Origin of the sequence: Rhodococcus qingshengii JCM 15477, assembly GCF_023221595.1 — a bacterium.
GTDB lineage: Bacteria > Actinomycetota > Actinomycetes > Mycobacteriales > Mycobacteriaceae > Rhodococcus_F > Rhodococcus_F qingshengii.
The window spans coordinates 2,270,682-2,386,024 of record NZ_CP096563.1 but is presented as its reverse complement, the minus strand read 5'-3'; the positions used below and the strand labels follow the sequence as shown (position 1 = coordinate 2,386,024).

113 protein-coding genes and 1 pseudogene (2 of these 114 cut by a window edge) are annotated in these 115,343 nt (G+C 63.5%); 43 read left to right on the top strand and 71 right to left on the bottom strand.

Annotated elements, in window-relative coordinates:
- Together M0639_RS10940 and M0639_RS10935 are read right to left on the bottom strand one after the other, a co-directional pair.
- On the bottom strand, window positions 1-45 hold the beginning of the coding sequence (locus M0639_RS10940; RefSeq protein ID WP_003942321.1) for a WhiB family transcriptional regulator. It extends 279 nt beyond the left edge of the window; only the first 45 of its 324 coding nucleotides appear in the window; it begins with the start codon at window positions 43-45; its stop codon lies off the left edge, out of view.
- 513 nt (window positions 46-558) lie between these two features.
- On the bottom strand, window positions 559-2,697 hold the full coding sequence (locus M0639_RS10935) for an ATP-dependent DNA helicase UvrD2 (RefSeq protein ID WP_003942300.1): 2,139 nt from the start codon (window positions 2,695-2,697) through the stop codon (window positions 559-561).
- Window positions 2,698-2,800: 103 nt separating this feature from the next.
- Here M0639_RS10935 and M0639_RS10930 point away from each other — a divergent pair, with 103 nt between their 5' ends.
- Window positions 2,801-3,058 carry a mycoredoxin gene (locus tag M0639_RS10930; protein ID WP_003942350.1) on the top strand — a complete coding sequence of 86 codons (258 nt, stop codon included), beginning with the start codon at window positions 2,801-2,803 and terminating at the stop codon, window positions 3,056-3,058.
- Window positions 3,059-3,072: 14 nt separating this feature from the next.
- Here the strand turns inward: M0639_RS10930 and nudC are convergent, their stop codons facing one another.
- Both nudC and M0639_RS10920 read right to left on the bottom strand, forming a co-directional pair.
- Window positions 3,073-3,972 (bottom strand): NAD(+) diphosphatase, encoded by a 900-nt coding sequence (gene nudC, locus M0639_RS10925; protein ID WP_007731249.1) that lies wholly within the window; start codon window positions 3,970-3,972, stop codon window positions 3,073-3,075.
- A 38-nt stretch (window positions 3,973-4,010) separates the two neighbouring features.
- Window positions 4,011-5,078 (bottom strand): potassium channel family protein, encoded by a 1,068-nt coding sequence (locus M0639_RS10920; RefSeq protein WP_003942296.1) that lies wholly within the window; start codon window positions 5,076-5,078, stop codon window positions 4,011-4,013.
- Between the two features lie 156 nt (window positions 5,079-5,234).
- Here M0639_RS10920 and M0639_RS10915 point away from each other — a divergent pair, with 156 nt between their 5' ends.
- Entirely contained in the window at window positions 5,235-5,636 is a 402-nt protein-coding gene (locus M0639_RS10915; RefSeq protein WP_003942341.1) for a DoxX family protein, read from the top strand.
- On the opposite strand, the gene M0639_RS10910 is transcribed toward M0639_RS10915, so the two are convergent.
- Together M0639_RS10910 and M0639_RS10905 are read right to left on the bottom strand one after the other, a co-directional pair.
- Window positions 5,633-9,025 (bottom strand): ATP-dependent helicase, encoded by a 3,393-nt coding sequence (locus M0639_RS10910; protein WP_064074951.1) that lies wholly within the window; start codon window positions 9,023-9,025, stop codon window positions 5,633-5,635. The two genes, M0639_RS10915 and M0639_RS10910, sit on opposite strands and share 4 nt — an antisense overlap.
- Window positions 9,026-12,388, bottom strand: a complete 3,363-nt coding sequence (locus M0639_RS10905; protein ID WP_064074950.1) for an ATP-dependent helicase — start codon at window positions 12,386-12,388, stop codon at window positions 9,026-9,028.
- Window positions 12,389-12,440: 52 nt separating this feature from the next.
- Here M0639_RS10905 and M0639_RS10900 point away from each other — a divergent pair, with 52 nt between their 5' ends.
- Genes M0639_RS10900 through M0639_RS10890 form a run of 3 tightly spaced genes read left to right on the top strand, consistent with a single transcriptional unit; the run spans window position 12,441 to window position 15,332 of the window.
- Entirely contained in the window at window positions 12,441-13,229 is a 789-nt protein-coding gene (locus M0639_RS10900; protein WP_064074949.1) for an alpha/beta hydrolase, read from the top strand.
- Between the two features lie 10 nt (window positions 13,230-13,239).
- Window positions 13,240-13,536 (top strand): MGMT family protein, encoded by a 297-nt coding sequence (locus M0639_RS10895; protein WP_003942322.1) that lies wholly within the window; start codon window positions 13,240-13,242, stop codon window positions 13,534-13,536.
- A 50-nt stretch (window positions 13,537-13,586) separates the two neighbouring features.
- Window positions 13,587-15,332 (top strand): NTP transferase domain-containing protein, encoded by a 1,746-nt coding sequence (locus tag M0639_RS10890; protein WP_064074962.1) that lies wholly within the window; start codon window positions 13,587-13,589, stop codon window positions 15,330-15,332.
- A 5-nt stretch (window positions 15,333-15,337) separates the two neighbouring features.
- Here the strand turns inward: M0639_RS10890 and M0639_RS10885 are convergent, their stop codons facing one another.
- Together M0639_RS10885 and M0639_RS10880 are read right to left on the bottom strand one after the other, a co-directional pair.
- A complete protein-coding gene (locus tag M0639_RS10885) occupies window positions 15,338-15,682 on the bottom strand; it encodes a hypothetical protein (RefSeq protein ID WP_007731243.1) in 345 nt (114 codons plus the stop codon).
- Window positions 15,679-16,257, bottom strand: a complete 579-nt coding sequence (locus M0639_RS10880; protein WP_054782230.1) for a hypothetical protein — start codon at window positions 16,255-16,257, stop codon at window positions 15,679-15,681. Before M0639_RS10880 ends, M0639_RS10885 begins: the two co-directional genes overlap by 4 nt.
- Window positions 16,258-16,346: 89 nt before the next feature.
- Here M0639_RS10880 and M0639_RS10875 point away from each other — a divergent pair, with 89 nt between their 5' ends.
- On the top strand, window positions 16,347-17,114 hold the full coding sequence (locus tag M0639_RS10875) for an 8-oxoguanine DNA glycosylase OGG fold protein (protein ID WP_003942311.1): 768 nt from the start codon (window positions 16,347-16,349) through the stop codon (window positions 17,112-17,114).
- A 35-nt stretch (window positions 17,115-17,149) separates the two neighbouring features.
- On the opposite strand, the gene M0639_RS10870 is transcribed toward M0639_RS10875, so the two are convergent.
- The 7 genes from M0639_RS10870 to M0639_RS10840 form a co-directional block, all read right to left on the bottom strand.
- Window positions 17,150-17,797 (bottom strand): maleylpyruvate isomerase family mycothiol-dependent enzyme, encoded by a 648-nt coding sequence (locus M0639_RS10870; protein ID WP_007731241.1) that lies wholly within the window; start codon window positions 17,795-17,797, stop codon window positions 17,150-17,152.
- On the bottom strand, window positions 17,742-18,491 hold the full coding sequence (locus M0639_RS10865) for a sirohydrochlorin chelatase (protein ID WP_064074948.1): 750 nt from the start codon (window positions 18,489-18,491) through the stop codon (window positions 17,742-17,744). The genes M0639_RS10870 and M0639_RS10865 overlap by 56 nt, the downstream gene beginning before the upstream one ends.
- Window positions 18,478-19,638: a uroporphyrinogen-III synthase gene (locus tag M0639_RS10860; protein ID WP_003942336.1), complete on the bottom strand. Its 1,161-nt coding sequence runs from the start codon at window positions 19,636-19,638 to the stop codon at window positions 18,478-18,480. Before M0639_RS10860 ends, M0639_RS10865 begins: the two co-directional genes overlap by 14 nt.
- Window positions 19,635-20,048 carry a nitrite reductase small subunit NirD gene (gene nirD / locus M0639_RS10855; RefSeq protein ID WP_003942316.1) on the bottom strand — a complete coding sequence of 138 codons (414 nt, stop codon included), beginning with the start codon at window positions 20,046-20,048 and terminating at the stop codon, window positions 19,635-19,637. Before nirD ends, M0639_RS10860 begins: the two co-directional genes overlap by 4 nt.
- Before the next feature lie 90 nt (window positions 20,049-20,138).
- A complete protein-coding gene (gene nirB, locus M0639_RS10850) occupies window positions 20,139-22,640 on the bottom strand; it encodes a nitrite reductase large subunit NirB (RefSeq protein ID WP_050654902.1) in 2,502 nt (833 codons plus the stop codon).
- Between the two features lie 49 nt (window positions 22,641-22,689).
- Window positions 22,690-24,090: an MFS transporter gene (locus tag M0639_RS10845; RefSeq protein WP_085989607.1), complete on the bottom strand. Its 1,401-nt coding sequence runs from the start codon at window positions 24,088-24,090 to the stop codon at window positions 22,690-22,692.
- A gap of 113 nt (window positions 24,091-24,203) precedes the next feature.
- Complete coding sequence (locus M0639_RS10840; protein WP_064074947.1) at window positions 24,204-25,466, bottom strand: MFS transporter; 1,263 nt, start codon at window positions 25,464-25,466, stop codon at window positions 24,204-24,206.
- A gap of 93 nt (window positions 25,467-25,559) precedes the next feature.
- Between M0639_RS10840 and M0639_RS10835 the strand changes: the two genes are divergently transcribed.
- Window positions 25,560-26,240, top strand: a complete 681-nt coding sequence (locus M0639_RS10835) for a FadR/GntR family transcriptional regulator (RefSeq protein WP_064074946.1) — start codon at window positions 25,560-25,562, stop codon at window positions 26,238-26,240.
- Here M0639_RS10835 and M0639_RS10830 read toward each other — a convergent pair.
- From M0639_RS10830 to M0639_RS10820, 3 genes are read right to left on the bottom strand one after another with little or no spacing between them, the layout of a single operon-like run.
- Entirely contained in the window at window positions 26,237-27,091 is an 855-nt protein-coding gene (locus M0639_RS10830; protein WP_007731227.1) for a TIGR02569 family protein, read from the bottom strand. The genes M0639_RS10835 and M0639_RS10830 overlap by 4 nt on opposite strands.
- A 45-nt stretch (window positions 27,092-27,136) precedes the next feature.
- Window positions 27,137-28,324: an adenylyltransferase/sulfurtransferase MoeZ gene (gene moeZ / locus M0639_RS10825; RefSeq protein WP_064074945.1), complete on the bottom strand. Its 1,188-nt coding sequence runs from the start codon at window positions 28,322-28,324 to the stop codon at window positions 27,137-27,139.
- A gap of 47 nt (window positions 28,325-28,371) precedes the next feature.
- Window positions 28,372-29,418: a DUF3152 domain-containing protein gene (locus tag M0639_RS10820; protein ID WP_007731223.1), complete on the bottom strand. Its 1,047-nt coding sequence runs from the start codon at window positions 29,416-29,418 to the stop codon at window positions 28,372-28,374.
- A 328-nt stretch (window positions 29,419-29,746) separates the two neighbouring features.
- On the opposite strand from M0639_RS10820, the gene fasR reads away from it, so the two are divergent.
- Window positions 29,747-30,418 carry an HTH-type transcriptional activator FasR gene (gene fasR, locus M0639_RS10815; RefSeq protein ID WP_003942309.1) on the top strand — a complete coding sequence of 224 codons (672 nt, stop codon included), beginning with the start codon at window positions 29,747-29,749 and terminating at the stop codon, window positions 30,416-30,418.
- Between the two features lie 69 nt (window positions 30,419-30,487).
- Here the strand turns inward: fasR and M0639_RS10810 are convergent, their stop codons facing one another.
- Together M0639_RS10810 and M0639_RS10805 are read right to left on the bottom strand one after the other, a co-directional pair.
- Window positions 30,488-30,718, bottom strand: coding sequence for a DUF3107 domain-containing protein (locus M0639_RS10810; RefSeq protein ID WP_003942312.1), 231 nt, complete (start codon window positions 30,716-30,718; stop codon window positions 30,488-30,490).
- 107 nt (window positions 30,719-30,825) lie between these two features.
- Window positions 30,826-31,521 carry a ferritin-like fold-containing protein gene (locus tag M0639_RS10805; RefSeq protein WP_029255047.1) on the bottom strand — a complete coding sequence of 232 codons (696 nt, stop codon included), beginning with the start codon at window positions 31,519-31,521 and terminating at the stop codon, window positions 30,826-30,828.
- A gap of 377 nt (window positions 31,522-31,898) precedes the next feature.
- Between M0639_RS10805 and M0639_RS10800 the strand changes: the two genes are divergently transcribed.
- Window positions 31,899-33,503 (top strand): DEAD/DEAH box helicase, encoded by a 1,605-nt coding sequence (locus M0639_RS10800; protein WP_063316629.1) that lies wholly within the window; start codon window positions 31,899-31,901, stop codon window positions 33,501-33,503.
- Between the two features lie 9 nt (window positions 33,504-33,512).
- Entirely contained in the window at window positions 33,513-34,715 is a 1,203-nt protein-coding gene (locus M0639_RS10795; protein ID WP_030534999.1) for an Rv3212 family protein, read from the top strand.
- Window positions 34,716-34,728: 13 nt separating this feature from the next.
- On the opposite strand, the gene M0639_RS10790 is transcribed toward M0639_RS10795, so the two are convergent.
- The gene (locus tag M0639_RS10790) at window positions 34,729-35,526 is read right to left on the bottom strand and encodes a ParA family protein (protein WP_030535000.1); all 798 of its coding nucleotides are present in this window, start codon (window positions 35,524-35,526) and stop codon (window positions 34,729-34,731) included.
- 71 nt (window positions 35,527-35,597) lie between these two features.
- On the opposite strand from M0639_RS10790, the gene M0639_RS10785 reads away from it, so the two are divergent.
- Together M0639_RS10785 and M0639_RS10780 are read left to right on the top strand one after the other, a co-directional pair.
- Window positions 35,598-36,221, top strand: a complete 624-nt coding sequence (locus M0639_RS10785) for an acid phosphatase (RefSeq protein ID WP_080552758.1) — start codon at window positions 35,598-35,600, stop codon at window positions 36,219-36,221.
- Between the two features lie 17 nt (window positions 36,222-36,238).
- Window positions 36,239-36,718: a GNAT family N-acetyltransferase gene (locus tag M0639_RS10780; RefSeq protein ID WP_003940724.1), complete on the top strand. Its 480-nt coding sequence runs from the start codon at window positions 36,239-36,241 to the stop codon at window positions 36,716-36,718.
- Window positions 36,719-36,744: 26 nt separating this feature from the next.
- Here M0639_RS10780 and M0639_RS10775 read toward each other — a convergent pair whose 3' ends face one another.
- Window positions 36,745-37,215: a hypothetical protein gene (locus tag M0639_RS10775; RefSeq protein ID WP_007731217.1), complete on the bottom strand. Its 471-nt coding sequence runs from the start codon at window positions 37,213-37,215 to the stop codon at window positions 36,745-36,747.
- A gap of 41 nt (window positions 37,216-37,256) precedes the next feature.
- Here M0639_RS10775 and M0639_RS10770 point away from each other — a divergent pair, with 41 nt between their 5' ends.
- Both M0639_RS10770 and M0639_RS10765 read left to right on the top strand, forming a co-directional pair.
- The gene (locus M0639_RS10770; protein WP_064074944.1) at window positions 37,257-38,213 is read left to right on the top strand and encodes a diacylglycerol/lipid kinase family protein; all 957 of its coding nucleotides are present in this window, start codon (window positions 37,257-37,259) and stop codon (window positions 38,211-38,213) included.
- 255 nt (window positions 38,214-38,468) lie between these two features.
- Window positions 38,469-38,723: a WhiB family transcriptional regulator gene (locus tag M0639_RS10765; RefSeq protein WP_003940950.1), complete on the top strand. Its 255-nt coding sequence runs from the start codon at window positions 38,469-38,471 to the stop codon at window positions 38,721-38,723.
- Window positions 38,724-38,842: 119 nt separating this feature from the next.
- On the opposite strand, the gene M0639_RS10760 is transcribed toward M0639_RS10765, so the two are convergent.
- Both M0639_RS10760 and M0639_RS10755 read right to left on the bottom strand, forming a co-directional pair.
- Complete coding sequence (locus tag M0639_RS10760) at window positions 38,843-40,345, bottom strand: sensor histidine kinase (RefSeq protein ID WP_003940890.1); 1,503 nt, start codon at window positions 40,343-40,345, stop codon at window positions 38,843-38,845.
- 8 nt (window positions 40,346-40,353) lie between these two features.
- Complete coding sequence (locus tag M0639_RS10755; RefSeq protein ID WP_007731208.1) at window positions 40,354-40,569, bottom strand: biotin/lipoyl-binding carrier protein; 216 nt, start codon at window positions 40,567-40,569, stop codon at window positions 40,354-40,356.
- A gap of 136 nt (window positions 40,570-40,705) precedes the next feature.
- Here M0639_RS10755 and M0639_RS35185 point away from each other — a divergent pair, with 136 nt between their 5' ends.
- A complete protein-coding gene (locus tag M0639_RS35185) occupies window positions 40,706-40,780 on the top strand; it encodes a 50S ribosomal protein bL37 (RefSeq protein WP_022597109.1) in 75 nt (24 codons plus the stop codon).
- Window positions 40,781-40,882: 102 nt separating this feature from the next.
- Here M0639_RS35185 and rsrA read toward each other — a convergent pair whose 3' ends face one another.
- Together rsrA and M0639_RS10745 are read right to left on the bottom strand one after the other, a co-directional pair.
- A complete protein-coding gene (gene rsrA, locus M0639_RS10750) occupies window positions 40,883-41,164 on the bottom strand; it encodes a mycothiol system anti-sigma-R factor (RefSeq protein WP_003940722.1) in 282 nt (93 codons plus the stop codon).
- Window positions 41,161-41,859 carry a sigma-70 family RNA polymerase sigma factor gene (locus M0639_RS10745; RefSeq protein ID WP_042922166.1) on the bottom strand — a complete coding sequence of 233 codons (699 nt, stop codon included), beginning with the start codon at window positions 41,857-41,859 and terminating at the stop codon, window positions 41,161-41,163. Before M0639_RS10745 ends, rsrA begins: the two co-directional genes overlap by 4 nt.
- Window positions 41,860-42,066: 207 nt before the next feature.
- On the opposite strand from M0639_RS10745, the gene ybaK reads away from it, so the two are divergent.
- Together ybaK and M0639_RS10735 are read left to right on the top strand one after the other, a co-directional pair.
- Window positions 42,067-42,561, top strand: coding sequence for a Cys-tRNA(Pro) deacylase (gene ybaK, locus M0639_RS10740; protein ID WP_047271686.1), 495 nt, complete (start codon window positions 42,067-42,069; stop codon window positions 42,559-42,561).
- Window positions 42,562-42,585: 24 nt separating this feature from the next.
- Window positions 42,586-43,299 carry an SIMPL domain-containing protein gene (locus M0639_RS10735; RefSeq protein ID WP_021332569.1) on the top strand — a complete coding sequence of 238 codons (714 nt, stop codon included), beginning with the start codon at window positions 42,586-42,588 and terminating at the stop codon, window positions 43,297-43,299.
- A 3-nt stretch (window positions 43,300-43,302) separates the two neighbouring features.
- Here the strand turns inward: M0639_RS10735 and M0639_RS10730 are convergent, their stop codons facing one another.
- Window positions 43,303-44,055, bottom strand: coding sequence for an SOS response-associated peptidase (locus M0639_RS10730; RefSeq protein ID WP_020969226.1), 753 nt, complete (start codon window positions 44,053-44,055; stop codon window positions 43,303-43,305).
- Window positions 44,056-44,104: 49 nt separating this feature from the next.
- Between M0639_RS10730 and aroA the strand changes: the two genes are divergently transcribed.
- Window positions 44,105-45,418 carry a 3-phosphoshikimate 1-carboxyvinyltransferase gene (gene aroA / locus M0639_RS10725; protein ID WP_064074943.1) on the top strand — a complete coding sequence of 438 codons (1,314 nt, stop codon included), beginning with the start codon at window positions 44,105-44,107 and terminating at the stop codon, window positions 45,416-45,418.
- Window positions 45,367-46,404 (top strand): ribosome small subunit-dependent GTPase A, encoded by a 1,038-nt coding sequence (gene rsgA / locus M0639_RS10720; RefSeq protein WP_082893250.1) that lies wholly within the window; start codon window positions 45,367-45,369, stop codon window positions 46,402-46,404. The genes aroA and rsgA overlap by 52 nt, the downstream gene beginning before the upstream one ends.
- Before the next feature lie 98 nt (window positions 46,405-46,502).
- On the opposite strand, the gene M0639_RS10715 is transcribed toward rsgA, so the two are convergent.
- From M0639_RS10715 to M0639_RS10690, 6 genes are all read right to left on the bottom strand, one after another.
- Window positions 46,503-47,744, bottom strand: coding sequence for a fatty acid desaturase family protein (locus M0639_RS10715; RefSeq protein WP_003940700.1), 1,242 nt, complete (start codon window positions 47,742-47,744; stop codon window positions 46,503-46,505).
- Window positions 47,745-47,882: 138 nt separating this feature from the next.
- A complete protein-coding gene (locus M0639_RS10710; protein ID WP_003940901.1) occupies window positions 47,883-49,145 on the bottom strand; it encodes a fatty acid desaturase family protein in 1,263 nt (420 codons plus the stop codon).
- Window positions 49,146-49,169: 24 nt separating this feature from the next.
- On the bottom strand, window positions 49,170-50,288 hold the full coding sequence (locus M0639_RS10705; RefSeq protein ID WP_003940928.1) for a ferredoxin reductase: 1,119 nt from the start codon (window positions 50,286-50,288) through the stop codon (window positions 49,170-49,172).
- A gap of 92 nt (window positions 50,289-50,380) precedes the next feature.
- Window positions 50,381-50,881 (bottom strand): DUF6912 family protein, encoded by a 501-nt coding sequence (locus M0639_RS10700; RefSeq protein WP_030535010.1) that lies wholly within the window; start codon window positions 50,879-50,881, stop codon window positions 50,381-50,383.
- A 23-nt stretch (window positions 50,882-50,904) separates the two neighbouring features.
- Window positions 50,905-52,314, bottom strand: coding sequence for a WS/DGAT/MGAT family O-acyltransferase (locus M0639_RS10695; RefSeq protein WP_064074942.1), 1,410 nt, complete (start codon window positions 52,312-52,314; stop codon window positions 50,905-50,907).
- Window positions 52,308-52,733 carry an HAD-IA family hydrolase gene (locus M0639_RS10690; RefSeq protein ID WP_003940859.1) on the bottom strand — a complete coding sequence of 142 codons (426 nt, stop codon included), beginning with the start codon at window positions 52,731-52,733 and terminating at the stop codon, window positions 52,308-52,310. Before M0639_RS10690 ends, M0639_RS10695 begins: the two co-directional genes overlap by 7 nt.
- A 250-nt stretch (window positions 52,734-52,983) precedes the next feature.
- On the opposite strand from M0639_RS10690, the gene M0639_RS10685 reads away from it, so the two are divergent.
- Window positions 52,984-53,382, top strand: coding sequence for an Rv3235 family protein (locus tag M0639_RS10685; RefSeq protein WP_231915146.1), 399 nt, complete (start codon window positions 52,984-52,986; stop codon window positions 53,380-53,382).
- A 36-nt stretch (window positions 53,383-53,418) separates the two neighbouring features.
- Here M0639_RS10685 and secA read toward each other — a convergent pair whose 3' ends face one another.
- The 18 genes and pseudogenes from secA to M0639_RS10595 all read right to left on the bottom strand — a co-directional run bounded on the left by secA (window position 53,419) and on the right by M0639_RS10595 (window position 73,916).
- Window positions 53,419-56,262 carry a preprotein translocase subunit SecA gene (gene secA / locus M0639_RS10680; protein ID WP_007731191.1) on the bottom strand — a complete coding sequence of 948 codons (2,844 nt, stop codon included), beginning with the start codon at window positions 56,260-56,262 and terminating at the stop codon, window positions 53,419-53,421.
- Between the two features lie 131 nt (window positions 56,263-56,393).
- Window positions 56,394-57,074: a ribosome hibernation-promoting factor, HPF/YfiA family gene (gene hpf, locus M0639_RS10675; RefSeq protein ID WP_064074940.1), complete on the bottom strand. Its 681-nt coding sequence runs from the start codon at window positions 57,072-57,074 to the stop codon at window positions 56,394-56,396.
- A gap of 175 nt (window positions 57,075-57,249) precedes the next feature.
- A complete protein-coding gene (locus M0639_RS10670) occupies window positions 57,250-57,981 on the bottom strand; it encodes a ComF family protein (protein ID WP_064074961.1) in 732 nt (243 codons plus the stop codon).
- Window positions 57,982-58,014: 33 nt separating this feature from the next.
- The gene (gene lpqB, locus M0639_RS10665) at window positions 58,015-59,793 is read right to left on the bottom strand and encodes an MtrAB system accessory lipoprotein LpqB (RefSeq protein WP_003940768.1); all 1,779 of its coding nucleotides are present in this window, start codon (window positions 59,791-59,793) and stop codon (window positions 58,015-58,017) included.
- Window positions 59,790-61,529: an MtrAB system histidine kinase MtrB gene (gene mtrB / locus M0639_RS10660; protein ID WP_042450112.1), complete on the bottom strand. Its 1,740-nt coding sequence runs from the start codon at window positions 61,527-61,529 to the stop codon at window positions 59,790-59,792. The genes lpqB and mtrB overlap by 4 nt, the downstream gene beginning before the upstream one ends.
- Window positions 61,526-62,203: an MtrAB system response regulator MtrA gene (mtrA, locus tag M0639_RS10655; protein WP_003941013.1), complete on the bottom strand. Its 678-nt coding sequence runs from the start codon at window positions 62,201-62,203 to the stop codon at window positions 61,526-61,528. The genes mtrB and mtrA overlap by 4 nt, the downstream gene beginning before the upstream one ends.
- Before the next feature lie 116 nt (window positions 62,204-62,319).
- Window positions 62,320-62,961 (bottom strand): dTMP kinase, encoded by a 642-nt coding sequence (locus tag M0639_RS10650; protein WP_007731190.1) that lies wholly within the window; start codon window positions 62,959-62,961, stop codon window positions 62,320-62,322.
- A gap of 80 nt (window positions 62,962-63,041) precedes the next feature.
- The gene (gene ahcY / locus M0639_RS10645; RefSeq protein WP_003940766.1) at window positions 63,042-64,520 is read right to left on the bottom strand and encodes an adenosylhomocysteinase; all 1,479 of its coding nucleotides are present in this window, start codon (window positions 64,518-64,520) and stop codon (window positions 63,042-63,044) included.
- A gap of 60 nt (window positions 64,521-64,580) precedes the next feature.
- Entirely contained in the window at window positions 64,581-65,237 is a 657-nt protein-coding gene (locus M0639_RS10640) for a TetR/AcrR family transcriptional regulator (protein WP_054802253.1), read from the bottom strand.
- Window positions 65,238-65,285: 48 nt separating this feature from the next.
- The gene (locus M0639_RS10635; RefSeq protein WP_003940894.1) at window positions 65,286-65,468 is read right to left on the bottom strand and encodes a rubredoxin; all 183 of its coding nucleotides are present in this window, start codon (window positions 65,466-65,468) and stop codon (window positions 65,286-65,288) included.
- 53 nt (window positions 65,469-65,521) lie between these two features.
- Window positions 65,522-65,649 (bottom strand): annotated as a pseudogene (locus tag M0639_RS10630) (rubredoxin); the annotation flags it as partial.
- Window positions 65,649-66,875 carry an alkane 1-monooxygenase gene (locus tag M0639_RS10625; protein WP_054781789.1) on the bottom strand — a complete coding sequence of 409 codons (1,227 nt, stop codon included), beginning with the start codon at window positions 66,873-66,875 and terminating at the stop codon, window positions 65,649-65,651. The gene M0639_RS10625 and the pseudogene M0639_RS10630, both read right to left, overlap by 1 nt.
- A 111-nt stretch (window positions 66,876-66,986) precedes the next feature.
- Entirely contained in the window at window positions 66,987-68,483 is a 1,497-nt protein-coding gene (locus M0639_RS10620) for an amino acid permease (RefSeq protein ID WP_007731185.1), read from the bottom strand.
- An 86-nt stretch (window positions 68,484-68,569) separates the two neighbouring features.
- A complete protein-coding gene (locus M0639_RS10615; RefSeq protein WP_042450115.1) occupies window positions 68,570-69,529 on the bottom strand; it encodes a cation diffusion facilitator family transporter in 960 nt (319 codons plus the stop codon).
- Window positions 69,530-69,537: 8 nt separating this feature from the next.
- Window positions 69,538-70,770: a mannose-6-phosphate isomerase, class I gene (gene manA, locus M0639_RS10610; protein WP_047271699.1), complete on the bottom strand. Its 1,233-nt coding sequence runs from the start codon at window positions 70,768-70,770 to the stop codon at window positions 69,538-69,540.
- On the bottom strand, window positions 70,771-71,865 hold the full coding sequence (locus tag M0639_RS10605) for a hypothetical protein (protein WP_064074939.1): 1,095 nt from the start codon (window positions 71,863-71,865) through the stop codon (window positions 70,771-70,773).
- Between the two features lie 163 nt (window positions 71,866-72,028).
- Complete coding sequence (locus M0639_RS10600; protein WP_003941022.1) at window positions 72,029-73,402, bottom strand: phosphomannomutase/phosphoglucomutase; 1,374 nt, start codon at window positions 73,400-73,402, stop codon at window positions 72,029-72,031.
- 127 nt (window positions 73,403-73,529) lie between these two features.
- Complete coding sequence (locus M0639_RS10595) at window positions 73,530-73,916, bottom strand: DUF3499 domain-containing protein (protein ID WP_007731177.1); 387 nt, start codon at window positions 73,914-73,916, stop codon at window positions 73,530-73,532.
- 79 nt (window positions 73,917-73,995) lie between these two features.
- Here M0639_RS10595 and M0639_RS10590 point away from each other — a divergent pair, with 79 nt between their 5' ends.
- Window positions 73,996-74,484, top strand: coding sequence for a metallopeptidase family protein (locus M0639_RS10590; protein WP_003940797.1), 489 nt, complete (start codon window positions 73,996-73,998; stop codon window positions 74,482-74,484).
- A gap of 175 nt (window positions 74,485-74,659) precedes the next feature.
- Here the strand turns inward: M0639_RS10590 and M0639_RS10585 are convergent, their stop codons facing one another.
- Entirely contained in the window at window positions 74,660-74,938 is a 279-nt protein-coding gene (locus M0639_RS10585) for a WhiB family transcriptional regulator (protein WP_020907098.1), read from the bottom strand.
- A gap of 380 nt (window positions 74,939-75,318) precedes the next feature.
- Between M0639_RS10585 and cofD the strand changes: the two genes are divergently transcribed.
- The 3 genes from cofD to M0639_RS10570 are packed head-to-tail and all read left to right on the top strand — an operon-like array spanning window position 75,319 to window position 78,259.
- On the top strand, window positions 75,319-76,311 hold the full coding sequence (cofD, locus tag M0639_RS10580; RefSeq protein WP_003940958.1) for a 2-phospho-L-lactate transferase: 993 nt from the start codon (window positions 75,319-75,321) through the stop codon (window positions 76,309-76,311).
- Entirely contained in the window at window positions 76,308-77,693 is a 1,386-nt protein-coding gene (locus M0639_RS10575; protein WP_003940947.1) for a coenzyme F420-0:L-glutamate ligase, read from the top strand. Before cofD ends, M0639_RS10575 begins: the two co-directional genes overlap by 4 nt.
- Before the next feature lie 5 nt (window positions 77,694-77,698).
- Window positions 77,699-78,259 carry an NUDIX hydrolase gene (locus M0639_RS10570; RefSeq protein ID WP_003940680.1) on the top strand — a complete coding sequence of 187 codons (561 nt, stop codon included), beginning with the start codon at window positions 77,699-77,701 and terminating at the stop codon, window positions 78,257-78,259.
- Here the strand turns inward: M0639_RS10570 and M0639_RS10565 are convergent.
- From M0639_RS10565 to rfbD, 4 genes are read right to left on the bottom strand one after another with little or no spacing between them, the layout of a single operon-like run.
- Complete coding sequence (locus M0639_RS10565; RefSeq protein ID WP_003940765.1) at window positions 78,250-79,020, bottom strand: SGNH/GDSL hydrolase family protein; 771 nt, start codon at window positions 79,018-79,020, stop codon at window positions 78,250-78,252. The two genes, M0639_RS10570 and M0639_RS10565, sit on opposite strands and share 10 nt — an antisense overlap.
- Window positions 79,021-79,052: 32 nt before the next feature.
- A complete protein-coding gene (gene manB / locus M0639_RS10560) occupies window positions 79,053-80,135 on the bottom strand; it encodes a mannose-1-phosphate guanylyltransferase (protein WP_037125580.1) in 1,083 nt (360 codons plus the stop codon).
- On the bottom strand, window positions 80,132-81,046 hold the full coding sequence (locus M0639_RS10555) for a glycosyltransferase family 2 protein (RefSeq protein ID WP_003940999.1): 915 nt from the start codon (window positions 81,044-81,046) through the stop codon (window positions 80,132-80,134). Before M0639_RS10555 ends, manB begins: the two co-directional genes overlap by 4 nt.
- Window positions 81,047-81,089: 43 nt before the next feature.
- Window positions 81,090-81,929 (bottom strand): dTDP-4-dehydrorhamnose reductase, encoded by an 840-nt coding sequence (gene rfbD / locus M0639_RS10550; protein ID WP_054802243.1) that lies wholly within the window; start codon window positions 81,927-81,929, stop codon window positions 81,090-81,092.
- 66 nt (window positions 81,930-81,995) lie between these two features.
- On the opposite strand from rfbD, the gene M0639_RS10545 reads away from it, so the two are divergent.
- Together M0639_RS10545 and M0639_RS10540 are read left to right on the top strand one after the other, a co-directional pair.
- Entirely contained in the window at window positions 81,996-83,528 is a 1,533-nt protein-coding gene (locus tag M0639_RS10545; RefSeq protein WP_269454957.1) for an LCP family protein, read from the top strand.
- A 38-nt stretch (window positions 83,529-83,566) separates the two neighbouring features.
- Window positions 83,567-84,280: a TIGR03089 family protein gene (locus M0639_RS10540; RefSeq protein WP_064074938.1), complete on the top strand. Its 714-nt coding sequence runs from the start codon at window positions 83,567-83,569 to the stop codon at window positions 84,278-84,280.
- Between the two features lie 3 nt (window positions 84,281-84,283).
- On the opposite strand, the gene M0639_RS10535 is transcribed toward M0639_RS10540, so the two are convergent.
- The 7 genes from M0639_RS10535 to M0639_RS10505 form a co-directional block, all read right to left on the bottom strand.
- Complete coding sequence (locus tag M0639_RS10535) at window positions 84,284-86,734, bottom strand: ABC transporter permease (protein ID WP_064074937.1); 2,451 nt, start codon at window positions 86,732-86,734, stop codon at window positions 84,284-84,286.
- A complete protein-coding gene (locus M0639_RS10530) occupies window positions 86,731-87,528 on the bottom strand; it encodes an ABC transporter ATP-binding protein (RefSeq protein WP_042450120.1) in 798 nt (265 codons plus the stop codon). The genes M0639_RS10535 and M0639_RS10530 overlap by 4 nt, the downstream gene beginning before the upstream one ends.
- Window positions 87,529-87,662: 134 nt before the next feature.
- On the bottom strand, window positions 87,663-88,355 hold the full coding sequence (locus tag M0639_RS10525; RefSeq protein ID WP_003940960.1) for a response regulator: 693 nt from the start codon (window positions 88,353-88,355) through the stop codon (window positions 87,663-87,665).
- A 35-nt stretch (window positions 88,356-88,390) separates the two neighbouring features.
- Window positions 88,391-89,578 carry a sensor histidine kinase gene (locus M0639_RS10520; protein ID WP_030535022.1) on the bottom strand — a complete coding sequence of 396 codons (1,188 nt, stop codon included), beginning with the start codon at window positions 89,576-89,578 and terminating at the stop codon, window positions 88,391-88,393.
- Window positions 89,579-89,613: 35 nt separating this feature from the next.
- The gene (locus M0639_RS10515; protein ID WP_058039082.1) at window positions 89,614-89,991 is read right to left on the bottom strand and encodes a hypothetical protein; all 378 of its coding nucleotides are present in this window, start codon (window positions 89,989-89,991) and stop codon (window positions 89,614-89,616) included.
- 7 nt (window positions 89,992-89,998) lie between these two features.
- Window positions 89,999-90,511, bottom strand: coding sequence for a 5-(carboxyamino)imidazole ribonucleotide mutase (gene purE / locus M0639_RS10510; protein WP_039973205.1), 513 nt, complete (start codon window positions 90,509-90,511; stop codon window positions 89,999-90,001).
- Window positions 90,495-91,694: a 5-(carboxyamino)imidazole ribonucleotide synthase gene (locus M0639_RS10505; RefSeq protein WP_207623930.1), complete on the bottom strand. Its 1,200-nt coding sequence runs from the start codon at window positions 91,692-91,694 to the stop codon at window positions 90,495-90,497. The genes purE and M0639_RS10505 overlap by 17 nt, the downstream gene beginning before the upstream one ends.
- A gap of 191 nt (window positions 91,695-91,885) precedes the next feature.
- Here M0639_RS10505 and M0639_RS10500 point away from each other — a divergent pair, with 191 nt between their 5' ends.
- Window positions 91,886-92,485 (top strand): GtrA family protein, encoded by a 600-nt coding sequence (locus M0639_RS10500; RefSeq protein ID WP_007731156.1) that lies wholly within the window; start codon window positions 91,886-91,888, stop codon window positions 92,483-92,485.
- A 26-nt stretch (window positions 92,486-92,511) separates the two neighbouring features.
- Here the strand turns inward: M0639_RS10500 and M0639_RS10495 are convergent, their stop codons facing one another.
- From M0639_RS10495 to M0639_RS10475, 5 genes are all read right to left on the bottom strand, one after another.
- A complete protein-coding gene (locus M0639_RS10495) occupies window positions 92,512-93,834 on the bottom strand; it encodes a sensor histidine kinase (protein ID WP_007731154.1) in 1,323 nt (440 codons plus the stop codon).
- A 26-nt stretch (window positions 93,835-93,860) separates the two neighbouring features.
- Window positions 93,861-94,541 (bottom strand): response regulator transcription factor, encoded by a 681-nt coding sequence (locus M0639_RS10490; RefSeq protein WP_003940916.1) that lies wholly within the window; start codon window positions 94,539-94,541, stop codon window positions 93,861-93,863.
- A gap of 37 nt (window positions 94,542-94,578) precedes the next feature.
- Window positions 94,579-95,145 carry a PH domain-containing protein gene (locus tag M0639_RS10485; protein WP_003941034.1) on the bottom strand — a complete coding sequence of 189 codons (567 nt, stop codon included), beginning with the start codon at window positions 95,143-95,145 and terminating at the stop codon, window positions 94,579-94,581.
- 90 nt (window positions 95,146-95,235) lie between these two features.
- Window positions 95,236-95,811 (bottom strand): HdeD family acid-resistance protein, encoded by a 576-nt coding sequence (locus M0639_RS10480; protein ID WP_003941007.1) that lies wholly within the window; start codon window positions 95,809-95,811, stop codon window positions 95,236-95,238.
- A 118-nt stretch (window positions 95,812-95,929) separates the two neighbouring features.
- Window positions 95,930-96,784 carry a biotin--[acetyl-CoA-carboxylase] ligase gene (locus M0639_RS10475; RefSeq protein ID WP_003940755.1) on the bottom strand — a complete coding sequence of 285 codons (855 nt, stop codon included), beginning with the start codon at window positions 96,782-96,784 and terminating at the stop codon, window positions 95,930-95,932.
- A gap of 115 nt (window positions 96,785-96,899) precedes the next feature.
- Between M0639_RS10475 and M0639_RS10470 the strand changes: the two genes are divergently transcribed.
- From M0639_RS10470 to M0639_RS10460, 3 genes are read left to right on the top strand one after another with little or no spacing between them, the layout of a single operon-like run.
- The gene (locus tag M0639_RS10470; RefSeq protein WP_003940853.1) at window positions 96,900-98,540 is read left to right on the top strand and encodes an acyl-CoA carboxylase subunit beta; all 1,641 of its coding nucleotides are present in this window, start codon (window positions 96,900-96,902) and stop codon (window positions 98,538-98,540) included.
- The gene (locus M0639_RS10465; RefSeq protein ID WP_007731147.1) at window positions 98,537-98,878 is read left to right on the top strand and encodes an acyl-CoA carboxylase subunit epsilon; all 342 of its coding nucleotides are present in this window, start codon (window positions 98,537-98,539) and stop codon (window positions 98,876-98,878) included. The genes M0639_RS10470 and M0639_RS10465 overlap by 4 nt, the downstream gene beginning before the upstream one ends.
- A gap of 16 nt (window positions 98,879-98,894) precedes the next feature.
- Window positions 98,895-99,536, top strand: coding sequence for a Maf family protein (locus tag M0639_RS10460; protein ID WP_007731146.1), 642 nt, complete (start codon window positions 98,895-98,897; stop codon window positions 99,534-99,536).
- A gap of 124 nt (window positions 99,537-99,660) precedes the next feature.
- Here M0639_RS10460 and M0639_RS10455 read toward each other — a convergent pair whose 3' ends face one another.
- Both M0639_RS10455 and M0639_RS10450 read right to left on the bottom strand, forming a co-directional pair.
- Entirely contained in the window at window positions 99,661-100,971 is a 1,311-nt protein-coding gene (locus M0639_RS10455; protein WP_064074936.1) for an HNH endonuclease signature motif containing protein, read from the bottom strand.
- A gap of 61 nt (window positions 100,972-101,032) precedes the next feature.
- A complete protein-coding gene (locus tag M0639_RS10450; RefSeq protein WP_003940674.1) occupies window positions 101,033-102,730 on the bottom strand; it encodes an MFS transporter in 1,698 nt (565 codons plus the stop codon).
- Window positions 102,731-102,880: 150 nt separating this feature from the next.
- On the opposite strand from M0639_RS10450, the gene M0639_RS10445 reads away from it, so the two are divergent.
- From M0639_RS10445 to M0639_RS10405, 9 genes are all read left to right on the top strand, one after another.
- Window positions 102,881-104,374: a condensation domain-containing protein gene (locus M0639_RS10445; RefSeq protein ID WP_042449584.1), complete on the top strand. Its 1,494-nt coding sequence runs from the start codon at window positions 102,881-102,883 to the stop codon at window positions 104,372-104,374.
- Window positions 104,374-105,837 (top strand): condensation domain-containing protein, encoded by a 1,464-nt coding sequence (locus tag M0639_RS10440; protein WP_064074935.1) that lies wholly within the window; start codon window positions 104,374-104,376, stop codon window positions 105,835-105,837. The genes M0639_RS10445 and M0639_RS10440 overlap by 1 nt, the downstream gene beginning before the upstream one ends.
- A gap of 118 nt (window positions 105,838-105,955) precedes the next feature.
- Complete coding sequence (locus M0639_RS10435; protein ID WP_003940962.1) at window positions 105,956-106,861, top strand: sulfurtransferase; 906 nt, start codon at window positions 105,956-105,958, stop codon at window positions 106,859-106,861.
- The gene (locus tag M0639_RS10430; protein ID WP_003940804.1) at window positions 106,858-107,274 is read left to right on the top strand and encodes a SufE family protein; all 417 of its coding nucleotides are present in this window, start codon (window positions 106,858-106,860) and stop codon (window positions 107,272-107,274) included. The genes M0639_RS10435 and M0639_RS10430 overlap by 4 nt, the downstream gene beginning before the upstream one ends.
- Window positions 107,275-107,278: 4 nt before the next feature.
- A complete protein-coding gene (locus M0639_RS10425) occupies window positions 107,279-108,679 on the top strand; it encodes a condensation domain-containing protein (RefSeq protein WP_064074934.1) in 1,401 nt (466 codons plus the stop codon).
- 138 nt (window positions 108,680-108,817) lie between these two features.
- Window positions 108,818-110,614 carry an acetyl/propionyl/methylcrotonyl-CoA carboxylase subunit alpha gene (locus M0639_RS10420; RefSeq protein WP_030535031.1) on the top strand — a complete coding sequence of 599 codons (1,797 nt, stop codon included), beginning with the start codon at window positions 108,818-108,820 and terminating at the stop codon, window positions 110,612-110,614.
- 76 nt (window positions 110,615-110,690) lie between these two features.
- Window positions 110,691-111,116, top strand: coding sequence for a DUF1707 SHOCT-like domain-containing protein (locus tag M0639_RS10415; protein WP_003940708.1), 426 nt, complete (start codon window positions 110,691-110,693; stop codon window positions 111,114-111,116).
- Window positions 111,116-111,466 carry a hypothetical protein gene (locus tag M0639_RS10410; protein WP_003940792.1) on the top strand — a complete coding sequence of 117 codons (351 nt, stop codon included), beginning with the start codon at window positions 111,116-111,118 and terminating at the stop codon, window positions 111,464-111,466. Before M0639_RS10415 ends, M0639_RS10410 begins: the two co-directional genes overlap by 1 nt.
- Window positions 111,463-111,825, top strand: a complete 363-nt coding sequence (locus M0639_RS10405) for a VanZ family protein (protein ID WP_042922147.1) — start codon at window positions 111,463-111,465, stop codon at window positions 111,823-111,825. The genes M0639_RS10410 and M0639_RS10405 overlap by 4 nt, the downstream gene beginning before the upstream one ends.
- On the opposite strand, the gene M0639_RS10400 is transcribed toward M0639_RS10405, so the two are convergent.
- Window positions 111,826-112,626, bottom strand: coding sequence for a tyrosine-protein phosphatase (locus tag M0639_RS10400; RefSeq protein WP_042449593.1), 801 nt, complete (start codon window positions 112,624-112,626; stop codon window positions 111,826-111,828).
- A 130-nt stretch (window positions 112,627-112,756) separates the two neighbouring features.
- Here M0639_RS10400 and uraD point away from each other — a divergent pair, with 130 nt between their 5' ends.
- From uraD to M0639_RS10380, 4 genes are all read left to right on the top strand, one after another.
- Window positions 112,757-113,275, top strand: coding sequence for a 2-oxo-4-hydroxy-4-carboxy-5-ureidoimidazoline decarboxylase (gene uraD / locus M0639_RS10395; RefSeq protein ID WP_030535033.1), 519 nt, complete (start codon window positions 112,757-112,759; stop codon window positions 113,273-113,275).
- The gene (uraH, locus tag M0639_RS10390; RefSeq protein WP_007727227.1) at window positions 113,272-113,601 is read left to right on the top strand and encodes a hydroxyisourate hydrolase; all 330 of its coding nucleotides are present in this window, start codon (window positions 113,272-113,274) and stop codon (window positions 113,599-113,601) included. Before uraD ends, uraH begins: the two co-directional genes overlap by 4 nt.
- 64 nt (window positions 113,602-113,665) lie before the next feature.
- Window positions 113,666-114,568 carry a factor-independent urate hydroxylase gene (pucL, locus tag M0639_RS10385; protein WP_037129153.1) on the top strand — a complete coding sequence of 301 codons (903 nt, stop codon included), beginning with the start codon at window positions 113,666-113,668 and terminating at the stop codon, window positions 114,566-114,568.
- Window positions 114,569-114,621: 53 nt separating this feature from the next.
- On the top strand, window positions 114,622-115,343 hold the 5' portion of the coding sequence (locus M0639_RS10380) for an 8-oxoguanine deaminase (RefSeq protein ID WP_231915147.1). Its footprint extends 592 nt past the window's final position; only the first 722 of its 1,314 coding nucleotides appear in the window; the start codon lies at window positions 114,622-114,624; its stop codon lies off the right edge, out of view.

Here is a 115,343-nt window from a genome sequence, read left to right as displayed (position 1 = left end):
GACGTCGGTGGAAGTTACTGCAGTGGTGGAGTTTTCGGATTCCACGCGGATTGTCTGGGCAGACAACTCGGTCTCCTAGTGCTCGGATGCGAAACTGTGTCGCACGATATGGGTTCGATGGGTGCGAACCTGAGCCGAGTCGGAAACCAGATGAAGAGGGCTATCCAACACAAAGGCCACGGTCCGCAGGGGCTGCGGGTCCGTGGCCGTAAGTGAACGGATGTGTCCTACCGAGAAATACCTCGATGGCTTAAGAACACGGACTCGACAGCTGCTTTCTTTGCTGCTGCTTGAGGGCGCAGGCGGAGCGCATGCTGCGCCCATCCCGCTGCACGCGGCAGCATGGGGGCGGCAACAGCGAACTTTGCGCTTGCGCACGCTTCGTAAGAGATCAAGTTCGTCATTTTTTTGCCACCTCCATTTCGTGTCGGTCCGGATAGTTTCTGCGCACAGGTTGCCCCGTAACACTGAAAACCAGAGTAGAGAATCTGCCGAATCTGCACAACCTATTTTTGACCTGCGGTTATGTAACTCACCGTTGTCGATTCGGATGTGTTGTCAGATATCGAGTGTTGCCGCTCGCAGTTCACCGCGAATGACAGCTAGTACGTCTTCCCCGAAGTTGTCGAGTTTCTTCGGCCCGATTCCAGGGATCGAAACCAGTCCACGATTATCTTGTGGTCGTTGTTCGGCAATAGCCATCAGTGTGTTGTCACTGAAGACGACATAGGCCGGAACTTTGAGTTCTCTGGACTTGTCCAGACGCCAGGCCTTGAGGTGCTCGAGCAATTCCAGGTCGACATTGGACGGGCATTTTTCGCAGCGCCCGAGCATGGTCGCCGACGTCCCGATCAACGGTTTGCCGCATACGCGGCAGCGCGGACGCTTCTTGTTCCCCGACGACGGCGCGGCGACGCGCGAAGCCGGCGAGTCCTCGGGGATGAGCCCGTTGAGGAACCTCGACCGGCGACGGGACTTGCGTCCACCCTCATTGCGGGCCAATGCCCACGACAGCTGCAGATGCTCGCGAGCGCGAGTAACCCCCACGTACAGAAGCCGACGCTCCTCCTCCACCGCGACGTCGTCGGCGCCCGAATTGGCGTCGCCGAGAACGTGCTGGATCGGCAGGGTGCCGTCGTTGAGGCCGACCAGGAACACCGCATCCCATTCGAGCCCCTTGGCCGCGTGGAGGGAGGCCAGCGTCACACCTTGCACGGTCGGTGGGTGCCGCGCCTCGGCTCGGGCCGTGAGCTCCTGTAGAAGCCCGGTGAGCGTCAGTTCAGGTTCGTGGACAAGTTGTTCTTCGGTGAGCGCCACGAGAGCCGAGAGCGAAGCCCAGCGCTCGCGTGCCTGAGTACCCGAAGGCTCTTCGTTGGTCAGGCCGAGCGGCGCGAGCACAGCGCGGACGAGTGAGACCAGTGCTTCGCCGTTGTCTGCACCTTCGGGGAGGTCGTCGCGTCCAGCAGCCTGACGCAGCGCTGCCACCGCCTGACGTACCTCGGTGCGAGTGAAGAAGCCCTCTCCACCGCGCACCTGGAACGGAATGCCCAGCTTCGTCAGGGCCTGCTCGTGCGCCTCCGACTGAGCATTGATCCGGTACAGAACAGCGATCTCGGCCGCAGGGGTGCCTGCCGCGATCAGCCGTTTGATCGCCCGCGCAACGCCGAGTGCTTCGGCCGGCTCGTCGTCGAACTCCATGAACTCCGGCTCAGGCCCCGGCGCGCGCTGCCCGATCAGCTGCAGACGCGTCCCGGCGATCCGCCCGCGCGCGGCACCGATCACGCGGTTCGCCAACGACACGACCTCAGGGGTGGAGCGGTAATCCCGTTCGAGCCGAACGACGGTCGCTTCGGGGAATTTCCGGGAGAAGTCCAACAGATAGTTGGGGGTGGCTCCGGTGAAGGAGTAGATGGTCTGATTCGCATCGCCCACCACGGTCAGATCGTCTCGGTCGCCCAGCCAGGCGTCGAGCACACGCTGCTGCAGTGGGGTGACGTCCTGATACTCGTCCACGACGAAGCAGCGATACCGCTCGCGGAACTCGTCGGCGACTGTCGAATGCTCTTCGAGAGCTGCCGCCGTGTGCAGTAGGAGATCGTCGAAATCAAGCAGCATGCCGTCCTGGCCGCGTGCTTTCAGCTCTTCGTATGCGGCATACACCTGGGCCACCTTGGTGGCATCGACCGGTGCCTCACGGCGAATCTTGGCGATCGCGCGTGGGTAATCCTCCGGCGCGATCAGCGACGCCTTCGACCACTCGATTTCACTGGCGAGGTCGCGGACGCTTTCCGTGCTGGTGGACAATCCCACCCGGGCTGCGGCACTGCTGACAACCGCGAACTTTCGGTCCAGCAGACGCCACGGCGTGTCGCCGACAACCTGCGGCCAGAAGTACTTCAGTTGACGGAGAGCAGCAGCGTGAAAAGTTCGAGCCTGCACCTGCGGCCCACTCCCGCCGACGCCCAGCTCACGGAGACGTCCACGCATTTCCCCGGCCGCACGAGCGGTGAACGTCACGGCAAGCACCTGACCGGCCGACACGTGACCGTCGGCAACCAGATGAGCGATCCGGCGCGTGATGGTGCGGGTTTTGCCTGTTCCAGCGCCCGCGAGGACACATACCGGGCCGCGTGGCGCGAGCACGGCGGCCGATTGTTCTGGATCCAGTCCGGTGTCCGCAGGCATGGGGACCATCATGGCAGGACGTTCCGACACTCCATTCGCCGCGCCCGACGGTATGTGGGCAAGAGAACACGGGCCGATACGGAACAACGCTCTCGGTCGTGGTGTTATATCGGCCGTGACTTCTACCGAAAATGCGCCTGCCCTGACCATCTACTCGACCACGTGGTGCGGCTACTGCCGTCGCCTCAAGACGCAGCTCAACGCGTCGGGGATCGAGTACACCGAGATCGACATCGAGAACGATCCGGCAGCAGCCGATTTCGTCGGCAGCGTCAACGGTGGCAATCACGTCGTTCCGACCGTGAAGTACGGCGACGGCAGCGTTGCGACCAACCCGTCGCTCAACCAGGTCAAGCAGGCTCTGGGTCTGTAGACCTTCTCCGGCTGCTACTTGACCCAGCTCTCGAGCATTCCGCGAGCGATGGAGATCGACCCGGGCAGCAACAGTGGCGCGTCCGCTTCCGAACCCCAGTCGCCGAGTTCGAGAGCGGCGCGCACCTCGTCCTTCGTGAACCAGGTGCCCTCGGCGATCTCGCCGTCCGCGAACAGCAGCGGAGCGGCGGGGTCGCCGATTGCGGCGAAGCCCAACATCACCGAGCGAGGGAACGGCCAAGGCTGGCTCCCGAGGTATCGAACGCTGTGCACGTCGATACCGACTTCTTCCTTGATCTCGCGGACAACACACGTTTCGAGTGACTCCCCGGCCTCGACGAATCCCGCGAGAATCGAGAAACGGCGCTGCGGCCAGGTCGGCTGACGCGCGAGTAGAACTCGATCGCCGCCGTCGTGCACCAGGCAGATGACCGCCGGATCCGTTCGGGGAAACTCCTCGTGGCCGGTGGACGTGGAAATGCGTGACCAGCCGGACATCGTGGGTTCACTCGGTGCGCCGTCGATAGCGCTGAATCCGGCACTGTCGTGCCAGTTGAGAATCGCGACGGCACCGGTCAACAAACCGGCGTCCGCGTCGTCGAGTGTTCCGCCGAGCATCCGCAATTCAGACAAAGTGCCCGCCAGCAGCGACACCCGCACCGCCCAGACGTGGCGATTCTCCCGAATTCCCAGGAAGACCGCGCCGCGCACCGGTTCGGGCCCCAACTCGGTTGCCTCGGCGAAGACCAATTGACCTTCCGGCGACACCTTGACCTGACCCCGTGAATTCACACGGAGGAGCAGTGCGTCCGCCCAACCCGTCGTCAGTGCAGCGGCGTCCGACCGCAATTCCTCGGCGCGGCCGACGCTCGAGCGTGAGAGCAGAGGTGTTTCGGTCAGCTGGAAGTCGTTCACGCTCACGACATTACTGCGCGCACGAAGCTCGGTAACACTCAGTTCGTGACGCGGCGAATGTAGAGCAGTCGATCGTTCTCTTCGACGGCGTCCACCTCGGGCGAACCGACGCGAACCAGACGGCCGTCGCGAACGACCCCGAGCACGATGTCGGAGAGATGACGCGGAGAGCCGCCGACCTCGTCGCGCTCGACGGCACGCTCGGCAATCGCGAATCCGGCCTCCGGAGTCAGCAGGTCTTCGATCATCTCCACGACGGTCGGCGTCGTGGTCGCGATGCCGAGGAGTCGACCCGCCGTCTCCGAGGACACGACGACGGAGTCTGCGCCGGACTGACGCAGAAGATGCGCGTTGTCGGCTTCACGGATGGCTGCGGCGATCTTGGCTTTCGGCGCGATTTCGCGGGCTGTCAGCGTCACGAGCACTGCGGTGTCGTCACGGTTGGTTGCCACGATGATCGACGACGCATTCTGCGCACCTGCCAACCGAAGTACGTCCGATTTCGTCGCCGAACCGAATACCGTCACCAGGCCTTTGCTCGCCGCCGAATCGAGGACGGTCTGATCGGTGTCCACGACCACGATCTCCGACGCCGGTACACCGTCACCGAGCATTGCTTCGATTGCCGTCCGCCCCTTGGTCCCGTATCCGACGACGACGGTGTGATTACGCACGTGCTGCCTCCAACGCTGAATTTTGAACGCCTGACGCGAACTCTCGGTCAGAGCTGAAAGTGTGGTTCCGACCAACACGATCAAGAAGAAGATCCGAAGTGGCGTGATCAACAGGACGTTGACCAGGCGCGCCGACGGCGTGAACGGAGTGATATCGCCGTAGCCGGTGGTCGAGAGCGAAACCGTCGCATAGTAAATGCAGTCGAGCAGCGACAGCTCGTTGTCCTGTGCGTCCCGGTATCCCGCGCGATCGATGTACACGATCAACACGGCGGCGCCGAGAGCACCCAACGCGATGAGAACTCGCTTGTAGATGGCCCGCGCCGGACTTGTCTGTAGCTGGGGAATGCGCAGCACCCCGACAAGGGCGAAGTCAGGCTGATCGGTCAATGCTTCCGACCTGGTCAAACGCGCCCGGAGCTTACCGGCCATACATCGACTCTCTCACTCGAACTTACGAAATACCTACACGGACATCGGCAGGCAGCGTAACCCTCGAAGATCGACTTCGGAACTCGGGCGCCGAATAGCGCGCGGGTCGTGGCGCCGGTAGTGGCAAGAAGGTCCACCGTGAGGCAGGCTGGGCAAATGCCTTTCACCGGTTCGACGTCCACTCCCAGCCAAGCGGCCGCTCTTCGTTTGTCGGCCCTCCTTCTCGGCGCCGGCACCATGCATTTCGTGGCGCCTTCCTTCTTCGACAGCACCGTTCCCCGCCAGCTTCCCGGACAGGCCCGCACCTACACCCAGGTGTCCGGCGTCGCGGAACTGGCGATCGGCGCTGCCTTGGCCGTGCCGAAGACCCGCAAGCTCGGCGCGGGCCTTGCCGCCGCGCTCTTTGTCGCCGTGTTCCCCGCCAACATCCAGATGGCGATCGACTGGTGCCGAAGCCCGAAGACGTCCACACCGCAGAAGATCGGTTCGATCGCACGTCTTCCCCTGCAGGTTCCGCTGGTGACCGAAGCACTCAAGGCTCGTCGAAACGCAAGCTAATCTTGCGCGCCTGCCGTTCGGATGAGGCGAGCGAGAGCCTCACCGTCCGGCAGGTTCTCGGGTGCGATGGTGCGACCCGATCGAACGTAGTGAAACGCCGCCCGCACCTTGTCGGCCGGAAACTGTTCGTTGCGCCCCGCCGAACGGGCTCTGGCCGACATCAATTCGGCCCAGGCCACCCGATACGCGGCCAACTGCATCACAACAGCGTCCTCGTTAGCGGCCGACGGTTCGGCACCGGTCTTCCAGTCGATCACCGTCCATCCGCCGTCGGGATCGGCGAACACAGCGTCGATCCGACCGCGGAGAACCGTTCCGGCAATGGATGTTTCGAAAGGAACTTCCACTTCGATCGGGCTGCGATTGGCCCACGGGGACCGCAGGAACGCATCCTGAAGTTTCACCAGATCGGTCTCGGGACCCGCGCCGGTATCCGCGGCGCCGGGTAGTTCGTCGAGATCCAACAGTCGGGTCGCACCGAACCTTCGCTCGATCCAGGCGTGAAAAGCCGTGCCGCGCCGCGCGAGCGGGTTCGGTGGGTACGGCAGTGGTCTACGCAGCCGTGCCGCGAGTTCATCCGGATCTGCCTTGAGGTCGACGAGCTGAGTCACCGAAAGCTGCGCCGGGAGAATCACTTCGGCACGCGCGTTTGCCCGGGCTTCGCGCTCGGCCAGTAGAACGTCGACGTCCGAGGCCCAGTTCTCCGGATCGTCCTCCGGTTCTTCCGTCTCTTCGCTGTCTTGCGGCAGCGATGCAAGTGCGGACAGGACGCTCGCGGCTCCGGCCTCGACCGCGCCGCGACGCGCACCCAGCGGGTCGGGCGGCCACTGCGCAGTACGGGGTGTGGAGGCCAACGGGTTCTCGGTGTCGGGTTCCGGTGCAGGCGCCCATTCCTCCACGACGCCGATCGCACCGCGTGAGTCTTCTTCATCGGCATCGTTTTCGGCCGTGACCATCTGATGCAGCTCGTCCAGGAACTCCGAAGGCCCCTTCGGTTCCGAACCGGATTCCGCCCAGTGATGCGCCGAGATGAACAGCGCCCGTTCGGTTCTGGTCAGCGCGACGTAGAACAGTCGCCGGTCCTCGTCCAGTCGACGGTTGGACAAGGCCTTCTTGTGCGCCGTGATCGCGTTCTCGAGGTCCTTGCGGTTGTACAGCTCCTCGAGGTCGAGCACCGGAACTCCGTCGGCCGAATCCGCGTCGACGGCCCGGTCACCACGCAACGACGGTGGCAGTTCGGCGAGCGCCCCGAGCCACGATCCGGACGCGGTGGACGAGGGGAACACCCCGTCGCTGACATGCGGGATCGCCACTACTTCCCATTCGAGCCCCTTCGCCGAGTGCACGGTCAAGATCTGCACGCGATCCGGCGCCACCTCCACTTCGCCCGGAGTGAGGCCCTTTTCGATCTGTTCGGCGGCCGCGAAGAATGCGAGCATCCCGGGCAGATTGGCTGTTGGACGCGTCGCGTAATTGGCGACGACGTCGGCAAATGCGTCGAGATGCTCGCGGCCCGCGGTCCCGACGACACCGACTCGGGTTCGCGCGCCTGCCTCGATTCCGATACCGAGCACCCGCTCGACCTCCGCCACCAGTTCGGTGAGCGGCTGGCCGATACGTTCGCGCAACGACGCCAACTCTGCCGCTATCGCGTTGATGCGTGTGTACCCGAGAGCTGAATAACGTTCTGCCGGTCCTGGATCGGAGATCGAATCGACCAATCCTGCTTGCTCGGCGTTCTCCCCCGGCAGCGCGTCCTGAACTGCCGAGGTGAGCGCCTCGGCGTCGGTGACCGCACCCGCTGTTCCGTATCCGGCGGAGATGGCAAGTTCGCGGGAGCGTTGCGAGAGTGCGGCGAGGTCCTTCGCGCCGATCTGCCATCTCGCTCCGGTGAGCAGCCGAACGGCGGCGCTGCCCGCCAGCGGATCGGCGACCACTCGGAGCATGGCGATCACGTCCGCCACCTCGGGTGTGTGCAGGAGCCCACCGAGTCCGACCACTTCGACTGGCAGACCTTTGGACCGCAAAGCCTCGGCCAGCGGGGCAGCATCGGCGTTGCGGCGGATCAACACCGCTGCCGTGGGCGTCGGGCGGTCTTCGGCACGTGCCGCCTCGTATTCTTCGGCGATCTTCTCCGCAACCCACTGACGTTCCTGTTCGACGTCTCCGAGCAGCGCCAGTCGAACGTCTCCGGCGACGGCTCCCGGCCGCGCACGAAGTGTGCTGACGGCCACACCGCGTCGGCGCAACGGTGTCGACGACAGGTTTGCCAGTTCGAGAGCCTCCGGCGGGTTACGCCAACTGGTGAGCAGTTCGAGCGTCGGAGCCGGCTTTCCGTTGGCAAGCGGGAAGTCGGTTGCAAACCGTGGCAGGTTGGCCGCCGACGCGCCTCGCCAACCGTAGATCGACTGCATCGGATCGCCGACGGCTGTCAGCGCCAACCGGCCGTCGGCTCCCCCACCGTACAACGAGGACAACAACACTCGCTGAGCGTGACCGGTGTCCTGGTACTCGTCGAGAAGAACTACCCGAAAGCGCTCACGCTCGGTTTGCCCGACCTCGGGATGTTCGGAGGCGACACGGGCCGACAGCGACATCTGGCTGCCGAAATCCAATGCGCCTTCACGTCGCAGCGTCTCACCCAGCCGGGCAACGAGGGGCAGTAGCTCGATGCGTTTGTGTTGCACATCAAGGTAATTCAACAGCTCTTTGCTCGGCCCACCCCGCTGTTTCGGACCGGCGGGCAGAGTGTGAATCAGCTTGTCCAACTCGGTGTGAGCCTCGAGCAACTGCTCGGGGTCGACCAGGTGCTCCGCCAACTGACCGGCAAGGGCCAGAACGGTTTCGGTGATGGACCCCGGATTCTTGTCGGTGTCCAGATCACTGTCCCAGCCGCTCACGACGCGGTGCGCAACCTGCCACAGTTCGGTCTCGGACAACAGCGTCGCCGAGGGTTCGATCGGCAACAGCAGTCCGTGCTCGGACAGCAACCGTCCCGCGTAAGCATGGTAGGTACTGACTTCGGGTTCCCCGGCCAGAATCCGGGAACGCACTCCGCCGGTCGGGTCGAGTGCCCGCAGAACGTCCGAACCCGCCAGTCGCGCCAAGCGCTTGCGGATTCGCGACGTGAGCTGTTGTGCCGCTTTGCGCGTGAAGGTCAATCCGAGAACGGCCTCGGGATCGACGAAGCCGTTGGCCACCAGCCACACGACGCGTGCAGCCATCGTCTCGGTCTTACCGGCACCGGCACCGGCGACGACCAATGTCGGACCGAGCGGTGCGGCGATGACAGCCGCCTGTTCCGGCGTCGGCGGGTGTTGACCGAGCGCGACCGCCAGGTCGACAGGATCGATCTTCGGTCGGCGTGCCTTCTGCGTCGCGGCAGCCACTTAGTTACTCACCTGTCGTCCCTCGTCGTGTGCCGGGCAACTCGAGCGCACCGGGCAATGTCTACATCCGTCGTTGACCCTGGCCAGATACTGCGGCCCTTGGGTCGCTGCCGCTGCGTTGTGGATGACGTCTCGCCACATCTCGACGGCTTCGGCCGTCAGCGGCGGCTGAACTCGCTGCGCCGCACCGTCTTTCTTGTTGGACTTGGCCACGAATACCAGGCGTGCACCGCCGGGTTGTGTGGCCGGTTCGCCGGCAATCGCACCTTCGGCCGCTGCGACCTGGTACGCCGCCAACTGCGCGTGAGATTGCGCGGCCTCGTTGCTGACAGGGTTTCGCGCAGTCTTGACGTCGACAACCACCGGACGGCCTTCGGTGTCGCGCTCGAGCCGGTCGATCCGGCCACGAAGCTTGACCGCAGGCGCTCCCTCCTCACGTGGTTCGAGGACCCCCTCGACCGCGACCTCGACGCCGACTTCGGTCAGTTCACCGCGAGTTGCGTTCATCCAGGCGGTGAACGTCGCCAGCATCTCCCGAGTTCGATTGAGTTCGCGGCGCGAGTACCACTGCGATCCCAGATCGATGGATTCCCAGGCATTTTCGAGTGCCTTCTCGACCTGATCCGGTGGAATCCGGCCGGCCAATGCCTGCACCAAGGTATGGACCAGCGTACCGGCGATCGCATGAGTGTTGTCTCCGTCGCTGCCGCCATGACGCTCGAACACCCATCGGAGAGGGCATGTTTCGAGAAGCTCGATGGTGGACGGCGATAGTGAAACCGGTCCGTCCTCGGGCTGCCACATGGGAGCAGCGGTACTCGGCTCGGCTGTGCCGTACCACTGATCCGGGTGCGCGCCGCGTACCCCGGCAGCAGCCAGACGTGCCAACTGGCGAGCGGCCCGGGAATGCTTCTCGGGGTCGAAATGCGCGATGTCGGGATCACACACGACGCTGCGAAGCTGTGCGACCAGTGCAGGCAGCGACAGAACCCGGGTATCCCCGGTCTCGGGTGCAACGACGTCGAGATCGGAGGACGGATCGTCCGAGTACGCGTCACCACGGATCAGTTCGTCCACGAACCGCGAAGGCACCAAGTCGGTGTCCCCCGAAGCCGATTCGACTGCGGTGATCAGCAGACGGCGACGAGCACGGCTACAGGCAACCAGGAACAACCTGCGTTCTTCGGCCAGAAGCGGTGCGGTTCGCGAGAGTCGTTCGGCAGCCGAGTCACTGCCGTCGGAGACTCCGTTGACCAGGTCGATCAGCGCTTCGGTACGCAGTAGCGATCCGCGTGCCCGCAAACTCGGCCAGAGTCCCTCCTGCACACCCGCCACCGCCACGACCGCCCATTCGCGACCCGCCGCGGCGTGAGCGCTGACCACGGTGACGGCGTCGGGAGTGATGACCGATCGGCTCCGCGAGTCGGTCGGTATCTCCTGGCTGGTCAAGTAGTCGACGAAACCGGCGAGTTGCGAACGCGGCAACCGGTCGACGTAGTTGGCGGCCGCGTCGAAAAGTGCGACGACTGCGTCGAGGTCTCGATCGGCCTGTGAGCCGATAGGTCCGCCGCGCGCCGACGCAGCCGCCCAGCGTCGTTCCAGCCCCGTCGCCTGCCATGCTGCCCACAGAACTTCTTCGACCCCGAGACCTCGCTCGAGAGGCACTCGGGCCTTGCGAAGGACCGACAGCACGCGATTGAGTGCCGCAGCTTCGACGTCTGTCAACTTGCCCATGAGGCGCTTGGACTGCGCACGATCCTCGTCGATCAGAATGAGCCGCAACAACTCCGAGGAGTCCCGATCGCTTCCCGATGCCAACTCGACCCGGCGCAGGCCACGACGCAACCGGCGCAGGGTGACCGGCTCGGCGCCGCCGATGGGACCGGCCATCAGGGCAAGCGCCTCGTCGCCGGTGAACTGATCGCCGCCGAGCGCCCGAAGGACCAGCAGCAGGCCGGACACTCCGTGTTGCCTGGCCAGCGGCAATTCGGTGGCAGCGGTCGTGACGGGTACCCCGGCCGCGAGCAGGGCTCGCCGGAGAGGGGCGAGAGTGCGCGGGACCGACCGAACGATGACGGCCATGTCGGACCAAGCAATCCCGTCCAGCAGATGCGCCCGGCGCAAGGTATCTGCGACGACTGCCGCTTCTTTGGCCGTCGTACCGAGAACCCGCACCGACGCCCGCCCCGGGTCCTCATCGGCGAGATCGGATGGAACCGCGATGCGATGAGCGAGGTTGCCGGGCAGCCGCGCAGCGATCTTCGCCGCGATCGACGCGACGTCGGCGTTGTTGCGAAACGTGGTGGGCAGGACGATCTGGCGCTCGTCTCCGCGCTCGGCGAGTCCGAGTAGGAACGCCGAATCCGCACCGCGGAACCCGAAGACCGACTGATCGGGATCACCGGCGATGACCGTGCCCGCAGTTGCGGTTCCGATCAGCCGAACCAGTTGCGCCGCCTGCGGATCCAGATGTTGTGCGTCGTCGACGAGTAGGTGCCGGATCCGAGCGCGCTCGGAGCGAAGCAATTCGGGATCGGTGGCGAACGCGGTCAATGCCGCACCGATCAACTCGGCCGCGTCGAGCGCCGGCGCCGTCGCCTCCGGAGCCTCGACACCGACACTGCCGCGCAGCAGCACGCCTTGCTCGTAGGCCTCGGCGAACCGCCCGGCCGCCACCCACTCCGGACGTCCACGCTTCTTGCCGAGCTTGACCAGATCTTCGGGGCCGAGTCCGCGCTCGTTCGCTCGCAACATCAGATCTCGAAGTTCGACGGCAAAGCCGTTCAAACCCAATGCGGGTCGCAGGCGCTCCGGCCACCGGAGCGCACCGTCTTCTATGTCGCCGCGCAACATCTCTCGGAGCACCGAGTCCTGCTCGGCGCCGGTGATCAGGCGTGGCGGCGCGTTGCCGTGCGCTGCGGCTTGAAGCCGGAGTACGGCAAAGGCGTACGAGTGAACGGTGCGGACCAACGGCTCACGAGTTGCCTGCGGTCCGCGTTCTTGTTCGTACCCGAGCAACCCGGCCGTGATCTGCTCGCGGACCTGCGTCGCTGCCCGGCGCGACTGGGTGAGCACCAGGACCGATTCAGGATCTTCGCCACCGGAGATCTTCTGCACTGCCAGATCCACCAGAAGGGACGTCTTGCCGGTTCCGGGGCTGCCGAGTACCTGCCAGGGACTCCAGGCGGCCCCCGAGCCGAATGAAACAGGGCCGAACGCGAGTTGGAACGGATCCTCGGACGGCGGCGCGAACAGCCGGGCCGTCCCTTCGTCCCACGTTCGGGGTATCGGAGACGGCGCAGTTCGGTGCACCAACCGCGCCCGCGGAATGGTGACCTTGCTGCGTGTTGCCGTCTCACTCACCCAGGCATTCCACCAGAGCGCACCGACAACTCACACATCGCCTGCATCCGGCATGATTGACCTCGTGTCTGCACTCCATACGTATCTCTACGGACCCGTCGGGGCACCGGAGATCCTTTCGCTGCACGGTCTGACCGGTCACGGCCGACGTTGGCAGTCGATGGCCGAGAACCAACTGCCCGAAGCGCGCTGGATCTCGCCGGATCTACGCGGTCACGGGCGTTCCACCTGGGCTCCTCCGTGGAACATCGAATCCCACGTGGCGAGCCTGCTGGAGACGCTCGACGAACATGCCACCGGACCGGTGGTGATCGTCGCGCATTCTTTCGGCGGAATGCTGGCGCTGCACCTCGCGGCCACCGCACCGGAACGCATTCGTGGGCTCGTCCTGCTCGACCCGGCGATCGGGTTGGATCCGACTTTCATGCAGGAAGTGGCCGAACTCACAATCGGCTCACCGGATTACACCGATGCGGCAGAGGCATACTCCGAGAAGATTCACGGCTCGTGGGGTGAGGTTCCCACCCAGGACCTCGACGTCGAGATGGCTGAACACCTGATCGAACTGGGCAACGGACGCGTCAACTGGCGCCTGTCCACGCCCGCGATCGTGACCGGGTGGGGCGAACTCGCTCGCCCGATCGTGCTGCCTCCGTCGTCGATGCCCACCGTGCTGGTTCAGGCGATGAAGGTCCAACCGCCGTACGTCACCGCCGAGCTCCGGGCAGCACTCACCGAGCACCTCGGTGAAAATCTGACCGGTGTCGAATTCGACTGTGACCACATGGTCCCGCACGTACGGGCCGACGAAGTCGCCGCCCTCGTTCGCAGCATGCTCTGAAGGAACCGACATGGCAGCCACCACCGAAGAGCAGATCGAAGAGGTACGGCGCCTCATCGCGTCGATTCCGGCCGGTTTCGTGGCGACATACGGCGATATCGCTGATGCTGCAGGACTTTCCAGCGCTCGCACGGTCGGTTGGATCATGCGAACGGACTCTGCCGACCTGCCGTGGCATCGGGTTCTCGGCGCCTCCGGCAAACCGTCGGCGCACCTGGCTCATCGTCAGATCGCCAAGCTCGAACTCGAAGGCGTGCCGATCAAGGACGGTCGGATCGACCTGAAGAAAGCTCGGTATCACTTCTGATTCACGTGTCACCGGTCGTCGTGACGCGGGCGATGGGGCAGCATGGAGGTATGACCGTCACGCCGCCGACCGCCGCCCTCATTCTGGCGGGTGGTCGCGGGACCCGAATGGGTGGTGTCGACAAACCCGGCCTGCTCGTTCACGGCCGCAGGCTCCTCGACATCGCGCTTTCAGCGACGGCGCATCTGGACGCCGTCGTCGTGGTCGGTCCACATCGCCCTGAACTTGATCCTGGCATCACTCAAACTCAGGAAACTCCGGCCGGAGCCGGCCCTGTCGAGGCGATCTGGGCCGGATTGTCTGCGACCCGGTTACCCGACGACGCCGTGGTGGTGGTCCTGGCGTCCGATCTGCCGCACATCGAGGCCGTATCAGTCGACGCTTTGATAGCTGCCACGTCGACGGACAGTCCGGTGACGTGTGCCGTGGACGAGAACAACCGAACCCAATTCCTGCTCTCCGCGTGGACATTTCGCGAGCTCCGGCAACGCCTGTCCACATTGCGGGAGAGTTCGGGGTTGGAGAATCAACCTATGAAAGCGATTGTCACCGAGCCGTTCTCGACGCTGCGTGTCACTGGTACCACTGACTGCGACACACCGGCGGACATCGACCGCGCGCGAAACCATCCGCGCCTGACGATCGAGCAAGCCCGCGCCGCCGTCAGGAACTCACTGACAGCATTGTCACCACACTGGGCCGCCCTCGCCGACAGTCTCGGAGCAACGCTCGCGCAGCCTCTCGTCGCCCTGGGTGATCTTCCTCGATCCGATGTCTCGGCGATGGACGGGTACGCCGTCTCCGGCGAGGGTCCCTGGCGAATCCGCACCGAGATCCGTATCGCGGGCGCCGACGGGCAACTCGAACTCGGTGAAGGCGAAGCGATTCGCATTGCCACGGGAGCACACCTGCCCCTCGGCGTCACCTCGGTGATTCGTGACGAGTATCTGTCCGTCGACGAGCCATCTCGGATGGTACGGAGACTGCCGGATGCGCCGCACCGCAACGACGCTCGACCACGAGGGGAAGATTGGACCACCGGATTCACGATCGCCCCGACTGGTACCGCGGTGACTCCGGCGGTGGTCTCCGCAGCTGCCAGCGGTGAAGTGTTCGACGCCCTCGTCCGTGGTCCGGTACGGGCACGCGTGATAGTCACCGGCGACGAGATCCGGCGGACCGGTCCACTGCGTGAAGGTCAGACCCGCGACTCCGTCGGTGGGATTCTCCCCTACCTACTGGAAAGCAACGGCCTACGGTGCGTGGCGGATTCGCACCTGAGGGACACGGCCGACAGTTTCGAGCGTGTACTGGCGGATGCGACTGAACAGGACCTGCTTGTTGTCATTGGTGCCACGGGCGGCGGCGCTGCCGACGAAATGCGCAGTGCGCTCGATCGACTCGGCGCTCGCACGATTGTCGGGCGAGTCGCCTCGCGCCCGGGCGGATCTCAGATAACGGCTGTCCTGCCCAGTGGTCGGGTGGTTCTCGGCCTCCCCGGCAACCCGTACGCCGCAGTGACCACCCTGTTGACGATGCTGCCCACCGTCGTGGCCGCCTTGACGGGAAGCGACACCCCACCGCCACTGCTCGGCATCATCGAGAACGCCGCTGCGGTGACTTCCGATGCGGTACGCCTACTGCCGGTCACACAATCCGCCGACGGTCGCTGGCGCGCCGAACCGTCTGTACGTACCGCACACCTGGCGGGGTTGATCGGGCGCTCCGCGTTTGCACTCGTTCCGCCACACGCGGAAGACGATGCCGTCGCCGAAGTGGTTGTCCTCCCACGCTGATCGGGTCAGTCGTTTGGGCGCCTACGCCGGTTGACCCCGACCACGCCGACCACTATCGCAAGCACCAGCGAATACACGCCCCACAGCACCAAGAACGGCAGCAGCCACCCGGCATCAACGGTCTGACCGCGCGGTCCGACGCAATACAGCGTGAAATTGGTGGACGTACCGTCGCCGTCGGAAAAGGTATCCGAGACGACCATCGCGCTCGATGTGGGAGCTTCACAGAAAATCGGCGCCAAATGAGCGACCTGTCCTGGCCAGATCACCGAAGACAGTAGTGCAGCAAAGATTCCCACGACCACGATCACCACTACGGAGATCAGCAACGGAGCGATACGGCGGCTCACAGCGGGTGCACCAGGAAGGGAGTTCCGTCAGGCTCGAAGACCACCAGCGCCCGCGAGCGTGGAGATTCCACCATCACGGATGCGCGAATCGCCTCGGTGCGACTGACCGAGATCCCGGTGACTTCGCCGTCGTCGACACCGCTGTTCTCCAGCGCGTCGTCGACCAACTTCTCGAGGTTCGTCAATGCCGGCACTTGATCCAGCGTGAACGATCGTGCATCGAGATCGTCGGTGACACTGACTTGCACGGGGATGGGCTCGCCGAGAATGACTCCGTCGAAAGAGAATCTGTCGAGCTGGGTCGGCTTCCCGGGGTCTCGAACGGTGACTCCGAGCGTCTCGATCGGGCTGATGTCGATGCTGGTCACCGATACCGCGTCGACGCCGTATCTATGTGCGAGGCTGTCGAACCCGCCTCGCACCAACTCCGACGTCATCCCACCGCCACGTTCGCGCATCTGATTGTCGAAATCCATCCGATCAACGGCACCGATACATCCGCTCAGACTCGTGGCCGCCAAAGCGATGGCTACCGTCCACAGCGCCGACCGCACCTGCGAGGACGCGAATTTCATGAGCGGAGCGTACCGCGAGTGTCCGGTTCCATCACGGTGGACTGCGCGTCGCACGAATTACTGTCGGCGACTCGTGGGATCATCGCGCCATGAATCGTGTCGACGAAGGATTCGAACCGCCGGACGCATTGGTCGAGTGGTGCCGCTCCCGCACCTTTCCACTGCACGTCCTCGACGACGAAGCCACCGTCGACCTGGATTGGTGGAACGCACACCTGAAGGACGCCGGCCACACCATCAGCCTGCGCGGGCGTGATCTCGACGGCAAAGTGATCACCGAAGGTCGAGCCATCGTTCAACGCAACGACCTTCGCCCGTCGAGCGATCTCGTTGTCGCCCAGCACGACGGCCTCGGACTACTGTTTCTCTGCGCGGCCTGGCAGGGCTCGCACGAGAGCCGACGTTTCACACGGCGGTTCCCCAACGTCTTCAATCCCCATCACCGCGAGGACGAGGATCCGCTGACCCAGATCACAGCCATTCTCGATCACTGCTCGAAAAACAAGTCGATGCCCGTCGTCCGGCGCGACACCTGGTCCGGGTGGCCACTCACCCCCGGTGTCGGGGTATCGCTGATGGCCGCTTTCATGTGGGCAGTGGGCGTACAGGACGAAGGCCGACGCGCTCAGATGATCGACCAGTACGGAGTCTCGACGCTCATCCACGAGGGCTGGCTCGAGGATCCTTCCGTCACCGGCTTCACGACGCGTCGCTACCGCCGGTACTGCGAACTTCTCGACAGCTGGGCCTATGCCGCCGGCACCCAACCCGAGATCGTCGAGATGTGGTTGGTGAAAAGGTGGAGTGCGCGGTTGGCCCAAGCACGCAACGACGTGAGCGCCCCCACCCTGTTCTAACTCTCAGAACGGCTGCATCTCAGAACGGCTGCATCTCAGAACGGCCAGGCAGGGAGAGTCGGCAGCCCCACCCTCGTCGGCCTCCCAACCAACCAGGCCAAGGTCTCCGCGTCGGACAGTGACGGCACTCGTACACCCGGGACCGCCGTCTCGAGTGCGCCCAACTGACTGGCGAGAGTGAATTCCACGAACTCGGCAGGCCAGTCGTGGCAGGTGTAACCGATGTCGAGGTCCATCAGGTGAATCTCGATCTCGTTCCAGCGCAGGATCGGTAGATCGAATGCCGTCACAGGTTTGCGCCACGGCACCGGTGTGTCCAGTCGATCTGTCGGGATCTCGCACAACGCGTCGACCAGCCTCGTTCCCGAGAAGCGGTAGTCGAGGGCCAACAATTCAGCCGGGCGATCTGCGCCCTCTTCGATTGCAGCATTGCGCGCATCCGGCCCCCCTGGATACATCTCCCCCGATTCGCCGCCCTGCACGCCGGCAACAAATCTGCCCAGCGCGTCGGCGTTGCGCGACATGTGCGTCACGACGTGTCCCCGACTCCACCCGGGGAGCCCGGAGGGCTCCCGCGCCTGCTCTTCGGTCAGTGCACCGATGAGAGCCTGTGCCTTGACGTCGGATTCACGAACTGCTGCGACCAGGTCGGCATACGTCGGCGTTACGGAGTGAGACGTCATGCAGCGATACTAGTTCCCTTCGCGCACTCTCATACCGATTCACGACAAGGTCCACCACTCCCGGATCGACGCCGAGCGGTTCGGTCACACCATCGGCTCCTGCAGCGTGCAACCTTTCGTGGAACAGCCCGTGCGCGAGGAGGTACGAGGCGACAAAAACTCGCTTCGCGCCGCGAACGCGTGCTGCTGCAACAACATCGGCTACCTTCGGCTCCCCGGTCGCGATGTACCCGATGTCGACACGAGTCCCCGCCGCTTCGGCAAGCATCAGCGCAGCACGCTCGACGTCTCGCAGCGCCCGCGCATCGGACGACCCGGCGGCAGCAAGCACTGTCGCGTCACCCGGATTCCACCCCGCTTCGGTCAAGCGCCGAAGCAGCACGCGTGCAAGCGCCGGATCGGGTCCGAGTGCGGGCGTCACACTCACAGCCGAGTGCTCACTGATCGCCACTTCGCGTCGAACATCGGTGTGAACGTGGTAGCCGGACGCCAGGAACGCCGGTACGAGAATCGCTCGCCCCGGAGTGTCCCGGAGGACTTCCGAAGGTGACGGACCGAGCACATCGACAAAGGCAACGCGCGTGCGTCCGACGCCCGTGCCGACGGCGTCGGCCAGTGCGGCAACCATTTCCACGCCACGTGCACTACGCGTGCCATGAGCTACCAGGACGAGGACATCGTCATCGCGTTGCATAGTCACCGGGATTCTGTACGTAGTCGCCGGGGTCGAGGGCAAGTCGATAGCCCCGCTTGACCACCGTCTGAACGGCTTTGGGCGCGCCGAGGCACGCGCGCAATCGGGCGACGGCGGTCTCGACGGCATGGGTGTCGCCGCCGCCGCCGGGAAGAGAAGCCAGCAGTTCGTCGCGGGAGACGACTCGACCGGGGCTGGCACCGAGAGTGCGGATCAACGACATCGCAGCCGGCGGCAATTGCTTCACTTCACCGTCCACGACTACGCAACCGCCGCGAATGCTGATTTCGTGTTCGCCGGCTTGAATCTTGTTGGCTCGCTGCGGGAGTTCGTCGACGATGTGTCTCGCGAGCGCGCCCAGACGTGCCCGCGCCGGGGCTGTGGTCGGTACATTCAACGCTTCGAGCGGCGCCGAGGTGACCGGGCCGACGCACATGGCCGCCACCGGACCCCGCATCGCGTCGAGAATGTCTCCGAGATCCCCGGTCTTGTCGGCGCGCATCAACATCGAGGCTACGGCCGGTGCACTGGTGAAACTGACGGCGTCGATTCCGGCTGACGCTATGGCGTCGATCATCCGGTCGAGCAGCGTCGGATCCTCCGGCGGTTCCCATCGATAGACGGGCACCGCGATGACCTCGGCGCCGGCCTCGCGCAACACCTGACAGAAGTCGGGAATCGGCTCCCACTCGGTGGTCGCACCATGCAGTTGTACAGCGATCCGCTTTCCCGAGACACCTTCTGCCAGAAGATGTTCGAGCACCTCGGCGGAAGACTCGGATGCCGGTGACCATTCCTCACGAAGGTCGGCCGCGCGGATTGCTCCCTTGGCCTTCGGTCCTCGCGCGAGCAGACGAGCCGAGCCCAACGCGGATCCGAGATTTTCCGCCTCACCCCACCCGTCGGCTGCTTCCAGCCAACCCCGGAATCCGATCCCGGTGGTGGCGACAACCACCTCGGGAGGATCCGAGATGATCTGCTGTGTCACCCTTTCGAGCTCACGGTCGTCGGCCAACGGAATGATTCGAATCGCCGGAGCGTGAACGACATCCGCTCCCCGACGAGTCAGCAAGGTCGCGAACTCCTCGGCGCGGCGCGAAGCAGTGATACCTACCGTGAATCCAGCCAACGGCATGTCGTCACTCACGAGACTGCATCGGCGACAGTCGAGCGAACACCCTGCATCTGCAAGCTGTGTACCTGAACGACTCCAGCCCACACGCGAACGCCGTACACCGGCAGCGCAACCGACGAGTCGTCCAGCGCCCGGCCGTCGACCAGCGAGAACGCCTGCTTGAGCAGTGGCGAGACCACGATCGGCTCACCGTCCCGGTCGCCGACGAGTCCGCGAGACATCACCGCGGCGCGGCCGTACGGATCGAAGTTGCTGACAGCCCGGAGTGTGCCGTCCTCGAGTAGGAACAGCGCCACCTGCTCGCCGCCGCGAAGAAGCACGGCAACTCCGCGTCCAGGGATCAGATGGCTCAGCGGGCAGGCCGACGTCCATTCGAGTCGATCCGAATCCAGCTTGGCGATCTGCGCATCGATGACACTCATCGAAGTCCTCCTGTCGATCCGGCGACAACGTCGCGCGGGTTCTTGTCTACGTTTCTACGGATCCCGTGTTTCCCACGGGTTACGCGACTATTACCGGCGCGTGGGGATGCTCGGCATGCCCATCAGGACCGGAACCTTGCGCACTCCGGTCTCGTCGAACACAACCGTCGGGTCGGCTTCTTCCGGTGCGTTGACGAACGAGACGAACCTCGACAATTTCTCCGGATCACCCAGCACACCGGCCCATTCGTCCTGGTAACCCTCGACGTGCTTGGCCATCAGTGCCTCGAGTTCCTCGCCGATACCCAGGCTGTCTTCACAAATCACGGCCTTGAGGTGATCGAGTCCGCCTTCGAGTGATTCGACCCACGGCGCCGTGCGCTGGAGGCGATCGGCAGTACGGATGTAGAACATGAGGTAGCGGTCGATGTACTTGACCAAGGTCGCGTCGTCGAGGCCTCCGGCAAGCAACTGAGCGTGTTTGGGCGACTGTCCGCCGTTACCGCCCACATACAGATTCCAACCGTTCTCCGTCGCGATGACGCCGACGTCCTTGCCTCGCGCCTCGGCACATTCACGGGCGCAACCCGAGACGCCGAACTTGATCTTGTGCGGCGAACGCAGACCGCGGTAGCGATTCTCGAGGTCGACGGCCATACCCACCGAATCCTGGACACCGTAGCGGCACCAACTCGAACCGACGCAACTCTTGACCGTCCGGAGGGACTTGCCGTACGCCTGACCCGATTCCATCCCGGCGTCGACGAGGCGCTTCCAGATCGCGGGCAACTGTTCGACGCGGGCACCGAACAAGTCGATGCGCTGACCGCCGGTCACCTTCGTGTACAAGCCGAAGTCTCGCGCCACTTCTCCGATGACGATGAGTTGCTCACCCGTGACCTCGCCGCCCGGCATCCGAGGTACCACGGAGTACGTACCGTTCTTCTGGATGTTCGCGAGGAAGTGATCGTTGGTGTCCTGCAACGACGCCTGCTGGCGGTGCAGGATGTGATCGGAGTCCGTCGATGCCAGAATCGAAGCGACTACGGGCTTGCAGATGTCGCAACCGGCGCCCTTGCCGTACTTGGCGATCAGCGCCGAGAAGGTTCTGGTCTGCGTCGACTGGACGATCTGGAACAACTCGGCCCGCGACTGCGCGAAATGTTCGCACAGTGCCTTCGACATCACGACGCCGGAATCGGCCAGCAGCTGCTTCACGGTGGGAAGGCAACCGCCACAAGTGGTTCCGGCGCTGGTGCACGCCTTCACCGAAGCGATGTCGCATGCGCCGGCTGCGATTGCACCGCAGATGGCTCCCTTCGTCACGGCGTTGCACGAGCACACCTCGGCGTCGTCGGGCAGCGAGCCTGCACCCGGCTTCTCCCCCGCAGGCGAGATCAATGTCGCCGGGTCACCGGGTAGTTCGCGACCGACCAGCGGGCGCAGCGACGCGTAGGCCGATGCGTCACCGACAAGAATGCCGCCGAGCAGGATCTTCGCGTCGTCGGAGACCACGAGCTTTGCGTACGTCCCCTTGGACGCGTCGCTGAGGACGACTTCGAGGGCGCCCGGTGAGGTCGCCATCGCGTCACCGAAACTGGCGACGTCGACGCCCATGAGCTTGAGCTTGGTGGACATGTCCGCGCCCGGGAAATCCGCGGCGCCGCCCAGCAGACGATCGGCCACGATCTCGGCCGTCGTGTAACCGGGAGCGACCAGACCGTAGCAACGGCCTTCCACCGCAGCACATTCGCCGACGGCATAGATGTTCTCGTCCGACGTCACGCAGCCGAGGTCGGTCAGAATGCCACCGCGCTCCCCCACTGCGATGCCGGCGTCGCGGGCCAGCTGATCACGCGGACGTACTCCGGCGGAGAAGACGAGCAGCGACGCGTCGATGGTGGAGCCGTCGGAGAGTTCGACCACGATTCCATTGTCGGCCTGCGAAATTCCCGCCGTCCCGACACCGGTGTGGACAGTGAGCCCGAGTTCGGTGACGAGGCGAGCGAGCAGTGCGCCACCACCCTCGTCGACCTGCATCGGCATCAATCGCGCATTGTGTTCGACGACGTGTGCCGTCATTCCCATGAGCGAGAGAGCATTTGCGGCCTCGAGTCCAAGCAAACCTCCGCCCACCACGACGCCGACAGCGCCAGGACCAGCCTTCTCGGCGGCGGCCCGGATACCGTCGAGGTCGTCGAGGGTGCGGTAGACAAAACATCCGTCGCCCTCGTGCCCCGGCACGGGTGGCACGAACGGATACGAACCGGTCGCCATCACCAGAGCGTCGTAGGAGATCGTCTCGCCGGTTGTCGTCGTGACCGTGCGTGCATCTTTGTCGATCGAGAGCGCGCCTTCCCCCACACGGAGGTCGACCAGGCTGTCGCCGTCGTAATCGTTGCCGGCCAGTGCCAATTCCTTGGGGTCCCACGCTCCGACGTACGAGGACAGCCCGACTCGGTCGTACGCTGCGTACTGCTCGTCGCAGAGTACGGTCACCGACCAGTTGTTCGCTTCGTCGCGCGAACGCAGTGCCTCGACGAATCGGTGTCCGACCATTCCGTGTCCGATGACAACAACCGACTTGCTCATGACGCCTACTTCCTGAGGTACGAGATAGTTCTGAGATTCCGCGGACCGCTCACGCCGTGACTGCGACCTTCGCCTCGTCGACGTCTGTGGTCAGCGTCGACGGCTTGCGCAGGAAGACGAACCAGGTGACTGCGATGCAGGCGATGTAGAAGGCCAGGAACACCCAGAAGGCCATGGTCGCCGACTTCGCGGGGCTGCTGTACGACGCGCGCAGCACCAGGTTGATACCGACGCCGCCCAAACCGCCTACCGCACCGGCAAATCCGATGAGAGCGCCGGAGATACTGCGCGACCACGTTGCCTTCTCGCTTCGATCCATGTGATCGAAGCTCTGAGCCTTCGCCTCGAAGATCGCCGGGATCATCTTGTAGACGGATCCGTTTCCGATGCCCGAGAGCAGGAACAGGGCGATGAAGCCGAGAACGAATGTCACCATGATCCCGGCGCTGGCGACGCCGGCGGTGTTGTCGTCCATCGTTCCGGCCGTCACGAGTATCGATGCCGCGAATGCCATGGCGACAAACGTCCACATGGTGATCTTGCCGCCGCCGATCCGGTCGGCCAGTTTGCCGCCGAGGGGGCGAGCGATCGAACCGAGGAGAGGGCCGATGAAGGCGATCTGTGCTGCATGCAGCGCGGCCGCGGCCGGAGTGGCACCGCCGGCGAGGAAGTTGATCTGCAGAACCTGACCGAAGGCGAAGCTGAATCCGATGAAGGAACCGAACGTACCGATGTACAGGAAGCTGATCACCCACGACTCGGAGAACTTGAGTGCCTTGGCCATGGAGCGCAGGTCCGACTTCTGGTTGCCCAGGTTGTCCATGAACAGCGCGGCACCGACGGCGGCGGCCGCAATGAACACGAGATAGACGGCGCAGACGATCCACGGAGCGCGGTTACCGACGGTGGCGATCACCAGCAGACCGATCAGCTGAATCATCGGCACACCGATGTTGCCGCCGCCGGCATTGAGACCGAGCGCCCACCCCTTGAGGCGTTGCGGGTAGAAGGCATTGATGTTTGTCATCGACGACGCGAAGTTGCCGCCGCCGATACCTGCAGTGGCCGCTACCAACATGAACGTGGTGTACGACGCACCCGGGTTCATCATCAGGTAGAGCGTGAGAAGTGTTGGCACGAAGAGGAACAGCGCACTCATGACGGTCCAGTTACGACCGCCGAACCGTGCGGTGGCAACCGTGTAGGGAATGCGGAGGACCGACCCGACAAGTGTGGGCACTGCGACGAGGAAGAACTTTCCGGCCGCGTCGATGCCGTAGATATCCGTCGGCATGAACAACACCATCACGGACCAGATCGACCAGATCGAGAAGCCGACGTGTTCGGCTACCACTGACCAGATCAGGTTCCGCTTCGCGATGTCCTTGCCGCCGGATTCCCAGGCGTCGACGTCCTCTGCATCCCAATGCTCGATGTAATGACTCACCAGGGCCTCCTGAATATGTTGGAGACCCAAAGGTAGAAAACGGTTATTGCGCCGGTGCTGCGTGCGATGACCGCGAAGTCAATTGATCCTCACCCGGTAACAAGACCGGGTGTGAGCTAGTTTTTCGCAGGTGCGTGCCAGGAATCCTCGAGCATCCGAGGCTTACATGCCTGGTAGGCGCCCAGGAGCACCACGATCACAGCGACGACGAGCAGGCCGAACGGCGCAGCGTATCCACCGGACACGTCGTGGAAAACGCCGAACAGGAGCGGACCGAGGCAGGCAACGGAGTAGCCGATGCCCTGGGTGAAGCCGGACAGTGCCGAGGAACCGATGTGCGAACGAGTACGCAGGTTGATCAGCGTGAGCGACATCGGGAACGTGCTCGGACCGAGGCCCAGGACGACAACCCACACGACCGGCGCCGCCATCGGGGCAAAGTACAGCCCGCCCATGCCGACCAGGTAGCAGACGGCACACGCGATCACGACAGGGAAGGGATTGGCCATGCGGGCGCACAGCGTCGGTGCACCGAAAGCTGCGACGAGCCCGATCACCGAGAACATTCCGACCATCGTTCCGCCGAAGGCATCACTGGCTCCGGCGTCACGAAGGATCGAGGGAATCCACGTGAACATCGAATACGTGATCAGTGAGGTCATGCCGAACATGCCGGCCATCCCCCAGGCCACGGGAGAACGCCAGACCTGACCGCGTGGCTGTTCTGCCACTGCCGCAACCGAATCCGATGCATTCTCGACGGACCCGGCTTCGTTCGCGCGAGCCTTGCGCGAGCGAGCGAGGGTGATCAACCACGGCACTGCTGCGGCGAAGCCGAAGGCGGACCACCAGCCGATCGAGAACCGCCACCCGAAGGCGTCGGCAACCGGGACTGCGACAAACGCCGGAACGATGGTGCCGATCTGCACGGCCACGATGTAGACCGAACTCATGGTGGCGAGGCGATCCGAGAAGTACCGCTTGACCAACGGTGGGATCACGACATTGCCGATTCCCATGCCTGCCAGTGCCAGAGCCGAGAGGGCCAGCAACGACCATGTCTGAGACATCATGGCGCGCAACAACATTCCGACGCCGGCCATGAGCATCGCAACGAGGGCCGTTCGCTCGAGCCCGATACATTTCGCGATGGCGGGAGTGACGAGACCGAAGATGGCGAACATTGCGGTCGGAACCATGCCGAAGACACCGACGATCGAGGCGGAGAAGCCGATCTCGTCGCGAATCTCGGCCGCCAAGGGCGAGAACGAGGTCACCGCAAGTCGAAGTACGAGCGCAGACATCGCAATCGCAGCGAAGACGAGCACACGGCCTTGTATCAACGAGCGGGTTTCGGTTCTCTCCAGTTGAGCAGTCACCGGCAAATCATAGGATGACCGGACGAACTCGCACAAGCGCGGTAATCTAACGTCACATTCACACCACTTACCCGGACCCGAGGAAACAACCACGTGCAACCCGTTCGACGCGCAAGTCTCATCTCGCAGGTCACCGAACAACTCCGCAACGAGATCCGGAGCGGAACCTGGCCGATCGGTTCAAAAATCCCCACCGAACCGGAACTGTCGGAGCTGACCGGGACCGGTCGCAATACCGTGCGCGAGGCGGTCCAGGCGCTCGTACACGCCGGAATGCTGGAACGTCGTCAGGGATCGGGCACCTACGTCGTTGCCGTCTCCGACCTCGGTGGCACTCTCGGCAACTACTTTGCCGGTGCCCACCAGCGGGATGTACTCGAACTTCGGCGCGCACTCGACATCACTGCAGCCACCCTCGCCGCCGCACGGCGAACCGAAGACGACATCGCCGAACTGACGCGGCTACTCGAGCTTCGCACCGCGTCATGGGAGGGTCAGGACGTCGACGCTGCCACCACCGCGGACGTCGCCCTGCACCGAGCAATCGTCGCGGCCAGCCACAACGAGGTCTACCTGGAGTTCTACGACTCCCTGCTCCCGGTCATCGAGACCACGATCCAACAGCACATCGATGCAACCGGCGAAGGATTCCACTCGCAGCACGGAAACCTCGTCAACGCTGTCGTCGACGGGAACACCGTGGCCGCCTCGAACGCCGCACGCGAGCTGTTCGAGGGCCTGGTCTCGGACTTCGGTACCGGCGCCCCGATCTAGAGCAGCAAGCGCACGATGTCGGACGTACGGGCCAACCCCGGGAACGCGTCCGCCGTCGAGCGAGGATGCAGAACATGAACCGCCAAGCGGAACATCACCGCACGTAGAAGCATCTGCGGCCACTCGGGGAGATCTTCCCACCGGCCGACCAGTGCCTCGTCGGCACCGCCCCACGAGATCGCGTCGACCACAGCGACGGCGGCGGCCCACGCAGCCGGCCGCCAATACGGCGTGATGTCGGTGATTCCGGGCGCCATACTGCCCGAGAACAGCACTGTCCCGAACAGATCGCCGTGCACGAGCTGGTCCGGGCTCTGCACCGGCTTACGCAAAGTAGCGAGCCCGGCGATCAGTTCCAGACTCTTGCGACCGTCAGGAGTGGGCGTCTCGAGTTGCTCGACGCCCTTCGCGATCCTCAGCGGAACCGTTTCCCATGCCGCGCGATCAGCGGCGACGAATACGTCGACCTCGGCCCACGGCGGCACGGGCGGTTGCGCAAGGAAGCGCGGGCGCTCGAGCGAGGCCGTCGCCGCATGCAGTCGGCAGGACATCGAGACCACTTCGTCGTGACGTGGTTCCGGCGATCCGACGATGAAGGTGTCGGCACGCCAGCCCGAGACGACGTAACGACCGTCGGTCGAACGCACCGGTCGAGCCAGCCGAACGCCGTCGACTTCGAGGTTCTCTCGCACCTTCGCCGACCACGCTGCGCGGGCATGATCCGCGACTGCTGAAAGGACGACGTCTCCACACAGCCACCCGCCGTCCCAATCCGCACCGAGTGGGATGGGATCGACTTCACGGAGGCCGAAGGTGGAGCACACGTGCTGGGGAGGTTGGCCTGTGCTCACACCCCAACGCTACCGGTGCGCGGCGCCGCCTCCCGCGAGGCGCGCCTAGTAGACCGGCAGACTCGCATCCACCTGGTTCGCCCAGGCGATCGCGCCGCCTTGAACGTGGACCGCGTCGGAGAAACCGGCGTTCTTGAGAAATGCCAATGCCTCGGCGGAACGAATGCCGGTTTTGCAGTACAGCACTATCTGCTTGTTCTGCGGCAACGTCGCCAGAGCTTCACCGGACAGGATGCGGTCCTTCGGGATCAGCACGGCCCCCGGCAGATGCATGATGTCCCATTCAACCGGTTCTCGTACGTCGACCAGCTCGATCGACCGTCCCTCGCCGATCATGGCCTCCAGTTCGGGCGCCGTGATCGTCGAACCGACAGCAGCGGCACTCGCCTCTTCGGACACGACACCGCAGAACGCGTCGTAGTCGATCAAGGCGGTGACCGGCACGCGGGTCGGATCACGCTGAAGGCGGATCGTCCGGAACGTCATCGCAAGTGCGTCGTAGATCATCAGGCGTCCGAGAAGCGGTTCGCCGATCCCCGTGATGAGCTTGACCGCCTCGGTCGCCATGATCGAACCGACGGTCGCGGGCAGGACTCCGAGCACACCACCCTCGGCGCACGAGGGGACCATGCCTGGCGGCGGCGCCTCCGGGTAAAGATCGCGATAGTTCAGTCCCGCGCCGTCCGGGGCGTCTTCCCAGAAGACCGAGACCTGCCCTTCGAAGCGGTAGATCGAGCCCCACACGTACGGCTTTCCCGCGATGACGGCAGCATCGTTGACGAGGTACCGCGTCGCGAAGTTGTCCGTACCGTCCAGGATCAGGTCGTACTCGGAGAACAGTTCGACCGCGTTGGAGTTGTCCAGGCGGAACTCGTGCAACCGGACGTCGACGTGCTCGTTGATTTCGAGAATCGACTCCTTCGCGCTGAGCGCCTTCGGGCGTCCGACGTCGGAGCGTCCGTGAATCACCTGACGCTGCAGGTTCGACATGTCGACCTCGTCGAACTCGGCGATCCCGATGGTGCCCACTCCTGCGGCCGCGAGGTAGAGCAGTGCCGGTGAACCCAATCCACCGGCGCCGATGAACAGGACTCGTGCATTCTTGAGCCGCTTCTGACCGGTCATGCCTATGTTCGGGATGATCAGGTGCCGGCTGTATCGGGCAACTTCCTCCCGGCTCAACTGGGATGCCGGCTCCACCAGTGGTGGCAATACGACGGGTGTTGCAGACACCGCGAAACACTCCTAGTTCAAGACGAGATCAGGGATTCTCGATCCGGTCACGCTCGGGGGTACGGCCACGGATTGAAGCGGCACGTGAGTCCGTTCATCGGAACGACGCCCTCGGGATCAAGCCTAGCGATGTCGTTGTTCGCGGTTCCGAAGGTCTGCTGCATCATGATCGGTGCGAGTCCGCCTTCGGTCTCGCACGGCTGATGAGCGGCGTATCCGATGGCATGGCCGACCTCGTGATTGATCTGATACTGCCGATACGAGCCGATGTCGCCCTGGAACGAAATGGCGCCTCGCACCCATCGCGGTTCGTTGAGCAGGACTCGGTCCATGCTCGGGTTGTAGCAGGATCCTTCGAGTTCGATTTCGTATCCACAGCCTTCGCGGATCGTCATCTGTGAGGTCAAGGAGATCCGGAAGTCCGGCTCGCCGGCGTCGACGCGCCGGAACGCGACCTTGGGATCGTTGGTCCAACTCTTCGGATTGGCCAGTGTCTGGTCGACCATGCGTCCGTACGATTCGTCTCCGCCGAAGCCGGTCGTGTCGACGCCGTCCTCGATCTCGACCGTGTACGTGAACTCGCGTTCGGTTCCCTGTCCGACCTTGCCCGTCGTACCTGGTACGACGTGCCACGTTCCACCCCCCGCGACGGTGAACGGACCACCGTCGGGAAGGGCACCGGACGGTATCGACGAGGCAAAAGTTCCGTCTCCGGCCGGTGGGGCACCGATGACATCGGTTCCGTCGGTGCTGTGCGCGAGGTCGGCGGTGGCCGACGTCTTGCTCGCGGAGTCTGTGGCGTCCGGCCGTACCGCATCGACGATCACAAGAATGGTGAGCACCACGAGAACCGGAATCGCGTAGGCCCGCCAACCGTAGGTCGAGACGAAGCGCCCGAGCTTGCTCTGCTTTCGCGCTGCCCGGTCCGGTCGCGGATTACGCGGGGTTCGGCCCACTTCTCGTTTGGTCGGATCCCATTGGGCGCGCAAAGGCTGATGGGAGGAAATGCCGCGATAGTCGCGTTCGCCGTAGGCACGATCATCCGGCACCTCCGGCCGACGTTCGTCGCGAGGCGCTCCAGTTCCGCTACGCATTCGACGTTCCTCACGTTCAGGGTTCTGCGTAGTTCGTCCACGCATGCGCGGTCCCCCTGGGTCAGTCACGTCGTCCAGAATCTCACACACGGCAAGTCGCTCGCCCGGGCTGACCGAAACTTGCTGGTCCTGGCGTGTCATGGCAGCCCGTCCTGTAACGAGAAAGACCGCTGGTCTCGCTCACCGAGGCACGCGCGACTCGCCCGGGCGACACACGGTATCGTTCATTCGGCTACGACCGGTGTGACGGAGGATACTGGCGGGTACGCACACGCGACTCGCGGATCCGCGCGCCGACCGAATTACTTTTGCTCAGATTGGAAGCGACATGACAGAACTCGCGGATCGGACTGACTCCGATCGCGGTACAACGGCTGGCAAGCCTGCCGGAACACGTCGCAGCACCCGCCTCCCCCGCGATGCGCGCCGCCTCCAGCTCCTCGCAGCTGCAAGTGAGGTATTCGTTGCGAACGGGTACCACTCGGCCGGCATGGACGAGATCGCCGAATGTGCCGGTGTCAGCAAGCCAGTTCTGTACCAACATTTCCCAGGCAAACTCGAACTGTACGTCGCTGTCCTGCAGAGTTACGTCGACAGCCTCATCTCGGGTGTACGCCAGGCCCTGCGATCGACGACGGACAACAAACAGCGTGTCCGCGCCGCGGTCCAGGCGTTCTTCGACTTCGTCGACAACGACTCCCAGGGCTTCCGCCTGGTGTTCGAGTCCGACATCATGGGCGAACCTCAGGTCCAGACACGCGTCGAACAAGCCACCGAAGCCTGCGTCGACGCCGTGTTCGACCTGGTGAGTCAGGATTCCGGACTCGATCCGTACCGCGCGCGCATCCTTGCGGTCGGTCTTGTCGGTGCCAGCCAGTTCACTGCGCGGTACTGGCTCGAGGCCGCGCGGCCGATCCCGAAGGAAGAAGCCGTGGAAATCACCGTGACCCTCGCGTGGGGCGGTCTCTCACACGTGCCGCTGCAAGCCGAAACGAAGTAACCGGAACCCGAACGAGAATGGGCGGGCAGTCTCACGACTGCCCGCCCATTCTGCTGTTACAGCTACGCGTCAGACGGTAGGCGCGAATCCGACCTTGCGGATATCGGACGGACCGATCTCCACGTACGCCACACGAGAAGCCTGCACCAGGAACTTGCGGCCCTTGTCGTCGACGAGAGCCAGAACCGGCTCGCGGCCACCGAGGACAGCCGCGACCAGTGTCTCGACCTCGTCAGGGGTCTGTTCGCTGTTGACGATGAGCTCACGCGGGCTGTCGATTACACCGATCTTGACCTCCACGGTCAACCTCCGAACTGTTCGTGAATTACATCCGTTGTCGACGCAAGGCTAATGCAGCAACGACCGCCCACGCTCCTCTGCACGCTGTGCCCAGAGCGAACAGGCACCTAGACGAGTCCGAGAATCGCCATCCGCTCGGCATGCTTTGCCTGCATGCCGTCGAACAACGCGACAACTCCGTTGAGGTCGCCGGAGGCGGAGATCACCAGATCGGTGAGATCTTCACGCTGCGCCAGCACGAACTGTGCCTGCGTGATTGCTTCGCCCAGAAGACGGCGTCCCCACAGCATCAACCGGTCCTTGGCGCGAGTACTGGCCTCCACTGCTGCCTTCACCTCGAGCACCACGAACTCCGAGTGGCCCGTCTGGGACAGCACGTCCTCGACGATTTCCGCGACATCCGCCGGGAGGGAGTGCCCGATCTCGCGATAGAAGTCGGCAGCGATTCCGTCGCCGACGTACGCCTTCACGAGCGATTCCAGCCACGTCGACGGTGTCGTCGACGCGTGGTAGTTGTCGAGAGCTCGAACGAACGGGTCCATGACGGCGAAGATCTCGTGGCCACGTTCCGTCAACGCCGTTTCCAGAGTCTCGAAGTGGTCCATCTCGGCGGCGGCCATGCTGGCGAACGCCACCTTGCCTCGCAGGTCCGGTGCCATTTGTGCGTCCTCCGCCAAACGGTAGAACGCCGAAATCTCGCCATACGCGAGAACGGCAAACAAATCGATCACGCCAGGGTGATCGGAAGCGACTCGGCCTCCGGTTCCAGCGTCCGTCGAAGCATCAAGATCGTGTGCGCCCATGACTACGAACTGTAGTGCTTCGACGGCCGACGCGACCGGCAAGGACCGCATGTCCGATTCGGTGATCTTCGACATGTCATCGCGAGGGACGGACAACGTGCAGCTACAATGGTCTTGGGAGTTCGCCAGTTCCCCCGGGCCAATTGGTTAGCCGGGACGGCTGTATTCACACGAACCCCACCGATAATGTGCGCGCACCTGCATCGACGGTTGTCGCCCGCTTCGCCGAGATCTCCGGACGGTTCGAATTCGTCCGAGTGGAATTCAGTGCTGAGGCGTAGGCATGACCGAAGAAAAAGAGGGCATCGACATCGGCCGACTTACGGCCTGGCCCCTTACCTTGTGCGTGCGTACCGCCACGAGGAAAGGCTAGTCCCCTGAGCAAGATCACTGTCGACCACGAAGACGAAGCAACCGAGAACACCGTTTCCGTCCAGCTCGACGACACCCATGTACCCCCGAGCTTCGCCGAACTCGGTGTCCGCGACGAAATCGTCCGCGCACTGAACGAGATCGGCATCGAGCGCACCTTCGCCATCCAGGAACTCACCCTTCCGTTGGCTCTCGCCGGTGACGACCTCATCGGTCAGGCCCGCACCGGAATGGGCAAGACCTTCGGTTTCGGCGTCCCGCTCCTGCATCGCATCGTCACCGCCGAGAACGGCACAGCTGTTCTCGACGGCACGCCCCGCGCTCTGATCATCGTTCCCACCCGCGAGCTGTGCATCCAGGTTGCCCGCGACCTCGAGAACGCCAGCAAGTACCTCCGGGTCGGCGACCGCGGTCTCCAGGTTCTGCCCATCTACGGCGGCCGTCCGTACGAGGCGCAGATCTCGGCACTCCAGAAGGGCGTCGACGTTGTCGTCGGCACCCCGGGTCGCCTGCTCGACCTCGCCAACCAGTCGCACCTGATCCTGGGCAAGGTGGGCGTTCTCGTCCTCGACGAGGCCGACGAAATGCTCGACCTGGGATTCCTCCCCGACATCGAACGCCTCATGGGCATGGTCCCCGACAAGCGTCAGACGATGCTCTTCTCCGCGACGATGCCCGGCCCGATCATCACCCTGGCTCGTACCTTCCTGACGCAGCCGACGCACATCCGCGCCGAAGAGGCCGAATCCTCCGCGGTGCACGATCGCACCAGCCAGCACATCTACCGTGCACACGCGCTCGACAAGGCCGAGATGGTCGCCCGCGTCCTGCAGGCCGAAGGCCGCGGCGCGACGATGATCTTCACCCGCACCAAGCGCACAGCCCAGAAGGTGGCCGACGATCTCGCGGAACGCGGCTTCTCCGTCGGTGCCGTCCACGGTGACCTCGGACAGATCGCCCGTGAAAAGGCGCTGAAGGGCTTCCGTAACGGCAAGGTCGACGTTCTGGTCGCCACCGACGTCGCTGCCCGCGGTATCGACATCGACGACGTCACCCACGTCATCAACTACCAGTGCCCCGAGGACGAGAAGACCTACGTCCACCGCATCGGTCGTACCGGCCGCGCCGGACGCACCGGCATCGCCGTCACGCTGGTCGACTGGGACGACATCCCTCGCTGGCAGCTCATCGACAAGGCACTGAGCCTCGGAATCCCCGACCCGGTCGAGACCTACTCCAGCTCGCCGCACCTCTACGAAGAGTTGTCCATTCCGGCCGATGCCAAGGGCACTGTTCGCAAGGCCAAGGCCGCACCTGAGAAGGCAGCAACGGACAAGGCAGCAACGGAAAAAGCAGACGCGCCGAAGTCGACCGACTCGGACGGCAACGAAGAGAAGGCCGCTCCCCGCCGCAACCGGACCCGTCGCCGCACCCGCGCCGGCGCTTCGACCGACGCCCCGACGTCCACCACCGCCGGCGCCACCACAGCTCCCCCTTCGGCACCCGCGGCAACCGCTGCCGAGAACTCGGACGAAGACGGAGCGGCCAAGCCGCGTCGCCGTCGGCGTCGTCGCCCCGCGGCTTCCGCGACAGCAGGCGCCGCAGAGTAAGCTGCCGATGTGCTGGCTCCCGAAAGGCGTACTCGCTCAGATGTGATCGGTGCGCTGGCAATCGCGCTGGCCGTAATCGTGGCGGTGACCGTTGTGTGGTTGCGCAGTGATGCGCGCGGAACCACCTCGGTCACCGCCGAATCTCCACTCCCACCTCTGTCGACGTCGGTGTTGTTACCCGACATCCTGAAGCAGACGTGGGAATCTCCCAGTGCCGACTCGACGGCACCGATCACCGTCGGAAATGCCGTCGTCACCGCCGACGGCTCCGAGGTGATCGGCCGCGATCCGGCAACGGGCGAAGAAGTATGGCGATACGCGCGCAACATTCCGCTGTGCGGCGCGATCGGTTCGTGGGATCGCGTCGTCAGCGTCTATCAGGACGATCGCGGTTGCTCTCAGGTCACGTCGCTGGTCGCCGACACCGGCGCCCGAAAGGACCAGCGCAACAGCGACGCCGATTCTGCGGTCAGCCTTTCAGCGGACGGCACCTACCTGATTTCGCGCGGCAGTGAGCGAATGGAGCTGTGGCGCTCGGACCTCGTCCGAACCCTCGAGTACGGCCGGGTCGACGCGAAGGTCAACCCCAACAAGCAACCCCGCACCGGATGCACGCTGCTCGACGCTGCGTCGAGCGCCAACCGAGTCTCGGTACTCGAGCGCTGCCCCGGTGAAGCCTCCAACAGGTTGACGGTGATGAATCCCGCACCCAAGGACGCCCAGGAACCCGAAGAGTACGGATCCGCGATTCTCCTCGACTCCGAGGGCGCCCGCCTGCTTGCCGTGGCCGGCGAAAAGACGGCCGTCTACCTCCCTGCCGCCAACGGAACCGTTTCTCGCATCACCATTTTCGACGGATCCGGCAATCCGATCGTCGACTATCCGATCGAGGGAACGGTGACCGAAGGCGCCCGCACCCACGCCGACAAGGCTTCGATCACGTGGTGGACCGGCTCGCAGACCGTCAACCTGCGCCTGAGCGATCTGGCTCCGACGTGGATCGTCAACGGAACGTCCGGACCCGGAAGCATGGTTGCCGGTCAGATGCTCATCCCCGTTCCGGGCGGCATTGCAGCCGTCAGTCCGTCGGACGGAGCGGTGCAGCGCATGATCGCAGTCGACCGCGGTGAGACGGCGACACCGATCGTGCTCGCCAGTGCGGGCGAGACGATTCTGGAACAGCGCGGCGATACCTTGTTCGCGCTGCGCTAGAAGCTCACCTTCCTCAGATCGCCAGCTCCGGCGCGAAAGTCACGACTTCGTTTCCAGCCCAATGCTTTACGAGATTGTCCGCGAGTTCACGATAGGCATCCGCACCCTTGTTCTTTCGTCCGGCGAGGACCGTCGCGCCCGACGCGGACGCCTCGGCGAACTTGACGGTGCGTGGGATCGGAGGCGCCAGAACGGCCAGGGAGTAGCGGTCGCTGACGTCGGCGAGCACGTCGCGACTGTGCGTGGTTCGAGCGTCGTACAGAGTCGGAAGTGCGCCGAGCAGAACAAGATCCGGGTTGGTGATGGCTTGGACTTCACGAACCGTACGCAGCAGCTGTCCGACGCCGCGGTGTGCGAGGGTTTCGCATTGCAGTGGAACCAGAACCGACTGCGCCGCAGTCAATCCGTTGAGTGTGAGCACACCCAACGACGGTGGGCAGTCGATGATGATGACGTCGTAAGAGCCCAGGAGCGGAGACAGCGCCCGCTTGAGCGCGAACTCTCGACCGGGTCGCATCAGGAGCAGCGCTTCGGCGCCCGCGAGATCGATCGTGGCCGGCAGGAGATCCATACCGTCGTCCGTCTTCAGCACGGCGTCGACCGCGTCGAGATCACCCGCCAGGACCTCGTTGACCGAACGCTCGAGGCGATCCGGGTTGTGTCCGAGCGAGAACGTCAGGCAGCCCTGCGGGTCGAGATCCACCACCAGAACTCGTTGTCCGAGCGCGGACAAAGCCGCACCGAGAGAAGCGACGGTAGTGGTTTTAGCCACGCCGCCCTTTTGATTCGCCACTGCGAGAACCGTCGTCACACGTAGATCCTTGCGCACTTCGCGCCAGGAGGCGAGCTACACACGCGAGGCAGCCTGCAATGATGGTCGACATGACCTCCCAGTCCGCCCCCTCGTCGATCCCCCTCGGTGCTCGCGTCGTACTCATGCGCCACGGTGAAACCGAGTGGGCACGCACCGGGAAACACACGGGCCGGACCGAGGTTCCGCTGACTCCGCTCGGCGAGATGCAGGCAACCGCGACCGGAAATCGCTTGCGAACCCTCGACCTCCGGAACCCCATGATTCTGACGAGTCCGCGGCTGCGCGCACAGTTGACGGGTGATCTCGCCGGCCTGCCGGAAGAGCGAACCTGGGATGCACTGTCCGAATGGGACTACGGCGATTACGAAGGCCTCACGACGCCCGAGATCCGCGCAACGGTGCCCGATTGGACCGTCTGGACGCACCCGTGCCCCGGCGGCGAGCAGGCCGATCAGATCCACGCCCGGACCGACATGGTGCTGTCGATGGTGCGTTCGCAACTACCCGAACGCGACGTGATCCTGATCGGGCACGGCCACTTCTCACGCGCACTCATCGCCCGCTGGCTCGAGCTCCCGGTGACGGAAGGAAAGCGTTTCGCCTTGTCCCCCGGCGCTTACTCGGTTCTCGGTTACGAGCACGGCGCCACCCACCTCGTCCATCACAACGTGCCGCCGCTCGTCGAGGCTTGAGGCCTAAGATTCTCCCTATGATCCGACGCGCCACGCCCGCAGACGTCCAGCCGATCACCGACATGATCTACGAGTTGGCCGACTACCAGAAGGCCCTCGACGAGTGCACCGTGAAGGCGGAACAGATCGGCGAGGCGTTGTTCGGGCCGGCCGCGACGGCCTTCGCGCACGTCGCTGTGAATTCGGCCGACGACGTCGTCGGCATGGCGTTGTGGTTTCGCAATTTCTCGACGTGGGACGGCGCTCACGGCATCTACCTCGAAGACCTGTACGTCAAGCCCAGTCAGCGCGGATCAGGCCACGGGAAGGCTCTTCTAGCCGCGCTCGCCAAGGAGTGCACCGACAACGACTACACCCGGCTGTCCTGGTCGGTGCTCAACTGGAACACCCCCTCGATCAAGTTCTACGAGTCACTCGGTGCCGACGCGAAGACGGAGTGGACCACGTATCGCCTGACCGGCACCCACCTCGGAGCTCTCGCCGCCGAAGCTGAGTAGGACCGAAGCAGGGTAGGCGTTCCGTCCTACTTGTCCCGCGGCTCGTCGGTCTCGTCCGGGCGTCCTTCTTCCGGCGACACCTCGTCTGCGTACGCTCCGTACTCCGCTGCCATCCATCGAGACGTCGGAGCCGAGAACAGGCAGCCCAGAGCGCCGAGAACGACGACACCCAGAACGATGCCGAGCGGCACCTGATGCGAATCGGTCAGGAGCGACCAGGCGACCGGCAGGAGCAGCAGCTGAGCGACGACGGCGATTGCCCGGCCCCACCGGCGGCCCGTCAGCAAAGCGATACCGGCAGCCAACACCGCGCCGCCGAGGATCGCGACCCACGCGGCAAATCCGTATCCGTTGGTGACGCTCTGATCGTGGCCGGTTGCACCGCGAATCACTGCGACGATCGCGAACCCGGCGGCAACCAGCCCTTGCAGCGTCACGAGGGCACCTGCCCATGTGACTGTCTTGGGCAGGGCGTTCGGACTGGCGGTATTCGGCACGAGGCCAGCCTAGAACACGACACCGGATAGGCTCATGCCCCGTGCGCGCACTGCTGATCGTCAACCCCAATGCCACCTCCACCACCGCTGCCGGTCGTGACCTGTTGGCACACGCCCTCGAGAGTCGGGTGCGACTTACTGTGGCGCACACCACACATCGGGGTCATGCCGCCGAACTGGCGCGCGAAGCCCACGAAGACGGCTTCGGCTCGGTGATCGTCCACGGCGGCGACGGAACGGTCAACGAAGTGGTCAACGGACTGCTCGGGTCACCGCATCCCGCGTCGATGAAATCGGTTCCGGTCGGTCCGATCCCGACGATCGCTGTCGTCCCGGGAGGCTCGGCAAACGTTTTCGCGCGCTCACTCGGTATTGCCGCCGACCCGATCGACGCCACGAACCAACTCGTCGACCTCCTCTCCGAACGGACCAGGCGCCGAATCGGGCTCGCACACTGCGACAACCGTTGGTTCACGTTCAACGCCGGAATGGGCCTCGACGCCGATGTGTGCGAGGCCGTCGACGCCAGCCGTAAGAACGGTGACGCCGCCACACCCGCCCGGTATGTCCGAACCGCGATCGCGGCGTTCTTCCGTGCCAAGCGAGCCGAACCAGCGCTGACCGTCCACCTTCCCGATCAGGATCCCGTCTCCGGAGTCCACTACGCATTCGTCTCGAACTCGAGCCCGTGGACATATCTGGAAGAGCGTCCCGTCCACACCAATCCGGGAACGACCTTCGACAGCGGACTCGGCATCTTCGCCATGACGAGCACCAAAGTTCTGCCGTCCCTGCGGGTTGTGCGGCAACTACTCGCACGCGGCGCGGAGCCGAAATCGAAGGTCCTCTTACGCACCGACGACGTCCCGACAATCACCATCGAATCGTCGCGACCGATCGGACTCCAGATGGACGGCGACTACATCGGACTTCGTGAAAAGGTCGAATTCACCTCGGTCCCGGATGCACTGGAAGTGTTCGCACCGATTGCGACGTGAGTCAGGCAACACGTTTGACCTGCAAAAACTCTGGTGCCAAAAGGTCGAAATCGGGTAAAATGCCGGTGACGCCCAGGTGGCCGTCAGGTGTGTCACAAATTAGTGAGTTGGCCCACGAACCCGTTCAAACCTATTGACATACCGCGAGTTCGTGAAAGCATTCACAAGTAACAGTGCGGAAACATTGATGACGCACACACAAACTCATTGGTACCAAATGGTGTGAATACACACCCAATTAAGGAGCGAAAAAAGATGGACTGGCGCCACAACGCAATCTGTCGCGACGAGGATCCCGAACTGTTCTTCCCTGTGGGAAACAGTGGACCGGCCCTCGCTCAGATCGCTGATGCCAAGGTTGTCTGCAACCGCTGCCCCGTCACCGCCGAGTGCCTGTCGTGGGCTCTCGAGTCCGGCCAGGATGCAGGCGTCTGGGGCGGAATGAGCGAAGACGAGCGTCGCGCACTCAAGCGTCGTAACGCACGTACCCGTGCACGCACTTCCGTCTAGGTAGAACCGAGACGTTCGACTCGCGGCGGAGAACAGCCCCTCTGCACAGTCGAAGACGACAGCCCGGCACCACATGGTGCCGGGCTTTTTGTCTGCTCGAATCGCTAACGCTGCTCGAATCAGTAACGCGCAGAACGTCTACCGAGCGGCACACGCAGAACCGCGTCGGTACCGCCTCCGCTTCCCGGGTGCAGTCCGAGCGAGCCACCGAGCTCGGCTCCCAGCAGAGTCCGCACGATCTGGAGTCCGAGGCGATCGGACTTCTCGAGGTCGAAGTTCTCCGGCAGGCCGCGCCCGTTGTCGTGGATGATCACGTCCAACCAGCGTGCAGAACGCTCGGCACTGAGTGTGACCGTGCCGGTCACGCCCGGATCGAAAGCGTGCTCGATCGCGTTCTGCACCAACTCCGTCAGCACCATGACCAGCGGGGTGGCGCGCTCGGCGGAGAACACTCCGAAACTGCCCTCACGCCGAATCGTCACCGGCACACCTACTCCCGCGACATCGGAGAGCATGGGAACCAACCGGTCGATCACCTCGTCGAGATCCACCTCTTCGTCCACCGACATCGACAAGGTGTCGTGAACGAGGGCGATGGACGTCACGCGTCTCACCGACTCTGTCAACGCTTGTCGCGCTTCGTCGTTGCCGGTTCGCCTGGCCTGTAGACGCAGAAGCGCCGCGACGGTTTGCAGATTGTTCTTCACTCGATGGTGAATCTCGCGGATGGTTGCGTCCTTGCTCAGCAGAGCGCGATCACGACGCTTGACCTCGGTGACGTCGCGGACGACGACCGCAGCACCGACATGCCGGCCGCCAGGCTTGAGAACCAGGGCCCGCAGCAGAACGGTCGCCCCGCGCGCCTCGATCTCCATACGGCGACCGGGCTTGTCCGCCAACGTATCTCGGATGTATCCCGCAGCTTCCTGAGACTCGAACGGGTCGGTGACCAACGAACGGGTCAGCGCTGCGAGGTCTTGACCCACCAGATCCGAACTCAGACCCATCCGGTGATAGGCCGAGAGCGCGTTCGGGCTGGCATAGACGACTGTGCCTTCGGTATCGAGACGGATGAAGCCGTCGCCCGCACGTGGGCTCGAGTTCGTGTCGGAGCGCGATTCTCGGATCGGGAAGGTTCCGTCGCTGATCATCTGACACAGGTCTTCGGCGCAATCGAGATACGCGAGCTCGAGCGGACTCTGCGCTCGCTGGTGCGACAAGTTGGTGTCGCGGCTCAGAACAGCGATGACTCGCCCGTCCAGACGCACCGGAACGGCTTCCCGACGCGGCGGCATTCCTTCACGCCACGTCTCGTCTTCCCCGCGCACGACGCGGCCCTCCACGAGAGCGCGAAGAACCTGCGGGTGCTCGGACTCGGAAACGACCGTTCCGACCGCATCCTCCGGAAAAGCCGTCGATGCCGTTGTCGGCCGGCAATGCGCGACGCAGATGACCGTCCCCTCGGATCGGTTCTTCTCCGATTCGGTGCCCACCCACAAGAGAACGTCGGCAAAGGAGAGGTCGGCGAGCAGTTGCCACTCCCCCACGACGCGCTGGAGATGGTCGACCGCCGCACCGGGAAGATCGGTGTGTTCGGCGAGGAGGTCACTGAGAGTGGACATCGTCCGGCTTAGGAGATCACGGCGATCAGATCGCCTTGCTGAATCACGTCGCCGACCTTGACGCCCACCGTCGTCACCGTTCCCGGAACCTCGGCCAGGACGGGAATCTCCATCTTCATGGATTCGAGGATGACCAGGGTGTCGCCGTCCGCAACGACGTCTCCCTCGCTCACGACGACCTGGTAGACCGTCGAAACCATCTCGGCGCGCACGTCTTCTGCCATCGTGAACCTCACTTCTGTCGGAACTGCACTCTGACCACGAAAATACGTCGACGGATCACTCGATCGACCTGCCAATGGAACCACACCGGCATCGGCGTGAAACAATGACGCGAAAGAAACAGAAGGGAGACCAATCATGGGTAAGCGTGGTCGTAAGAAGCGCAGCCGTAAGGGCAACGCCGCTAACCATGGCAAGCGTCCAAACGCCTGACATGTAGCGCAACAAAACGTCCGAGGGGCGGGGAAGCATTGCTTCCCCGCCCCTCGGCGTTACTGCCTTCCGACTGCTGCCGCTCAGATCTTCGCTGACGGACTAGCTGTCGGTTTCGGTAGTCGTTATGACGATGGTCCGACGCAACTCGACGGTGAGCCTCTGACGCAGGCTTTCCGGCGCATGGTCTCCGCCGCACTTACGGTTGATCAGGCTCTTGACCTTCTCTTCGATCCCGTAGGCCTCGAGGCACGATCCACAATCGTCGATATGACGCTGCAGGCGAGCACGACTCGAATCGTCGCATTCACCGTCGAGCATCAACCAGACGTCGGCGATGACTGCCGAGCAGTCGAGCCTTTCGAATTCGTCCTGCTCACTCATCGTGTGACACCTTCCGTCTCGGTGGCTGCGACTGTGGCTGTGTCGACCGCGCCGTCCCGATTGAATCCCCGGTCTTTTGCGACATCGGCCAAAAGACCACGCAATTGCTTGCGACCACGGTGCAGTCGCGACATCACCGTTCCGATGGGTGTGCCCATGATCTCCGCGATCTCCTTGTACGGGAATCCTTCGACATCGGCGTAGTACACGGCCATACGGAATTCCTCGGGAAGCGACTGCAGCGCCGCCTTGATGTCGTCGTCAGGCAACGCGTCGAGCGCCTCCACCTCGGCCGATCGCAGCCCCGTCGAAGTGTGCTCGGCGGTGGCGGCCAACTGCCAGTCGGTGATCTCGTCCGTCGGATACTGCGCGGGTTGGCGCTGCTTCTTGCGGTACGAGTTGATGTAGGTGTTCGTGAGAATCCGGTACAGCCAGGCTTTCAGGTTGGTACCGGCACGGAACGAACGGAAAGCGGTGTACGCCTTGACGTACGTCTCCTGCACGAGATCCTCGGCATCAGCCGGATTCCGCGTCATGCGCAGGGCAGCGCCGTACAACTGGTCGAGCAGCGGGAGCGCGTCGCGCTCGAACCGGGCAATCAACTCATCCGCAGTTTCGGGCGTTTCGGACACTGCGCCGTCGATAGGTTCAGCTACCCCTGACGGTTCGTCCTTGGGCCGGTCGTGTTCCAGCACTCTGATCCCTTCACTAGCCGTAGGGATCAAGGTTACCGCCAACTGAAGATCCGACCCACGGGCCGGTGGTGGCTCACACACAGCCAGCACGGTCGCTCCTTCGCTTCTCGGGACAAGTTTCATCAACTGGTACCAACACGGGAGTCAGCGACTCTGTTCCCGGCCTGGTCGAATGCACCTCTCGGCGATCCACATAGGGTGTTCCTCATGGCCGGAACAGCGACCCCTGCGACCGTACTTCTCGACAAGTCGAAGACACCGCACCGCGTCCACAGCTACGACCACGATCCTCGCGCCGAATCTTTCGGCGACGAGGCGGTCACTGCACTGGCAGAGTCGACAGGCGTCGAGGCCGCCCAGATCTTCAAGACCTTGGTCGTCAAACTCGACACCGGCAAGCTCGCCGTCGCGGTCCTGCCGGTCCCGGACAAGCTCTCGCTCAAAGCTGCAGCCGCTGCCCTCGGTGCGAGCAAAGCCGTCATGGCCGATCGCGCCGAAGCCGAGCGCTCGAGCGGCTACGTCTTCGGCGGTATCTCACCGCTCGGCCAGCGCAAGAAACTGCCGACAGTGATCGATGCGTCGGCGCTCGACTGGGACCGCATTCTCTGCAGCGCCGGCCGACGCGGGCTCGAAATCGAGCTGGCTCCGACGGACCTCACGCAGCTCAGTGGCGCGGTCACGGCGCAAATCACGGCGGGCTGAGTATCCGGTCGCTACGGTCTCACCATGCGACCACACCTGAAAACTCTTGCACTGACCGCTGCAGCGGCAGCCCTCACCGTCTCGCTGACGGCCTGCGGGAGTTCGGACAATGCCGCCAAGGAAGTCACGGTAGTCGGATCAGGGCAGGTCCGCGGGGCGCCGGACATCCTCAATGCCGACATCGGCATCGAGGTGGTTGCCCCGGATGTATCGGGAGCGGTCTCGGAGGCGAATGACAAGGCCCGTCAGATGATCGACGCGATAGTCGCCGCCGGGGTTGCCCCCGAGGACGTGCAGACAAGCGATCTGTCCGTCCAGCCGCAGTACGACGCCAGCGGCGGACCGTTCGTCGGCGGCAACGTGACCGGCTACCGGGCGACCAACTCGGTACGAATCGTCGTCCGCGATCTCGACAAGGCCTCTTCTGTCCTGGACGCCGGCATCGCGGCGGGCGGAAACGCGGCACGGCTCGGTAACGTCGCCTTCGCCATCGACGACGACTCTCAGCTTCTGGCCGACGCTCGCACCCGTGCCTTCGAGGACGCGAAGAACCGTGCCGAGCAGTACGCGGATCTGTCCGGGACGTCGCTCGAAAACGTCGTGACCATCACCGAGGCACACGACACGAGTGGCGGTCAGACCATGCGCGCTCCCGACGCCTCGATGTCCGACATGGTTCTCGCCCCGGGAACCCAGCAGGTCTCGTTCGAAGTGACCGTCACCTGGGCTCTCGGCTGACTGCTAGAGCAGGCTGATCTGCTCGCCGGCACGGTCGACGTCCGGCTCGATCAACTCGTGCCCGTTGTTCTTGACACTGTTGACCAGCGGCCGGACTCGATCGACGTCGATCCGCTCGAAGAGGTCCGGTACCGGTTCGAGCAGAGCCGAATCGACGGTGTTGTCGGGATCGAGCCACGCCTCCCAGCGGTCACGAGGCAGGGCGAGGGGCATGCGGTCGTGAACCTGCTCGAGGTGACCGAGAGAGTCGACCGTGACGATCGAGCAGCTCAGAACGGGGCTCGCGTTCTCGACCCTCGGGTCCCGCCAGGCAGACCACACGCCCGCCATGAACAGCCGTGATCCGTCGTCGGGGTGCATGTAGTAAGGAATCTTCGCTGCCTTCTTGCCGCCGGTGGCCTCGGTCTGCCACTCGTACCACCCGTCCATGGGGACCAGACAACGCTTGAACTTGAAGGCGGTCCGAAACGCCGGCTTCTCCGCCAGCGAGTCGGCGCGGGCGTTGAACAGGACCGGACCTTTGCCCAGTTCCTTGGTCCACGACGGCACCAATCCCCACCGCATCCGCCGAATCCTCTTGGTCGGATCGCTGTCGGGGTTCTCCCGATCGTGGCGTTCGACGACGGTCAACACCTCGGTCGTGGGGGCCACGTTGTAATCGGCTTCGACGGGCGCCGAGTGGTCGGTCTCGTCGAGCGCATCGAGTTCCACCGCCAGGGTGGCCGGGTCCGCTGTGGTCGCATACCTTCCGCACATGACACCCAGGGTGGCACGGTTTCGACCATTCCCCCACCGATGAGAGAAGATGGACCATGTGAGTCTGAGTCTGTGGAGCGCCCCGAGGGCCCAAGCACCCGTCGATGCAGTGGTGACGCTGCCCGGATCCAAGTCCATCACCAATCGAGCTCTGATTCTGGCCGCACTTGCGGATGGCCCGTCCACGATCACCGGTGCGCTCCGCAGCCGTGACGCCGACCTGATGATCGCAGCTCTGCGTAACCTCGGCATCGGCGTCGAGGAAGCCGGTGATGCGACCACGCTTCGCATCACCCCTGGACCCCTGCGCGGCGGCGAAGTCGACTGCGGCCTGGCCGGCACCGTGATGCGCTTCCTGCCGCCACTCGCCGCGATGGCCGACGGCATCGTCCACTTCGACGGCGACGAGCAAGCACGCACACGACCGCTCGGCACCATCTTGGAAGCACTGCGCGGTCTCGGCGCTCGGATCGAGGGTGACGCACTCCCGTTCACCGTCACCGGAACCGGATCCCTACGCGGCGGGACGGTCACCATCGACGCATCCGGTTCGTCGCAGTTCGTCTCCGGTCTCCTGCTCTCGGCTGCTGCGTTCGAAGAGGGTGTCACCGTTCACCACGACGGCAAGCCCGTCCCGTCCATGCCACACATCGACATGACCGTCGAGATGCTCCGCGAGGCCGGAATTTCCGTGACGACGCCAGCCACGGGCGGTGACGCGGACACCTGGCGTGTGGCACCGGGGCCGGTGCGCGCCGTGGACTGGGCGATCGAACCCGATCTCTCCAACGCCACACCGTTCCTGGCCGCTGCCGCAGTGACCGGCGGAACCGTCAGCGTCCCGATGTGGCCGTCGTCGACGACGCAACCCGGCGACGCGATCCGCGGGATCCTCGCCTCGATGGGGGCCGACGTCACTCTCGCCGATGGTGTCCTGACCGTCCGCGGCCCGGAGAAACTGCGCGGCATCGACATCGACCTCCACGACGTGGGAGAGCTGACCCCCACCGTGGCGGCCCTGGCCGCTCTCGCCGAGGGCACCTCGCATCTACGAGGAATCGCGCACCTGCGCGGGCACGAGACAGACCGTCTCGCCGCCCTCGCCGACGAGATCAACAAACTCGGCGGCTCCGTCACCGAAACCGATGACGGCCTGACGATCGTTCCCGCGGAACTCCATGGCGGACAATGGCTCTCGTATGCCGACCACCGCATGGCAACAGCCGGCGCCATCATCGGCCTGGTCGTCGACGGTGTCGAGGTCGACGATGTCGGAACAACGGCCAAGACACTGCCGGGCTTCGAGAACATGTGGTTCGACATGCTCGAGAGTTCGCCGGCGACACCGAAGGCAAGCTTCTGAGTCCGCGGCAGTACGACGAGTCCGACGTCCGGGTACGCCCCGGGCGCGGATCCCGCCCCCGTACGAAGACTCGGCCCGAACATCTCTCGGCCGAATCGGGGATGGTGGTGTCGAAGGATCGTGGCCGTTGGGGTTGCGTCCTCGGCGGCGATCCCGACCGGCTGATCGTCACGATGCGCGCCCGCGAACTTGGCCGGACCCCCATCGTCGTCGGCGATCAGGTGGACATAGTCGGCGATCTGTCGGGCAAAACCGACACCCTGGCGCGCATCGTCCGGGTCTCCGAGCGTTCGACGGTTCTACGACGGACCGCCGACGACACCGATCCCTTCGAACGTATCGTCGTCGCGAACGCGGAGCAGTTACTCATCGTCGTGGCACTCGCCGATCCCCCACCGCGCACCGGCTTCGTCGAGCGCGCACTGGTCGCCGCCTACGTGGGTGGCCTGACGCCGATCGTCTGCCTGACCAAGAGCGACCTCGAACCGCCGGAGGAATTCGCGAGCACGTTCGCCGACCTCGACATCCAAGTGGTCGTCGCCGGTCGCGACGATCCCCTGGACGAACTGACGCAGATCCTCGAGCACAAGTTGACCGCCCTGATCGGACATTCCGGCGTCGGAAAGTCGACACTGGTCAATCGCCTTGTCCCCGATGCCAATCGAGCGGTCGGCATCGTATCCGGCGTCGGCAAGGGCCGGCACACGTCGACGCAATCGGTGGCACTCCCGCTCGCCGGTGGCGGCTGGGTGATCGACACCCCGGGCATCCGTTCGTTCGGTCTGGCGCACATCTCGCCCGAGAACGTGGTGGCGGCGTTCTCGGATCTCGCTGCGGCGATCGAGGATTGCCCGCGCGGATGCACGCACCTCGGACCGCCGGCAGATCCCGAATGCAAGCTCGACCTGCTGGAGGGCAAATCAGCTCGACGGGTCGTCGCTGTGCGACAACTGCTGGAAGCGATCAAGTCCAACGATCAGTACTGAGCGCCCCCGAGCGACGTTCCGGGCGAGAACAGCAAAGCGGCCCGACACCATCGAATGGTGTCGGGCCGCTTGCTGTCTACGGTCAGCGCAGTCGACGATCAGCGCAGGCCGAGGAGGCTGCGCAGCTTTCCGCTCTTGCGCTTACGTGCGATGGCGCTCTTGAGGCCACTGCGACGCCCGGTCACGGGATCGACAGTCGAGGTAAGTTCGCCGTCGAACATCCGCTCCGACGCCGTCTCGGGCGCATTGTCGACGGTGTCCTTGAGGTACTTGTTGGGCAGCGACAGCTTGGCGATGGTTCGCCAGGACTTGGCGTACTGCACGGCAAGCGGGCCCGTCGTATACGGCAAGTCGTACTTGTCCGCGAGCTGACGCACCGTGACCGCGATGTCCTTGTAGCGGTTGCTGGGCAGATCGGGGAACAGGTGGTGCTCGATCTGGTAGCTCAGGTTGCCCGTCATGAAGTCCATGAGCGCGCTGCCCTCGATGTTGGCGCTGCCGAGCATCTGACGCAGGTACCACTGAGCCTGCGTTTCCTTGTCGATGTCTTCCTTGGTGAACTTCTCGGCACCGTCCGGGAAGTGGCCGCAGAAGATGACCGCGTTGGTCCACACGTTCCGCAGAGTGTTGGCGGTGAAGTTGGCCGACAACGTGCTCTTCCACGCCGGGCCGGTGATGGCCGGGTAGATGACGTAGTCGCGCAGGACCTGCTTGCCGATCTTCTCGCCGACCTCACGGAGCTTGCGCTGCGTCTCTTCCTTGTCGGCGCGGCCCTTGGCCACCTTGCCGAGCTCGAGGTGCTGTGCGGCGATGCCGTACTCGAAGAACAGCGCGAGCAGCGTGTTGTAGACCAGGTTGCCGGCGTTGAAGGGCTTCCAGCGCTGATCGCGGGTGACGCGGAGGAGTCCGTATCCGACGTCGTCGTCCATTCCGAGGACGTTGGTGTACTTGTGATGCAGGTAGTTGTGGGTCTGCTTCCAGTGCGCAGACGGGCCGGTGACGTCCCACTCCCACGAGGTGGAGTGGATCTCCGGGTCGTTCATCCAGTCCCACTGCCCGTGCATCACGTTGTGCCCGAGTTCCATGTTCTCGATGATCTTCGAGAGCGTCAGCAGGCCAACTCCGGCGAGCCACGCCGGACGACGACGGCTGGCGAAAAGCACTGCGCGGCCGCCGATTTCGAGCGAACGCTGCAGACGAATGACGTTGCGCACGTATCGCGCATCCTTCTCGCCGCGCGACTCCTCGATGTCGCGACGAATCGCGTCGAGTTCGCGGCCGAGCGCTTCGATGTCGGCGTCCGTGAGATGTGCGTATTCCTTGACATCTGCAATCGCCATGGAAAGCCTCCTAGCAGTGAGTTAGGCGCAAAGTAGTAAGTGCAGAACGATCATCGATTCGAATCGTTCAGATCAACTGCACCTACTGTAGCGTAACTTACGGCACCGTAGGTTAGGTTTTTCCCGATGTAACCTATATCACTTCCGGCGCTTCGGCATGCGGGAACGGGCCTGCGACTTGAGTGCGGTCAACAAACCGAGACGCTTACCGGTGATCGGATCGGTACGAAGGTCCTCGACCATCGCCATGGCTGCGTCCCGGAATCCCGAGTCGCGGAACCGCAGTTCCGAAGACGTTTCCGGAGCATTGTCCGAGGTTGCGGTCAGCCACTTGTCCGGCAAAGCCAACTTGTGGATGGTGCGCAGAGCCAGAAGATACTGCTTGAAGAGCGAACCGGTGGTGTACGGGAGATCGAACTTCTCGCACAATGCACGCATCTTCACAGCGATTTCGGGATAGCGGTTGCTCGGCAGATCGGGAAACACGTGATGCTCGATCTGGTAGCTCAGATTGCCGCTCATGAGTCCCATGAGCTTGCCGGAATTGAAGTTCGCGCTACCGAGCATCTGGCGCAGGTACCACTCGTGACGAGTCTCCTGCTCGAATTCGGCAACCGTGAACTTCTCGGCACCGTCCGGGAAGTGGCCACAGAAGATGACGACGTACGCCCACAGGTTGCGCACGAGGTTCGCGGTCGCATTGGCCGACATGGTCGACTTCCACGCCGGCCCCGTCAGCGCCGGGAACAAGATGAAGTCCTTGCCCACCTGACGAAAGATCTTGCGCGCGAAGTCTTTGTTCGCCTGCGAGTTCAGCTGCCCCTTTTCCGCGCCCTCCAACTCGGCTGCCGCCGTGAGGTCGTGCAGTGCGATGCCCCACTCGAACGTGGCCGCCAAGATCACGTTGGCGATCGGCTGGAAGAGGTTGATCGGCTTCCACGGCTCGTCACGAGTCATACGCAGAATCCCGAAACCGAGATCCTCGTCCATGCCGACGACGTTGGTGTACGTGTGGTGCTGGTAGTTGTGGGCGCGCTTCCAATGCTCGGAAGGACCGGTCTGATCCCACTCCCACGAGACGGAGTGAATCTCGGGATCGTTCATCCAGTCCCATTGCCCGTGCATGACGTTATGCCCGAGCTCCATGTTCTCGATGATCTTCGACAGGCTCAGCAGGGTCGTGCCGACCAACCATGCCGGTCGGTACCGACTGCCGAACAATGCGATACGCCCGCCGAGCTCCAACGCCCGCTGGACGCGAATGACGCGACGAATGTAGCGGGCGTCCCGGATCCCACGAGAGTCTTCGATGTCGAGTCGAATCTGATCGAGTTCACGTCCGAGAGCTTCGACATCGGCCTCGGTGAGGTGCGAAAACTCTTTGATATCGGTGATGGCCACCGTGGTCCTCCGTGTGCCTAGAAGCTATGCGTCCAGCGTACAGTCGCCGGCGGCGGCGGAGATGCACGTCTGGATGCGCTCGCCCTCCGCGTGCTGTTTCCCCGAGCGTAGATCGATCGCGTGGCCGGCAACGAGAGGTACGACACACGTCTGGCAGATGCCCATGCGGCAACCGAACGGCATCAAGGCACCGGACTGCTCGCCTGCCTCCAGAAGCGTTGTCGCACCGTCGACGGTGATCGTCTTACCCGACTTCTCGAACGTGACCGTGCCACCGTCGGCCGAAGCGTCGATGCGCGATACGGCGAACCGCTCCATGTGGAGTCGATCCTCGATGCCTTCCGCCTTCCAGACGTCTTCGAGCTCGTCGAGCAACGGGAGGGGCCCGCACGCCCAGGTGTGGCGCTCACGCCAGTCGGGGCAGACCGTGTCGAGAGAACTGAGTTTGAACTTTCCGTCACGGCGCGTGAGTTGAACGTGGCTCACGAAGTCCTCGTGCTCGGCGTGCAGTGCTGTGAGTTCGTCGGCGAACATGACGTCGGATTCCGTCGGAGCCGAGTGGATGTGCATGACGTCGGGCAATTGACCGCGCCGGTTCATCGTCCGCAACATGCCCATGACCGGAGTGATGCCACTGCCGGCGGTGATGAACAGGATCTTCTCCGGTGGCGGATCCGGCAACGCGAAGTTGCCCGAAGGCGTGGCCAGTCGAACGATGGTTCCCGACGGCACGGCCCCGCTGACGAGGTGGCTGGAGAGAAAGCCCTCGGGCATGGCCTTGACCGCGATGGAAATGCGCTTGTTCTCCCAGTTGGGAGGCGAGGTAAGTGAGTACGACCGCCAATGCCAACGGCCGTCGATATGCAGACCGATGCCGATGTACTGCCCCGGCTGGTAGTTGAAGTCGAATCCCCAACCCGGCTTGATGACGATGGTCGCCGAGTCCGTGGTCTCGGGCCGGACTTCGACGATCTGACCACGCAGCTCGCGCGCGGACCACAACGGATTCGCGAGGTGAAGATAGTCGTCGGGAAGCAATGGTGTGGTCAGCCGAGCCGCCGCACCGCGAAGCAGATTGAGCTTCGACCGCGCTGCCGGAACTACCGACGCTGCCGGTGCCTCGATCCAGTCCTTCAGACCCATCAGACCTCCACCTCTCACCTTCCGAACCCACTGCCTACGGTACCGTAGGTTATCAGGTTACGGTACCGTAGGTTACTTCACGGTAAGCACATTCACAGCAGGTCGAGCAAGAACGGCAACTCCTGCGCGGCGTACCACGCCAACTCGTGGTCCTCCGCGTCACCGAGCGTGAACTCGGCATCGGCGTCACCGAGATCCGCCGCGTCGACTATGCCAGCAGCGCGCTCGATGTCCGATTCTGCCTGTTCGAGGTCGACATGCACAGATGCAACCTGAGCCATCGTGACAGGACCCGCCAATCGGACTACCGAATCGTCGAGATCGGGCCGTAACTTCACATCGGCATCGTCGACGTCGGCGGCAACGACAGCACGCCGGAAGGTGACGTCACCCTCGGTTCCGGCGATCAGCCGCAGCGACGCACGCGCAGCCTCACCCATGGCGACCTCGGCCAACTCGTCGTCGTCCCCCGCCGCGTACGACTCACGCAGAGTCGGGGTGACCGCAAAAGCCGTCCGGCTCATCGGGTCGAACTCCTGATCTGCGACCAACTGCTGCAAAATCTCGACCGTCGCCGGTACGTACACCCTCATGAGACCACCTTCATGCTCGTTCGTCACCGACTCGCATCCGTCAATTCCTCGAGTGACTCGAAGATCAGCGAACGAACGACGTCGACGTCCGACATCGCGTCACGGTCGGCATTCAAACCGTAGTAGACATTTCCGTCGTACGACGTCAGGGCGATGCTGAGTGTCTGATTCTTGAGTAGTGGCGACACGGGATACATCTCGAGCATCCGAGCCCCACCGAGGTAGAGCGGAAATTGCGGCCCTGGCGCATTGGTGATCATCAAGTTGAACATTCGCTGCGACAGACTGCTGGCCGCACGCGAGCTCATCGCATGCAGCGTCGCCGGCGCAAACCCGGACATTCGCACCATCGTCTGCGCGGTGACCCGCCGACCCTGACGCGCGAATGCCTCCGTCGCATGGGCCACGTGCGAGAGCCGAACCACCGCGTTGGGTTCACCGACAGGCAGGTCGATGAGGAACGAGGAAACATGTCCGGGCGCTTGCGGATCGTCGACGTCAGGACTCTCCGGGCCGTCGGTGTAGACCGACATGGGCACCATCGCTCGCACGATGGTCGCCTCGGTCACCGGTTCACCGCGCGAGAGCAACCAGTTCCGCATCGCACCCGCGATGACGGTCAGGATCACATCGTTGATCTCGCACCCGTACCGCGCACGAATGCGTCGATAGTCCTCCAGAGACGTCTTGGCCACCGCAAGGCGCCGATTGCGCGAGATGGTGGCATTGAGCGGGCTCGCCGGGGCCACCTGGGTCGCCGTTCGAACCACTTCTGCAAGCTTCCCGAGTGCACTCACTGCCTCGGTGACGGACGTGGTCACGTCGTTGAACGCTGCACGCGCCCGCGCGATCCCCTCCCCCGGGCTCGTCACGAGATCTGCCAGTGCACTGACCAACAAGCTGGTATCGCTCGGCGGCCTGGCGGGCATCCACAATTCTTCGGGGCCTGGCGCTCGATTCTTCTCCGGATCGAAGATCACCTGACTGATCTCGGGAGCCGCCTCGCCGTCCACCAACGACGAATGAGACTTCGTGAAGATGGCAAATCTGTTTCTGGTCAGCCCCTCGACCAGGTACATCTCCCACAACGGCCTCGTGCTGTCGAGTGGTCTCGACGTCAGCCGCGCGATCAGATCCATCAGCTGTTCGTCGGAGCCCGGTTTGGGCAGAGCAGATCGGCGAACGTGATAGGTGATGTCGAAATCCGAGTCGTCCACCCAGACGGGGCGGGCCAGACCGAACGCCACCTCGCGAACTCTCTGTCGGTACCGCGGAACCGATCCGAGCCGCTCTTCGACAAGTCGAAGCAACTCCTCGTGATCGATCCCGTTTCGCAGTTGCCTGAAGATCCCCAACGAGCCGACATGCATCGGCGTCGTCCCGGCTTCGAGGAAGTAGAAAGCGGCATCCTGAGTCGTCAGTCTGTTCACCATGGCTTCGTGTCCCCTCCTTCGCCGAGATCGAACAGAATCGACAACTCCTCGATGGTCGATTCCGAGCCGACGTGATGGACCCCGACCATCCCGACGGCCACAGCCGCCCGGACGTTGATTTCGAGATCATCCACGAAAACGAAATCCTCCGGCTCGACGCCCAAACGACTCGCTGCCAACAGATAGATCTCGGCGTCGGGCTTTGCCATCTCGACATCACCGGACAAGATCACGTCGTCGACCAAGACCCCGTCGCCGAGATCCCGCAACCACTGAGCACTGGCGCCGCCGGGATCGTTGCTGACGATTCCCGTCACGATTCCGCGGGCCTTCACCGCGCGCACGACCGCACTCAAGCCGTCGAGATCCGATCCCGGACCGAACAGCACGCCACCGACATCCAACAGAAGTCCCCGCACGCCATCACCCTAAGTCGCGATGGTGATCACGGCGACATCTCGAGCGATTCGTGTCATGCTTCTCACCATCGCTCGGGGGAGCGAAGTCCGAGACAGCTGTCTCGGACGCAGGATCATCCGGGGGGATGTCATGGAGCAGGACTGCAAGATCGTTCTCGAGCCGGCGCCGCAATTCGAGCCTCACCCGCATACCGTCGTGCTGTCGCGGCCAAAGTGCCGGCCAGACCGAACGCAGTGCCGAACAGACCGGATGCTGCGTCGCCCGCGAAAGACGCCACACAACGGAACGTCGCCCAGTACCGGGTTCACTCACGCTCCGGAACCGCGACTGGTAGGTGCCGACATCTTCTGGAACCGATCACTACGTCTGGTTCTCGAAACCGTCGACCGACGACGAAATCCACGGCAGCTCAAAGGCGTATTGACGCCGTCCGCCCTGGAAGTTGTTGCGAGACTTTACACTTCGGATTTCTCGGCCCGGAAGCTGGGCGGCGCGGCCGTTCACCGCACCCACCTTCAAGCAGTGTCGGAGAGTACCGCCGAAGTCTGTGCGACGTACACACGAGGCACGCAGACTTTTGCCGTCGCAGGCCGGATCGACCACACAGACGAAACAGGCTGGACGGTCACCGCACTACACGTGGTGTGACCGTCCAGCCTGCCGAGTACTGACTGCGCTAATACCTCAGCGCTTGCGCTTGGACTTCGGAGCTCGATTGCTCTTCGACTGCGTCCGTGCGGCTTCACGACGTTCGCGACGAGAGGCGGCACCGTCGCCGGTGTCGGCAGCCGAGTCACGTGTTGCCTTTGCCTTGCCGTCCTCGTCCGGGCCGGTGTACGTCAGACGCGACGGACCTTCGTCGTCAAGTCCCTTGGCGCGCAACGCCGTCGGGGCGGCAGTTCCGGCTGTCCTGGCCGCAGCCTCCTGCGTGGGGAGCGGCTTGGGCGCCGTGGCGGACGCCGCGGCGGCAGAGCCCGCGGTGACGGAAATTCCACTTGCGGGCTGCGCCGGAGCTGCCTCGACCTGCAGGTTGAAGAGGAATCCGACGGACTCTTCCTTCAATCCGTCGAGCATGCCGATGAACATGTCGTAACCCTCGCGCTGGTACTCGACCAGCGGATCGCGCTGGGCCATCGCACGCAGACCGATTCCCTCCTTGAGGTAATCCATCTCGTAGAGATGCTCACGCCACTTACGGTCCAGGACCGAGAGGAAGACACGACGCTCGAGTTCACGCATACCGTTTTCGCCGGCGATCGCATCGATCTCGGCTTCGCGCTTCTTGTACGCCGCGTGGGCGTCTTCGAGCAAAGCGGTTCGCAGGTCGTCACGGCTCAGGTCACTGTTGATGCCTGCGCCGTCCTCCCCTGCCAACGTCTTGTGATCGATGCCGACCGGGTACAGCGTCTTCAGCGCCGTCCACAGCTGCTCGAGATCCCAGTCCTCGACGTATCCCTCGGCGGTGGCACCGTCGACGTAGGCGGTGACCACGTCAGTGATCATCTGCTCGACCTGGCCTTCCATGTCCTCACCCTCGAGGATCTGGCGGCGCTCCTTGTAGATGACCGTTCGCTGCTGGTTCATGACCTCGTCGTACTTGAGGACATTCTTGCGAATTTCGAAGTTCTGCTGCTCCACCTGGGTCTGAGCGCTCTTGATGGCCTTCGAGACCATTTTGGCTTCGATCGGGACGTCGTCGGGCAGGTTCAGGCGCGTCATGATCGACTCGAGTGCCGAACCGTTGAAACGGCGCATGAGCTCGTCACCGAGCGAGAGGTAGAACCGCGATTCGCCGGGATCACCCTGACGTCCGGAACGACCACGCAACTGGTTGTCGATTCGGCGCGATTCGTGACGCTCGGTGCCCAGGACGTACAGGCCGCCGGCATCGCGGACCTTCTCGGCGTCTGCCTTGACCTCAGCCTTGACCTCGTCCAGGACTGCGTCCCAAGCCGCCTCGTACTCGTCCGGCGTCGTGACCGGGTCGAGGCCCTTCTTGCGCAGCGCGATGTCCGCGATGATGTCCGGGTTACCACCGAGCACGACGTCGGTACCGCGGCCGGCCATGTTGGTCGCGACGGTGACCGCGCCGGAGCGACCGGCCTCGGCGATGATGGTCGCTTCCTTCTCGTGGAACTTGGCGTTGAGGACGTTGTGGGCAACGCCGCGCTTGGTGAACTGCTTGGACAGGTACTCCGAGCGCTCGACGCTGGTGGTACCGATCAGGACGGGCTGGCCGTTCTCGTGGCGCTCGACGACGTCGTCGACCACCGCGTCGAACTTGGCTTCCTCGGTCTTGTAGATGAGGTCGCCGTTGTCGACTCGGACCATCGGACGGTTGGTCGGGATCGGGATCACACCGAGCGTGTAAGTCTGGTGAAGCTCGGCAGCTTCCGTCTCGGCGGTACCCGTCATGCCCGACAACTTGTCGTACAGACGGAAGTAGTTCTGCAGGGTGATGGTGGCAAGGGTCTGGTTCTCCGCCTTGATCTCCACCTTCTCCTTGGCCTCGATCGCCTGGTGCATGCCCTCGTTGTAGCGGCGGCCGACCAGCACGCGGCCGGTGAACTCGTCGACGATGATGACCTCACCGTCGCGGACGATGTAGTCCTTGTCCTTGGTGTAGAGCTCCTTGGCCTTGATCGCGTTGTTCAAGTAGCTCACCAGCGGCGAATTCGCGGCTTCGTACAGGTTGTCGATACCGAGCTGGTCCTCGACCAGTTCGACGCCCGCCTCGTGCACACCGATGGTGCGCTTGCGGATGTCGACCTCGTAGTGAACGTCCTTCTTCAGCAGCGGCGCGATGCGCGCGAACTCGCTGTACCACTTGCTGGAGCCGTCGGCCGGGCCCGAGATGATGAGGGGGGTTCGGGCTTCGTCGATGAGGATCGAGTCGACCTCGTCCACGATGGCAAACGCATGGCCACGCTGGACCAGGTCGTCCAACGAATGCGTCATGTTGTCGCGCAGGTAGTCGAACCCGAACTCGTTGTTGGTGCCGTAGGTGATGTCGGCTGCGTAGGCGACGCGGCGCTCGGCCGGCGTCATACCCGAGAGGATCACGCTGGTCTCGAGGCCGAGGGCGCGGTGAACGCGGCCCATCCACTCGGAGTCACGCTTGGCGAGGTAGTCGTTGACCGTCACCACGTGGACGCCGTCACCCGCGATCGCGTTCAGGTATGCCGGAAGAACACAGGTCAGGGTCTTGCCCTCACCGGTCTTCATCTCGGCGACGTTGCCGAAGTGCAGGGCCGCGCCGCCCATGATCTGCACGTGGAAGTGCTTCTGGTCGATCACGCGCCACGACGCCTCGCGGGCAACCGAGAATGCCTCGGGCAGCAACTCGTCGAGAGTTTCCCCGGCGGCATAGCGCTCACGGAACTCGGTGGTCTTGGCTTTGAGTTGCTCGTCTGTCAGGCCTTCGACATCGGGCGACAGAGATTCCACATGCTCGGCGATGTGCTTGAGCCGCTTGACCATGCGACCTTCACCAACACGGAGCAGCTTCGATAGCGACAGCGACGGCACAGTCTTCTTCGTCCTCAATCTTCGGCGACAGGGGGTCACACACTGAAAATCCGGCCGGGGTCCGAAAACTCCGGCCGGATTCCATGGTAGGCGCTACCGGCGGCGAGCGAGCAAACCCACCACCGATTGGGTCATGTCAGGCGGATCAATCCGTAGTCGAAAGCGTGACGACGGTAGACGACGGACGGCTTGTCCGACTCCTTGTCATGGAAGAGAAAGAAGTCGTGTCCGACCAGTTCCATCTCGTAGAGAGCGTCGTCGATGGTCATCGGCTCGGCCGGGTGATCCTTCGTGCGGACCACGCGTCCCGGGCCGTCGTACTCGTCCGGCTCTTGACCGTTCAGCGAAATGTCCGGTGTGACTCCGAGTGAGTCTGCGTCGACGAGGGAGGCGGTTGCCTCCGCGACGGACACCGGTCGCTTGTCGCCGTAATGGACCTTCTTGCGGTCCTTGGTTCGACGGAGGCGACTCTCGAGCTTGTCGATCACCGATTCGAAGGCGGCGTAGAAGCTGTCTGCGGCCGCTTCGGCTCGGGCCACCGGGCCTTTACCTCGAGCGGTGATCTCGACGCGCTGGCAACTCTTGGCCTGTCGTCGGTTGCGTTCATGTTGGAGTTCCACGTCGAAGTGGAATATGGAGGGGTCGAAGTGTTCGAGTCGCGCCAGCTTTTCCGAAACGTAGATTCGGAAGTGATCGGGGATCTCGACATTTCGTCCCTTGACTACGACGTCGGATCTCGGAGCTGCGGCATTCTCGGAACGCTCGATGGTGGCGTCCTCGATGAAAAACGAGGCTTGCGAAGGGGTCGTCACTCGTACCTCCCAATTACGGCCCCGCCCCACGGTGGGCGGCGGCAAATTCTGCAAGTACCGAGAGGGGATCCGCCCGGCACCAGTATCGAAGTACCACCTCCTACCAGTATTTTCGGGTGTGCCGCCGACGCTAGTACGTAACGCGCGCGAGTGCCACTGTTCCAACGAAATTCATCTAAGCCCCTGCAAGGACAAGCACGAGAGTTGTCCGAATCCCACTGAGCGAGAGGGCCCGAACCGACTCTGCCGCAGTCGCTCCCGTGGTGAGGACGTCGTCGAGCAGGACGATGTCACTGTCCCCGGCAATCGAAGAGATCGCAGTGGTGTCGAGAGACACATGACCGTTCACGTTGGTCACCCGGTCGGCCGCGGACAGTCCCACCGAGTCACGTACACCTCGCGTCATCCGGAGAATCGGACAGACACGTACCGGACGACCCGCGACAGAACCAATTTCCCGCTTTCCACGCATACTTTCGGCTATCCGGCGAATCGGATCACCTCCGCGAGATCGCGCCGCTCGGGCGCGCGTGGGAGCCGGCACCAGCACGATCGGCGGACGACCCCCGCTGCCGAGCTCGCCCCACCGTTCCAGAGTGGCCAACGCGTCGGCCACAGCGATCCCCAGAGGCATCGCGAGGTCCCGACGACCCCGTTCCTTCATCTCGATCACACTGCGCCGCCTGGGGCCGTCGTAGCGGCCGAGTGCCCAGACGGGCACGCCCGGATCCACGCGCGGACTCAGTTGAAGCGGATGATCGCGCAGCAGTTCCGCGCACTCACCGCACCACAGAGTCCCCGAGCGGCCACACCCACCACACTCGCGTGGCAACAGCAGGTCGAGCAGACCGGCACCGAATTTCTTGTCCCCCATGGCCGAATCATGAACCTGAGCACCGACATGCATCAGAGCGCAGACATTCACCAGAGCGCAGAGGCGTCAGCCAGGCAGAACCGGAATCGCCTTCTGTCCGGTCAGCACGGTCACCTCACGCCAGCGGCGATCCCCGGCGGGGTCGTTGTTGTTCAGTTGGAACACCGCACGCGCGTCGGCGACGTACTCGGTGGTCGGCGATGCATCCACGGAGGTGACGGGAGCGGTCAGGTTTCCACTCGGCAGCGCGTCCATCCGTGAGCCGTCGATCGCGACCTGGACAACCGGTATGTCGGCTCCACTGCGCGCGATCACGATGGTGTCGCTGTTGCTCCAGTCGAGTGAGAGCGCGGTACTGCCCAAGCCGGAGGCCACTGCGCGTGGACTCGTCAGGGCGTAGACCCCGCTGGCGGTGCGCACGACCACAGCCAGGTAGACCTTGCCGTCGATGATCATCGCCGCTCGCACGCCGTCCCGCGACAGACGCAGTTCCGAGATCGTGGAACCGACCGACGTCAGGGCCCCGACGTCGACGTTGGTGACCGACACCCGGCCGGTGCCTGGTTCACGGACGACCCGAACGACGGTATTGCCGTTCACAGCCGTCCAGACCGCGTTGTTGTCCAACTCCCACGAAGGCCTGGTGATGGCGCTGCCTTCGAGTACCGGAACGGACCCTTCGCCGTATGTCCCGAGCGACAAGTCGAATCTTGTGCCGGGATCCGGCCGAGCGGTGTCCGCGACGGCTGCCACCAACTTGCCGTCCCGTGAGAGAGCAGCCGCCGTGAGGTTGCCCGCATTGCCCGCGAAACCGGGCACCGGAGTCGCCTCTTGTTCGGTGACACTCACCAGTGACCCGTTGCGCAGTGCATGCAGTCCGACTGTTGCACTCGTGGTGGCCAGTGGGTTGGTGGATGCGACGTCGGCGGTGGTCCAGCCGTCGGCATGAGCCGCGTCCAGCGGTTCGCCGTCGATCTCCAGAACGTACGGCCCTGCCACATCGGCGTTGGCGAGCGTCCAAATGACCTGTGCTGCAAACAAACCGCGAGTAGCAGCATCCATCGGGTTGTCAAGGCGGAAGTTGATGCGCACACCACCGAGACCGACTCCGACCTGTCCCGGCTTACCGTCGGCCTTGGTGATCGGACCGATCACCGACACGCCATTGCCCAGTTCGTTTCGCACAGCCGGCGCCAGCGCTGCCTTCGGTCCGTCGATCATCAGACCGATCAGCTGAGCCGCCACCTGGTCCTGCCCGCCGGAGATCCAGCGAAGATCGGGGACGACCGTCTGGCTGGTGGGGTCGAGGAAGAACAACGACTTCCGCTGGTAAGCGCCGAGGAACTGCGGACGCTCCATGATCACGCCGGGAGGCAGATCACTGATCCGCCATTCGCCGTCGGTCAACGCCAGGGTCATCCTCGCTTCGAAGCTGCCCTCTTCGGGAACGTACAGTCCTCCCGGGTCGAGGCGACCGACCTTGTTCACACGAATCGTGTAGACGGCTTCGGTGCTGGTTCGAGAAACCGAGAGCACATCGACCTTGTCGACGATGACAGCACTTGCCGCGTCGTCCCAACGCGCCGAAGCGTCCTTGGTCAGGTACTGACGGGCTGCGGCGTGCCGGTTGGACGGATCGGTACTCGCCTTGACGAAGTCACGTACCAGCAGGTCCGGCTCTCGCCCCGAGGCCGGTGATTCGACGGAGGTTCCGGGCACAGCGGTTGCCAGAGTTCCGATTGCCTGCGGCGAGGAGGATTCCGGCAAACTCGCGCACGCGCCGGTCAGCAACAGCACGCTGAGCGTTGTTGCGAGAAGTGCCAGACGACGGCGGGTTCCGATCATGATCGATCCCCACCGTTGGACTCGTTCCGTGAGTCAGTTTCGCGCGGAGTCGGCAGGGACGACGTGACCTCGCCGACGGTATCGGCGACGATGTCGGCTTCGCTCGGCGTGCGGACGAACTTTGTGGTCGTCGGCTTGAGAGGCAGTGGGCTCGACACGACTTTCTTGCCACGGGTGCGCGAGAGCGTCAGCCGGAAGCAGGCGCCGACTCCCGGTTCGCCCCAGGCCTCGAGCTTGCCGTCGTGCAGATTCGCGTCTTCGACACTGATCGCGAGGCCGAGTCCGGTGCCGCCACTGCGGCGCACGCGGGACGGGTCCGATCGCCAGAACCGGTTGAAGACCAACTTCTCCTCGCCCGGACGCAACCCGACGCCACTGTCGCGGACGATGAAGGCGAGGGCATTGTCGTCGGCGCGAAGGCGAAGCAGAATCGGCTTCCCCTCACCGTGGTCGATGGCGTTGGCCAGGAGATTTCGCAGGATGCGTTCGACGCGGCGCGGATCGACATCTGCCATGACGGGCTCGTCGGGCATGTCCACGATCAGTTCGGTGCCGGATTCGCGGGCGAGATGGCGAACCGTGGAAACGGCCGCTCGCGCACACATACGCACGTCGAGTTGTTCGGATGCGAGTTCCGCGACACCGGCGTCGTGGCGGGAGATCTCGAGGAGGTCCGCCAGAAGCCCCTCGAACCTGTCCAGCTCGGCGACAAGCAGTTCCGACGACCGACGCAGCATCGGGTCGAGGTTCTCGCTGCCGTCGTAGATCAGGTCGGCGGCCATCCGGACCGTGGTCAGAGGTGTGCGGAGTTCATGGCTGACATCGGAGGTGAAGCGTTTCTGGAGACTGCCGAACTCCTCCAGCTGGGTGATCTGTTTGGACAGACTCTCGGCCATCTCGTTGAAGGACATGGCCAGGCGCGCCATGTCGTCCTCGCCGCGGACCGGCATTCGTTCCTTGAGTCGGCCGTCTGCGAAACGCACTGCGATTCGCGAGGCCGATCGGATGGGAAGCACGACCTGTCTGGCAACCAACAGCGAAATCGCCGCCAAGAGCACCAGCAACACGGCTCCACCGATCAGCAGGGTGCTTCGAACAAGAGACAGACTTCGGTCTTCGCTGGCGAGCGGGAAGATCAGATACAGCTCGAGTCCCGATATCGACGACGCGGTGGGGCTACCGATGATCAGCGCGGGTCCGGAGTAACCGTTCGGGTTGGACACTGTCGCGAATTGGTAACTGATCTGGCCGCGTTTGACGAACTCGCGAAGGTTGTCGGGGATCTGATCGACCGGTCCCGAACTCGTCGGCTGGCGCGGCCCGTCCCCTGGCACGATGAGCACCGGGTCGAAGGTGCCGGCCGACCCGGAGGCCTGGCCCGAGGTCTGGTTTCGACGGCTCGTCAGTCCGGATGCAGCGCTTTCCAATTGAACGTTGAGCGCCGTCGAATCGTCGACGCCCGCGAGTTGGTCTTCGACGATGCCGCGGGCTCGGTCCATTTCCTCTGTCGCCGCGGTGATCTTCGTTTCCAACAGCCGATCGGTGATCTGGCTGGTCAGCACGACACCGAGAATGACGATGACGATCAAGGACAACGTCAAAGTCGAGACGACCACTCGCAATTGGAGCGAGCGTCGCCACGTGTGCGCGAGGGTGTTGCTCATCGAGTGACACCACCGCAGAAATGGCGTCAGCCGTCGGTTGAGACGACGACGCCACCTGGAAACTCCGCTCACGGCGGTCCGGCCTTGTAGCCGACCCCCCTGACCGTCAGAACCACTTCGGGATTCTCGGGATCAGTTTCGACCTTGGCGCGCAAACGCTGAACGTGCACGTTCACCAGGCGGGTGTCGGCGGCGTGGCGGTATCCCCACACCTGCTCGAGGAGGACTTCACGGGTGAACACCTGGCGCGGCTTGCGCGCCAATGCGACCAGCAGGTCGAATTCGAGTGGTGTGAGCGAGATCTGCTCGCTGCCGCGGCTGACCTTGTGTGCCGGAACGTCGATCACGATGTCGGCGATGCTCAGCAGCTCGGCCGGCTCCTCTTCCGTGCGGCGCAGGCGAGCACGCACCCGCGCCACCAGCTCCTTCGGCTTGAACGGCTTCATGATGTAGTCGTCCGCACCGGATTCGAGGCCGAGTACGACGTCGACGGTGTCGGTCTTGGCCGTCAACATCACGATGGGCACGCCGGAATCCGCACGCAGAACTCGGCATACGTCGATCCCGTTCATTCCGGGAAGCATGAGATCGAGCAGGACGAGGTCGGGCCGGGTCTCACGCACTGCCGCGAGCGCCAGGGTTCCGTCGCCTACCACGTAGGGATCGAAACCCTCACCACGCAGCACGATCGTGAGCATCTCGGCGAGTGCCGTGTCGTCGTCGACAACCAGAATCCTTGGTTTCATATCCCTATCGTTGCATCTCGGAGCGATGAATCAGACCGTTACGAGGCCGTGCGGCGTGCCGCGTCTTTCCCTCTACTGTGCCGGAAAGTTCGAATCCCGGCCGCAAGGGTGACCGATCACGCGAAATCCGCGAGCCTGCGCGCCAGTTCGCCCGGGTCCGTCTCCGGCCCCACGATCCACCAGGGCGAGACCCAGTCCGTCGCTGCCAACTGCTTGTAGAGCTCACCGGTTCTGGCCTGCAGGCCGCCGTCGCGCTCGTAGGCGTCGAGCTGACGCGACGCGTCCTCGGCCTCACGCGAGCGGGCACGCTGCTCGGCCAGAGCTACCGGTACGTCGAGGTACAACTGCAGATCGGGAGCGGGAAGAGCGAGTCGACCCAACTCCAATTCACGGACCCAGGCGACCATCTCGCCGTCCACGCCCTGATGCGCGCGCGCCGCGTTGTAGGCGGCGTTGGACGCCACGTAGCGGTCGAGGAGAACAATGTCGTTGGCGGACAACAGGTCCGAGATCCGATCCGCCGCACCCGCGCGGTCCAGGGCGAACAGGACTGCCATCGCGTTCACGGATTCAGCCAGGTCTCCGTGCGATCCTTTGAGTGCCTCGGCAGCAAGATCCGCGTGGATCGACTTCCCGTACCGCGGAAAATCCAGAGTCGCGATCGACGTGCCGCCGCGGCGGAGTTCGCTCTCCACTTTGCCGATCAACGTTCGCTTTCCAGCGCCGTCGAGGCCTTCCAATGCCACCAGTGTTCCCACGGCGGACAAGCCTATCCCCCGGCCTGCTCGCGCAGACCGGGGGACGGCGGACACTACATCCTCAGTGACGAATCACCGGGTCAGTAGCGGTAGTGCTCGGGCTTGTACGGGCCTTCGACGTCGACGCCGATGTACTCTGCCTGATCCTTCGTGAGCTTGGTCAGCGTGCCACCGAGTGCCTCGACGTGGATCTTGGCGACCTTCTCGTCGAGGTGCTTCGGGAGGCGGTAGACCTCATTGTCGTACTCGTCCGGCTTCGTCCACAGTTCGATCTGCGCGATGACCTGGTTGGAGAAGCTGTTGCTCATCACGAACGACGGGTGGCCCGTCGCGTTGCCGAGGTTGAGCAGGCGGCCTTCGGACAGCACGATGATCGAGTGGCCGTCGGCGAACGTGAACTCGTCGACCTGCGGCTTGATGTTGATCCGCGTGACGTCGCCGGACTTCTCGAGGCCGGCCATGTCGATCTCGTTGTCGAAGTGACCGATGTTGCCCAGGATGGCCTGATGCTTCATGGCCTTCATGTGCTCGAACGTGATGATGTCCTTGTTACCGGTGGACGTGATCACGATGTCGGCCCAGCCGATGGCCTGCTCGACTGTCTTGACCTCGAAGCCGTCCATGAGCGCCTGCAGGGCGTTGATGGGGTCGACCTCGGTGACCGCGACGCGAGCGCCCTGGCCGCGAAGTGCCTCGGCACAACCCTTGCCGACGTCTCCGTAACCGCAGACCAGCGCAGCCTTGCCGCCGATCAGAACGTCGGTGCCGCGGTTGATGCCGTCGAGCAGCGAGTGGCGCGTGCCGTACTTGTTGTCGAACTTGCTCTTGGTGACCGAGTCGTTGACGTTGATAGCGGGGAACGTGAGTTCACCGGCAGCGGCAACCTGGTACAGGCGCAGAACGCCCGTGGTGGTCTCCTCGGTGACGCCCTGGACGGACTCGGCGATTGCCGTCCACTTGCCCTTGTCGGACTCGAGGGACTGACGCAGAAGTGCAAGGAAGACCTTGTACTCGTCGGAATCCTGGTCGTCGTCCGTCGGCGGGACGACGCCGGCCTTCTCGAACTGTGCGCCCTTGAGCACCAGCATGGTGGCGTCGCCGCCATCGTCGAGAATCATGTTGGCAGGCTCACCCGGCCAGGTCAGCATCTGCTCGGCTGCCCACCAGTACTCTTCGAGGGTTTCACCCTTCCAGGCGAAAACCGGAACGCCCTTGGGCTCTTCCGGGGTGCCGTGCGGACCGACGACGATGGCGGCGGCAGCGTGATCCTGCGTGGAGAAGATGTTGCATGAAGCCCAGCGGACCTCGGCGCCGAGCGCGGTCAGCGTCTCGATCAGCACCGCGGTCTGAATGGTCATGTGCAGCGAGCCGGAAACGCGAGCGCCCTTGAGCGGCAACACCTCTGCGTATTCGCGACGAAGCGCCATGAGGCCGGGCATCTCGTGCTCTGCCAGACGGATTTCCTTGCGACCGAACTCCGCGAGCGAAAGATCTGCAACTTTGAAGTCGATGCCGTTACGGCTCTCGGCCACGGGCGTTGTTGAAACTGAGGTCGTCATCTGCCTCTCCTGGTTGACGTGCATACTCTGCACAAGCCTATCGGTGTACCAGGCTATCGGTTAGACGCCCTCTCCCGCCCGCCCCTCTACTGCGCGGCCCTCTACTGCGCGGCCCTCGCGCGCCACGTCGATGAACGGCCCGAGCAGTATGCCCAGATCCTCCGCCACCGAAGCCTCGGACTCCGGCGGCATCGAAATGTAGCTCAGCCCGAGACGCGCAATCGCCCTGGCCAGAATTCCGGCGTCGGCGGGTGACGCCTGAATCCACCCTCGCTGGAAACTCTCCGCAAGCCGCGACGACGCGCGCTCGATGATGACCGCACTGTCGGTGGTGATCAGGCGAAGCAGGTCCGGCTTGGCCTCACCGGTGAGCAGAGAGATCACCAACGGGTCGGTTGCACTGGAGGCGAAAAACGATCCGAAACCCGCCGTCAACGCCTCGACTGCACGTCCGTCGTTCGCCACCATGGCCTCGTCCACCGCGTCGACGAAGCCGTCAGCAAGGCGAAGCGCGTACGCCTCGGCAAGCCCTTGCCTCGAGCCGAACTCGTTGTAGAGCGTCTGACGACTCACACCGGCATGCTTGGCCAGAACCGTCAGCGTCACCTCGGACCAGTCGCGCTCGGTCAACAACTCACGCATCGAATCGAGCACCGACGTACGCAGCAGCAGGCGCGACGCTTCTTTCTGCGGCAGACGAGTGGGCGTCGAAGTCATGGTGACGACACTACCGCCGCACCTAGGTCCGTTCGTCGCCGACGCATCTCACCGTCGTTCGACCTCAACCATGAAGAAGTCGCTCTTCGCCGCCCCGCAGTCCGGGCAACTCCAGTCTTCGGGAATGTCGTCCCAGCGAGTGCCCGGTTCGATACCGTCCTCCGGCCAGCCGACTGCCTCGTCGTACTCGAAGCCGCATTGCGCGCACTGATACAGCTTGTAGTCGTTCATGATTCACTCCCCGCATTTGCCGGCATCGGCTCGAAGTCCAGCTTTTCCCTCACGCCGCAGTCCGGACAGCACCAGTCGTCCGGCACGGCATCCCACGGCGTGCCGCCGGAAACCCTTCTCGTGGTGCACCCTTCGATTCGTCGTAGACGTATTCACAGACCGGGCATCGATAGCTGCTCATCACGCTGCTCCGTACCGAGCAAGGATGCGATCACGCTTGGACGGCTGAACGTTGACGCGGGTGATGTCGCCGCCGTAGTGCGCAAGGACTTTGGGATCCATCACTTTTCGCCACAGCGGTGGAACGTAGGCGAGGATGATCATGCTCGCGTACCCACTGGGCAGGTTGGGCGCACCGTCCATGCTTCGAAGCGTCTGATAACGACGCGTCGGGTTCGCGTGATGATCGCTGTGACGCTGGAGGTGATACAGGAAGATGTTGGTGCAGATGTGATCACTGTTCCAACTGTGCTCCGGTGCTGCACGCTCGTACCGCCCGCTGTCCAGACGACGACGCTTCAGTCCGTAATGTTCGAGGTAGTTGACGGTTTCGAGCAGACAGAATCCGAACACGGCCTGCAGCACCAGGAACGGCAGTACCGAGAGGCCGAAGACGGCGACGAGGACACCGAACAGTACGACGGACATCAACCACGAATGCAGGACGTCGTTGCGAATTGTCCACGGCTTCTTACCCAGTCGATCGAGTCTGGCCTTTTCCAGGGACCACGACGAGCGCAGAGATCCCCACACACTGCGCGGCAGGAAGGTCCAGAAGCTCTCACCGAAGCGAGACGACGCCGGATCCTCGGGCGTGGCGACGCGCACGTGGTGTCCACGATTGTGCTCGATGTAGAAGTGGCCGTAAAACGACTGCGCCAGAGTGATCTTCGACAACCAGCGTTCGAGATCGTCCTTCTTGTGACCGAGCTCGTGTGCGGTGTTGATCCCGATTCCTGCGACACAACCGATACTGATCGCCAGACCGATCTTGGAGATCAGCCCAAGTCCCCCGTCGATTCCGAGCCAGGACAGATCGGTCGCCGACCAGAGGTAGCAGGCCAGGACCAGGCTGACCAACTGGAACGGTATGTAGATGTAGGTGCAATACCGGTAGTACTTGTCGTTCTCGAGGCGCTCCATCACTTCGTCCGGCGGATTCTCGCCGTCCGGGCCGAAGAAGACGTCGAGGATCGGGAGCAGGATGTAGACGAGAAGCGGCCCGATCCACCACCACACCGGCGAGACCGCATTCCATCCGAGACTGTTGAACAACGCGACCAATCCGACGGCGATGAAGACCGCCGTCGGCGGCACGAGGCCGAGCAGCCAGAGGTATCTCTTCTTGTCACGCCACTGCTCGGGCGGGAGCGTCTGGCCGGATTGCGAGTCCACGTGCGTCGACACGGTCTACCTCCTCGATTCGGACCGACCCGAAAACTGTGAGTCAGTTCACTATGAGGTAGACAATACTACTGATTTTGTACAAGTGATAGACAAATCATAAACTTTGTACATCTACTCGATTTCGCCGCGTTCACGCTTCCCGATCATCGAATGCTGTCTGCTGTAGGCAAAATAGATGACAACGCCGAGGGCCATCCAGACCACGAACCTCATCCAGGTCTCCACCGACAGGTTGAACATCAGCCACAGACACGCGAGGACGGCCAGAATCGGGACCAGCGGGACCAGCGGCACCCTGAATCCGCGAGGTAGGTCGGGACGCGTCCGACGGAGCACGAGAACCCCGATCGAGACGAGAACAAAAGCGAACAGTGTGCCGATGTTGACCATTTCCTCGAGGGTGCCGATCGGAAAAACGCCGGCGAGCACCGCGACCACGACGCCGACCAAGATCGTGATCCGCACAGGGGTTCCGTGCTTGCCGGTCGGTGCCAGGCGTCGTGGCATCAGACCGTCGCGTGCCATCGCGAAGAGCACCCTGGTCTGCCCGAGCATCAGCACCATCACCACTGTCGTGAGACCGGCCAAAGCGCCGAACGAGATGACGTTTTTCGCCCACGTGATGTCGTGGAAAGCGAATGCCGTTGCCAGGTTGGAGGTATCGCCCTCGAGCTCGGTGTATTTCACCATCCCCGTCAGCACCAGTGTCACCGCCACGTACAGAACCGTGACGATCAGGAGAGAACCCAGGATGCCGCGTGGCAGCGCCTTCTGCGGCTCCTTCGCCTCCTCCGCCGTCGTGGCGACGACGTCGAAGCCGATGAACGCGAAGAACACCAGACTGGCTGCCGCGAGCAATCCGTACCACCCGAACGTGCTGCCACCGGCCCCGGTCACGTACGAGAACAACGACTGGTGGATGCCCTCTCCCGTCGAGCCCGGCTCCGACGGCGGAATGTACGGCGAGTAGTTGTCGGTGTCGATGTAGAAGAGGCCGACGACGATCACCAGCAACACCACCGCGACCTTGATCGCCGTGATCACCAGCGACACCCTCGACGAGAGTTTTGTGCCGGTCGCGAGCAGGATCGTGATGACAGCGATCACCAGCACCGCACCCCAGTCGAATGAGATCGGCCCCAATTCGACGATCGGGCTGCGTGAGCCCATCACTTCGCCGAGGTACAGCGACCAGCCTTTGGCGACCACCGAAGACGCCAAGGCGAATTCGAGGATGAGATCCCAGCCGATGATCCAGGCGACGAATTCGCCGAACGTCGCGTACGAGAACGTGTACGCGCTACCGGCAACCGGGACCGTCGACGCGAATTCGGCGTAACACAGCGCTGCCAGTCCGCAGGCGATGGCGGCAATGACGAACGCGAGCGAGACCGACGGCCCGGCGACATTTCCCGCCGTCCGAGCCGTGAGTGTGAAGATGCCCGCACCGATGACGACTGCGACACCGAACACCGTGAGATCCCACGAGTTCAGTTCTTTCCGGAGTTTGGTTTCCGGCTCGTCGGTGTCCTTGATGGACTGCTCGATCGATTTGGTTCGAAACAGCTTCGACCGTCCAGATCCGGCCTGCTCGTCCTTGACAGCCATTGCCGCCTCCTTGCTGGGGACCAGCAGGTCCCACCATGGGCAAGTAGAGAGATGGCATCAGCCTAAGCCCGCAGGCGCAGCTTTGTTCAGGGTTTGTCGGGAGCCTGTAGATCTGTTTCAGGGCGATCTCCTGCGCTGAGACGATCCAGGTCCGGCTCGAGGTAGATCACCCGCGCCGCAGGCACTGCAGCGCGCACGCGAGACTCGGCCTCGTCGATCGCCGTCGCCACGTCCGAGATCGTCGATCCGATCGGCACCGCAACCTTGGCAGCAACAAGGATCTCCTCGGGACCGAGGTACTGCGTCTTGCAATGAATGACGCGTTCGATACGAGTTCCGTCGACCAGGGCGTTGAGGATCAGTTCGGTCTCCACCGCCGTTGCGCCCTCACCGATCAGCAGCGACTGCATTTCGATGATCAGAATGATCGCGATGATGCCGAGCAGGACACCGATGCACAGAGTTCCGATGCCGTCGAAGACCGGATTTCCGGTCACCATCGTGAGGCCGACGCCGCCGAGTGCAAGGACGAGACCGATCAATGCGCCGGTGTCCTCGAGCAGCACAACCGGGAGTTCCGGGCTACGAGAGGTTCGGATGAAGTTCCACCACGACGCATTTCCCTTGAGCGGTCGTGATTCCTTCGCTGCGGTCCGGAAGCTGTAGCCCTCCAGACAAATCGCTATGACAAGAATCGCGATTGCCACGAAAGCCGAATTGAGTTCTTCCGGATGTTGAATCTTGTGAATACCCTCGTAAATCGCGAACAGCGAACCGAGGGTGAAGAGCACCAGTGCAACGACGAACGAATAGAAGTATCGGTTGCGCCCGTAGCCGAACGGGTGCAGTTGATCCGCGTCACGTTCTGCCTTCTTCTGCCCGAGGAGCAGCAAACCCTGATTGGACGTGTCGGCCACCGAGTGCACCGATTCGGCGAGCATCGACGACGATCCGGTGATCAAGAATCCGGCGAACTTGGCTACGGCAATTCCGGCATTGGCTCCGAGGGCCGCCAGAATTGCCTTCTTGCCACCATGAGCCGACACAATGTCTCCTAGTTTCCGACTACGGCACTGAAAACCTGCGCAGTCGGGGTCCGTGTGCTCAGGTGTATCGCGGGCTCGTCGGCAGCGATCCACGCCGCTCGGCCTCGATCGAGGTCGAGAGTGTCAGTGCCGCACGTCGCAGTGACCGCGCCGTCGGTGCAGATCAGAATCCGCGGGCCTGAAGCGTCGACGGCGATGTCCGTGGAATTAGCGTCGAACTCCAGACGCGTCAAACGAAATTCGGGCGCCGGCGTGACGTACTCGTATCTACCTGATCCTGACTGACCTGATCCTGATGACGGGGCCGGATCGAGCACTTCGATATCGGCCCCGACGAAGTCCAGAACCCTCAGCAATTCGGGCACGTCGACGTGCTTCGGTGTCAGCCCACCACGCAGAACGTTGTCGGAGTTGGCCATGATCTCGACCGCGAGTCCATGGAGATACGCGTGGAGATTGCCGGCAGCGAGAAACAGTCCTTGGCCGGGCTCGAGGGTGACGCGGTTGAGCAGCAGTGCCGCCAGAACACCGGCGTCGCCGGGGTACGCCTCGCTCAATTCCAGCGCGGTGCGGATCTCGGTCACGAATTCGGCGTCGTGGTGCGCGACGTAGGTGATGCACCCGGCAAGTACGGCAGGGAGCAAGGTCCCGAGCACCGTGGACGGCAGCGTGATCCATGTCGTGAACAACGCCCGCAGTCCGTCGGAATCGGGTTGGCCTTCGAGCAGACCGATGTACGGCTCCAACTCGTCGACGGCCAGAGCGCGCAGCAGTTTGACAGTCCGCGTCGGCTCGCGGAATCCGGCAAGCGCTTCGAATCTGCTGAGCGCGACAACGAGTTCGGGCTTGTGGCTGCCGTCCTTGTAGTTGCGAATCGGCGATTCCATGGGAACGCCGAGTGCGTTCTCACGACGAAAACCCTCGTCGGCTTGAACGGCGCTGGGGTGCGCTTGAAGTGACAGCGGTTCTTCCGCCGCAAGCAGCTTGAGCAGGAATGGGAGTCGCTCACCGAATGCCTCGAGGTTCTCACGGCCGAGTTCGCGTTCGGGCTCGCGGTGCAGGACCTCGAGCAACGACTCGCTTCCGGATTCGGTGATCACGCGCGCGGGGTCACCCGGGTGCGCGCCCAACCACAATTCCGCTTCGGGATGATTCGACGGAGTCGAAAGACCGCGTAGTTCGGCAATTGCCGTTCGCGAGCCCCACGCGTAAGAACGAAGTGCACCTTCGAGTTCACGCACTTACTTCGCACCGCCCGTCAACTGCACGTACGCCGCGGCCATGTATACTCGAGACGCCAACACGAATACCTGCTCCATCTCCGATATGACCACGTTGGTCTGGTCTTCGTCTGCCGCAACCACCAGGTCGGCGTCAGCCAGTGCGTCCATCCGGCGCCTCGCCTCCCCGCGCGTGGATTCGGTCGCGAAGACGAACGCCCGCACCGGCGGGGTCGGCAGCGCGCCGTCGAGTTGCGGATCGTGAAAGAAGGGGTCGTGGAACACCGAATCACGTGAAGCTGCGTCCGGCGCGAACAGTGCACGCGCCGAACGAATCACCTCGGACATCTCGGCGGCAGCGGCGTTCAGGCCGGAGCTCATCAGCGCAACGCTCGAGAACTCTGCGAGTGCTGTTGTCACGGAACCACTTCCACACAGAACGACTCGCCGGCCGCTCATCCTGGTGGCCAACGACTTGGCCGGGTTGTGGAATACCTCGTTGGCCGGTCCGTCCCGCAGCGCCTCCGCATCAACTGCGTCGGCGATTCGACCGAGCACCGCCGAACGGTCCTCGATCGATCCCTTGCCCTCGATTTCGGCGGCAACCGCGAGGAAGACGGCGAGGAACCGCGTCATCGTGTGCCGGGGCGAGGCGTAGAGCCGCGGCGGCAAGGGCATGGTGCGCCCGGCCGCCACGGCTCGCATGGGCCCCTCGTCGGGAACGGCGACAACAACCTCGGCGCCGCGGCGTACGGCACTGTCAACGGATTCGACGAGGCGTGGATCACCGGCATCGTCACCGGCGACGACGACCACGTCCAACGGCCCGGCCCACGACGGCGTCCGGTCGAGAACGAGGAGCGGGCAACCGACCGAATCGCCGACGAGAGCAAGCGCGATCCTGGCTCCGTGCCGGGCGCCACCCGCGCCGGCGATCAGTACGACGCTGCGCGGACGCAGACCGGCCAATCGGGAGATCACACCCTCACCGACGGCCGACGCGGTGGCCCGAATCTGTGCGCCGCCCATGGCTACAGACCGCAGTAGCCCTTCCGAATCGGCAGCTGACAAACCCTCGCTGTCGTCGAGGTCGAGAAGCGGCATCGGCGCTGTCATCTCACCGCACCCCCTTCTCCGTTAGCAGTTCCCGCACCATCCAGCATTCCAGCTCCACGCGGTCCGTGGTGGCAAAGCCCTCGTTCCCGAGGCCGTCGTTCCTGAGATAGTCCCCCAACTATCCCAGGGCTTCGGCTCACCGACAAACCGATCAGACTCGGATTCAAGCCCGGACGATCGCCAGAATTTCGTTCACCAATGCGTCGACATCGGCGGACGTGGGTGCTTCGACGTTGAGTCGCAGCAGTGGTTCGGTGTTGGACGCGCGCAAGTTGAACCAGGCATTTCCCTCGAGACTGACCGTGACACCGTCGAGGCGATCCACCGACTCGGTGCGGTCGGCAAATGCCGCCAGTACAGCGGCCGTACGATCTGCCGCGTCAGCCACGGTGGAGTTGATCTCGCCCGAGGCCGCGTAGCGGGTGTACTCCGCCATCAACTCGGAGAGCGGACGATCCTGCTCGCCCAGTGCGGCGAGTACGTGCAGCGCCGCGAGCATGCCGGAGTCGGCGCCCCAGAAGTCGCGGAAGTAGTAGTGAGCGGAGTGCTCGCCGCCGAACACCGCACCGGTCTCGGCCATCTCCTGCTTGATGAACGAGTGGCCGACTCGGGTACGAATAGCGACGCCGCCGAGTTCTTCGACCAGTTCGGGCACTGCCCGTGACGTGATCAGGTTGTGGATGATCGACGCGCCCGGTTCCTTCGCGAGTTCGCGCTTGGCGACAAGTGCCGTCACCGCGGACGGCGAGACCGGGTCGCCCTTCTCGTCTACGACGAAGCAACGGTCCGCGTCACCGTCGAACGCCAAGCCGATGTCCGCTCCGGTTTCGCGCACGTAGGCCTGCAGGTCGACGAGGTTGGCCGGATCGAGCGGATTGGCTTCGTGGTTGGGGAACGTGCCGTCGAGCTCGAAGTACAGCGGCAGGACGTCGAGGGGCATCGGCCCGAATACGGCCGGCGCGGTATGGCCACCCATACCGTTGCCTGCATCGACTGCGACCTTCAGCGGGCGCAACGCAGCCAGGTCGACCAATCCGCGGAGGTAGCTCGCGTATTCCTCGAGGACGTCCTTGGTGCTGGCGGTGCCTGCCGGTCCGTCGTACGCGGGAACACCCGAGACGACCTCGGCGGAGATGACTGCGAGGCCGGTGTCCTGACCGACCGGCTTGGCGCCGGCCCGACACATCTTGATGCCGTTGTACTTGGCGGGATTGTGGCTCGCCGTGAACATCGCGCCCGGGCAGTTCAGCAAACCGGATGCAAAGTAGAGCTCGTCGGTCGACGCCAATCCGATGTAGACGACGTCGAGCCCTTGAGCAAGCACGCCGTCACCGAAAGCCGAAGACAGTGTGGGCGACGATGCGCGCATGTCGTAGCCGATCACAACCGTCGTGGCGGCGCCGGCCTCGTCGCGGACCAGGCGGGCGAACGACGCACCGACGTCGCGGACAAAATCTTCGTCGATCTGCTCACCGACCACACCGCGTACGTCGTACGCCTTGATGATTGCAGCAACCGACTCGGCTGTTCGCCCCACTGAAAACTCTCCTTGTGCATGCACCCTCACAGACGGGAACGTCCGGGCGCATGGCGTCCGGAGATTCGCAGTACTCGGGTGTGGAAGTACTCGGTCGAGCCTAGCGTCTACGGCGACGAATCTCGCGTCAGTTGGACGGGTCGGGCAGAACGCGTAGGTGTCCACGACGCCCTGTACGGGCAGTACTCGGAGCTGCGGGACGTATGTCCTCATCTGCATCGACGTTGGACTTGCTGCGATCTCCGAGACCGGCCTCACGTACAGCTTCAGCCAAAGCGGTCAGATCGTCTTCGTCGGGAGTACTCGACGCGAATCCGCCTTCGTGGCGGACGAGTTCCCACCCCTTGGGGGCGGTGATTCGAGAGCCGTGAGTGTCACACAAATCCCATGAATGGGGCTCGGCGACGGTTGCCAGCGGCCCGACAACCGCAGTGGAGTCCGAGTAGACATACGTAAGCGTCGCGACGGCGGGGTTCTTGCACCCGGGGCGGCAGCAGCGACGCAGAGATCTCACAGGTACGGAGCCTAGCCCTCCCCACGTCCGGAACCTACTCGGACACACCGAGCAGTTTCTCCTGTCGTAATCTGGCGCCATGCCACAAGCCCGCCGCCGACGCTCGGTCACCACTCGTTCCATCGAGCGACACGGCCGTGGCCTGCGCGGACCGCTACTTCCCCCGGAGGTGCCCGCCAGGCGTACCCGCGCGGAGAAGTTCGATCTCCTGGTGCTCGACGCCTTCTCTCCCGTCGACCTCGCATGGCACGACCGGCTGACGAAACTCGACATCGCAGTGGACGAAGTTCCGAAGATTCACGCGCACGATCCGGAGTCCGTCACATGGCCGCCGGAGGTCATCGCAGACGGCCCGGTTCCACTGTCACGACTGATTCCGGCCGGAATCGACCGTCACGGAAATACGACTCGCGCAAGAATTGTGCTGTTTCGCCGCCCATTGGAGCAGCGAGCGAAGGATCCGGAAGAACTCACGGATCTGGTGCACGACGTGTTGGTCCATCAAGTCGGCACGTATCTGGGCGTCGACCCACAGGTCATCGACCCCACGCTGCCCGACGAGGACTGATACTGCCCGACGAGGACTGACGCACTGTCAGACGAAAAAACTGATGTCACACGAAGAAGTAAATCCACACGAAGAACAAAACAGTCGTTGCTTGACCTGCAATTCCCCGTTGCAGGTCAGACTTTCGAAGACCGCCCGTCAGCCCCGACGCTGACAGAACCGATTCAGCAGCAGATCAGATGATCCCCCGCTTGAGTCGCCGACGCTCGCGCTCGGACAACCCTCCCCAGATTCCGAACCGTTCGTCGTTCGCGAGCGCGTACTCGAGGCACTCGTCACGAACTTCACAACCGAGGCAGATCCGTTTTGCTTCCCTCGTCGATCCTCCCTTTTCAGGAAAGAACGCTTCGGGATCGGTCTGCGCGCAGAGAGCACGCTCCTGCCACTGATCCTCGATGGTGTCGAACAATTCTTCGAAGCCGGTGACGAGACTCAGCACTGGCCGAGTACTCATACCGTCGAACTCACTGCTGCAGGCACCTTCCGCTGCGCCTGCTCGGGAATCGGTCTGCGGTTCGTCGCTTACTGTCATTGCGAGAGAACTGATCTCGACATTTTCATTGGGCATCGTTCCGCCTCCTCACCTGTAATAGCGCAGAATTTTCACTCCATCTTCAACCCCACCCCGTCGACCGTTCGAAACTGTGTTCGAAACCGGCCCCGCTGCAAGTGAACTCACAAGTAGCGGTTGGAATGACACATTTGAGATTACACACGTCCAGCGTGTCGCGGTCAAGCTAAACGAGATGAATCCATTAGTATTCCGGCCCTCAATTGACGGGACCTTCTGCCCGCCAGACACGACGACGCGCCGACCGCCTAGGCTCTGTTGTCGTGAACGTGACTGTATTGGTTGGCGGCGTCGGCGGGGCCCGTTTCCTTCAAGGTGTTCAAAACGCGCTCGGAATCGCCGGTGGTGAATCCCTCGAGAAATACGAAGGCCCACATCGCATCACGGCCGTCGTCAACGTCGGGGACGACGTGTGGATGCACGGTCTGCGCATCTGCCCCGATCTGGACACTTGTATGTACACACTCGGCGGCGGCATCGACACCGAACGCGGGTGGGGGCACGCCGGCGAAACCTGGAATGCGAAAGAAGAACTCGCCGCGTACGGCGCGAAGCCGGACTGGTTCGGCCTCGGAGATCGCGATATCGCAACGCATTTGATTCGCAGCCAGATGCTCCGCACGGGATATCCGTTGTCCGCGATCACCGAAGCGTTGTGCAATCGCTGGAATCCCGGTGTCGCACTGCTTCCCGTGAGCGACGACCGCAGCGAAACACACGTCGTGATCACCGATCCGGAAGACGGTGAGCAGAAGGCGATTCATTTCCAGGAGTGGTGGGTACGCCATCGGGCACAGGTGGAAACGCACAGCTTCGCTCACGTCGGCGCCGAGCAGGCCAAGCCCGCGCCAGGGGTGGTCGAGGCGATCGACGGTGCCGACATCGTGCTGATCGCACCGTCCAATCCCGTCGTGAGCGTCGGCGCAATCCTCGCGGTGCCCGGCATTCGCGGTGCCCTGCGAACAACCGCGGCCAAGGTTGTCGGCCTCTCCCCCGTCATCGGCGGAAAACCGTTGCGCGGCATGGCTGACGAGTGCCTCGAGGTGATCGGGGTCGAGACGACTTCGGAGGCGATCGGTCGCCACTACGGAGCTCGTTCGATCAACGGCATTCTCGACGGCTGGCTCGTCGACGAAGGTGACACGGCCGACATCGACGGGGTGGACGTGCGAAGCATCCCACTTTTGATGACGTCCCCCGAAGAGACCGCGAAAATGGTTCGCACGGCTTTCGAGATCGCCGGAGTCGAACTGTGACCGAGCCCGGAACCGAAGCAAGCCGCGACAGAAATCACTCTCCCGGTGATCACTCCCCCGGCGCCGCAATCGAAGTCATTCCAGTGCTCGGGCTTCCCGAGTTCCGGCCCGGAGACGACTTGGCCACCGCTGTCGTCGACGCGACGCCGTGGCTCGAGAGCGGCGACGTCGTTGTCGTCACGAGCAAGGTGTTCTCCAAAGTCGAGGGTCGCATCGTTTCCTCACCGACCGATCCGGAAGAGCGCGACGCGGCACGACGCCTCCTGGTGGATCAGGAAGCCGTCCGCGTCGTGGCACGCAAGGGCCGCACTCTGATCACCGAGAACAAACTCGGAATCGTGCAGGCCGCATCGGGCATCGACGGCTCCAACGTCGACGGTGCCGAATTGGCGCTGCTCCCCGTGGATCCGGATGCGAGCGCTGCGGGTCTGCGCGCCCGAATTCTCGAGAGCACGGGCAAGTCCGTCGCCGTCGTCGTCACCGACACGATGGGTCGTGCGTGGCGCAACGGGCAGACCGACGCCGCAATCGGTTCCTCCGGCATTCCGGTCCTGCACGGCTACCTCGGAGCACAGGACAGTCAGGGCAACGATCTGATCGTCACCGAGATCGCGATCGCGGACGAAATCGCCGCTGCGGGCGACTTGGTCAAGGGCAAGCTGGGCGGCGTTCCCGTCGCCGTCGTTCGTGGGCTTCGGTTCGAGGACGACGGTTCGAGTGGCCAGGATCTGATTCGCCGCGGCCCGGACGATCTGTTCTGGCTGGGCACCGAGGAAGCTACGGCGATGGGCCGTGGCCAGGCGCTGCTGTTGCGTCGATCGGTCCGACAGTTCGCAAGTGATCCCGTCGACGCGGAGATCATTCGCAGCTCGATCGCCGAGGCACTCACCGCTCCCGCACCGCACCACACGAGACCGGTTCGATTCGTGTGGCTACGCACGGAGTCGGTCCGCACGGCTCTTCTCGAGCAGATGCGCGAGAAGTGGGCCGCCGATCTTCGCGCCGACGGTCGCAGTGACGAATCCGTCGAGGCCCGGGTTGCCCGCGGAAACATCCTGTTCGACGCCCCCGAGGTCGTCATTCCCTTCTGCGTGCCCGATGGCGCACACAGTTATCCGGATGCCGGACGAACCGCGGCGGAGTCGACGATGTTCACGGTCGCCGCCGGCGCGGCAGTGCAGGGACTGCTGGTCTCGTTGGCTACCCGCGGCGTGGGAAGCTGCTGGATCGGATCGACGATCTTCGCCGCCGATCTCGTACGCGAACAACTCGATCTCCCGGCGGATTGGCAGCCACTCGGTGCCATCGCAATCGGGCACCCCCTCGAACCACTGACTCCGCGCTCTGTCTCCGCCCCCGGGGACGCGTTGGTGGAGCTGTAGGTCCCATGTCAGCCGAATCGCTGCACGCCTCCGCCAAGGGCGTCCTGGAGGGCTGGGAGACGTCCTCCGAAGCGGACGAATCATTGCGGCACACGATGCTCGCGTTCCTCGATTCGGCTCCGGACGGCTGCCTTCGTCGCCACGCACCGGGACACATCACCGCGTCGTCTCTCGTTCTCGACGAGAGTGGCTGCCACGTCTTGCTGACCCTGCATCCCAAGGTGGGCAGGTGGATTCAGCTCGGCGGCCACTGCGAGCCCGACGACGAGACGGTGGTAGATGCGGCATTGCGGGAAGCTCGCGAGGAGTCCGGAATTCACGACGTTCGGATAGACGCGGACCTACTCTCCGCCCACACGCATCCGATCACGTGCTCACTCGGAGTACCGACTCGCCATCTCGATCTACGGTTTCTTGTTGTGGCGCCGGACAATTCACATATCGTCCGCAGCGCAGAGTCCACCGACCTCAGATGGTGGCCGGTGGACGCGCTCCCACCTACAGCGGAACGCGAGACCATCGACCACCTGGTCGCGCTCGCCCGTCAGCGCAAGAATCAGGACTGAATCGGAGAAAGCTGGGGCTGCTTGGCGCTCACGCCGTCGCCCGAAGATGTTCCCTTCACGCGCCGAGCTACCCACGGCACCAAGAACTCTCGCGCCCATTGACGATCCTCGCGACGAGTTTCGGCTTTCGTGAGAACCGGCGCAGGCCCGAGATCGGGCGGGGTCAATCCGTGTTCGACGCCGAGCACGTCGAGCACACGCGTCGCCATGTTCTCGTGCCCGGAGGGCGACATGTGGAGGCGATCCCAGTCCCACATCCGAAGGTCCTGATATTCGGAGAATCGCCAGAAGTCGACGAGGGTCGCGTCGTGGCGGTCGGCCACCTCGCGAACAAGCTCGTTGTAGATCGCCAGACGTCCGCGGAGCTTGCCGAAGAAGGCGGACCATCCGGTGTCGTACGCGGTGAACATCAGAACCCGAGCGCCGGATGCAGTGAGCTGACCGATTGCCGAATCGTAGCGGGCGACCATCGCATCGATGTCGAGCTTCGGACGCATCATGTCGTTTCCGCCGGCGTAGATGGTCACCAGATCGGGCTTCAACGCCAGAGCGGGTTCCAACTGCTCGTCGATGATCGGTCCGAGTAGGCGACCACGAATCGCCAGGTTGGCGTAGCGGAAGTCGGGATTGTTCACCGCCAGCTGCTCGGCCACTCGGTCTGCCCACCCGCGCAGACCGTTGGGGAATCGTTCGTCGGCGTCGCCGACGCCCTCGGTGAACGAGTCACCGAGGGCAACGTAACGGCTCGGAAGAGAAGTCATACCCGCCAGTATTCCAGTAGGTCAGCTAACGATCACACATCTGTGCTGAAGCGCACGCCACCGTCCGGCAGCGTCACCCCCGGCCACACGCGTGCGCCGCGCAACAATTCACACCGCGCACCGATGTCCGCGCCGTCTCCGATGACAGCGTCGCGGACCAGCGCTCGGGGTCCGATACGGACGCCGAATCCGAGGATCGATCGTTCGACCACCGCCCCGGCTTCCACAACGGCGCCGTCGAAGAGAATTGCACCGTCGAGGCGAGCGCCTGCACCAACTTCTGCGCCTCGACCGACAACCGTGCCGCCGATCAGAACAGCGCCCGGCGCGATTCCGGCTCCGGGGTGAACCAGCGACTCGCCGCGCGGACCTTCGAGAGCCGGCGAAGGTGCGATACCTCGCACCAGGTCGGCGGAACCGCGAACGAAGTCCTCGGGGGTTCCCATGTCACGCCAGTACGACGAGTCGACGTGGCCGAACACCCGCTTGCCCTCGGCCAGGAGATTCGGGAACACCTCGCGCTCGACCGATACCGGTCGTCCTTCGGGGATCTGTTCGATGATCTCGCGCTTGAAGACGTAGCAACCGGCGTTGATCTGATCCGTCGGCGGATCCTGAGTCTTCTCCAGGAATGCCGAGACTCGTCCGTCCTCGTCGGTCGGAACGCAACCGAATGCTCGCGGGTCTCCCACACGAACCAGATGCAGGGTCACGTCGGCGTCCGTCTTCTCGTGGGTCTCGAGAATGCCGTTCAGATCGGTGCCACCGAGCACGTCGCCGTTGAACACCATGACGTTGTCACCGCGCAACTTCGGCAGCACGTTGCGGATTCCGCCACCGGTGCCCAGCGGTTCGGTCTCGAAGACGTAGTCGATCTCGAGGCCCATCTTGGAGCCGTCGCCGAAGTAGTCCTCGAATACCTCTGCCTTGAAGGACGTTCCGAGCACGACGTGCTTGATTCCGGCTGCCTCGATGCGGGCGAGCAGGTGCGTCAGGAACGGAAGGCCGGCTGTCGGAAGCATCGGCTTGGGCGCCGACAGCGTCAACGGACGCAGCCGAGTGCCCTTGCCGCCTACCAGGATTACGGCGTCGGTCGGATTCGGATCGGACATCATTTTCCCCCGTGGTTCGAAACTGATGGGTTGTCGGTCGAGTTGTCGGTGCGAGCGCGCTCGCGAACTGCAGAAGCTACGGCGATCTTGGATCGCACCGCGAGGCCACCGCGCAAGGCAAGTCGTAGCGGAGCCTGCCACCAGTGCGGATGGCGATCAGCCTGGAACTGGTACGCACTGCGATGATGGGCAGGCAACATCAGTTCCGGATGACGTCCTGCCGCATGGCCTTTGGCATGGGTGACGACGGCCGAGGGGACGAATACGTTGAGCCACCCGGCTTTTCCGAGGCGGTCACCGAAGTCCACGTCCTCCATGTACATGAAGTAACGAGAGTCGAAACCGGAGATGGTGTCGAAGGCGTCGCGTCGCACCAGCAGGCACGACCCGGAAAGCCACCCCACTGCACGCTCGGTGACGGCCTCGTTCTCCTGACGGTAACGAGCAGTCCACGGGTTCTTCGGCCATACGGTACCGAGCAACGCGTGCCCGACGCCCGAGGTGATGTCGGGCACCGTTCGCGCCGACGGATAGACACTGCCGTCCGGTTCGAGGACCTTCGGCCCCAGTGCACCGGCCCTTGGCCACCGATTTGCCGCAGCCACCAATTCGTCGAGTGAACCGGGTGCCCATTGGACGTCCGGGTTGGAAATCACGACGAATTCGATCGACGAATCGATCTCCGCTACAGCCCGATTTATCGCTCCCCCGTACCCGATGTTTCCGCCGGTTCGAAGCAGACGGACATGCTCGTACTTGGCATCGGCGGCCTCGGGGGCACCATCGGTCGACCCATTGTCGGCCATGATGACCTGGGGTTTTTCTGTCGTCGCCACAGCGAGCGTGCTCAAGAAATTCTCGAGATGCTCGCCTGGCGAGTAGGTCACCGTTACCACGGCCAGCTTGGGACTCACGCCGGTCAGCCTAGCCGTCCGCGGCCACTGTCCCGAACAATGCTCACGCCAGAGCGGCGTGCAGAGCCTCTCGCCACGGACGCAGCGGCGTCATTCCCGCGGTAACCCACGCGCGCTCGGACAAGACCGAATATGCCGGGCGCGGGGCAGGGCGTACGAACTCCGCACTGCTGCACGGGCGCACCCGAGCAGGGTCTGCGCCGATCTCCTCGAAAACAGCTCGCGCCAACTCGTACCAACTTGCTTGCCCGCCGTTCGTCACGTGGAATGTCGACGCACCCGTGAAGTCCAGCAGCGCGAGTTCGACGATGCCGCCGGCCAGATCGACGCTGTACGTGGGTGACCCGATCTGGTCGTCCACGACGTTCACGAATTCGCGTTCGGCTTCGAGCCTTCTCATCGTGGCGACAAAATCCGTGCCGACACCGGAATACACCCACGCGGTTCGGACAACGGCCGCGTCAGCCCCCGACTCTCGAACAGCGATCTCGCCGTCCAGTTTGGTTCGGCCGTAGACCGTCGCGGGACCGGTCGGTGCATCGACGTCGTATGGCGAGCTTGCATCGCCCGGAAAGACGTAGTCCGTCGAAACGTGGATCAACCGCGAACCCGCCCGCGCACAGGCTTGCGCGAGATTCCGCGGTCCGATCTCGTTGACCGCCCTCGCCGCCTCCTGGTCGGTCTCGGCAGCATCGACGGCCGTGTACGCAGCGCAGTTGATCAGCACCGAATCAGGCGAGACGAAGTCGTCGACCGCGCGGCTGTCGGTGATGTCGAGCTCGCGGGAACCGACGGCCGTCACAGTGTGACCCGCCGACGTTGCGAGAGCATCGATACGTGTTCCGAGCTGCCCTCGGGCGCCGGTGAGCAGGATATTCGTCACACGGTTGAGTCTGGCACGCCGCGTCGAGGTACCCGCGGCCGAGCATCGGACCAGTAACCTGAAGGGGTGTCCCACCAGCAACCGCAGCGCCGCGCGCGTCCACGACCTGCGCCGATTCGGACCAAGACGAGCCCGGCTCGCATAGCGGTCGCGGTGCTGTCCGTGCTCGTACTGCTGGTCACCGGGTTCGCGTGGCGGGGTGTGGACTCGTTGAGAAACAGCCTTGCCACTGCCAGCGGACTCGGCCTCGGTGGCGGCAAGGACGGCGCCATCGACATTCTGATGGTGGGAACGGACAGTCGAACGGACGCGCACGGCAACCCGCTCTCACAAAGCGAGCTCGACTCGTTGCGCGCAGGTGAGGAAGTTGCGTCCAATACCGACACCATCATCTTGATCCGCGTCCCCAACGACGGGAGTTCCGCGACCGCGATCTCGATTCCCCGCGACGCGTACGTCAACGTCCCGGGTATCGGTATGTCGAAGATCAACGCCGCGTTCGGTGCCACCAAGGAAACCGAACGGCTGAAGTTGGTCAACAACGGGTCGTCCGACAGCGACGCAGACAAGAAGTCGACGGAAGCCGGCCGGACCGCGCTCATCGGAGCGGTGGCGAATCTGACCGGCATCACCGTCGATCACTACGCCGAAGTCGGACTACTCGGATTCGTCCTGCTGACCAACGCAGTGGGCGGAGTCGACGTGTGCCTCAACGCGCCGGTAGACGAACCGATGTCCGGAGCCAATTTCGCGGCCGGGAAACAGACACTCGACGGTGCCGACGCGCTGAGCTTCGTGCGACAACGACACGATCTTCCTCGCGGCGACCTGGACCGGATCGTTCGCCAGCAGGTGTTCATGGCTTCTCTCGTCAGCAAGGTACTCAGCGCAAAAACCCTCAGTGACCCCGGCAAGCTCAGCCAGCTGACCTCGGCTGTCCAGCGTTCCGTCGTGATCGACGACGACTGGGACATCATCGAATTCGCCAAGCAGTTGCAGAATCTGGCCGGCGGCAAGGTGCAATTCGAGACCATTCCCGTTCTCGACATCAACGGCATGACCGATTACGGCGAGTCCATCGTCAAGGTCGATCCCAAGGCCGTCAAGAAGTACATCGCCGGATTGGTCGGCGCCGACAGCGAGGACTCGGAGGAGACCTCCGAAGCACCGACCACGGTGAATGCGTCCTCGCTCACGGTCGACGTCGCAAACGCCAGTGACATCCCAGGGTTGGCCAGCGGGGTTTCCGAAGCGTTGAGTGCCCTCGGGTACAAGCAGGGTCAGGTCGGCAACAACACCGGCTCCGACGTCACCGAATCGACGGTGTTCGCAAAGTCCGCGGACGACGACGCAGCACTCGCGGTCGCCGAGGCACTCGGCGGTCTTACGGTCAAGGCGGATTCGTCATTGTCCTCGGGCAAGGTTCGGGTTGTCATTGCCGAGGACTACAGCGGCCCGCAGTCCGCGGACGCGGTATCCCCGTCCGAAGGAGCGACAAGCACGACTGAATCGTCGAGCACCACCGAGACCAGCCCCACTCCCGCCCCTCCCGGCCCGCCGATCGACGCGGCCTCCAACGGCCCGCGCTGTGTCAACTGAAAAATTGTGTGAACTGAACGGCTGCGTAAGCTGACGACGTGCCTTCGCCTGTAGACAACCTGACCGACGCCCTCCTCGGACCGATCCTGGCTGCCGACCCGGCCGGCCCTCGCGTGACCTACTACGACGACGCCACCGGCGAGCGCATCGAATTGTCTGCGAGCACTCTGGCCAACTGGGCGGCAAAGACAGCGAATATGGTCCGCGACGAGTTCGCTCTCGCGCCGGGCGGCAAAGTTGCCGTGCTGCTTCCCGCGCACTGGCAGAGCGTCGCCGTCTTGCTGGGTGTGTGGTGGGCAGGCGGTGAGGTGGTCCTCTCCCCTGACGCCGACGCCGAACTGGCTTTCGTCACTGCCGACCGACTGGACGATGTTGCGGACGTACCGGAGGTAGCCGCACTCTCACTCGACGCGTTCGGCAAAGGTTTGAGCGATCTTCCGCTCGGCGTCGCCGACTACGCAACCTCCATCCGTGTGCACGGCGACCAGTTCCGTAGCGCCGGAGCCGGTTCGGCGCTCGAAGGCCGGTCCGTAGCGGACACGATCGACGCGGCACGGGCATCGGCGAAGAACGTCGAATTGGTGTCGACGGATCGTGTCCTCTCCAGTCGCACGTGGGACACGGCAGACGAATTGATCGACGGGCTTCTGGCAGTTCTCGCCGCGGGCGCCTCACTCGTGCAGGTGGCCCACCCGGACGCGGAAGCTACCGCGCGCCGAGTGGGCACCGAGAAGGTCACGAAACAGTTCTGAACGCTAGCTCGCGAGAGCTGTCACCGGTGACACCAGCCCCGCCCGCCTAGCGGGGAGCAGTGACGCGATCACACCGCAGATTCCGCCGATCAACACGATGGCTACCAACTGCACCCACGGCACTGCGCTGAGGGCGACGTCCTCGATCCCGAATACCGATGCGGTACCGGCTACACCGAACACCATCCCGAACAGCACTCCGATCACCGATGCGACTCCTGCCACGAGCAGCGCTTCCCAGATCAACATGGCTCGAATTCCCTTCTTGGTCAGTCCGAGTGCGCGAAGCAGTCCGGATTCGCGGCGCCGTTCGAGAACGGACAGTGCCATGGTGTTTCCGACGCCGATCAAAGCGATCAACACCGCTACCGACAGCAATCCGGCAACCACCATGAGCACGGTGTCGAGGATCGAATCGAGAGCTGAACGCATCTCGGTCATGCCCTGAACATCGCTGCCCGGCGCTTCCTGGCGTGCCAGTTCGGTGATGCGGTCGGTGGCGGCCAAAGCCTGTTCGTCAGTATCCGTCCCCAGCCTTACCCAGTACGAATCGGTGGTCGGCGCGGTGGCCGCTGCACCGAGATCGCCTCGATCCAGTAGTGCTGGTTGACCTTTCACGCCCTCGACCACGCTGACGTTCACGACGCCGCGATCCCCACGCACCGTCGCCGTATCGCCCGCCGAGAGCTTGTATTCGGTCAGGTCAGCGGGCGAGAGCACCAACTGACCGGCCGCAGGTACCGAGATCTCGGTACGCAGAACATCTTTCACCCGAGCAGCGTCGACGCCGAATCCGGCCAACGAACCGCGCCCGTCGATCGTCAGTTCGGCCTTGTCCAGACCGCTCACCGCGCCGACACCGTTGACCGCGGCGATGTCTGTGCCCAACCCTGCGGGAAGCGGTGCCGAACCTGAACTGCTCACCATGACGTCGACGGGGAATTGACTGTCCATCGCCGCGGGTGCGGCTTCCTTGACCGTCGCGATTCCCACGACGAGCGTGCTCGTCAAGGCAACACCGATCAACAATGCGGTGGCCGTCGCCGAGGTGCGGCGTGGGTTCCTACCGGCGTTGCCTGCTGCCAGGCTTCCCACCGGACCGATCAGTCTCGCCAACACTCCGCCGGCCGCATTGATCAGTGCAGGCACGATTCGACCGGACAGTGCCGCGATCCCCAGGAACGAGAACAGTCCACCGGCGGTTGCCGCCGGCACCTGCTGATTCGTCACTCCCAGGACGGTCATCGCGATGCCCGCGAGCAGGGTCACGACGCCGAGAACCCGGCGCACCACCGATACCTGAACGCTCTCGGGCTTGGACTCCATCGGCTGCAGTGCTGCCAGCGGGGAGAGCCTCGTTGCCGCCCGCCCGGGCGCAGATGCAGCGAGCATCGTCATCACGATGCCGACGGCAAGACCGACGAGCACGGTCACCGGGGTGACGCTCAGTGACGAAAGAGGAACCGGCACATCTGCGGCCGTTGCTACGCGACCGATCGCCCAGGCAAGTCCGACACCGAGTCCGACGCCGATCACCGAGGCGATCACGCCGACCGCCGCGGCTTCACTGCGAATGCTCCGGCGAACCTGTTTGGCCGTGGCGCCGACGCATCGCAGCAACGCGAGTTCCTGAGTGCGCGCCGCGAGCAGCACGGCAAATGTATTGGCGATCACCAGCGCGGCAACAACAACGGCGATGGCGCCGAAGGCGAGCAACACCGTGCTGAGGATCTTGGTGCCGCCCATGTATTCGGCTGCGGCGTTGTCTGTGGCTTCGTCGCCGGTCAGCACGGTGGAGTCCGCGGGCAACGCGCTCGAGATCGAATCCACGAGTTCTTGCTGAGAGCGTGAACCGTCACCGGCGACACGGAACTCACGTTCGGCACTGTCACCGGCCCACGCGCTCACCTGCTCGGCGGTGGTGAATATCTTGATCCCGCCCAGTCGTTGCGCCGAACCGGAGAGGTCGACCAGTCCGACTATCTCCGCGGTGGGTGCGGCGGCACCGACCGTCGAATCCCGTGCCGTGACTGTGATTCGGGCACCGATCGGTATCCCGGAGTCCGCGCTCACCAACACCTGCCCCAGACCGGCCGGAATCGATCCCTCCGACACCCTCTCCCAACGCAATTCGGGATTGTCGGCAATCGAGAGCGCATCCCCGTAGGACGCGCCCTTTGCCTCGGAGTCGACACGAACATACGTCGACACGTCGTCGGCCACCGCCGAGACGCCCGGCACCGCGCTCAGCAGAGCTTCCGTCACGCCTGGACCGGACGCGACGACATCTGTGGTTTCGTATTGCGTCGCAAGTGATTTGCTCACACTCGCGTCGACCGTCGAGCTCAAGGTCAAAGTCGCGACGATGTATCCGACGGCGATCACCACCGCGAGTATCGACGCCACATAGCGCCCGGCATGTGCCCGCGCCTGCGCAAAAGCCAGACCTCTCATCGCAGTGCACCCGAAACTGCAGGAACATCGGCCAGGTCGTCGGCACCGAGAGCTCGCATGGCACCGATCACCGAGTCGACGGTGGGATGGTCGATCTCTCCGGCTATACGCCCGTCCGCGATCAACACGACTCGATCCGCGTACGACGCCGCCACCGGATCGTGCGTCACCATGACGACGGTCTGACCGGTCTCCCGGACACTGGTCCGCAAGAGTCCCAGAACCTCTGTCCCGGAACGGGAATCCAGGTTGCCGGTGGGCTCGTCGGCAAAGATCACGTCGGGCTGCGGCAGTAGTGCGCGGGCGACGGCTACGCGTTGCTGCTGACCGCCCGACAATTCGTGCGGCAGGTGATCGAGACGCTGCGACAGGCCCAGCTTGCCGATCACCTCGTCCATCCACTCGGGCGAGGGTTCACTACCTGCCAGCTTCATCGGCAGCAGCATGTTCTCCCGAGCAGTGAGCACCGGTAGCAGGTTGAACGCTTGGAAGACGAATCCGATTCGCTCGCGTCGCAGTTCGGTGAGCTCCGTGTCGCCGAGTTTCGTGACTTCGGTGTCGCCCAGGAAAACCTGCCCACCCGAGACCGTGTCGAGTCCGGCCAGGCAGTGCATGAGCGTCGACTTTCCGGAGCCGGACGGGCCCATGATCGCGGTGAACCGCTCGCGACCGAAGTCCACGTCGACTCCACCGAGCGCGTGAACCGTGGTCTCACCGGTGCCGTACACCTTGGTGACACCGCGGGCAGTGATCGCCGGCACTGCGGCTGGTTCCGTCGTGGTGTGCGCATGCATTTTTTGCCCTCCGTAAAGCTTCTCGCTATGACGGAATCGACGTTATTGCAGCGCAAGTGGTCTCCGCGTCGGAGTGCGGGGCGATCTTGGAGAGCCCGGTGTCATCCCGGGGTAGGACTGGACAGGGCGGCGTGTCAGCCCTCGGTGCCGAGGAGATCTGCGCGCCGGACAAGTCCGATCTGGAAGGCGAAGACGACTGCCTGTACACGATCACGAGAATGAGTCTTCGAAAGAACCCGTCCGACATGGGTTTTCACTGTCGTCTCGGAGACGTGGAATTTCGCAGCGATCTCCGAATTCGACAGCCCGTACGCCATGGCTTCGAGCACCTCGACCTCGCGCGGCGTCAACTCTTCGGGCAACTGCGCTTCGGGCGCCGAGCCTTCCAGGAGCGGTCCGACGTGCTGAAGCAGTCGCCGAGTGGCCCGGGCTTCGATCACCGCGTCCCCGCGGTGCACGGTGCGGATGGCGTCGAGCAACTGCTCCGGTGGCACGTCCTTGAGCAGGAAACCACTGGCGCCCGCCCGGATAGCCGACATCACGTACTCGTCGTTGTCGAAGGTGGTGAGCACCACGACCTTCGGCGCATCGGGGTCGGCCAGGAGCCGACGAGTCGCCTCGATGCCGTCCATCTTCGGCATCTGGACATCCATCAGAACGACGTCGACATGACGGGCGGCCAACTCGGTCAACGCCTGCTGACCGTCCGAAGCCTCGACAACCACCGACAGATCCGGCTGTGAGTCGATGACCATTCGAAAACCTGCGCGGACCAGCTGCTGATCGTCGATCAGTGCCACTGCGATCGGAGCCACGTGTTCGTCCATGCCACTCACCTTAAGACCTTCGGACGTTTCAAGACCTACCCAGACGTTCGTTCGTACGGCAAGACGGCCCGGACGCTGTATCCGCCGCCTGATTTCGGTCCGGCGGTCACTTTGCCTCCGTGCAGCTTGGCTCGCTCGGCCATTCCGATCAGTCCCTGTCCGCCTGGTGACGATTCGACCAGCGCGGCGCTGCCGCCTCGTCCGTCGTCGGTGATACCGAGAACGAGTTCGGTTTCAGCCCAAGTCATCTCGACGCTCGCCTGTGCTCCAGGCCCCGCATGTTTGAGAACGTTCGTCAGCGATTCCTGCACGATGCGATACGCCGTCAACCCCGCACCCGCAGAGAGTTCGCGTGGTTCCCCGGTCACGCTGACGGCGATGTCGAGTCCGCTGCTGCGTAACTCGTGGAAGAGACTGTCGATGTCGCCGGCGCCCGGGATCACCGAGAAATCACGGGGCGTGTCCTCACGCAGGACGGACAGCAGCGATCGCATGTCGGTCAACGCTTGGCGGCCGGTGGAGGCAATTGTTTCGAGTGCCTGAATTGCAGCCTGAGGATCCTTGGCCGCGCTGTAGCGTCCACCGTCGGCCTGAGCGATGACAACGGTCAACGAATGCGCGACGATGTCGTGCATCTCGCGCGCAATCCTCGAGCGTTCGCTGATCGTCGCGATTTCCGCTTCCTGCGCACGCTCGAGTTCGAGCAACCGTGCGCGCTCGGTCAGACCTTCCAATTGTTTGGTACGAACTCGACGCAAATCACCGAACGCCCAGACCGCGAGCATGAAGATCATGACGGCCACGGACTGCATGACCTGCGAGGACACCGGGATTCCGTCGTAGCCGAAGTATCGAACAGTCCCGGCAATCGAGCCGAGCAACGCGAGCACCAGCCCGGTGAGTGAACTCCACCGAGCACCATAGGCGGCCAGCGCGTACAGGGAGATGGGGACGACAACGGCCGATGCGAGCAGTGTGTTGCCGATGAAAATCACGTGTAGAACTGCGAACCCTGCGATCACCATGCCGGAGAGTTCGGGGCGCGAGCGTCGCCACGCCAACGGAACGGTCATACCCAGCGAGATGAACACCGCCAGCGGACTCGCCTCGACCGCAACGACAACGCTGAACAGTGCGGCAACCGTCGCAATGCAGATGTCCACACCGCGAGCATGTTCCGCGCTCCAGCGGACGAAGCGTTCACTAGTCGGAAAACGAGCCATGCCGCCAAGAGTAGCTTTTACTGACGAGCTTTCACTCAGGTGCGGTAACCGCCGTCTTCGAGACCGGCCTCGATTTCGAAGCGGTTGCGCGGCCCGCGATGACGCAGTTCCTCACGCAGGTACAACAACCCGAATATGATTCCGTACCTGGCCCATTGGTCTGCATGAACGGCCTCGTGACGAAGGACGGATCGAGTCGTGTTCCGCCGCGTGAGATATACACCACCGAGAGTTGTTCCGCCTCTGGCGAACCCGCAGCGCAGTCCGGAGGCGACAAAGATTCCGAACTCGTCGTCGAAGCGGATGTCCGCGCCGAGAATCCTGGCGTACAGCAGGGCGACGCGGGTGACGAACGCGGACTGCGCGCTGCCCCGACTCGCTCGGATCAGCGGCAGCCCGCGTCGTGCACACACGAGAAGATCAGCCCAGCAGTTTTTCGCGGAGCGCCTTGTCCTTGTCGAGCACCATCGACTCGAGGCTCTCCTGGAACGCCACCATCCGCTGCTGCAGTGCGGGATCCGAAGCACCGAGAATCCGAGCAGCCAGCAGACCGGCGTTGCGAGCGCCGCCGATCGACACTGTCGCCACCGGGACGCCGGCCGGCATCTGGACGATCGAAAGCAGCGAATCCATACCGTCGAGGTACTTGAGCGGCACCGGAACACCGATGACGGGCAACGGCGTGGCCGAGGCAACCATGCCCGGAAGATGCGCGGCGCCACCGGCACCGGCGATGATGACCTTGATTCCGCGGCCGGAAGCTTCCTTGGCGTAGTCGAGCATCCGCTGAGGCGTGCGGTGCGCCGAGACGACACCGACCTCGAAGCGGATACCGAACTCGGCCAAAGCTTCGGCTGCAGCTTCCATGGTCGGCCAATCCGAATCGCTGCCCATGATCAGGCCGACCTGCGCGCTCTCACTCACCGTGTACATCCCATCCGTCGGTCCAAACTGCGTACGAAAGCCAATGTGCTGCGCGCTCGGCGCGTTCCCGAACTGCGGCAACGTAATTCGGATCGTCGATGGATCCGGCGACGCCCACGATGTTGACGTGTCCGATCTTGCGATCCTTGCGCTCACCCTTGCCGTACAGGTGGATCTTCGCGTCAGGCATCCGCGCGAACAGGTGATGGACGCGCTCGTCCATCGTCATCTCGGGAGCTTCCGGCGCACCGAGAACGTTGGCCATCACGGTGACCGGCGCGATCGGCGACGTATCTCCGAGCGGGTAGTCGAGAACCGCGCGCAGGTGCTGCTCGAACTGAGAGGTGCGGGCGCCGTCCATCGTCCAGTGACCGGAGTTGTGCGGGCGCATCGCCAACTCGTTGACCACGAGAGTGCCGTCGGTCGTCTCGAACAGTTCGACGGCCATGGAGCCGACCACACCGAGCTCCGACGCGATGCGCAGCGCCAACTGTTCAGCTTCCTCGGCAACGGCACTCGAAAGCTCGGGGGCAGGTGCGATCACGACGGCACACTGGCCGTTGCGCTGAACCGTTTCCACGACCGGCCACGTAGCGCCCTGTCCGAACGGCGACCGCGCCACCATGGCGGACAGCTCCCGACGCATCGAGACCATTTCCTCGACGATCAGCGGAACACCCTTGTTCAGCTGCTCGGTGACGATGGCTTCTGCTTCGTCCTGATCGTCGGTGATCCAGACGCCGCGGCCGTCGTAGCCTCCGCGTGTTGCCTTGATGACGAGCGGCCAACCGTGTTCGGAGCCGAAACGCACGACGTCTTCCGCCCACGTCACTTCGGCGTACGCGGGTACGGGTGCGCCCAGTTCGGCAAGTTTGCGACGCATGAGCAGTTTGTCCTGAGCGAAGATCAGAGCCTGCGGCGGCGGCTGAACGTTCACGCCTTCGGCAACAAGAACCTCGAGGTGCTCGGTCGGCACGTGCTCGTGGTCGAAGGTCAGTGCATTGGAACCGACCGCTGCACGGCGGAGAGCATCGAGGTCGGTGTGGCTGCCGAGCACGACGTCGGGGCTGACCTGAGCTGCCGGCTCGTCCGAAGTCCCGGAGAGCACTCGGAGCGTCTGGCCCAGGGCCACCGCCGCCTGGTGAGTCATCCTGGCCAACTGTCCGCCACCGATCATGGTGACGACGGGCATGGATGCTTTTGCCGGTCGAGGGGTGGTCGGGCGGGCGGGGATCTGCGCGGGATCGTTGTTGCCGGTCACGGCTCTCTATGTTGTCATGTGCCGCGTTCGCCCGTTCATTCAGCGTTCCCAATCTGTGATTCTGCTGATGAATCCGCGGCAAATTGGTGGTAACGCGGTTTCGTTTCGTAAACTCATCTGTTGTGCCATTTGTCGACGGGGTCATTGCCCGCATACCCCAACCGTTTCGTGACATCGCTCTGCGTCACAGCGAGCTGATCAAATTCGCGATCGTCGGCGGAACGACCTTCCTCATCGACTCGGGCATCTTCTACACACTCAAGCTGTCGATCCTCGAATCCAAGCCGATCACGGCCAAGATCATCGCCGGCGTCGTCGCGGTGATCGCGTCGTACATTCTCAACCGCGAGTGGTCGTTCAAGAACCGTGGTGGCCGTGAACCAGCGCACGAAGCTGCGCTGTTCTTCATCATCAGCGCTATCGGTGTCGTCATCAGCTTCATCCCGCTGTACATCTCCAGTTACGTCTTCAACCTGCGCGTACCCGAAGTCAGCCTGGCGACGGAGAACATCGCCGACTTCATCAGTGCATATGTCATCGGCAACCTGCTGCAGATGGCGTTCCGATTCTGGGCCTTCCGCAAGTTCGTGTTTCCCGACGAGAATCCGGAACCGCTCGAGCTGTCCGACACCACAGGATTGTCCGAAACCACAGCGTTATCCGAAACCACGGCGCCTGACCCGGTAATTCCTGATGCCGAAGAGGAGCTCGGGCACTCCTGAGTTTTCCGTCTGCGCCGACCTTTCGGTCAGCGCGGTTCGCGGTGCGGAACGACGTCCGCGGTCGGCGCCGTGTTGGCCACCGGCAGGAAGACGGCGAACAAGGCAGGCTTACGCCTCTGCAGTTCCAGGCGGCCCCCGTCGGCTTCGATCAGTGCACGTGCGAGCGCCAACCCGACGCCGGTGGACCCCGCCCCCGAAAATCCTCTGTCGAAGATGTGCGGCGCCAGATCGTTCTCCACACCGGAGCCTTCGTCGGTGACCTCGACGCACACCATCGAGTCACGGCGAGACGAACTGCGACCCGTACCGTCGATCAATCGCACCGACACCGTGCACGTGCCTTCACCGTGTTCGAACGAATTGTCGACCAGAACGGAAACAGCTTCACGCAGACGCGAACCTGTGGTCGCAGCCATCACCGTGCGATCGCCGCGTAGGCGCAGCCTGCGTCCCTCTCCGTCGAACTGAGCCTGCCAGTCGCGAGTCACCTGTTCCAGCTCGCCGACTACCGACACCAGACTCGCCGATGACCCACTGGTGCGCGACGAGCGAATCAGGTCGTCGATTCCGTCGGTGAGCCTGTCCACTTGCGCCATGGCTTCCTCGGCCTCGTTCACGACGTCAGGATCTTCGTGAACGGACAACTCGTCCAGGCGCAGCCGCACTGCAGTCAGTCGACTGCGCAGTTGATGCGAGACGTCCGCAACCAGCGCGCGCTCTCGTTGCAGCCGCACCGAAATCTCCACGGTTGCCGCATCGAGGACGTCGGACACGCGGTCGAGTTCGGGGATGTCGTGCCGACGAGGATCCGGCCGGAAGTCGCCTTCGGCGAGGCGCGCCGCCCGGTCGGCCACATCCTGCAGCGGATCGGCAAGCCGACGCGCAGTGACCACAGCAACCACGGTGCCTGCCGTGATGGACAGAAGCACGAGCACGCCGACAGCCATCACCGCCTGTTTCTGCTGGGTGCGCAGGTTCTCCGACGGCACCTCGAGGCGCAACGAGCCGGACGTTCCCATCGCGAGCGATTCGACGAGTGCGTTCTTGACCGTCGCCTCACCGACGTCGACGCGTGCAGCGCCGTCGACGACGGTCGGATACACGACGACGAGGCGCCCGTCGTTCGGGGTGAGAACCTTGAGCGAATCTGTGTTCAACGCACCTTCGACGAGTCCGTTCGTCCCCTCTTGCGCGATGACCTCAGCGGCCATCCGGTCGAGGCGCACCCGGAGATCACTTCGCGTCACGTCCTCCACCCAGAGCCACGCCGTGTAGATCAGCGGAACCCCCAGCAGCAACGCCGTCATGATCACGACAGCGAGAATCGACTGCAATATGCGACGCCGCATGCCGGCAGTTCCTGATTCTCGAGAAGTTAGTCGGTGTTGATTCGGAAACCGACACCGCGGACGGTGGCAATCCTGCGTTCCACGGCGGGGCCCTCGTCGCCGATCTTGCGGCGCAGCCACGACATGTGCATGTCGAGCGTCTTCGATCCACGAAGCTCGACGTCGCCCCACACCTCACGAAGGATCGTATCGCGCGAGACCACTTCCCCGGCGTGCTCGAGGAGGACCCGCAGAAGCTCGTATTCCTTGTTGGCCAAGGCGATTTCGGAGCCGTTGACGAGTACGCGTCGTGCCGCGGGCTCGAGCCTGATGCCACCGACCTCGACGATCGTGTCCTCGCGGCCACCGTGGCGACGCAGGAGTGCTCGCACACGTGCCATCAACTCGGCGAGACGAAACGGCTTGCTGACGTAGTCGTCGGCGCCCGCGTCCAACCCGACCACGAAGTCGACTTCGTCGGTCCTGGCGGTCAACATCAGCACGGCGAGCGAGGTGCGATGCGCACGAATCTGTCGGCAGACCTCGAGGCCGTCCATGCCCGGAAGGCCGAGATCGAGAATCAACAGGTCGAAATCACCTTCGAGCGCCTGCTGCAACGCAGCGGGTCCGGTCGGTTCGACCGTCACCGAATACCCTTCACGCCCCAAGGCGCGGGAAAGGGGTGCAGCAATGGCCTCGTCGTCTTCGGCTAGCAATACGGCAGTCACACGAACAGACTACGGACAACACGCCTTTGCACGTTGATTACCAGCCATTTCGATCGTTCGGGTCGTCGTTTTCACCTGACGGCCACTGCGGTGCCTGCGATGGTGGCTGCTGCATGGAATCGAAAACCTGGTGATACAGCAGGGCGTGAACGTGCTCGACGTCAGGAATGTCGTCGAACTCGAGCGGATCGTCACTGGCAGATGCGATGACCAGAGTTCCGGTCTTGAGCATTCGATCGATCAGGCCGTGACGGAACTGAACATTGCTGATCCGTCCCATGGGAATGTCGATACCCGTGTGCGTGAGCACTCCGTGGCGGATGAGCACTCGCCGATCGGTGACGATGAAATGCGTGAACTTCCAGACCGTGAACGGCGCAACCGATCGCCAGGCCACGACACCGAGCCAGATGATTCCGACGGCAATGGACGACACGGTGCGAGCCGTGCCGTCCAATCTCGTCTGTGCGAGGCCCAACAAGAAACCGGCGACGGCCGTCGCAAGTACGAACGTCAGCGCCGGAAGCACCAACATCTTCCAATGAGGATGGCGATGCAGTATCAGTTCCTCGTCCTGAGCGAGGGCGTCTTCGGGATATCCCATGACGGGAAGTCTGCCACCCCGCACCGACTTTCAGACATACCGACTTTCAGGCACACCGACTTTCAGGCACACCCGCCTTCAGGGCAACGCTCAGGGCTGCGCGATCTTTCGCAGCACCAACGGGGTCACGACGATGATGATGCCGTACAGCACCATCCACACGCCGACCACGATGCGGAAGACGTCGAGCGAGAGTTCGGGCTGCAGAAGGACGATTGCACCCGCGACGATGCTGATGACTCCGAGCACGATCGACAGACCGCGATCGACGGTGTGCCCGGACGCCGCGTCGACCAGATCGAGAACGCCACGGAATACCCACCAGGCACCGATCACCAACGCGATCAGAACCACCGTCTGCAAAGGGCTACGGAGAACCAAGAATCCGAGGAGCACTGCCAACGCGCCGGAGATCGCGACGAGCGTGCGAGTTCCACCCGAAGCCGTCACGTCCGCGAACGAACGGATGATCTGAACGATTCCGAATCCGAACAGCTGGATCGCAATGACAACCGCGACCACGAACAGGGTGGCATCCGGCCACGCGAGTACCGCGATACCCAGGCCCAATGTGAGGACACCGAGCAGCACCGTCACGCCGGTGAGTACGCGGCGAGCGCTCTCGGCCGTCTCGGCTTCGGTCGGAACAACGATCGGTGTGGTCATGACGCCCCTAGGCAGCTCGGTAAATCCCGCAGTTGAGTGAAATGAAGGACGGACGGTTGGTTCGAAAACCGGTCCGGGCCAAAAATTAGCACTTTGGTGCCAGAAAATCCGGCAACGTTCACGATTCGGTGACCGGGGCGGCGCGAAGGTGCGTGATATCACCTGCTGCGACCGCAAAGGTCTCCCCATCTGTTCCCTCGATTTCGATGACGACGCGTCCGGAAGTGTCGACGTCGGTCGCGATACCGAACACCTCCTTGTCGCCCGGCAAAACCGCGCGGACTCGTTTGCCCAGCGTCCCGCAGCGCTGCCGGTATTCGGCAGCCAACACAGATGTATCCCATTTCGACGATTCCCAAGCACGGAATTGCGTCGCCAATTCACGGGCGATTGCGCGAACGAGAGTGTCGCGGTCGACAGTCGATGCTTCTTCGATCAGCAGTGACGTAGCGGTCGGGACGGGCAGCTCCTCGACGCCGAGGCTCACGTTCAGCCCGATCCCCACCACCACCGCGGGATCGGGCGCCGTCCTCGCCACCTCGGCCAGAATGCCGGCGACCTTCTTGTCACCGATGAGAACGTCGTTCGGCCACTTGAGTTCTGCGGGCACTTCGGCCACGTTGCGCAGCGCGTCGACGACCGCGATTCCCGACAGTAGCGGGAGCCAACCCATGTCCGCGAGATTCATTCCGGGCATCGACAGCAGAACCGACATCGAGATCTGCGCTTGCGGCGGACTCACCCACGTGCGCGAATGACGGCCACGGGCACTCGCCTGATATTCGGCGATCAGAACGTGACGGTCGGCATCCGGATCTGCCGCTCGCGCAAGGAGATCCGCGTTCGTCGAACCGGTCTCCTCGACAACGTCGAGGCGGTTCCAGAAAACGCGCGCGTCGTCGTTGTCACTGCGCACGAGTGCGCGTCGTAGGGCATTGCCGTCGAGGGGCGGTCGGTTCAAGTCGGTCCACATAGCCCCAGCCTATGACGACGGCGAGAATGTACTGGTCAGTAGCTTGAGCCTGCAAGACAGCGACAATCGGACCTGCCTTCGAAGCCCCCCACGCACTCTCGTTAAGCTCACGTCCATGACCACTGTCCAAGAGCCGAACGCGCCGGAGGCGGCGGCCGCACCCGATATCCACACGACCGCGGGAAAGCTCGCGGACCTGCGGAATCGCCAAGCCCAGGCGCAGGCACCGAGCGGCGAAGCCGCCATCGACAAGGTGCACGCCAAAGGCAAGCTGACCGCCCGCGAGCGCATCACCGCCCTCCTCGACGAGGGCTCCTTCGTCGAACTCGACGCACTGGCACGGCACCGAAGTGTGAACTTCGGTCTCGCTGACAACCGCCCGGTCGGCGACGGCGTCGTCACCGGTTACGGCACCATCGACGGCCGCGACGTCTGTGTCTTCTCACAGGACGCCACCGTTTTCGGCGGATCGCTCGGCGAAATCTACGGTGAGAAGATCGTCAAGGTCATGGACCTCGCGATCCGCACCGGACGGCCCCTCGTCGGCATCAACGAAGGTGCAGGCGCGCGCATTCAGGAAGGCGTCGTCTCGCTCGGCCTCTACGGCGAGATCTTCCACCGCAACGTCCAGGCCTCGGGTGTCATCCCCCAGATCTCACTGATCATGGGACCCGCCGCCGGCGGCCACGTGTACTCCCCCGCACTGACCGACTTCGTCGTGATGGTCGACGAGACCTCCCAGATGTTCGTCACCGGCCCCGACGTCATCAAGACGGTCACCGGTGAAGACGTCACGATGGAAGACCTCGGCGGTGCTCGCACCCACATGGTCAAGTCCGGCGTCGCCCACTACGTCGCTTCCGGCGAGCAGGACGCACTCGACTACGTCAAGGACCTGCTCAGCTACCTGCCGTCCAACAACCAGGCAGCGGCTCCCCGCGGCGAGATCACCGACCCCATCGTCGGTTCGATCGAAGACAGCCTGACCGCCGAGGACATCGAACTCGACACCCTCATCCCGGACTCGGCCAACCAGCCGTACGACATGCACGAGGTCATCCGTCGCATCCTCGACGACGACGAGTTCCTCGAGGTCCAGGCCGAGCGCGCGATGAATATCATCGTCGGTTTCGGTCGCGTCGACGGACGCTCGGTCGGCATCGTCGCCAACCAGCCCACCCAGTTCGCGGGCTGCCTCGACATCGACGCCTCGGAGAAGGCCGCTCGCTTCGTGCGTACCTGCGACGCGTTCAACGTCCCGATCATCACCCTCGTCGACGTTCCCGGCTTCCTCCCCGGAACCGAGCAGGAATACAACGGCATCATCCGCCGCGGCGCGAAGCTCCTCTACGCATACGGAGAAGCAACGGTCGGCAAGATCACGGTCATCACCCGCAAGGCTTACGGCGGAGCGTACGACGTCATGGGCTCCAAGCACATGGGCGCCGACGTGAACCTGGCATGGCCGACCGCTCAGATCGCCGTCATGGGTGCATCCGGAGCAGTCGGATTCGTCTACCGCAAGCAGCTTCTCGAAGCCGCGAAGAACGGCGAAGACGTCGATGCACTGCGCCTCAAGCTGCAGAACGAGTACGAGGACACACTCGTCAACCCGTACGTCGCCGCTGAGCGCGGATACGTCGACGCTGTCATTCCTCCGTCGCACACCCGCGGACAAATCGTTTCCGCATTGCGACTGCTAGAGCGCAAGGCCGTTTCCCTTCCGCCCAAGAAGCATGGGAACATTCCCCTATGACCGCAACCACCGAGGACATTCTCAGCGAAGATGTCGCACTGGCGGAGACTGCACCGACCAACGGTGCGGTCGTCGAGGGAACCGCGACGGATGCTTCGCTCACGGAGCTGACCGAGACGTCGACCTCCGACGCGTCGGTCATCAAGATCGTCAAGGGTTCGCCCACCGACGTCGAGATCGCGGCACTGGTCAGCGTGCTTGCTGCGGCTGCCGGCAGCGGTCAAGCTCCCGAGTCGAACGTTCCCGCGGAGACCTGGGGCGATCCGACTCAGTTCCACCGCACGCGTGCGCCGTTCTCGCCGTACGCGTACCTGAACCCCGCGATCCGTCGCAGCTGACGATCACTCTGCTGACGTGACTCAACTGGTTCTAGCTTCAGCGTCCCCGGCTCGCCTCGCAGTTCTGCGGGCGGCCGGGGTTTCGCCGCTTGTGCGTGTCTCCGGCGTCGACGAGGACAAGATCGCCGACAACCTCGGACCCGACGCCGCCCCCGAAAAAGTCGTGACGGTACTGGCGGAGGCCAAGGCCGCCGAGATCGTTCCCGGTCTTGCCGCCGACAATCTCACCGACGTAGTCGTTGTCGGGTGCGATTCGATGCTCCTGATCGACGGGCAACTTCAAGGCAAGCCAGGCAGCGTCGATATCGCCCGTAAGCGATGGGCCGCAATGGCCGGACGCAGCGCCACTCTCTTGACCGGGCACTGTGTCCTACGCGTCGCCGACGGCCGCATCGTCCGCATGGCCTCGGATCACAGCGCAACAGTGGTTCATTTCGCGCAACCGTCCACCGAGGATCTCGAGGCATACCTGGCAACGGGCGAGCCGCTCCAAGTCGCCGGAGCATTCACGCTCGACAGTCTCGGCGGCTGGTTCGTGGAGAGAATCGAGGGTGATCCCTCGAGTGTCATCGGTATCGGATTACCTTTGGTACGAACACTTCTCGAGCGTGTCGGGGTTTCCGTCTCGGATCTCTGGCGCACGCAGAGCATCTTCTGACGCGTTTTCTCCAAGCACGTTTTCTCCAAGCACGTTTTCTCCAAGCACCACTGACCAGCCCCGCATCGGGTCCATGCCGATGCGAAGCTGGTCGTTTTTGTTGTCACCGAAAAGGTTTGACCCTTCAGGTTTTGAAGGTGGTGTTCGCCGGCCGCGGGTGCTGCTGCGGGTCGATCGAGGGCGGCGGAATGAACCACGGTTTGTTGTCGACACCGATCCGGATATCCCATTTCCCGACGAACCCGGATTTCCGGTGCATCAACCGGTGATGCGAACGGCACAGCAGGACCAGGTTGCTCATCACCGTCGGGCCGCCGTTCGCCCAGTGCCGGATATGGTGCGCATCAGTCCACGCGGGCACACACGTGCAGCCGGGGAACGCGCAGCCTTTGTCTCGGGCAATCAACGCCACTCGCTGCTCCGCGGTGACCACCCGTTTCCCGGGTTTCGCATCCAACGGCGCGCCGTGATCGTCGAGCAGCACGGTGGACAGGAAACAATCACACCCGAGAAGCCTGGTCTGCGACACCGACAGCGGTCCCAGCCAGGGCATGTGCCCGACATCAAGATCGGACAGCTCCAGTGAGCCGTCATCACCCGAATCCGAAGACTGTGCGGCACAATCCCGATGCTCCGCCAAATCACGAGCATTGATGTGCACATTCACGTGCGGACGCTGACCACCATCGGTACCGGTCTTGGCGCAATCGAGATAGCGGCGGATCAGTTCGGTGAACCCGTCGGCCGTGCGTTTCGCCGCCGACCGAGCATCCGGGGTTCCATCGGGTGCCGGGGTGGGCATCGTCAGATTCGACAACGCCGACAGCAGCATTTCGCCGGTGAGGGCGTCGAAATCACCGCGCACCACCACCCGACCGTTCAATGTCGACGCGATCCGCAACTCGTTCCGGTCGACATCTTCGGCGGGCGGAATCTCATCCGATTCGAACAACCGCTCCAAGGTCGCGATCACGTTCCGCACCTTCGTGGTCGTCGCTTCCACCCCCGACGCAGCAGCCAACAACAGATCGATGCACTTCGGTAGTGCTTCCTCCGGCATGCCTTTCGGTGGTGATTCACAGAACGCCACGATCAACACGGCATGATCGAACGAGCAATCCCCGCAATCGAACCGAGCCGCCACCGCCGGAAACGGCCGCAAAGCCGCACCCAACGCGGCGATCTTCTTCCCGTCCCGAACCTGCAACATCGTGTTGGCCGCCAACCACGCACCCACCCCGCGACTGGCAATCACCTGATCATCCGGGCGCAACGACAACTCGTCCACCACGGCCACACGAACCGCCTCGAGGCGCAGAATCTCAGCACTCGCCTCGACAGCAGCAGCACGCAACTCAGCAGCAGACAACTGCCACAACCGTCCGCGTAACCCCACCGCAGAACCAGACACCACATCCGACAACAAGACACTCATTGAATCCCCCGATCCCCTGCATACAGGGTACTCGAACACCCGTTCGAGTCAAGGGCAATTTTCAGACCGGCGAATTGACCCGCGGCAGAGCAGTCGACGCCAATCCGATACCGAGCGCAATTGCTGCGATGATCGCGAGCACACGGCGCTGCGCTTGGAGAAATGCTTCGCCGGCCGCCGCGCGAGTCGATGCGTACGCGGCATCAACTGCCACCTGAACGGATTGACCCCCGGCACCGGCGGAGCCGTCCCGGCGACATTCCGGCGCCACCTCCATCGGTGTTCCGGATGCCAATTGGCTTGTTGCGCAATCGACAAAGGCCTTTTCGGCGATGTCGATCAGGCCGGGACCAACGCCGGCAGCTTCAAGGTTCGCAACGTACTCGGGCCGCTCCCCCTGCACTGCTTGCGGAGCTTGCCCCGCGACGAGCGAGAAGAACACCACTCCGATCAAGGCCAGTCCGATGGAGCTGCCAACCTGCTGAACGGTAGGAAGCAGTCCCGACACCGAACCCGCGTGCGCGGGTTCGACCGTCGCAAGGATCGCGGTTTGCAGTGGTGCCACGAACAGTCCGAGACCTGCGCCACCGAGAAGCAGCGGACCGGCGAGCGCGAGCCAGCGTGGATCGGTTCCTTCGCGTTCGAGGATGATCGACAGCGCGATCAGCGAGCCGGCAAAGACGACCATCCCCAGGATCAGAACACGGTTTCCGAGCATCCGGTACACCGCCGATGAGAGAACCGCCGCCACGCCCATTCCGACGGCCCACGGCAGCGTCATGACGCCCGCTCGCAATGCGGAGAACCCGAAGCCGAACTGAAGGGTGAGACTGATGGTGAAGATCAAGGAAGTCAGGGTTCCGAAGAAAACGAACGCAAGAACCGCGCCGATTGTGAAGGCTCGGTCGCGGAAAAGCTCGAGACGAAGGACCGGATCGCCGCCTCGTTTCGCCAAACGCGATTCGTAGAGCACAAACGCCACTGCCACCGGCGCCGACATCGCGAGCATTACGACAAGACCTGTGGGCCATCCGCGCGCCCTTCCCTCGGCCAGGGGAAGGATCAGCAGGAACAGCGCCAGTGATGACAGTGCGGCGCCGATGAGGTCCAGTGAGCGCACATGCTCAGCGCGAGCATCGACGAGATGGAAATATCCGAGAATCAAGGCGGCGATGCCGATCGGGATGTTGACGAAGAAGATCAGGCGCCAGCCCCAGTCGAACAGATTCCACTCGATCAGCAGCCCGCCGATCAGAGGCCCACTGACCGTTGCGAGCCCGATGGTCGCACCGTAGATCCCGAAGACTCGCGGATGCCTGGCCTTCGGAAACAGACCCGAGATGATGGCGAACGTCTGGGCGGACATCGAACCGGCCGCCAATCCTTGCAGACCCCGGAAGACGATCAACATCGTCGCGCTCTGCGCGAGCCCGCACAGCAACGAGGCAACCACGAATACGGACAGGGCGGTCAGAAAAACAACTCTACGGCCGAACAGGTCCCCCAGCCGCGCTGCAGTGATCAACGAACACGCGAAAGCCAGGATGTACACGCTGACCATGAGCAACTGCGCCGATACGCCTGCTTGAAGATCGACGGCGATACTCGGAAGCGCGACGTTGACGATGGTCGCGTCGAGCAATTGCATGAATGCCGCCGCCAGACTCGTCGCCAACCCGAGCCAGGGCGTCAGAGAACCAGCTCGCCGCCCGCCCTTGTGGTCGGCGCCGACAGCGTCACCTAAAGGGTCCGGAAGCACCGAATGATCCTAATCGAACACAACGCTTCTAGAACCTGTTCTTGTTTAGATTGTAGTATTTCGGACAATTCAGTCCCCCAGATGGGATAGTTCGTCGTCTGCCCATTTTCAGAGCAGGCTTCTCGACGACACACGCAGGAGTTCTACTCGATGGATCTGAACTTGATCACCCATTGGCACCCGCTTCCTGGGCGGGTAATCGAATGGGGCGTCACGCATGCTTCCGCTCAACGAGCCGCCGAAGCCGAGATCGACCGAGAACTACCCCCGACCACGATGCAGGATCGCCACCTGCGACGCGCCCGCGTCACCGCAGAGAAGGGCGATCCGCAGTCTCCGTGGATCGGTATCGCCTTCGATTTCGCAGGAACACTGGACCGCGACGCCATGACGCGAGCACTTCAGCGCTACATCCGTCGCCACGACACGCTGCACAGCTGGTTCTCGTTCGACGAAGCAACCACCGACGCTGCGGACACCTCGTTCGAGGTCCGTCGACACGTGGTGCCGGTCGAAAGCATCGAACTCGAGTACCGCGTCGGCGACGACGTCTCCGAATCCGAGGCGATCCGCGCGCTCGTCGCGACCAAGTTCGCCACCGAAACCAGCGCGCTGCAGTGGCCGGCATTCGTGTTCGGTGCCGTCGAGCACCACCATGCCGACCTCGAAGCCGATCCGAGCTTCACCCTGTTCCATGCAGTCGACCACGCCCATTCGGACATGAACTCGATGGTGCTGATGTACGCAGAATTGCGTCAGCTCTACGCCGCGGAAACGACCGGATCGCATCCCGAGCTCGGGCCGGCCGGAAGTTACGCACAGTTCGGTCGCGTCGAACGCGAGCGAACAACCGAACTGACGATGCAGTCACCCGAAGTGCACCAGTGGCTCGGTTACCTCATGCGCAGCGGCGGCTCGTTCCCCGGATTTCCGCTCCCACTCGGGGCCGAAGACGCGCCCAAACCGGCTATCGGTTCACGCTTCGACCTGGCCGACGACATCGAGTGCGAGAAGTTCGGTGCGGTTTGTAAAGCCAACGGCGCCAACTTCATCGGCGGAATGTTCACCGCGCTCGCGATTGCGGAATTCGAACTCGCCGGACGCGACAAGTACATCGCCCTCTCGCCGGTCAGCACACGAACCGAGGCCGACTCGTTTGCGCAGGGCTGGTACATCAACCTGATCCCGGTCGGCATCGACGTCGACGACAAGCGACGCTTCACCGAGTTGGCAAAGCTCGGGCAGCAGGGGTACCACGACGGCAAGGCACTCCTCGATGTCTCTGTGCAGCAGGTCATCGATCTGGTTCTGTCGAGCTTGGCCGAGTCGGATTCCGCACCCGGCGGACTGTCGAAGACGCTCACCCCGCCGCCGATCGTCTCGTACATCGACGGCCGACGCATGCCGGATCCATACAGTTACGCCGAGACGAAGGCAACGGGAATCGTCGGCGGCAAAGAGACTCAGATCGCGTCGATGTGGATCAACCGGATGCACACCGGAACCTGGATCGCCGTGTCTCACCCCGACACCCCCATTGCCCACGAATCGGCCACCCGCTTCGCCGAGCATGTCTCGAAGATCATCAAAACTGTTGCAGCTCAAGGCGACTACTCGTTCGTGGCACCAGAGGGAGTGGCCTGATGCATGTCACCTCGATCGATCGATACGGACTCGACCCCGGAATCGTCACCGAATGGTCGCTTCAGCCCGCGGACGGCGCCGTCACCGAGTCGGAAGTACCACCGTCGTACAACCAGCATTTTCACCTCGAGACTGCGCGAACACACGGCATGGGCCGGAGTGTGTGGATGGCAGCCGCATTCGACCTTCCCGGAGAACTGAATCGGCCTGCACTCGACCTCGCGCTGCGCCTGTTCATCAGTCGCCATGACACTCTGCACACAGGATTCGAGGTGGGCGAGTTCACCACCACCCGAATGGGACTCGATCCAGACGGCACACACATCGAGACTTCGGAACCTCTGAAATTCGATTCGACCGAAGACCTCCGAGCGCATCTCAAGAAGCGATTCACGACGGTATGCGATCCACTGACCTTCCCTGCATACACGTTTGCCACGGTCGAACGCGAAGAGCATTACACGGTCCTGAGCGCGTTCGATCACACACTCGTCGACGGCTACTCGTTGGTCATCGCTCTCGGGGAACTGCGACAGATCTACGAGGGACTGATCGCCCTACCCGATCTGACCGACCACGAGGCCGTCGACGCAGTGATGAGCCGACTGGGTGACCCGGGAAGTTTCGTGCGGTACTGCGAACTGGAGGCAGACGCTCTGCTTCCCGTCGACAACGACCCTCGAATCCGAGAGTGGGCAAGGTTCTACGAGATCTGCGGTGGCACATCACCGAGTTTCCCCTTGGATCTCGGCGTCGAGGGCGGAAAGCCCGCGCCGCAGGGCGCCGATGTGCGCGTGCTGCTCGACGAGGAGCTGACGGCGACGTTCGACGAGATCTGCCTATCCGCCGGCGGTAGCGTGTTCACCGGAATCCTCACTGCGATGGGACTTTCCGTCCACTCGTACACCGGGCGGTCGACGCTTCCGCTGCAATTTCCGCTTCACATCCGCAAAGATCCGCGGTGGGCCGACGCGATCGGCTGGCTCACCACCAGCGCGCCGATCACGGTCCAGATCACTCCCGACGCGGATTTCGGTGCATCCCTTGCACATACGCACGCGTCGTTCCGAGTTGCGTTGACGCTCGAGGGCGTCACCATGGCCCAGGTTCGAGATGCTTTGGGCGACAAGATTCGACGCACGCGCACCGACGTCTTCATGGTGTCGTACATCGATTACCGCAAACTACCCGGCACAGACGATCATGATCTCCTCAACGCCCATCACATCAGCAATGTGACGGTCGCCGACGATGCCCAGTTCTGGATTTCGCGAACGAACCGTGGTCTCTCGCTGCGTTCACGCTTTCCCGATACCGAGACGGCAAACGAAACCATGGTGAATTTCCTCACCGAACTCGACCGGATTCTGAGAGAAGTCTGCGCCCGGGGCGTGACGCCGATCGGAAGTGTCACCGAACAATTGAGAGATTCGAGCGTCGGAGCAGGAACACCGAGGATTTAGGGTCGGCAACGGGCACGAGCAGGCAGAACCTGCTTCCGGGCGTCTCACCTTGCGCACAGCGCATAGAATCGATCAAGTCCGTGTTCGAACCGAACGATTCGTCTTCAGGAGTACGCCCGTGCCCGTTGCCCCCGATCCCTCAACCGCGTTTGCCGAGTTCGCGCATCCCGACCGGTTGGTCTCGACGGAATGGCTCTCGGCGAATCTCGGTGCGCCGGGCCTCAAGGTTGTCGAATCCGACGAAGACGTGTTGTTGTACGACGTCGGCCACATCCCCGGAGCCGTGAAGATCGACTGGCATCTCGACCTCAACGATCCGGTCACCCGCGACTACATCGACGGTGCGAAGTTCGCAGAGTTGATGAACCGCAAGGGCATCGGCCGCGACGACACCGTGGTCATCTACGGCGACAAGAGCAACTGGTGGGCGGCCTACGCACTGTGGGTCTTCACTCTTTTCGGCCACGAGGACGTCCGTCTTCTCGACGGTGGCCGCGATGCGTGGATCGCCGAGAACCGCGACACCGCTTTCGACGTTCCCGACATCACGTCAACGGATTACCCGGTCGTCGAGCGCAACGACGCTCCCATTCGCGCATTCAAGGACGACGTTCTCGCGCACTTGGGCGACGGGCCGCTCATCGACGTGCGATCTCCGCAGGAGTACACCGGCGAGCGCACCCACATGCCCGACTACCCCGAAGAGGGTGCGTTGCGTGGTGGACACATTCCCAGCGCGCTCAGCATCCCGTGGGCGAAGGCAGCGGCACCGGACAGCCGCTTCCGCACCCGTACCGAACTCGGCGAGATCTACGGCGACCTGTCGGCCGACGACAACATCGTCGCGTACTGCCGCATCGGTGAGCGTTCCAGTCACACCTGGTTCGTGTTGACTCATCTTCTCGGCTACCCGAACGTTCGTAACTACGACGGTTCATGGACCGAGTGGGGCAATGCCGTGCGCGTCCCGATCGTCCAGGGCGAAGAGCCCGGCGCCGTTCCGTCCTCTGTATCGGCGTCATGAGCGCTCTTCCTTCGGCTCTGGCCGAGATCGTCGACGACTTCGCGGCCGTCGGCGCCTCGGACAAGCTCACCCTTCTTCTCGAGTTCAGCCGAGAGCTGCCGCCGTTGCCGGCGGAGCTCGAGCAGAGCGCGATGGAGCCGGTCCCCGAATGTCAGTCGCCGCTCTTCCTCTCGGTCGACGATTCGGATCGCGACAACGTCCGTCTGTACTTCAGCGCTCCCCCCGAGGCTCCCACGACGCGTGGTTTCGCATCGATCCTCGCGCAGGGGCTCGACGGCCACAGCGCCGACGAGATCCTCGGTGTACCCGACGACTTCTATTCGGCGCTCGGTCTCGCAGAAGCCGTGAGCCCGCTCCGTCTGCGCGGAATGTCGGCCATGCTCGCGCGCATCAAGCGGCACTTGCGGGGCTGAAAACATGGAGTTCACCGAACTGGCCGACTATGCGATTCCGGCCGGCGCACTCGTCGAATGGTTGCCGTGCGCAACCGGGCCCTGGGTTCCGGATCCGCGGCCCGTCTCCTACATTCACGAGGCACATCTCAACCGTTCCGCTGCAGGCGCAGGCGACAAGTCTTGGCTGGGAACAGCTTTCGAGATTTCCGGCCCGCTCGACGTCGATGCGTTCCGAGTCGCTCTCGGCCGGTGGATCGACCGTCACGAAGTTCTGCGCTCGCATACCGTCCTCGAACCCTCGGGCGGCGAGATCACCCGGCACACGGTCCCGCTCGGCGGAATCGACATCGGGGTCGTCAGCCACGGCTACGACGCGTCCAGCCAGGACAACTTCGACCACCTTCACCGCCTGTTCGACGATTACGCGTCCCCGCACAGTTGGCCGTCGTACGTCTTCGCGACGTTGACGCCCCGCGGTGGCGACGGTCCGTTCACCGTGTTCTTCGCGGCGGACCACTCGATCATCGACGGGTTCTCGATCGTGCTGGTCGCTCACGAGATCGCTGCTCTGTACCGCGAGGCCTCGACCGGTAGTGCTGCAAATCTGTTTCCGGTGGGCAGCTACGTCGATTTCGGTGCCGTCGAACGCGAGCAGATGGCCGACATGGAAGCCGAGAAGGCTGCGGTCGAGATCTGGCGAAAGGCTCTCGGCACGGACGGTCTACCCCAGTTCCCGCTACCGATCGGTGACCGTGGAACCGATTCTCAGAACGGCCTGTCGACCTGGCTGCTCGACGCCGACCAGTCCAAGGCCTTCAGTTCGACGTGTGCAGCCACCGGCGTGGGGTACTTCGCCGGACTTCTCGGCGGACTTGCCGCTGTAGGTCGCGAAGTCGCGGGATCCGATCGATTCGAGGTCGTGACGCCAGTTCACACCCGCAGCGCTCAGGAGTGGGCGGGTGCGCTCGGCTGGTTCGTCGGACTGTGCCCGGTCGAGTTCGCCGTTGGATCGGACTGTTCGTTCGGCGACCTCGCGACACGCGCCGCCGAATCCATCGCTTCGGTCAAGCCTGCCGCAGCTGTCCCGTTCGATCGGATCGGTGAGCACCTCGAAACCCCGATCCGACCGCGATTCGTCGTGTCCTACATGGACGTTCGCTTCGTGCCCGAAGCCGCACAGTGGCCCGAATGGAACGCCAGAGCACTTCGAAGCAAGGCATATACGCACGACGTCTACATCTGGATCAACCGCACACCCCAGGGACTCAACCTCGCGGTCAGGTACCCAGGCAACGAGACGGCGAACGCCGCGGTTCACGCCTACGTGGCCGCACTGCGCCGGACCATCGAAGAAATCGTCACCGAACCGGACGCCGCCGCCTCCGACAGCTACTCATCGGTAGTTTTCGAAACCGTTTCCTAAGCCGGAGTGGGCTTTAGCGATCCGGTTACAACCAGCGCCGAAGCGATGCATACACTCCGAAGTGATGCCAATCCCCCGATGGTGAAATCCCAGAGGAATACACCGCGGAGACAGACTATGCGAACCACAGGAGGCTCAGTGCCCAGTCATGCCAGCGCGCACATTACGAAGGTGCTTGTCGCGAACCGCGGTGAAATCGCGGTACGGGTCATCCGGGCGGCCAAGGATGCCGGCTACGGCAGCGTTGCCGTTTACGCCGAGCCCGATGCAGACGCGCAGTTCGTGAAGCTCGCAGACGAGGCATTTGCCCTCGGTGGACAGACGTCCGCCGAGTCCTACCTCGTGTTCGACAAGATCCTCGACGCAGCCAAGAAGTCCGGCGCCGACGCCATCCACCCCGGCTACGGTTTCCTCTCCGAGAACGCCGACTTCGCCCAGGCCGTCATCGACGCGAACCTCATCTGGATCGGTCCGTCACCGCAGTCCATCCGCGACCTCGGCGACAAGGTCACAGCACGCCATATCGCAGAACGCGCGAAGGCGCCGATGGCAGCCGGCACCAAGGATCCCGTCAAGGGCGCCGACGAGGTCGTCGCATTCGCCAAGGAATACGGCGTCCCGGTTGCGATCAAGGCTGCCTTCGGTGGCGGTGGACGCGGCATGAAGGTCGCCCAGACCATCGAGGAAATCCCCGAGCTGTTCGAGTCGGCCACCCGTGAGGCCATCGCAGCCTTCGGTCGCGGCGAGTGCTTCGTCGAGCAGTACCTGGACAAGGCCCGCCACGTCGAGGCTCAGGTCATCGCCGACCAGCACGGCAACGTCGTCGTCGCCGGTACCCGCGACTGCTCGCTGCAGCGTCGCTTCCAGAAGCTCGTCGAAGAGGCTCCCGCTCCCTTCCTGACGGACGACCAGCGTGCACGCATCCACGCATCCGCCAAGGCCATCTGCAAGGAAGCCGGCTACTACGGCGCCGGAACGGTCGAGTACCTGGTTCAGGGCGACACCATCTCCTTCCTCGAGGTCAACACCCGCCTGCAGGTCGAGCACCCCGTCACGGAAGAGACCGCGGGCATCGACCTCGTGCGTCAGCAGTTCCTCATCGCCAACGGCGAAGAACTCTCCATCAAGGAAGATCCCACCCCGCGTGGACACTCCTTCGAGTTCCGCATCAACGGCGAAGACGCCGGCCGCGGCTTCATGCCTGCCCCCGGCCCGGTCTCCGTCTACCGTGAGCCCACGGGCCCCGGCGTTCGCGTCGATTCCGGTGTCGTTGCCGGCGACGTCATCGGCGGACAGTTCGACTCCATGCTCGCCAAGCTCATCGTCACCGGCGCCACCCGCGAAGAAGCCCTCCAGCGGGCATCGCGCGCTCTGGCCGAGTTCGAGATCGACGGCCTCGCGACCGTTCTCCCGTTCCACCGCCACATCGTCGAGAACCCGGCGTTCATCGGTGACGGCGAGAAGTTCGACATCTACACCAAGTGGATCGAAACCGACTGGGTCAACCCCATCGAGCCGTACGCAGGCGCCGGTGCTCCCGTAGACGACGAGGACGAGGCTCTGCCGCGTCAGAACGTCGTCGTCGAGGTCGGTGGACGTCGCGTCGAGGTTTCCCTCCCGGGCCAGTTCTCGCTCGGCAACGGCGGCGGCGCTGCCTCCGGTGCGATCCGCAAGAAGCCGAAGGCGCGCAAGCGCGGCGGCGCCGGCGGAGGTGCAGCATCGGGTGACGCTGTCACGGCTCCGATGCAGGGCACCGTCGTCAAGGTTGCAGTGACCGAAGGCCAGGAAGTCGCAGAAGGCGATCTGATCGCCGTTCTCGAAGCCATGAAGATGGAAAACCCCGTCAACGCGCACAAGGCCGGTGTCGTCACCGGACTGTCCGTCGAGCCGGGTGCAGCAATCACGCAGGGAACGGTTCTCGCAGAACTGAAGTAGGGCCTCCGGCCCCGTGCGCCTTTCCGGTAGTCCCCACTACCGGAAAGGCGCACAGTCGTTTGAGTAGGCTGTAACGATGGCTGACGTCCCCGACATTCGCATCGGCACTGCAGAACGCGAGCAGGCACTCGATCTCCTGAGCGAGCACTTCGCCGCAGGCCGCCTCACCGTCACCGAGTTCGACGAGAGAAGCGGAATCGTCAGTGCCGCAACAACTCGCAGTGAACTCGTTCCGGTGTTCGCCGATCTTCCGGGCAACTACCAAGCGCCCGGCACCGCTCCCCTGTCGATGGTGACGCCTCCCGACGCACCGGCGGAGCGAGGCTTCAACCCCGACTGGTCCGGTCGCGTCATGGCCGTCGTCCCGATTCTCGCGGTGATCCTGTTCTTCGTCACCGGCACCTGGTTGTGGTTCCTCGCGATTCCCCTGGCCGGTGCACTGCTGTTCGGTACCGACCGGGAACGCAAAGCCAAGCGCCGCCGCGAGCGGGACTCCGACTGATGGAGCCGATCGAGATCAACGCAGGCGGCTGGTATCTACGCGCACTACGCGCAGACGAGCGTGTGGACGACCGCCCCGCCCTTGCCGATGGTGGTATCACCGACCCCGATTACGTGAGTCAGCGAAGCGCTCAGTGGCACGAAAACAGCGTCTACTCCTGGGCAGTGTGCCAACCCAACACCGGTGAGCTTCTCGCCGAGGTCGTTCTGACGCCTCTCGACTCCACCGCCCTGCTCACCGGCTGGGCCCGCGACGGGCACACCGAGGCGCTCACGACGGCCGCCGACGCCGTCACCAGATTCGCCGAAGGTGCACTCGGACTCGTCGTCGTCGAGGGGCAGACGAATTGAAGAACAACCGATACTGGCCGTTGGCGATCGCCGTGGTCATTGCCCTGATCATGCTCTTCTCCCCGGGTTCCACCGTGCCCTCGAGCCCGGAGAACACCGACAAGATCACTCACACGCTGATGTTCGCGGTATTGGCGATCACCTCGTTGCACGCGCGGATCCCGGTGTGGCTCACGGCTGTGTGGTTGTTGATCTTTGCCGCGACGTCCGAGGTTCTTCAAGCAGCGCTGCCCATTTCGCGTTCCGGTTCGATCTGGGACGGCAGCGCCGACCTGCTCGGCATCGCCATCGGGATCGGTATCGTCAGCCTCGTGACGAGGCGACGAACTTCCCGCCGAGACGAGCCGAGCAGGTCCTGATCAGCTGAGCAGGTTGCTCCGCAATTGGTCCTGGGTCGACGCGTCGATCTTCAAGCCGTCGGTGAAGTACGCCTCGATGGATCCGTGTACCTGCGCGAGCTCTGCCATCGACGCCTCCAGGTACTCGCGCCTGACACCGAGGACACCCTCGAGCAGGGTCGGGTCGATCCCCTTGGCCTCGAATCGCTCGAGGAGCGGCGCGAACATCGGCAACAAAATCTTGTTGGTTTCGAGGTAGTCCGCGAAGACCGCGTCCTCGGAAGCGCCCAGGAACAGAAGTAACGCGGCGGCGGCCCAACCCGTCCGATCCTTGCCCGTGGTGCAGTGAATGAGTGCCGGCGAGCTGGGCGGCTGGGCCAAGTCGACGAACAGTTGCCGGTACGACGCGACCGCACTCGGCAAGGTCACGAAATCGCGGTAACTTCCCTGAAAGTACTCGAGCGCCTGGCCGCTGCCCAATGCTTCGGCAGCAAACGCCGGGTCGGCGATCATCTGCTGCATCTGAGCCGGAATGGCGCGATACTGCTTGTCCGCCAATACGTCCAGGCCGATTTCTCGGATACCGTCCGGCGTCAGATCCGGTGCCGTCTCGCGTTCGGATTCGGTGCGCAGATCGTAGATCGTGACGATGCCCAGATCGGCGAGGGTCTGTGCACCGTCCGCACTGAGCGATGCCAGATCGGTGGAACGAAACACGCTCCCGGTGCGGACGGTGCCACCGAAGCTCGATTCGGAGCCACCGATGTCTCGGAGGTTCGCCAGGGACGGTACGACGGAAGACAGCTTCGGAGTATCGGTCATACCTGAGAATGTATCGGTCGCCGAGAAACCGTGATCGGGGAAGAGCAGCCGGAGAAATAAGATCGAGACACATCATCTCCCGTAATTGCTGCGCTACAGATCCGTAACATGCTCAAGTAATCCTGTGGACATGCCTACAACGAATTCCAGTGGTCTCGGAGCCTTCGATGCGCTCGGTGACCACCAGGCAGTCGCGGCGCTGCTCGAGTGTTGCCATTCCGCCGTGTGGGCACAGGAAATCGCCTCGTCTCGCCCGTTCGCCGATCTGGAAGCTCTGTTCGACAAAGCAGATGCGGTGCTGGCCGAGCTTCCCGAGTCCGAGATCGACGACGCTCTCTCCGGCCACCCACGAATCGGTGAGCGAAGCGAGAGCGCGGCCTCTACCCGTGAACAGTCGGGAGTCTCGTCGGCGACAGAAGACGTACTCGCGGAACTTCGACGGAAGAACGCCGAGTACGAAGAGACATTCGGCCATGTTTACCTGGTCTGCGCGTCGGGGAAATCTGGAACGGAGCTCCTCGACATCCTTCGAGGTCGTCTCCGAAACGACCCGGCGACCGAGCGTTCCGTGCTTCGAACCGAATTGGCCGCCATCAATCGGATCAGACTCGCCCGTCTGATCGATGCACTCGCCGGAGGCACAGCATGAGCAAGACCCTCAGCACGCACGTTCTCGACGCGACGACGGGCAACCCCGCGGCGGGGATTCGCGTCGAACTTCGTGATCGAGACGGCGCCTCCGTCACCACTGCGGAGACCGACTCCGACGGCCGCATCCCCGAACTTGCTCCCGGTGGCCTGACCGCCGGTCACTACACCCTGACTTTCGACACCGGAACGTATTTCGAGACCAACGGACAAGAAAACTTCTACCCGGAAGTGACAGTGACCTTCCGGGTGGACGACACGGCACGGGGCTATCACGTCCCACTGTTGCTGTCGCCCTTTGCTTATTCCACCTATCGCGGGAGCTGAACACGTGACTACCGAAAACATCACGACCGGCAACATCACAACCGGCAGTACGAACACCGAACGGTTGAGCGGATCGATCGAACTATCGGGTCACCAGTACGGCAAAGCGGAAAATCGAGTAGTCCGAATCTATCGAGACACCCCCCGTCACGAAATTCACGACATCAACGTCTCCACCTGCCTGCGTGGGGATTTCGCCGACGCATACCTCACCGGTGATCAATCGAAGGTTCTGCCGACCGACACGCAGAAACAAACGGCCTACTCCTACGCCAAGGAAAAGGGTCTGATCTCGATCGAGACGTACGGACTCGAACTCGCCCGTCATTTCGTCGACGACATCGAACCGGTCAGTGGCGCGCGGATCGAGATCGAGGAATACGCCTGGGAGCGTGCGATTGTCGACGGCAGCGAGCACGACTACACCTGGATTCGGAAGGGTCAGGAAGTTCGGACGGCGTCGATCACCATCTCCGATACCGGGACATGGGTGATCGGCGGCCTGAAGGACCTGGTGATCCTCAAATCGACTGGTAGTGAGTTCTCGGGTTTTCTCGAAGATCCGTACACCGTTCTCGAGCCGACCGACGACCGCGTCATGGCGACGACGTTGGTCGCCCAGTGGCGATTCGTCACCACCGACGTCGACTGGGAATCGGTCTACGCGGGCATCAAGGCACAGATCGTCAAGCAGTTCGCACAGGTACATTCACTTGCCCTGCAGCAGACGCTCTTCCACATCGGCAAGGCAATCCTCGAGGAATTCCCGATCATCGCGGAGGTTCGACTGTCCGCACCCAACAAGCATCATTTCGAATATGCACTCGGCCGCTTCGGAGTGGAGAACGACAACGAGGTGTTCCACGCTGCGGATCGTCCGTACGGCCTGATCCAAGCTGCGGTCAGCCGATCCGACGCACCAGACGCGGGGCCGTCGTGGACCACCTACGCCGGTTGGTTGTCGTGACCGAATCAGCTCTCGGGGCAACACTCGTCGTGGCGGGCGCTCATGTGGTCACGATGGACGGCGACCGCTCCGAGTACTCCGACGGCTATGTGGTGATCTCGGGCAACAAGATCGTCGACGTCGGCGCCGGAACGCCACCCGAATACCCGGGTGCGCAGGTGATCGACGGGAGTGGTTGCCTGATCACGCCGGGTCTGGTCAACACACATCATCATCTCTACCAATGGATCACCCGAGGCCTGGCCGCGGACTCGACGCTTTTCGAGTGGCTGACCACCCTGTACCCCGTCTGGGCAGGTATCGACGCCGACGCCGTCCACGTGGCGGCCACCGGCGGCCTCACGTGGTTGGCGAAAACCGGATGTACGACCACCACCGACCACCACTACGTCGTTCCCCGCGACGCCGGCGACGTTTTCGAGGCCGAGATCACCGCGGCTGCGCAGGTCGGCCTTCGATTCCACCCCTGTCGTGGGTCGATGGATCTCGGCCAGAGTTCCGGCGGCCTGCCACCGGATCACGTCGTGGAAAAACTCGATGACATCCTGACCGGCACGCAGTCGGTGATCGACCGTTGGCACGACCCGAATCCCGGATCTATGCTGCAGATCGCGGTAGCTCCCTGCTCACCCTTCTCGGTGACGGAGGCATTGCTCCGCGAGTCCGCGACGCTGGCCCGCGAAAACGGCGTGCGTATGCACACGCATCTGGCCGAGACACTGGACGAGGAGAGATTCTGCCGCGAGCATTTCGGTTGCACGCCGGTCGAATACAT

What these genes read in the sequence shown, in the direction of transcription:
- M0639_RS10670 (WP_064074961.1), bottom strand. Translation starts at nt 57,981, where the DNA reads ATGCATGTCGGTGCTCAGGTTCATGATTCGGCCATGGGGGACAAGAAA.
- M0639_RS10430 (WP_003940804.1), top strand. Translation starts at nt 106,858, where the DNA reads ATGAGCGCTCTTCCTTCGGCTCTGGCCGAGATCGTCGACGACTTCGCG.
- mtrA (WP_003941013.1), bottom strand. Translation starts at nt 62,203, where the DNA reads ATGAAACCAAGGATTCTGGTTGTCGACGACGACACGGCACTCGCCGAG.
- M0639_RS10915 (WP_003942341.1), top strand. Translation starts at nt 5,235, where the DNA reads ATGCCTTTCACCGGTTCGACGTCCACTCCCAGCCAAGCGGCCGCTCTT.
- M0639_RS10785 (WP_080552758.1), top strand. Translation starts at nt 35,598, where the DNA reads ATGACCTCCCAGTCCGCCCCCTCGTCGATCCCCCTCGGTGCTCGCGTC.
- M0639_RS10880 (WP_054782230.1), bottom strand. Translation starts at nt 16,257, where the DNA reads ATGAAATTCGCGTCCTCGCAGGTGCGGTCGGCGCTGTGGACGGTAGCC.
- M0639_RS10705 (WP_003940928.1), bottom strand. Translation starts at nt 50,288, where the DNA reads ATGGGTCTGAAGGACTGGATCGAGGCACCGGCAGCGTCGGTAGTTCCG.
- M0639_RS10585 (WP_020907098.1), bottom strand. Translation starts at nt 74,938, where the DNA reads ATGAGTACTCGGCCAGTGCTGAGTCTCGTCACCGGCTTCGAAGAATTG.
- M0639_RS10730 (WP_020969226.1), bottom strand. Translation starts at nt 44,055, where the DNA reads ATGTGCGGAAGGTATGCGACCACAGCGGACCCGGCCACCCTGGCGGTG.
- M0639_RS10760 (WP_003940890.1), bottom strand. Translation starts at nt 40,345, where the DNA reads ATGTCCACTCTCAGTGACCTCCTCGCCGAACACACCGATCTTCCCGGT.
- M0639_RS10535 (WP_064074937.1), bottom strand. Translation starts at nt 86,734, where the DNA reads ATGAGAGGTCTGGCTTTTGCGCAGGCGCGGGCACATGCCGGGCGCTAT.
- M0639_RS10685 (WP_231915146.1), top strand. Translation starts at nt 52,984, where the DNA reads ATGCTGCGTCGCCCGCGAAAGACGCCACACAACGGAACGTCGCCCAGT.
- ahcY (WP_003940766.1), bottom strand. Translation starts at nt 64,520, where the DNA reads ATGACGACCTCAGTTTCAACAACGCCCGTGGCCGAGAGCCGTAACGGC.
- M0639_RS10755 (WP_007731208.1), bottom strand. Translation starts at nt 40,569, where the DNA reads ATGGCAGAAGACGTGCGCGCCGAGATGGTTTCGACGGTCTACCAGGTC.
- M0639_RS10570 (WP_003940680.1), top strand. Translation starts at nt 77,699, where the DNA reads ATGTCAGCCGAATCGCTGCACGCCTCCGCCAAGGGCGTCCTGGAGGGC.
- M0639_RS10700 (WP_030535010.1), bottom strand. Translation starts at nt 50,881, where the DNA reads ATGAGGGTGTACGTACCGGCGACGGTCGAGATTTTGCAGCAGTTGGTC.
- M0639_RS10530 (WP_042450120.1), bottom strand. Translation starts at nt 87,528, where the DNA reads ATGCATGCGCACACCACGACGGAACCAGCCGCAGTGCCGGCGATCACT.
- nirD (WP_003942316.1), bottom strand. Translation starts at nt 20,048, where the DNA reads ATGAGTGTCATCGATGCGCAGATCGCCAAGCTGGATTCGGATCGACTC.
- manB (WP_037125580.1), bottom strand. Translation starts at nt 80,135, where the DNA reads ATGATGTCCGATCCGAATCCGACCGACGCCGTAATCCTGGTAGGCGGC.
- M0639_RS10465 (WP_007731147.1), top strand. Translation starts at nt 98,537, where the DNA reads ATGACCGCAACCACCGAGGACATTCTCAGCGAAGATGTCGCACTGGCG.
- M0639_RS10425 (WP_064074934.1), top strand. Translation starts at nt 107,279, where the DNA reads ATGGAGTTCACCGAACTGGCCGACTATGCGATTCCGGCCGGCGCACTC.
- aroA (WP_064074943.1), top strand. Translation starts at nt 44,105, where the DNA reads ATGGACCATGTGAGTCTGAGTCTGTGGAGCGCCCCGAGGGCCCAAGCA.
- M0639_RS10480 (WP_003941007.1), bottom strand. Translation starts at nt 95,811, where the DNA reads ATGACCACACCGATCGTTGTTCCGACCGAAGCCGAGACGGCCGAGAGC.
- M0639_RS10875 (WP_003942311.1), top strand. Translation starts at nt 16,347, where the DNA reads ATGAATCGTGTCGACGAAGGATTCGAACCGCCGGACGCATTGGTCGAG.
- M0639_RS10870 (WP_007731241.1), bottom strand. Translation starts at nt 17,797, where the DNA reads ATGACGTCTCACTCCGTAACGCCGACGTATGCCGACCTGGTCGCAGCA.
- M0639_RS10495 (WP_007731154.1), bottom strand. Translation starts at nt 93,834, where the DNA reads ATGCGGCGTCGCATATTGCAGTCGATTCTCGCTGTCGTGATCATGACG.
- M0639_RS10455 (WP_064074936.1), bottom strand. Translation starts at nt 100,971, where the DNA reads ATGAGTGTCTTGTTGTCGGATGTGGTGTCTGGTTCTGCGGTGGGGTTA.
- M0639_RS10505 (WP_207623930.1), bottom strand. Translation starts at nt 91,694, where the DNA reads ATGCCCGTCGTCACCATGATCGGTGGCGGACAGTTGGCCAGGATGACT.
- uraD (WP_030535033.1), top strand. Translation starts at nt 112,757, where the DNA reads ATGCCTACAACGAATTCCAGTGGTCTCGGAGCCTTCGATGCGCTCGGT.
- M0639_RS10440 (WP_064074935.1), top strand. Translation starts at nt 104,374, where the DNA reads ATGCATGTCACCTCGATCGATCGATACGGACTCGACCCCGGAATCGTC.
- M0639_RS10715 (WP_003940700.1), bottom strand. Translation starts at nt 47,744, where the DNA reads ATGGCGATTGCAGATGTCAAGGAATACGCACATCTCACGGACGCCGAC.
- M0639_RS10415 (WP_003940708.1), top strand. Translation starts at nt 110,691, where the DNA reads ATGGCTGACGTCCCCGACATTCGCATCGGCACTGCAGAACGCGAGCAG.
- M0639_RS10935 (WP_003942300.1), bottom strand. Translation starts at nt 2,697, where the DNA reads ATGATGGTCCCCATGCCTGCGGACACCGGACTGGATCCAGAACAATCG.
- M0639_RS10445 (WP_042449584.1), top strand. Translation starts at nt 102,881, where the DNA reads ATGGATCTGAACTTGATCACCCATTGGCACCCGCTTCCTGGGCGGGTA.
- M0639_RS10525 (WP_003940960.1), bottom strand. Translation starts at nt 88,355, where the DNA reads ATGGACGAACACGTGGCTCCGATCGCAGTGGCACTGATCGACGATCAG.
- fasR (WP_003942309.1), top strand. Translation starts at nt 29,747, where the DNA reads ATGACAGAACTCGCGGATCGGACTGACTCCGATCGCGGTACAACGGCT.
- M0639_RS10400 (WP_042449593.1), bottom strand. Translation starts at nt 112,626, where the DNA reads ATGACCGATACTCCGAAGCTGTCTTCCGTCGTACCGTCCCTGGCGAAC.
- ybaK (WP_047271686.1), top strand. Translation starts at nt 42,067, where the DNA reads ATGGCCGGAACAGCGACCCCTGCGACCGTACTTCTCGACAAGTCGAAG.
- purE (WP_039973205.1), bottom strand. Translation starts at nt 90,511, where the DNA reads ATGTACACGGTGAGTGAGAGCGCGCAGGTCGGCCTGATCATGGGCAGC.
- M0639_RS10620 (WP_007731185.1), bottom strand. Translation starts at nt 68,483, where the DNA reads ATGGCTGTCAAGGACGAGCAGGCCGGATCTGGACGGTCGAAGCTGTTT.
- M0639_RS10640 (WP_054802253.1), bottom strand. Translation starts at nt 65,237, where the DNA reads ATGACTTCGACGCCCACTCGTCTGCCGCAGAAAGAAGCGTCGCGCCTG.
- M0639_RS10780 (WP_003940724.1), top strand. Translation starts at nt 36,239, where the DNA reads ATGATCCGACGCGCCACGCCCGCAGACGTCCAGCCGATCACCGACATG.
- M0639_RS10820 (WP_007731223.1), bottom strand. Translation starts at nt 29,418, where the DNA reads ATGCGTAGCGGAACTGGAGCGCCTCGCGACGAACGTCGGCCGGAGGTG.
- nirB (WP_050654902.1), bottom strand. Translation starts at nt 22,640, where the DNA reads ATGAGCAAGTCGGTTGTTGTCATCGGACACGGAATGGTCGGACACCGA.
- M0639_RS10765 (WP_003940950.1), top strand. Translation starts at nt 38,469, where the DNA reads ATGGACTGGCGCCACAACGCAATCTGTCGCGACGAGGATCCCGAACTG.
- M0639_RS10475 (WP_003940755.1), bottom strand. Translation starts at nt 96,784, where the DNA reads ATGTGGACCGACTTGAACCGACCGCCCCTCGACGGCAATGCCCTACGA.
- rsrA (WP_003940722.1), bottom strand. Translation starts at nt 41,164, where the DNA reads ATGAGTGAGCAGGACGAATTCGAAAGGCTCGACTGCTCGGCAGTCATC.
- M0639_RS10485 (WP_003941034.1), bottom strand. Translation starts at nt 95,145, where the DNA reads ATGGGATATCCCGAAGACGCCCTCGCTCAGGACGAGGAACTGATACTG.
- M0639_RS10695 (WP_064074942.1), bottom strand. Translation starts at nt 52,314, where the DNA reads ATGGTGAACAGACTGACGACTCAGGATGCCGCTTTCTACTTCCTCGAA.
- M0639_RS10470 (WP_003940853.1), top strand. Translation starts at nt 96,900, where the DNA reads ATGACCACTGTCCAAGAGCCGAACGCGCCGGAGGCGGCGGCCGCACCC.
- M0639_RS10590 (WP_003940797.1), top strand. Translation starts at nt 73,996, where the DNA reads ATGCCACAAGCCCGCCGCCGACGCTCGGTCACCACTCGTTCCATCGAG.
- uraH (WP_007727227.1), top strand. Translation starts at nt 113,272, where the DNA reads ATGAGCAAGACCCTCAGCACGCACGTTCTCGACGCGACGACGGGCAAC.
- M0639_RS10895 (WP_003942322.1), top strand. Translation starts at nt 13,240, where the DNA reads ATGGCAGCCACCACCGAAGAGCAGATCGAAGAGGTACGGCGCCTCATC.
- lpqB (WP_003940768.1), bottom strand. Translation starts at nt 59,793, where the DNA reads ATGATCGGAACCCGCCGTCGTCTGGCACTTCTCGCAACAACGCTCAGC.
- M0639_RS10410 (WP_003940792.1), top strand. Translation starts at nt 111,116, where the DNA reads ATGGAGCCGATCGAGATCAACGCAGGCGGCTGGTATCTACGCGCACTA.
- M0639_RS10920 (WP_003942296.1), bottom strand. Translation starts at nt 5,078, where the DNA reads ATGGCCGGTAAGCTCCGGGCGCGTTTGACCAGGTCGGAAGCATTGACC.
- M0639_RS10565 (WP_003940765.1), bottom strand. Translation starts at nt 79,020, where the DNA reads ATGACTTCTCTTCCGAGCCGTTACGTTGCCCTCGGTGACTCGTTCACC.
- M0639_RS10735 (WP_021332569.1), top strand. Translation starts at nt 42,586, where the DNA reads ATGCGACCACACCTGAAAACTCTTGCACTGACCGCTGCAGCGGCAGCC.
- M0639_RS10900 (WP_064074949.1), top strand. Translation starts at nt 12,441, where the DNA reads ATGATTGACCTCGTGTCTGCACTCCATACGTATCTCTACGGACCCGTC.
- M0639_RS10520 (WP_030535022.1), bottom strand. Translation starts at nt 89,578, where the DNA reads ATGGCTCGTTTTCCGACTAGTGAACGCTTCGTCCGCTGGAGCGCGGAA.
- M0639_RS10805 (WP_029255047.1), bottom strand. Translation starts at nt 31,521, where the DNA reads ATGGGCGCACACGATCTTGATGCTTCGACGGACGCTGGAACCGGAGGC.
- M0639_RS10865 (WP_064074948.1), bottom strand. Translation starts at nt 18,491, where the DNA reads ATGCAACGCGATGACGATGTCCTCGTCCTGGTAGCTCATGGCACGCGT.
- M0639_RS10890 (WP_064074962.1), top strand. Translation starts at nt 13,587, where the DNA reads ATGACCGTCACGCCGCCGACCGCCGCCCTCATTCTGGCGGGTGGTCGC.
- M0639_RS10635 (WP_003940894.1), bottom strand. Translation starts at nt 65,468, where the DNA reads ATGAACGACTACAAGCTGTATCAGTGCGCGCAATGCGGCTTCGAGTAC.
- M0639_RS10605 (WP_064074939.1), bottom strand. Translation starts at nt 71,865, where the DNA reads ATGACAGCGCCGATGCCGCTTCTCGACCTCGACGACAGCGAGGGTTTG.